This window comes from Marivirga sericea (genome assembly GCF_900177665.1).
Taxonomy (GTDB): Bacteria; Bacteroidota; Bacteroidia; order Cytophagales; family Cyclobacteriaceae; genus Marivirga; species Marivirga sericea.
Window position 1 is genome coordinate 88,655 of sequence record NZ_FXAW01000003.1, and the last position, 115,343, is coordinate 203,997.

At 35.4% G+C, this 115,343-nt stretch carries 112 protein-coding genes and 1 tRNA gene (1 of these 113 cut by a window edge); 45 read left to right on the plus strand and 68 right to left on the minus strand.

Features of this window, described 5'->3' with window-relative positions:
* A partial coding sequence (locus B9Y84_RS20590; RefSeq protein WP_176223749.1) for an N-acetylmuramoyl-L-alanine amidase occupies window positions 1–1,051 on the minus strand: 1,051 nt, incomplete at its 3' end.
* Between the two features lie 250 nt (window positions 1,052–1,301).
* Window positions 1,302–2,585, minus strand: coding sequence for an N-acetylmuramoyl-L-alanine amidase (locus B9Y84_RS08015; RefSeq protein WP_085516574.1), 1,284 nt, complete (start codon window positions 2,583–2,585; stop codon window positions 1,302–1,304).
* 210 nt (window positions 2,586–2,795) lie between these two features.
* On the opposite strand from B9Y84_RS08015, the gene recJ reads away from it, so the two are divergent.
* The 3 genes from recJ to B9Y84_RS08030 all read left to right on the plus strand — a co-directional run bounded on the left by recJ (window position 2,796) and on the right by B9Y84_RS08030 (window position 6,830).
* Window positions 2,796–4,505 carry a single-stranded-DNA-specific exonuclease RecJ gene (recJ, locus tag B9Y84_RS08020; RefSeq protein ID WP_085516575.1) on the plus strand — a complete coding sequence of 570 codons (1,710 nt, stop codon included), beginning with the start codon at window positions 2,796–2,798 and terminating at the stop codon, window positions 4,503–4,505.
* Window positions 4,506–4,571: 66 nt separating this feature from the next.
* Window positions 4,572–5,303: an LPS export ABC transporter ATP-binding protein gene (gene lptB, locus B9Y84_RS08025; protein WP_085516576.1), complete on the plus strand. Its 732-nt coding sequence runs from the start codon at window positions 4,572–4,574 to the stop codon at window positions 5,301–5,303.
* Between the two features lie 36 nt (window positions 5,304–5,339).
* Window positions 5,340–6,830: a GH3 auxin-responsive promoter family protein gene (locus B9Y84_RS08030; protein WP_245830839.1), complete on the plus strand. Its 1,491-nt coding sequence runs from the start codon at window positions 5,340–5,342 to the stop codon at window positions 6,828–6,830.
* Window positions 6,831–6,882: 52 nt separating this feature from the next.
* Here the strand turns inward: B9Y84_RS08030 and B9Y84_RS08035 are convergent, their stop codons facing one another.
* The 5 genes from B9Y84_RS08035 to B9Y84_RS08055 all read right to left on the minus strand — a co-directional run bounded on the left by B9Y84_RS08035 (window position 6,883) and on the right by B9Y84_RS08055 (window position 10,777).
* Window positions 6,883–7,494 (minus strand): porin family protein, encoded by a 612-nt coding sequence (locus tag B9Y84_RS08035; protein WP_085516578.1) that lies wholly within the window; start codon window positions 7,492–7,494, stop codon window positions 6,883–6,885.
* Window positions 7,495–7,684: 190 nt separating this feature from the next.
* Entirely contained in the window at window positions 7,685–8,281 is a 597-nt protein-coding gene (locus B9Y84_RS08040; protein ID WP_085516579.1) for a thioredoxin family protein, read from the minus strand.
* A 7-nt stretch (window positions 8,282–8,288) separates the two neighbouring features.
* Window positions 8,289–8,777 carry a TlpA family protein disulfide reductase gene (locus B9Y84_RS08045; protein WP_085516580.1) on the minus strand — a complete coding sequence of 163 codons (489 nt, stop codon included), beginning with the start codon at window positions 8,775–8,777 and terminating at the stop codon, window positions 8,289–8,291.
* A gap of 132 nt (window positions 8,778–8,909) precedes the next feature.
* On the minus strand, window positions 8,910–10,070 hold the full coding sequence (locus B9Y84_RS08050; protein WP_139827984.1) for a hypothetical protein: 1,161 nt from the start codon (window positions 10,068–10,070) through the stop codon (window positions 8,910–8,912).
* Complete coding sequence (locus B9Y84_RS08055) at window positions 10,067–10,777, minus strand: PorT family protein (RefSeq protein ID WP_139827985.1); 711 nt, start codon at window positions 10,775–10,777, stop codon at window positions 10,067–10,069. The genes B9Y84_RS08050 and B9Y84_RS08055 overlap by 4 nt, the downstream gene beginning before the upstream one ends.
* Window positions 10,778–11,057: 280 nt before the next feature.
* On the opposite strand from B9Y84_RS08055, the gene B9Y84_RS08060 reads away from it, so the two are divergent.
* The gene (locus B9Y84_RS08060) at window positions 11,058–12,089 is read left to right on the plus strand and encodes an RluA family pseudouridine synthase (protein ID WP_085516583.1); all 1,032 of its coding nucleotides are present in this window, start codon (window positions 11,058–11,060) and stop codon (window positions 12,087–12,089) included.
* 39 nt (window positions 12,090–12,128) lie between these two features.
* Entirely contained in the window at window positions 12,129–12,665 is a 537-nt protein-coding gene (locus tag B9Y84_RS08065) for a hypothetical protein (protein ID WP_085516584.1), read from the plus strand.
* On the opposite strand, the gene B9Y84_RS08070 is transcribed toward B9Y84_RS08065, so the two are convergent.
* On the minus strand, window positions 12,660–13,817 hold the full coding sequence (locus B9Y84_RS08070; RefSeq protein ID WP_085516585.1) for a 1-acyl-sn-glycerol-3-phosphate acyltransferase: 1,158 nt from the start codon (window positions 13,815–13,817) through the stop codon (window positions 12,660–12,662). The two genes, B9Y84_RS08065 and B9Y84_RS08070, sit on opposite strands and share 6 nt — an antisense overlap.
* A gap of 179 nt (window positions 13,818–13,996) precedes the next feature.
* Here B9Y84_RS08070 and B9Y84_RS08075 point away from each other — a divergent pair, with 179 nt between their 5' ends.
* From B9Y84_RS08075 to map, 4 genes are all read left to right on the plus strand, one after another.
* Window positions 13,997–14,224, plus strand: a complete 228-nt coding sequence (locus B9Y84_RS08075; protein WP_085516586.1) for a hypothetical protein — start codon at window positions 13,997–13,999, stop codon at window positions 14,222–14,224.
* Window positions 14,225–14,265: 41 nt separating this feature from the next.
* Window positions 14,266–14,568: a hypothetical protein gene (locus tag B9Y84_RS08080; protein ID WP_085516587.1), complete on the plus strand. Its 303-nt coding sequence runs from the start codon at window positions 14,266–14,268 to the stop codon at window positions 14,566–14,568.
* Between the two features lie 100 nt (window positions 14,569–14,668).
* Complete coding sequence (locus tag B9Y84_RS08085) at window positions 14,669–15,070, plus strand: BT0820 family HAD-type phosphatase (protein WP_139827986.1); 402 nt, start codon at window positions 14,669–14,671, stop codon at window positions 15,068–15,070.
* Window positions 15,067–15,858, plus strand: a complete 792-nt coding sequence (map, locus tag B9Y84_RS08090; protein ID WP_085516588.1) for a type I methionyl aminopeptidase — start codon at window positions 15,067–15,069, stop codon at window positions 15,856–15,858. The genes B9Y84_RS08085 and map overlap by 4 nt, the downstream gene beginning before the upstream one ends.
* 95 nt (window positions 15,859–15,953) lie before the next feature.
* Here map and B9Y84_RS08095 read toward each other — a convergent pair whose 3' ends face one another.
* From B9Y84_RS08095 to B9Y84_RS08105, 3 genes are all read right to left on the minus strand, one after another.
* Window positions 15,954–16,349, minus strand: a complete 396-nt coding sequence (locus B9Y84_RS08095) for a VOC family protein (RefSeq protein WP_085516589.1) — start codon at window positions 16,347–16,349, stop codon at window positions 15,954–15,956.
* A gap of 86 nt (window positions 16,350–16,435) precedes the next feature.
* Window positions 16,436–17,488: a lysylphosphatidylglycerol synthase transmembrane domain-containing protein gene (locus tag B9Y84_RS08100; RefSeq protein WP_085516590.1), complete on the minus strand. Its 1,053-nt coding sequence runs from the start codon at window positions 17,486–17,488 to the stop codon at window positions 16,436–16,438.
* Window positions 17,485–18,231 (minus strand): segregation and condensation protein A, encoded by a 747-nt coding sequence (locus B9Y84_RS08105; protein ID WP_085516591.1) that lies wholly within the window; start codon window positions 18,229–18,231, stop codon window positions 17,485–17,487. Before B9Y84_RS08105 ends, B9Y84_RS08100 begins: the two co-directional genes overlap by 4 nt.
* Before the next feature lie 273 nt (window positions 18,232–18,504).
* On the opposite strand from B9Y84_RS08105, the gene dxs reads away from it, so the two are divergent.
* Window positions 18,505–20,430, plus strand: coding sequence for a 1-deoxy-D-xylulose-5-phosphate synthase (dxs, locus tag B9Y84_RS08110; RefSeq protein ID WP_085516592.1), 1,926 nt, complete (start codon window positions 18,505–18,507; stop codon window positions 20,428–20,430).
* Window positions 20,427–21,200, plus strand: a complete 774-nt coding sequence (locus B9Y84_RS08115) for an alpha/beta fold hydrolase (RefSeq protein WP_085516593.1) — start codon at window positions 20,427–20,429, stop codon at window positions 21,198–21,200. The genes dxs and B9Y84_RS08115 overlap by 4 nt, the downstream gene beginning before the upstream one ends.
* 77 nt (window positions 21,201–21,277) lie before the next feature.
* On the opposite strand, the gene galE is transcribed toward B9Y84_RS08115, so the two are convergent.
* The 5 genes from galE to B9Y84_RS08140 form a co-directional block, all read right to left on the minus strand.
* On the minus strand, window positions 21,278–22,300 hold the full coding sequence (gene galE, locus B9Y84_RS08120; protein WP_085516594.1) for a UDP-glucose 4-epimerase GalE: 1,023 nt from the start codon (window positions 22,298–22,300) through the stop codon (window positions 21,278–21,280).
* Window positions 22,300–23,292, minus strand: a complete 993-nt coding sequence (locus B9Y84_RS08125; RefSeq protein WP_085516595.1) for a UDP-glucuronic acid decarboxylase family protein — start codon at window positions 23,290–23,292, stop codon at window positions 22,300–22,302. The genes galE and B9Y84_RS08125 overlap by 1 nt, the downstream gene beginning before the upstream one ends.
* A gap of 2 nt (window positions 23,293–23,294) precedes the next feature.
* Window positions 23,295–24,596, minus strand: coding sequence for a UDP-glucose dehydrogenase family protein (locus B9Y84_RS08130; protein ID WP_085516596.1), 1,302 nt, complete (start codon window positions 24,594–24,596; stop codon window positions 23,295–23,297).
* Between the two features lie 272 nt (window positions 24,597–24,868).
* Window positions 24,869–26,083, minus strand: a complete 1,215-nt coding sequence (locus B9Y84_RS08135) for an outer membrane beta-barrel protein (protein WP_085516597.1) — start codon at window positions 26,081–26,083, stop codon at window positions 24,869–24,871.
* A 75-nt stretch (window positions 26,084–26,158) separates the two neighbouring features.
* Entirely contained in the window at window positions 26,159–28,546 is a 2,388-nt protein-coding gene (locus B9Y84_RS08140; protein ID WP_085516598.1) for a TonB-dependent receptor, read from the minus strand.
* Window positions 28,547–28,640: 94 nt separating this feature from the next.
* Here B9Y84_RS08140 and B9Y84_RS08145 point away from each other — a divergent pair, with 94 nt between their 5' ends.
* Window positions 28,641–29,294, plus strand: a complete 654-nt coding sequence (locus tag B9Y84_RS08145; RefSeq protein WP_085516599.1) for a MarR family winged helix-turn-helix transcriptional regulator — start codon at window positions 28,641–28,643, stop codon at window positions 29,292–29,294.
* 284 nt (window positions 29,295–29,578) lie between these two features.
* Here B9Y84_RS08145 and B9Y84_RS08150 read toward each other — a convergent pair whose 3' ends face one another.
* The 6 genes from B9Y84_RS08150 to B9Y84_RS08175 all read right to left on the minus strand — a co-directional run bounded on the left by B9Y84_RS08150 (window position 29,579) and on the right by B9Y84_RS08175 (window position 35,077).
* Window positions 29,579–30,058: a sterol desaturase family protein gene (locus B9Y84_RS08150; RefSeq protein ID WP_085516600.1), complete on the minus strand. Its 480-nt coding sequence runs from the start codon at window positions 30,056–30,058 to the stop codon at window positions 29,579–29,581.
* Window positions 30,059–30,083: 25 nt separating this feature from the next.
* Window positions 30,084–30,929 (minus strand): 4-hydroxy-3-methylbut-2-enyl diphosphate reductase, encoded by an 846-nt coding sequence (locus B9Y84_RS08155; protein WP_176223750.1) that lies wholly within the window; start codon window positions 30,927–30,929, stop codon window positions 30,084–30,086.
* A 9-nt stretch (window positions 30,930–30,938) separates the two neighbouring features.
* The gene (locus B9Y84_RS08160; RefSeq protein WP_085516601.1) at window positions 30,939–31,781 is read right to left on the minus strand and encodes a phytoene/squalene synthase family protein; all 843 of its coding nucleotides are present in this window, start codon (window positions 31,779–31,781) and stop codon (window positions 30,939–30,941) included.
* Window positions 31,782–31,792: 11 nt separating this feature from the next.
* Window positions 31,793–33,268 (minus strand): phytoene desaturase family protein, encoded by a 1,476-nt coding sequence (locus B9Y84_RS08165; protein WP_085516602.1) that lies wholly within the window; start codon window positions 33,266–33,268, stop codon window positions 31,793–31,795.
* Window positions 33,269–33,280: 12 nt separating this feature from the next.
* Window positions 33,281–33,784 carry an RNA polymerase sigma factor gene (locus B9Y84_RS08170; RefSeq protein ID WP_085516603.1) on the minus strand — a complete coding sequence of 168 codons (504 nt, stop codon included), beginning with the start codon at window positions 33,782–33,784 and terminating at the stop codon, window positions 33,281–33,283.
* A 357-nt stretch (window positions 33,785–34,141) separates the two neighbouring features.
* The gene (locus tag B9Y84_RS08175; RefSeq protein WP_085516604.1) at window positions 34,142–35,077 is read right to left on the minus strand and encodes a MerR family transcriptional regulator; all 936 of its coding nucleotides are present in this window, start codon (window positions 35,075–35,077) and stop codon (window positions 34,142–34,144) included.
* A gap of 170 nt (window positions 35,078–35,247) precedes the next feature.
* Between B9Y84_RS08175 and B9Y84_RS08180 the strand changes: the two genes are divergently transcribed.
* Complete coding sequence (locus tag B9Y84_RS08180) at window positions 35,248–35,550, plus strand: DUF4286 family protein (protein ID WP_085516605.1); 303 nt, start codon at window positions 35,248–35,250, stop codon at window positions 35,548–35,550.
* Between the two features lie 42 nt (window positions 35,551–35,592).
* On the opposite strand, the gene B9Y84_RS08185 is transcribed toward B9Y84_RS08180, so the two are convergent.
* From B9Y84_RS08185 to B9Y84_RS08200, 4 genes are read right to left on the minus strand one after another with little or no spacing between them, the layout of a single operon-like run.
* Window positions 35,593–35,823, minus strand: a complete 231-nt coding sequence (locus tag B9Y84_RS08185; protein ID WP_085516606.1) for a hypothetical protein — start codon at window positions 35,821–35,823, stop codon at window positions 35,593–35,595.
* A 1-nt stretch (window position 35,824) separates the two neighbouring features.
* The gene (gene trxA, locus B9Y84_RS08190) at window positions 35,825–36,124 is read right to left on the minus strand and encodes a thioredoxin (RefSeq protein ID WP_085516607.1); all 300 of its coding nucleotides are present in this window, start codon (window positions 36,122–36,124) and stop codon (window positions 35,825–35,827) included.
* Between the two features lie 2 nt (window positions 36,125–36,126).
* Entirely contained in the window at window positions 36,127–36,327 is a 201-nt protein-coding gene (locus tag B9Y84_RS08195) for a heavy-metal-associated domain-containing protein (RefSeq protein WP_176223751.1), read from the minus strand.
* Between the two features lie 10 nt (window positions 36,328–36,337).
* On the minus strand, window positions 36,338–36,646 hold the full coding sequence (locus B9Y84_RS08200) for a rhodanese-like domain-containing protein (RefSeq protein WP_085516609.1): 309 nt from the start codon (window positions 36,644–36,646) through the stop codon (window positions 36,338–36,340).
* 150 nt (window positions 36,647–36,796) lie between these two features.
* Here B9Y84_RS08200 and B9Y84_RS08205 point away from each other — a divergent pair, with 150 nt between their 5' ends.
* Complete coding sequence (locus tag B9Y84_RS08205; protein ID WP_139827987.1) at window positions 36,797–37,138, plus strand: hypothetical protein; 342 nt, start codon at window positions 36,797–36,799, stop codon at window positions 37,136–37,138.
* 34 nt (window positions 37,139–37,172) lie between these two features.
* On the opposite strand, the gene B9Y84_RS08210 is transcribed toward B9Y84_RS08205, so the two are convergent.
* From B9Y84_RS08210 to B9Y84_RS08225, 4 genes are all read right to left on the minus strand, one after another.
* The gene (locus B9Y84_RS08210; protein ID WP_085516611.1) at window positions 37,173–38,660 is read right to left on the minus strand and encodes a M28 family peptidase; all 1,488 of its coding nucleotides are present in this window, start codon (window positions 38,658–38,660) and stop codon (window positions 37,173–37,175) included.
* A 17-nt stretch (window positions 38,661–38,677) separates the two neighbouring features.
* Window positions 38,678–39,592, minus strand: coding sequence for a bile acid:sodium symporter family protein (locus B9Y84_RS08215; protein WP_245830840.1), 915 nt, complete (start codon window positions 39,590–39,592; stop codon window positions 38,678–38,680).
* A gap of 47 nt (window positions 39,593–39,639) precedes the next feature.
* Window positions 39,640–40,680 carry a quinone-dependent dihydroorotate dehydrogenase gene (locus tag B9Y84_RS08220; RefSeq protein WP_085516612.1) on the minus strand — a complete coding sequence of 347 codons (1,041 nt, stop codon included), beginning with the start codon at window positions 40,678–40,680 and terminating at the stop codon, window positions 39,640–39,642.
* Between the two features lie 231 nt (window positions 40,681–40,911).
* A complete protein-coding gene (locus B9Y84_RS08225; protein WP_139828000.1) occupies window positions 40,912–41,214 on the minus strand; it encodes a DUF3276 family protein in 303 nt (100 codons plus the stop codon).
* A gap of 136 nt (window positions 41,215–41,350) precedes the next feature.
* Here B9Y84_RS08225 and B9Y84_RS08230 point away from each other — a divergent pair, with 136 nt between their 5' ends.
* The 3 genes from B9Y84_RS08230 to B9Y84_RS08240 all read left to right on the plus strand — a co-directional run bounded on the left by B9Y84_RS08230 (window position 41,351) and on the right by B9Y84_RS08240 (window position 43,629).
* Window positions 41,351–42,256 (plus strand): DUF58 domain-containing protein, encoded by a 906-nt coding sequence (locus B9Y84_RS08230; RefSeq protein ID WP_085516613.1) that lies wholly within the window; start codon window positions 41,351–41,353, stop codon window positions 42,254–42,256.
* Window positions 42,257–42,331: 75 nt separating this feature from the next.
* Window positions 42,332–42,919 (plus strand): riboflavin synthase, encoded by a 588-nt coding sequence (locus B9Y84_RS08235; protein WP_085516614.1) that lies wholly within the window; start codon window positions 42,332–42,334, stop codon window positions 42,917–42,919.
* Between the two features lie 11 nt (window positions 42,920–42,930).
* A complete protein-coding gene (locus B9Y84_RS08240; protein WP_085516615.1) occupies window positions 42,931–43,629 on the plus strand; it encodes a LytR/AlgR family response regulator transcription factor in 699 nt (232 codons plus the stop codon).
* Here B9Y84_RS08240 and B9Y84_RS08245 read toward each other — a convergent pair.
* The 5 genes from B9Y84_RS08245 to ribD form a co-directional block, all read right to left on the minus strand.
* Entirely contained in the window at window positions 43,603–44,178 is a 576-nt protein-coding gene (locus B9Y84_RS08245) for a phosphatase PAP2 family protein (RefSeq protein WP_085516616.1), read from the minus strand. The two genes, B9Y84_RS08240 and B9Y84_RS08245, sit on opposite strands and share 27 nt — an antisense overlap.
* 213 nt (window positions 44,179–44,391) lie before the next feature.
* The gene (locus B9Y84_RS08250; protein ID WP_085516617.1) at window positions 44,392–45,276 is read right to left on the minus strand and encodes a carboxylesterase family protein; all 885 of its coding nucleotides are present in this window, start codon (window positions 45,274–45,276) and stop codon (window positions 44,392–44,394) included.
* A gap of 171 nt (window positions 45,277–45,447) precedes the next feature.
* A complete protein-coding gene (gene hemF / locus B9Y84_RS08255; RefSeq protein WP_085516618.1) occupies window positions 45,448–46,371 on the minus strand; it encodes an oxygen-dependent coproporphyrinogen oxidase in 924 nt (307 codons plus the stop codon).
* 10 nt (window positions 46,372–46,381) lie between these two features.
* A complete protein-coding gene (locus B9Y84_RS08260) occupies window positions 46,382–46,864 on the minus strand; it encodes a GAF domain-containing protein (protein WP_085516619.1) in 483 nt (160 codons plus the stop codon).
* Window positions 46,865–46,894: 30 nt separating this feature from the next.
* Entirely contained in the window at window positions 46,895–47,974 is a 1,080-nt protein-coding gene (gene ribD, locus B9Y84_RS08265) for a bifunctional diaminohydroxyphosphoribosylaminopyrimidine deaminase/5-amino-6-(5-phosphoribosylamino)uracil reductase RibD (RefSeq protein ID WP_085516928.1), read from the minus strand.
* Between the two features lie 24 nt (window positions 47,975–47,998).
* Between ribD and prmC the strand changes: the two genes are divergently transcribed.
* Both prmC and B9Y84_RS08275 read left to right on the plus strand, forming a co-directional pair.
* Entirely contained in the window at window positions 47,999–48,844 is an 846-nt protein-coding gene (gene prmC / locus B9Y84_RS08270; RefSeq protein WP_085516620.1) for a peptide chain release factor N(5)-glutamine methyltransferase, read from the plus strand.
* 208 nt (window positions 48,845–49,052) lie between these two features.
* Window positions 49,053–49,805 carry an SDR family NAD(P)-dependent oxidoreductase gene (locus tag B9Y84_RS08275; RefSeq protein WP_085516621.1) on the plus strand — a complete coding sequence of 251 codons (753 nt, stop codon included), beginning with the start codon at window positions 49,053–49,055 and terminating at the stop codon, window positions 49,803–49,805.
* Between the two features lie 74 nt (window positions 49,806–49,879).
* Here the strand turns inward: B9Y84_RS08275 and B9Y84_RS08280 are convergent, their stop codons facing one another.
* The 3 genes from B9Y84_RS08280 to B9Y84_RS08290 form a co-directional block, all read right to left on the minus strand.
* Complete coding sequence (locus B9Y84_RS08280) at window positions 49,880–50,785, minus strand: phytochrome family protein (protein WP_085516622.1); 906 nt, start codon at window positions 50,783–50,785, stop codon at window positions 49,880–49,882.
* A 117-nt stretch (window positions 50,786–50,902) separates the two neighbouring features.
* Complete coding sequence (locus tag B9Y84_RS08285) at window positions 50,903–51,136, minus strand: putative signal transducing protein (RefSeq protein WP_085516623.1); 234 nt, start codon at window positions 51,134–51,136, stop codon at window positions 50,903–50,905.
* Between the two features lie 76 nt (window positions 51,137–51,212).
* Entirely contained in the window at window positions 51,213–52,355 is a 1,143-nt protein-coding gene (locus B9Y84_RS08290) for a DEAD/DEAH box helicase (RefSeq protein ID WP_085516624.1), read from the minus strand.
* 183 nt (window positions 52,356–52,538) lie between these two features.
* On the opposite strand from B9Y84_RS08290, the gene B9Y84_RS08295 reads away from it, so the two are divergent.
* Entirely contained in the window at window positions 52,539–53,852 is a 1,314-nt protein-coding gene (locus B9Y84_RS08295; protein WP_085516625.1) for a DEAD/DEAH box helicase, read from the plus strand.
* Between the two features lie 73 nt (window positions 53,853–53,925).
* Here B9Y84_RS08295 and B9Y84_RS08300 read toward each other — a convergent pair whose 3' ends face one another.
* The 4 genes from B9Y84_RS08300 to B9Y84_RS08315 all read right to left on the minus strand — a co-directional run bounded on the left by B9Y84_RS08300 (window position 53,926) and on the right by B9Y84_RS08315 (window position 57,417).
* A complete protein-coding gene (locus B9Y84_RS08300) occupies window positions 53,926–55,260 on the minus strand; it encodes a M24 family metallopeptidase (protein WP_085516626.1) in 1,335 nt (444 codons plus the stop codon).
* A gap of 79 nt (window positions 55,261–55,339) precedes the next feature.
* Window positions 55,340–56,035 (minus strand): TapB family protein, encoded by a 696-nt coding sequence (locus B9Y84_RS08305; RefSeq protein ID WP_139827988.1) that lies wholly within the window; start codon window positions 56,033–56,035, stop codon window positions 55,340–55,342.
* A gap of 132 nt (window positions 56,036–56,167) precedes the next feature.
* A complete protein-coding gene (locus B9Y84_RS08310; protein ID WP_085516628.1) occupies window positions 56,168–56,605 on the minus strand; it encodes a GNAT family N-acetyltransferase in 438 nt (145 codons plus the stop codon).
* A gap of 89 nt (window positions 56,606–56,694) precedes the next feature.
* Window positions 56,695–57,417, minus strand: a complete 723-nt coding sequence (locus tag B9Y84_RS08315) for a lysophospholipid acyltransferase family protein (RefSeq protein WP_085516629.1) — start codon at window positions 57,415–57,417, stop codon at window positions 56,695–56,697.
* Window positions 57,418–57,553: 136 nt separating this feature from the next.
* Here B9Y84_RS08315 and B9Y84_RS08320 point away from each other — a divergent pair, with 136 nt between their 5' ends.
* Window positions 57,554–58,180: a hypothetical protein gene (locus tag B9Y84_RS08320; protein ID WP_085516630.1), complete on the plus strand. Its 627-nt coding sequence runs from the start codon at window positions 57,554–57,556 to the stop codon at window positions 58,178–58,180.
* An 81-nt stretch (window positions 58,181–58,261) separates the two neighbouring features.
* Here B9Y84_RS08320 and B9Y84_RS08325 read toward each other — a convergent pair whose 3' ends face one another.
* The gene (locus B9Y84_RS08325; RefSeq protein WP_176223752.1) at window positions 58,262–61,060 is read right to left on the minus strand and encodes a CHAT domain-containing protein; all 2,799 of its coding nucleotides are present in this window, start codon (window positions 61,058–61,060) and stop codon (window positions 58,262–58,264) included.
* A gap of 172 nt (window positions 61,061–61,232) precedes the next feature.
* On the opposite strand from B9Y84_RS08325, the gene B9Y84_RS08330 reads away from it, so the two are divergent.
* The 4 genes from B9Y84_RS08330 to xseA all read left to right on the plus strand — a co-directional run bounded on the left by B9Y84_RS08330 (window position 61,233) and on the right by xseA (window position 63,994).
* Entirely contained in the window at window positions 61,233–61,574 is a 342-nt protein-coding gene (locus tag B9Y84_RS08330) for a DUF202 domain-containing protein (protein ID WP_176223753.1), read from the plus strand.
* Between the two features lie 75 nt (window positions 61,575–61,649).
* The gene (locus B9Y84_RS08335; protein ID WP_085516632.1) at window positions 61,650–62,573 is read left to right on the plus strand and encodes a universal stress protein; all 924 of its coding nucleotides are present in this window, start codon (window positions 61,650–61,652) and stop codon (window positions 62,571–62,573) included.
* Window positions 62,574–62,576: 3 nt separating this feature from the next.
* On the plus strand, window positions 62,577–62,753 hold the full coding sequence (locus B9Y84_RS20595; protein WP_176223754.1) for a hypothetical protein: 177 nt from the start codon (window positions 62,577–62,579) through the stop codon (window positions 62,751–62,753).
* Window positions 62,753–63,994 carry an exodeoxyribonuclease VII large subunit gene (xseA, locus tag B9Y84_RS08340; protein WP_085516633.1) on the plus strand — a complete coding sequence of 414 codons (1,242 nt, stop codon included), beginning with the start codon at window positions 62,753–62,755 and terminating at the stop codon, window positions 63,992–63,994. Before B9Y84_RS20595 ends, xseA begins: the two co-directional genes overlap by 1 nt.
* A 53-nt stretch (window positions 63,995–64,047) precedes the next feature.
* Here the strand turns inward: xseA and B9Y84_RS08345 are convergent, their stop codons facing one another.
* Both B9Y84_RS08345 and B9Y84_RS08350 read right to left on the minus strand, forming a co-directional pair.
* Complete coding sequence (locus tag B9Y84_RS08345) at window positions 64,048–64,830, minus strand: TIGR02757 family protein (RefSeq protein WP_085516634.1); 783 nt, start codon at window positions 64,828–64,830, stop codon at window positions 64,048–64,050.
* A 2-nt stretch (window positions 64,831–64,832) separates the two neighbouring features.
* Complete coding sequence (locus B9Y84_RS08350) at window positions 64,833–66,326, minus strand: LysM peptidoglycan-binding domain-containing protein (protein ID WP_085516635.1); 1,494 nt, start codon at window positions 66,324–66,326, stop codon at window positions 64,833–64,835.
* 320 nt (window positions 66,327–66,646) lie between these two features.
* Between B9Y84_RS08350 and B9Y84_RS08355 the strand changes: the two genes are divergently transcribed.
* The 3 genes from B9Y84_RS08355 to B9Y84_RS08365 are packed head-to-tail and all read left to right on the plus strand — an operon-like array spanning window position 66,647 to window position 69,417.
* The gene (locus B9Y84_RS08355; RefSeq protein ID WP_085516636.1) at window positions 66,647–67,993 is read left to right on the plus strand and encodes an NfeD family protein; all 1,347 of its coding nucleotides are present in this window, start codon (window positions 66,647–66,649) and stop codon (window positions 67,991–67,993) included.
* 6 nt (window positions 67,994–67,999) lie between these two features.
* A complete protein-coding gene (gene kdsB, locus B9Y84_RS08360) occupies window positions 68,000–68,740 on the plus strand; it encodes a 3-deoxy-manno-octulosonate cytidylyltransferase (RefSeq protein ID WP_085516637.1) in 741 nt (246 codons plus the stop codon).
* A complete protein-coding gene (locus B9Y84_RS08365; protein WP_085516638.1) occupies window positions 68,737–69,417 on the plus strand; it encodes a nitroreductase family protein in 681 nt (226 codons plus the stop codon). The genes kdsB and B9Y84_RS08365 overlap by 4 nt, the downstream gene beginning before the upstream one ends.
* 5 nt (window positions 69,418–69,422) lie before the next feature.
* Here B9Y84_RS08365 and B9Y84_RS08370 read toward each other — a convergent pair whose 3' ends face one another.
* The 7 genes from B9Y84_RS08370 to B9Y84_RS08400 all read right to left on the minus strand — a co-directional run bounded on the left by B9Y84_RS08370 (window position 69,423) and on the right by B9Y84_RS08400 (window position 74,163).
* Window positions 69,423–69,842, minus strand: a complete 420-nt coding sequence (locus B9Y84_RS08370) for a hypothetical protein (RefSeq protein WP_085516639.1) — start codon at window positions 69,840–69,842, stop codon at window positions 69,423–69,425.
* Between the two features lie 2 nt (window positions 69,843–69,844).
* Entirely contained in the window at window positions 69,845–70,261 is a 417-nt protein-coding gene (locus B9Y84_RS08375) for a hypothetical protein (protein ID WP_139827989.1), read from the minus strand.
* Between the two features lie 18 nt (window positions 70,262–70,279).
* Window positions 70,280–70,876: a bifunctional phosphoribosyl-AMP cyclohydrolase/phosphoribosyl-ATP diphosphatase HisIE gene (gene hisIE, locus B9Y84_RS08380; protein WP_085516641.1), complete on the minus strand. Its 597-nt coding sequence runs from the start codon at window positions 70,874–70,876 to the stop codon at window positions 70,280–70,282.
* A 27-nt stretch (window positions 70,877–70,903) separates the two neighbouring features.
* Window positions 70,904–71,659: an imidazole glycerol phosphate synthase subunit HisF gene (gene hisF, locus B9Y84_RS08385; protein WP_085516642.1), complete on the minus strand. Its 756-nt coding sequence runs from the start codon at window positions 71,657–71,659 to the stop codon at window positions 70,904–70,906.
* 1 nt (window position 71,660) lies between these two features.
* Window positions 71,661–72,377, minus strand: a complete 717-nt coding sequence (gene hisA, locus B9Y84_RS08390) for a 1-(5-phosphoribosyl)-5-[(5-phosphoribosylamino)methylideneamino]imidazole-4-carboxamide isomerase (RefSeq protein ID WP_085516643.1) — start codon at window positions 72,375–72,377, stop codon at window positions 71,661–71,663.
* A gap of 4 nt (window positions 72,378–72,381) precedes the next feature.
* A complete protein-coding gene (gene hisH / locus B9Y84_RS08395) occupies window positions 72,382–72,966 on the minus strand; it encodes an imidazole glycerol phosphate synthase subunit HisH (protein ID WP_085516644.1) in 585 nt (194 codons plus the stop codon).
* A gap of 255 nt (window positions 72,967–73,221) precedes the next feature.
* The gene (locus tag B9Y84_RS08400; protein ID WP_085516645.1) at window positions 73,222–74,163 is read right to left on the minus strand and encodes a hypothetical protein; all 942 of its coding nucleotides are present in this window, start codon (window positions 74,161–74,163) and stop codon (window positions 73,222–73,224) included.
* Window positions 74,164–74,302: 139 nt separating this feature from the next.
* Here B9Y84_RS08400 and B9Y84_RS08405 point away from each other — a divergent pair, with 139 nt between their 5' ends.
* Window positions 74,303–75,190, plus strand: a complete 888-nt coding sequence (locus B9Y84_RS08405) for a Ppx/GppA phosphatase family protein (protein WP_085516646.1) — start codon at window positions 74,303–74,305, stop codon at window positions 75,188–75,190.
* Between the two features lies 1 nt (window position 75,191).
* On the opposite strand, the gene B9Y84_RS08410 is transcribed toward B9Y84_RS08405, so the two are convergent.
* From B9Y84_RS08410 to pdxA, 9 genes are all read right to left on the minus strand, one after another.
* Window positions 75,192–75,680: a Rid family hydrolase gene (locus B9Y84_RS08410; protein WP_245830841.1), complete on the minus strand. Its 489-nt coding sequence runs from the start codon at window positions 75,678–75,680 to the stop codon at window positions 75,192–75,194.
* On the minus strand, window positions 75,667–76,350 hold the full coding sequence (locus B9Y84_RS08415; protein ID WP_085516647.1) for a hypothetical protein: 684 nt from the start codon (window positions 76,348–76,350) through the stop codon (window positions 75,667–75,669). The genes B9Y84_RS08410 and B9Y84_RS08415 overlap by 14 nt, the downstream gene beginning before the upstream one ends.
* A 64-nt stretch (window positions 76,351–76,414) precedes the next feature.
* Window positions 76,415–77,770 carry an acetyl-CoA carboxylase biotin carboxylase subunit gene (accC, locus tag B9Y84_RS08420; protein WP_085516648.1) on the minus strand — a complete coding sequence of 452 codons (1,356 nt, stop codon included), beginning with the start codon at window positions 77,768–77,770 and terminating at the stop codon, window positions 76,415–76,417.
* 47 nt (window positions 77,771–77,817) lie between these two features.
* Window positions 77,818–78,300 (minus strand): acetyl-CoA carboxylase biotin carboxyl carrier protein, encoded by a 483-nt coding sequence (accB, locus tag B9Y84_RS08425; RefSeq protein ID WP_085516649.1) that lies wholly within the window; start codon window positions 78,298–78,300, stop codon window positions 77,818–77,820.
* 40 nt (window positions 78,301–78,340) lie between these two features.
* Window positions 78,341–78,907, minus strand: a complete 567-nt coding sequence (gene efp / locus B9Y84_RS08430; RefSeq protein ID WP_085516650.1) for an elongation factor P — start codon at window positions 78,905–78,907, stop codon at window positions 78,341–78,343.
* A gap of 26 nt (window positions 78,908–78,933) precedes the next feature.
* Entirely contained in the window at window positions 78,934–79,932 is a 999-nt protein-coding gene (locus B9Y84_RS08435) for a beta-ketoacyl-ACP synthase III (protein ID WP_085516651.1), read from the minus strand.
* A 231-nt stretch (window positions 79,933–80,163) separates the two neighbouring features.
* On the minus strand, window positions 80,164–80,355 hold the full coding sequence (rpmF, locus tag B9Y84_RS08440; RefSeq protein ID WP_013455314.1) for a 50S ribosomal protein L32: 192 nt from the start codon (window positions 80,353–80,355) through the stop codon (window positions 80,164–80,166).
* A 13-nt stretch (window positions 80,356–80,368) separates the two neighbouring features.
* The gene (locus B9Y84_RS08445) at window positions 80,369–80,902 is read right to left on the minus strand and encodes a YceD family protein (protein ID WP_085516652.1); all 534 of its coding nucleotides are present in this window, start codon (window positions 80,900–80,902) and stop codon (window positions 80,369–80,371) included.
* A 56-nt stretch (window positions 80,903–80,958) separates the two neighbouring features.
* Window positions 80,959–81,969, minus strand: a complete 1,011-nt coding sequence (gene pdxA, locus B9Y84_RS08450) for a 4-hydroxythreonine-4-phosphate dehydrogenase PdxA (RefSeq protein WP_085516653.1) — start codon at window positions 81,967–81,969, stop codon at window positions 80,959–80,961.
* Between the two features lie 86 nt (window positions 81,970–82,055).
* Between pdxA and rsmA the strand changes: the two genes are divergently transcribed.
* The 6 genes from rsmA to B9Y84_RS08480 all read left to right on the plus strand — a co-directional run bounded on the left by rsmA (window position 82,056) and on the right by B9Y84_RS08480 (window position 87,119).
* Window positions 82,056–82,838: a 16S rRNA (adenine(1518)-N(6)/adenine(1519)-N(6))-dimethyltransferase RsmA gene (gene rsmA / locus B9Y84_RS08455; protein WP_085516654.1), complete on the plus strand. Its 783-nt coding sequence runs from the start codon at window positions 82,056–82,058 to the stop codon at window positions 82,836–82,838.
* Entirely contained in the window at window positions 82,825–84,201 is a 1,377-nt protein-coding gene (mgtE, locus tag B9Y84_RS08460) for a magnesium transporter (protein WP_085516655.1), read from the plus strand. The genes rsmA and mgtE overlap by 14 nt, the downstream gene beginning before the upstream one ends.
* 9 nt (window positions 84,202–84,210) lie before the next feature.
* Window positions 84,211–85,155: an NAD(P)-dependent oxidoreductase gene (locus B9Y84_RS08465; RefSeq protein ID WP_085516656.1), complete on the plus strand. Its 945-nt coding sequence runs from the start codon at window positions 84,211–84,213 to the stop codon at window positions 85,153–85,155.
* 73 nt (window positions 85,156–85,228) lie between these two features.
* Window positions 85,229–86,071 (plus strand): pentapeptide repeat-containing protein, encoded by an 843-nt coding sequence (locus tag B9Y84_RS08470; protein WP_085516657.1) that lies wholly within the window; start codon window positions 85,229–85,231, stop codon window positions 86,069–86,071.
* Window positions 86,072–86,203: 132 nt separating this feature from the next.
* Window positions 86,204–86,677 carry a transcription elongation factor GreA gene (gene greA / locus B9Y84_RS08475; protein WP_085516658.1) on the plus strand — a complete coding sequence of 158 codons (474 nt, stop codon included), beginning with the start codon at window positions 86,204–86,206 and terminating at the stop codon, window positions 86,675–86,677.
* Window positions 86,678–86,723: 46 nt separating this feature from the next.
* Window positions 86,724–87,119: an HIT family protein gene (locus B9Y84_RS08480; protein WP_085516931.1), complete on the plus strand. Its 396-nt coding sequence runs from the start codon at window positions 86,724–86,726 to the stop codon at window positions 87,117–87,119.
* Window positions 87,120–87,130: 11 nt separating this feature from the next.
* Here B9Y84_RS08480 and B9Y84_RS08485 read toward each other — a convergent pair whose 3' ends face one another.
* The 3 genes from B9Y84_RS08485 to clpB form a co-directional block, all read right to left on the minus strand.
* On the minus strand, window positions 87,131–88,162 hold the full coding sequence (locus B9Y84_RS08485; protein ID WP_085516659.1) for a DUF4249 domain-containing protein: 1,032 nt from the start codon (window positions 88,160–88,162) through the stop codon (window positions 87,131–87,133).
* A gap of 1 nt (window position 88,163) precedes the next feature.
* Window positions 88,164–90,521, minus strand: coding sequence for a TonB-dependent receptor (locus tag B9Y84_RS08490; RefSeq protein ID WP_085516660.1), 2,358 nt, complete (start codon window positions 90,519–90,521; stop codon window positions 88,164–88,166).
* A gap of 152 nt (window positions 90,522–90,673) precedes the next feature.
* On the minus strand, window positions 90,674–93,298 hold the full coding sequence (gene clpB, locus B9Y84_RS08495; RefSeq protein WP_085516661.1) for an ATP-dependent chaperone ClpB: 2,625 nt from the start codon (window positions 93,296–93,298) through the stop codon (window positions 90,674–90,676).
* 262 nt (window positions 93,299–93,560) lie between these two features.
* Here clpB and B9Y84_RS08500 point away from each other — a divergent pair, with 262 nt between their 5' ends.
* A complete protein-coding gene (locus B9Y84_RS08500; RefSeq protein ID WP_085516662.1) occupies window positions 93,561–96,338 on the plus strand; it encodes a triple tyrosine motif-containing protein in 2,778 nt (925 codons plus the stop codon).
* Entirely contained in the window at window positions 96,335–96,757 is a 423-nt protein-coding gene (locus B9Y84_RS08505; protein ID WP_085516663.1) for a thioesterase family protein, read from the plus strand. Before B9Y84_RS08500 ends, B9Y84_RS08505 begins: the two co-directional genes overlap by 4 nt.
* 7 nt (window positions 96,758–96,764) lie before the next feature.
* Here B9Y84_RS08505 and B9Y84_RS08510 read toward each other — a convergent pair whose 3' ends face one another.
* On the minus strand, window positions 96,765–101,909 hold the full coding sequence (locus tag B9Y84_RS08510; RefSeq protein ID WP_085516664.1) for a PKD domain-containing protein: 5,145 nt from the start codon (window positions 101,907–101,909) through the stop codon (window positions 96,765–96,767).
* A gap of 254 nt (window positions 101,910–102,163) precedes the next feature.
* Here B9Y84_RS08510 and B9Y84_RS08515 point away from each other — a divergent pair, with 254 nt between their 5' ends.
* The 6 genes from B9Y84_RS08515 (at window position 102,164) to B9Y84_RS08540 (ending at window position 109,830) form a co-directional block, all read left to right on the plus strand.
* Window positions 102,164–103,207 carry a PorP/SprF family type IX secretion system membrane protein gene (locus tag B9Y84_RS08515; protein WP_176223755.1) on the plus strand — a complete coding sequence of 348 codons (1,044 nt, stop codon included), beginning with the start codon at window positions 102,164–102,166 and terminating at the stop codon, window positions 103,205–103,207.
* A gap of 8 nt (window positions 103,208–103,215) precedes the next feature.
* Window positions 103,216–104,460: a M48 family metallopeptidase gene (locus B9Y84_RS08520; RefSeq protein ID WP_085516665.1), complete on the plus strand. Its 1,245-nt coding sequence runs from the start codon at window positions 103,216–103,218 to the stop codon at window positions 104,458–104,460.
* 164 nt (window positions 104,461–104,624) lie between these two features.
* Complete coding sequence (locus tag B9Y84_RS08525; RefSeq protein WP_085516666.1) at window positions 104,625–106,937, plus strand: OmpA family protein; 2,313 nt, start codon at window positions 104,625–104,627, stop codon at window positions 106,935–106,937.
* A gap of 138 nt (window positions 106,938–107,075) precedes the next feature.
* Window positions 107,076–108,665, plus strand: coding sequence for an acyl-CoA carboxylase subunit beta (locus tag B9Y84_RS08530; protein ID WP_085516667.1), 1,590 nt, complete (start codon window positions 107,076–107,078; stop codon window positions 108,663–108,665).
* A 119-nt stretch (window positions 108,666–108,784) separates the two neighbouring features.
* A complete protein-coding gene (locus B9Y84_RS08535; protein WP_085516668.1) occupies window positions 108,785–109,657 on the plus strand; it encodes a sterol desaturase family protein in 873 nt (290 codons plus the stop codon).
* A 99-nt stretch (window positions 109,658–109,756) separates the two neighbouring features.
* Window positions 109,757–109,830: transfer RNA gene (locus B9Y84_RS08540), tRNA-Ile, on the plus strand.
* A gap of 169 nt (window positions 109,831–109,999) precedes the next feature.
* Here B9Y84_RS08540 and B9Y84_RS08545 read toward each other — a convergent pair.
* Together B9Y84_RS08545 and B9Y84_RS08550 are read right to left on the minus strand one after the other, a co-directional pair.
* Window positions 110,000–111,085 carry a DUF4238 domain-containing protein gene (locus B9Y84_RS08545; RefSeq protein WP_176223756.1) on the minus strand — a complete coding sequence of 362 codons (1,086 nt, stop codon included), beginning with the start codon at window positions 111,083–111,085 and terminating at the stop codon, window positions 110,000–110,002.
* Window positions 111,086–111,331: 246 nt separating this feature from the next.
* Entirely contained in the window at window positions 111,332–111,598 is a 267-nt protein-coding gene (locus B9Y84_RS08550; protein WP_085516670.1) for a hypothetical protein, read from the minus strand.
* Between the two features lie 204 nt (window positions 111,599–111,802).
* Between B9Y84_RS08550 and B9Y84_RS08555 the strand changes: the two genes are divergently transcribed.
* Together B9Y84_RS08555 and B9Y84_RS08560 are read left to right on the plus strand one after the other, a co-directional pair.
* The gene (locus B9Y84_RS08555; protein ID WP_085516671.1) at window positions 111,803–112,294 is read left to right on the plus strand and encodes a hypothetical protein; all 492 of its coding nucleotides are present in this window, start codon (window positions 111,803–111,805) and stop codon (window positions 112,292–112,294) included.
* An 872-nt stretch (window positions 112,295–113,166) separates the two neighbouring features.
* Window positions 113,167–113,907 (plus strand): hypothetical protein, encoded by a 741-nt coding sequence (locus B9Y84_RS08560; protein ID WP_085516672.1) that lies wholly within the window; start codon window positions 113,167–113,169, stop codon window positions 113,905–113,907.
* A 415-nt stretch (window positions 113,908–114,322) separates the two neighbouring features.
* On the opposite strand, the gene B9Y84_RS08565 is transcribed toward B9Y84_RS08560, so the two are convergent.
* A protein-coding gene (locus B9Y84_RS08565; RefSeq protein WP_085516673.1) for a helix-turn-helix domain-containing protein crosses the window boundary here: on the minus strand, window positions 114,323–115,343 show its 3' portion. The gene runs 740 nt beyond the window's last position; 1,021 of the gene's 1,761 nt are visible here — the last part of the coding sequence; the start codon falls outside the window, past its right edge — the gene reads right to left on this strand; its stop codon occupies window positions 114,323–114,325.

Here is a 115,343-nt window from a genome sequence, read left to right on the forward strand (position 1 = left end):
CTCCATCTCCCCCATCGTCATCTCCTTCGCCTCCATCATCTTCTCCTCCGTCTCCAACTCCCCCATTGTCATCCCTACAAATTACTAACTGTGAATTTACATTTTCCCGAATCTCTTGCAATTTGAGATAGACATTATCACCAGGGCACAAAGTACTGCAACCATCCCGGTGCCCCGCAATTACTCCAAGTTCTGGGTTTAAAGGATGAAACTTGGATTCAAGAACCGGTAAATCGTCCTTAAAAGCTTTCCAGCTAATTAAAGACTCTAAGCTCTCCAGCAGTTCGGATGTAGGTTCAATAGTTTCATAATTACCCATTAGGCATATGCCCATAGTATTGGAATTAGAACCACAAAAATGAGCTCCCATTACTTGATCTTGCTCTCCACCGGCAGGATCTCTTCCTGCATACACTGTCCCATTGGGGGCGACTAAATAATTATAGCCTATATCCGACCAACCGTTCTCCTGTGTATGGTAAATATAAATATCCCTAACGGCCTGTGTAAAATCTATAGTATTATTAGATCCGGCAGAATGATGCACAATCATGTTTCCAGTATCTGTAAAAATTCTTGTATATGAAGGTTCAGGAAGGCCAACTCTCCATTCCGATTGCTGAACAACGCCACTTAGTTCGCAATCGCTACTTTGATTCATGATAGTTTTCCTGGGTGAAAAGTCGGAATATTCTCCACTTCCGTTTATTAAAACAACATTTAAATCTTGAACTTCCGATGGAATATATAAGTCAATTGATTTTATAGCTTGTTCAAAATGAATTAGACTAGAATGAAAATATCCATCTGCATTATCAGAATGCAAATCGTTGTTGAAATAAATAGTATCTGCACTATTTATAAAACCAATACTACTAAAATCTCTGATTTCCTTTGATTTCAGCGCAATAGCTGTGAATGAAAAATTGCTCTCCTGAATCATTCTTTGATTTGCATCATTATTCAGGGGAAATGAAGTGTGGATATTTCCTTCTTGTGCTTGTAGCTGAATACTAATTATATTAATAAATAGCGTAAATACTTTTCGCATATAAGATAGTTGACTTACGGACAAATATAAATCTCTTAACGGGAAATATATGGAATTGAACATAAAATAAACCGAATAGGCCATCAAAATCCATTCTATGTGTTAATTCTCTATTTGCTTCTACTACCTTTTCATTTTAGTTGGAGAAAAATCAAAATTAAGGAGATTTTGATGATACTAGAAGGAATTTTTATCGTTGAGATACAAGTAGGACTGAGTGGCTTCCTAAATCAAAATTGAAACAACAGCACTATTGAATTACAAACCGTTGAGAACTTTCATCACCATTTCTGAAGCTAGTTTGCAAAAAATAAATACCTGGTTTCAAAGTACTGGGCAGTTTTACTTCTAATTTGTTTTCGGTAAAATAAATGTTTTGCCATTTAATGCGCTTTCCTTCTTGATTAAAAATATAAATAAATCTAAGATCGTCTTTACTACCTTCTGAAATATCCATACTAAAGGAAAAGTCGCTTTTTATAGGGTTAGGGTAAATTTTTTCACTTAGAACCGAATCAATCTCAATCACAACAATTGGCTCCTCTTCATCCTCTCCACTACATTCTTCCAATTGTGCCTCAACGTTTACTCTAATTTGTTGTAGTCTTTTGTAAACATTCTCACCTGGACATAAAGTACTGCACCCCTCTTGATGACCTGCTATTACTCCAAGATTACTATTTAGTGGATGAGCGCTCACATCCAGTGGTGCCAAATCATCTTTAAATGCCTTCCAACTCAACACTTGCTCTAGGCTCTCTAACATTTCTGAGGGAGGTTCAACTGTTTCATAATTACCCATAAGACATATTCCCATCGTGCTGGAATTTGAGCCACAAAAATGTGCCCCTAACACTTTATCCTGATCTCCAGCTGCTGGATCCCTACCCGCATAAATGACCCCATTCGGAGCAACTAAATAGTTGTAACCTATATCTGACCAACCATTCTCTTCAGTGTGAAAAATATAAATACTGCGGACCGCTTGCGTATAGTCAGAAATATTATTCGATCCAGCAGAATGGTGAACAATCATATTTTCAGTAGTCGTAAAACTTCTAGTATAGGAAGGCTCAGGAAGGCCTGCTCGCCATTCTGATTGTTGAATTACCCCGGTTAATTCACAGTCATTGTTTTGTTCTACCTTCCCTTTCTGAAGCGAATAATCGGAATATTGCCCACTTCCATTTATGAGTACCACTTCTAGTTTTTCGTTATCTTTCACACCATATAAATCAACTGATTTTATTGCTTGATCAAAGTGTATTAAGCTGGAATAGAAATATTGATCGCTATTATCAGAATGGAGATCATTATTGAAATAAATAGTATCGGATTCATGAATAAAACCAATTTCACTAAAATCACTGGTCTCCTTTGATTTCAATGCAATAGCTGTAAAGGAAAAATCAACGCTTTGCGTAAACCTCTCATTTGCACCTGAATTTAAGACAAATGAAGCATGAATATTTTCCACTTGGCCATGTAATTGATTACAAAAAATAAAAATAAGTAATGTAAATACTGTTCGCATATGAAATTTTAAACTTGACTATAACTATAACTGTTTTCAACGTTCAAATATTGAATGAGAGTAGAAATATAATGACCTTCTCAACTACTAGCTTAATTCACTTCAATATGAAAGCTAGGTTTATTTGAAACTTCTTATTTATTTCAATTTAACCAAATCATTTCTTTGGAAGACTTCGATTTTCTTAGAAGCCTTTTTTATTTTTGCCACATGCCTACAGAAAAAAAGTGGATTATAGCACCAGAACCTGAAACAACTAAAATTGAAGAATTAAGTCAAGCAATCAATATTAATTCTGTACTGTCCAAAATATTGATTAACAGAGACATCACTTCTTTTTCTGAGGCAAAATCTTATTTCAGACCTTCTATTGAAGACTGTCACGATCCGTTCTTAATGCAAGACATGTCAACAGCAGTGAAGAGACTTACAAAAGCAATTGACAATGAGGAAGCTATTTTGGTTTATGGCGATTATGACGTGGATGGATCGACATCAGTTTCCATGATGTATAGCTTTCTAAAAAACTATACAAAAAATTTACATTACTATATTCCTGATAGATATCTAGAAGGTTATGGGATTTCAAAAAAAGGTATTGATTTTGCTGAAGACAAGAATTGCAGTCTAATTATCTCTTTAGATTGTGGAATCAAAGCTAATGAACAAGTCAAGTATGCAAACTCAAAAAACATTGATTTTATAATCTGTGACCATCACAATCCTGGTCAAAAAATACCTGAGGCAGTTGCTGTTTTAGATCCAAAGCGACAGGACTGCCGATATCCTTTTAAAGAACTCTCAGGATGCGGGGTTGGATTCAAACTAATTCAAGGGTTCTGTATTGAAAGGAAAATTCCTGAGCACCATGCTTTCGAATTATTAGATTTGGTAGCTATAAGTATTGCAGCAGATATTGTAGCTGTCACAGGTGAGAACAGAACGCTGGCATTCTATGGACTAGAAAAAATAAATTTCAACCCAAGACCGGGCATTAAAGCCCTCCTTCAAGCCTCTGGGTTGAAAGAAAAAATTACCATCTCGAATTTAGTCTTTCAGCTTGGCCCTAGAATAAATGCTGCAGGTAGAATAGACCATGCTCACTTAGCTGTAAGATTACTAACTGCCATTCATGAGGACGAAGCTTTAATTATTGCAGATGATGTTTCCAACAAGAATAATTCAAGAAAAGACTTTGATCAAAACATCACAAGCGAAGCACTAAGCATTATTGGAGATGATACAGAACTACTAGCAGCCAGTAGTACCGTACTTTACAATAAAAATTGGCATAAGGGAGTAATAGGAATAGTAGCTTCAAGATGTATTGAGCAGCACTATCGGCCAACTATTATTATGACCGAGTCCAATGGTAAGGCTACTGGTTCAGCTAGATCAGTGGATGGATTTGACCTTTACGGTGCAATTGAGTCATGCAAAGAATATTTAGAGCAATTCGGAGGTCATAAACATGCAGCAGGACTCACGCTACCAATAGAAAATATTCCCGCTTTCTCCGCAGCCTTTGAGCAAGTTGTCAAGAATAGCATAACGGAAGATCAACTTACTGCGAAAGTGCATATTGATAGTTACATTGAAATAGATCAAATTACTGAGAAGTTTTATACTATTTTATCTCAAATGGATCCTTTTGGACCAGGGAATATGCAACCTGTTTTTGCTGCAAAAGATTTGAAAATTCTTGGAGAACCATTAATCCTCAAAGAAAAACATCTAAAACTTACGGTAAAGAACAAAAACGGAAACCAGAAAATTACTGCAATTGGTTTTGGAATGGCAGAATATAAAGCGCTTATTATGAATTCTAATGATTTCGAACTGGCATTTACAATACAAGAAAATCATTTTAACGGTGTGAAATCTTTGCAGCTTTATTTAAAAGATATCCGCATTGAATAATTATTTTCGTTAATTTGCCGTTTAGGTATGTTTGTTGCTTTATAGCATCAGAACAAAAAAATAGAAATGATATTAAAAGCTGAAAATCTTGTAAAGACATATTCCAAAAGGACTGTAGTGGATCATATTTCTGTAAGCGTTGAGCAAGGAGAGATAGTAGGGCTTTTGGGACCAAATGGTGCTGGAAAAACAACCTCCTTTTATATGATAGTCGGCTTAGTAAAGCCAAATTCGGGGGAGATTTACTTAGATGATCAAAATATCACTGAATTGCCCATGTATAAAAGGGCAAAAAAGGGTGTAGGTTATTTGGCACAAGAAGCTTCGGTGTTCAGATCTTTAACGGTAGAAGAAAATTTAATGGCCGTTTTGGAAATGAGGAAAATCAGTAAAGCAGCCAAAAAAGAGAAAATGGAAAGCCTTTTGGACGAATTTAGTCTTAACCATGTGCGCAAAAACAAAGGTATGGTACTTTCAGGAGGAGAAAGAAGAAGAACAGAAATTGCAAGAGCATTGGCCATGGATCCCAGTTTTATTTTACTTGACGAACCTTTTGCCGGTGTTGACCCCATTGCCGTAGAAGAAATTCAGACTATAGTAGGCCGATTAAAAGAAAAAAATATTGGAATTCTGATCACTGATCACAATGTAAATGAAACGCTATCTATTACCGATAGAGCTTATTTAATGTTTGAAGGTAAGTTGCTAAAGGCTGGAACCGCAGAAGATTTAGCAAATGATGAACAAGTTCGTAGAGTATATTTAGGTAAGCACTTCGAATTAAAGAGAAAACTTTAAAATATGGAATTCCTCCACTCAATAATGACATGGGTTATGAAGAAAAGAATTCACGAAGTGGAGCTTTTTATGAAATACCCAAATGAAATGCAAAGTGAGGTACTTCAAAAATTGATCTACCGGGCGAGGAATACCAAATTTGGCAAAGAATATCGGTTTGATGAATTAAAAGACTTCAAGGATTACCAGGAACGAGTACCTTTACACACTTATGAAGAAATATTCCCTTACATAGATCAGCTCCTTAAAGGAGAACAAAATATCCTTTGGCCAACTGAAATCAGATGGTTCTCCAAATCGTCAGGCACAACTAATGACAGAAGTAAATTCATACCCGTTTCTGACGAGGCCTTGGAAGACTGCCACTTCAAAGGCGGAAAAGATTTGTTATCAATCTATCTTAACAATAAGCCTGATTCTCGACTTTTTACGGGAAAGAATTTAAGTATAGGAGGAAGTCAGCAGGTTAATCAATTCGATAATAACTCAAATTCATTTTATGGCGATGTTTCTGCTGTAATCATGAAAAATTTACCCTTTTGGGTTCAAATAATCAGAACACCCAGTCTGGAAATTGCCTTAATGGACGAGTGGGAAGGGAAAATTGAAGCAATGGCTAATGCGACCATGAAAGAAGACGTCACTAGCCTGACTGGCGTACCGACTTGGACAGTGGTTTTATTGCAGCGAATACTCGAACTAAGTGGGAAAGACAACATCTCAGAAGTTTGGCCAAACTTAGAATTGTTTATTCACGGTGCAGTTTCATTTGTTCCTTACCAACCTCTTTTTAGAGATTTGATCAAATCTCCAAAAATGAGCTATTTAGAAACTTATAATGCATCAGAAGGCTTTTTTGGAATTCAAGACAACAGTGACTCTGACGAAATGCTTCTGATGCTTGATTATGGTATTTTTTATGAATTTATTCCCTTAGAAAATGCTGATCAAGATCAGCCGAAAACTATCCGTCTAGCTGACGTTGAACTTCATAAAATTTATGAAATAGTTATAAGTACTAATGCAGGTTTATGGCGATATAGAATTGGTGATACAATTAGGTTTACCTCTTTAAATCCTTACAGAATTAAAATCAGTGGACGTACCAAGCATTTTATCAATGCATTTGGCGAAGAGTTAATGATCGAAAATGCCGAAAAAGCCATTGCTACAGCTTGCAACAAAACGGGGGTAATCATTGATGACTTTACAGCTGCACCTAAATATTTACAACATGGAAAAAGTGGAGCACATGAGTGGGTTATTGAGTTTTCTAAAGAACCTAAGGACCTAGAGGAATTCGCTAAGATTCTTGATGACGAGATACGAAAAATAAATTCAGATTATGATGCTAAACGCTATAAAGACATAGCATTACATGGTCTCGTTATTCATAACGTGCCACAAGGAACTTTCTACGAATGGATGCGAAAACGAGGTAAGCTAGGTGGTCAGAACAAAGTACCTCGATTGTCGAATAACAGAAAATATCTAGATGATTTATTAGAAATGGTAGTAAAAAAATAAAGCACAGCTGTAATTTACAACTGTGCTTTAAATACTAATGAATTTTCTATCTTTAGAAATCAAATCCTACAAAGAATTGCAATACAGAATTCTTTCCGTTATCTAATCCATTTCCATCAGGAGCCACATCCACTAATCCATAGTTATATCTAACCCCTGCTGTACCGCCAGTAAAATCGAAGCCGACTCCTGCAGCAACACCGTAGTCAAACGTATTAAAATTATCTCTGTCATATTCTTCCACACTGTTAATACTGCCATCTCCATCAACATCCTTTACCTTAGCTGAAATTAAAGTGGCAATATAAGGACCACCACTAAAGTATAGGTTTTCGCCAACATGAATATTAGCAAGAACTGGAATTTCTATATAGGACAAATTATATCTATACTTTCCGCTTCCAGTAAAAAAACCACCATCATAATTGATTTGCGATCCTTTTAAACTGTAGTTGATTTCAGGTTGGATACTGACCTGGTCCGAGATTCCTTTGCGGAAATAAACTCCAACAACGAAACCTGGTTTTGTATTTTCATCATTAACTTCATCAACATATAAATTAGATAAATTTAATGATGCTCTTACACCTGTTCGGTCAGATTGAGCTTTGACTAAAAATGAACTCAATATCAAAAATGGTAACACTAAAATTATTTTATTCATCTTATTAAAAAGTTTGGTTATGTCCTTTAATAGCGAATTTGATAATGATTAGTTACAAAAGAATATATTTCTTTACAGTTATCAATGTAATTTTAGCACCCCTCCCAGCTATCAAACCAACTGACTATCAATCAAAAAAAGCCGACCATCAGGTCAGCTTTTGATTAAAATTTAATTAAAAAAATGATTGCTAAGATGCCCATTTGATTGTGCAACCTATTGCTTTGGTTTTCTTTTCTGGCACCTCCTTTTCATTTAGAACCGCATCAACTGCATCTTCTACATACTTCTTATCAGCATTTTCAGCAGACTTAGTGTTGTTGTCAATTGCTCCTATATACTTGACTTTCCTTTCTGCATTCAGAACATAAACATGTGGCGTATTTGTGGCGCCATAAGCCTTAGTGATTTCTTGAGTTTCATCGTATACGAAAGGAAACGGAAATCCCTTTTCTTCAGCCCTTTCAATCATTTTAGCGAAGGAATCCTCTGGAGATTTCACATCGTCATTTGGGTTTATAGCAATAACCGGCACTCCTTTGGCAGCGTATTTCTCATGTAGTGCAATAATTCTATCTTCATAAGCAACAGAATATGGACAAGAATTGCATGTGAAAATAATCATGAACCCCTTAGCATCCTCATAAGAATCCAGTGACACTTTTTCTCCATCAATATTCTTGAGGGAGAAGTCCATAGCTATATCTCCAACCTCATAGCCTCCCTTTTTAAAGCTAAAAGCAAGAATAGCAATTAGCACTAACGACAATCCAATTAACTTTTTCATAGTAGTATTAATTTAGTGTTTGTAAAATTAACTCTTCCAATTCACCTTCATGAAATTCCTTTTCATAAAAATATTTATTTCCATCTTTGATAATTAAGGTAGCAGGTATTGCTCCTGACCATTCTGGAGAGACCTTATCTATCCAAGAATTATAATCGACATCATCTATTAAATACAGTCCATCGGGATTGATCCCCTTTTTTAAAGCAAATTTCTCCGCTTTAGAAGCATTCTCTGAAAAATCAATACTCATATAAATAAAATCTACTTTTGGAAACTTTTCCTCAGCATTCACAAAATAAGGAAGCTCCTTAATACAGGGTTTGCACCATGTGGCCCAAAAGTTGATGACTTTAAGACTTTCTGTATCGGATTCCTGCATGATTCTTTCCAATTCAGGTACTTTAATGATTTTCAATTCACCACCTTGAGCCAAGATTTCAATTGACACAAAGGATGAAACAAATAGGAAAACGGTCAGTATTTTTTTTAACATAGCAACTTTCTAACGGATAATATTCTAAATGGTTGATAGAGAAGACCCTATACAATGAGCCGATTTTATAGTTTTTACCTTTATCAATTTTTGACTTCAATAATTGCAGTCATTGGAGATCTAAATAATGCGTCATAAGAGCATTAAAATTTCATCCTTGGGTATTTTTCTTAGATTAATACGCTCCTTAGATCCGGCTATTGTGATTTTTGATAGCAGAGCTAATCCTTCATCACGTGTAGGAATCATTTTAATGATTTCTAAGGGATCAGTTCCACCTACATATTTAATTGCTAATAATTCTCCTGAAAGACTATCATAAAAACTCAATTTTACTCGACCATCTAAAGTTGAATAAGCATTAATTAAATATTCTGTATTGCTCAAAGAAAAGGAAGCAGATATTGCGTTTTGAATTCGTAATCTATCCTGTATTACTTCTCCACTGAAATTCTGTAAGTCAACCGTGTCATTTAAAACAGGCTGATAATTATTTATGAAGAAAGATTGATTATTTACCACATAATTCGATGCTAAAAAGCCGTTGCCATAAGAATTGAGTGAGTTCATCATATTTTTATTTGAGCCGCTAACCAAACCTGTTTGCATACCTTGGTCATTCGTGTAGGTCAAACTCATACCGTCCTCTTTAAGTGAATTAAAATAAATTGCAGAGCCAGCATTATACGACCCTACGAAAAAATGTGTCTCATTCGAATTTCTAAAATCCTTCAACTTTTGATGAGCATTTGTAATATCATCATACTTTCTTGCCCATTCCATAGCAAAGCCGTCTTGTACTTTACTTAAAACTGTTCCTGTTGTATCATTATAGGTCAAAAGTAAATACGTGCTAGGGTTGAGGTTATTGAAGGCTAAAGGTCTCCTGTAAGCGGTATAGCTTCTCAGTGCCGCAATTGTTTGTTCTAAATCATTTATCTCAAAAAGCGTTGCCGTATAATCAGGTAGACTACTTCCAATGAAATAATAATTATCACCTTGCCTTACTAAATTAGGCACGGCCTTGACAAACTGAGGATCTAATTGTGTACTCCACTGAAAATCACCTCTATTGGTAACTTTCAGAACAAAAATTGTTTCATCGACCAAGGTTGATAGCACCAAAAAACCTCCATCGTCAGTCGCTATAGCATCAAGTGGAGTAAAACTAATCCCTTCAGCAGGACTATCAAATATACTATTAAATTTTTCGGTTGGTCTGAACTCAATAACTTCTTCTCCGCATGAAGACAACATAACTAAGCCCGATATGACGAGGAGAAAATACTTCATATTTCAACAGGCATAAACTCCTTTTTACTTAAATATTTTAATGGGAAGATCACTCCTATTAAAGCTTCAAAAGACTGAAAACTAAAATCATCCATTATATCATAGGCCTCATTTTGTAGATTTTCATTCATGTATCTTGCGTCTTGATTATTTGCATTGTTCAGGCCCTGCCTAAAATTTGCTTCTGCTGTCAAATAAAAAGTCCCAACTCGGAAGCGAGCACCACCCCCTATGAATACCCCGACAGTATTGGGAGCCATTATCGATTTAATATCTTCTTGCTTATTGAATTCTCTACTCTCAATGCCATTTTGAGTGGTGATTTTTGAGTATTCCTTGTCAGCATTCATTAAAATCGAAAAATTAAGGCCGACTTGCGCAAAAGGAATAATTGCAGGAACTGTGGGCTTCTTACTTGATTTATCCCAAAAGCGACTATTCACTTTCCTAAACATAAATCGAAAAAAGACAGGTAAATCGAAATAATTCAAATCATGATTATGAATAAAACGCACACTTCTACTTGAACCAGGTTGCTCTTGTAAGTATCGGAACCTGACTTGATTAACAGATGCATTCACCCCTACTACTATTCTTTGCTCAAATTGATACATAAAAGAAATACCATACAAAACTCCCAAATTCTGAGCTTTTTGATACTCTTTATCATAAACTCTTTGATCATCACTATTGGTAGGTTTGATCACAGAATATCGATTTATAACATTTACTGAGTTGTAATTTGGTCCCGTCCTAAAACCAAAATAAAACTGGGAATTTTTGAATGGATCTTTGTTTAGCTTATCCCAAACTGACTGCGCTTGACAAAATGCCGTTGAAAACACCAGTAATATACTGCAAATATATTTTAACATCATTTAGCTATCATACACTCTAATAAATATCTTACTTTTAAAACTTCCATCAAAATAAATCAAGTGTTCGTTCACACTATCTTTTTACTAACTTTACAACTTGAAAGAAGTTATGCAAGAAGATATATTAAAAAACGAGCACGAAGATGATGGATTGTTTGAACACCATCAAATAAAAGTTGACCCGAAGCAAGAATTACTGAGAATTGACAAATTCTTAATGGATCGACTTCCCAATGTTACGAGAAATAAAGTCCAAAAAGCTATTAAAGATGGATTTGTACAAGTTAATGGGGAAGCTATCAAACCCAATTACAAAATTCACCCTAACGATACTATCCGCATTGCATTACCAGAGCCGCCTAGGGATACAGAAGTAAAACCCGAAAACATCCCGTTGGATATAGTCTACGAAGACTCTCAATTCCTTATTGTTAATAAAGAGGCAGGAATGGTTGTTCATCCCGCCCACCAAAATTGGGAAGGCACTCTTGTAAATGCATTAGCTTATCATTTTCAGCAATTACCTGAAATGGAAGGAAATGAAGGAAGACCAGGTCTTGTGCATCGTATTGATAAAGATACCTCAGGGCTCTTGGTAATAGCTAAAACAGAAAAATCCATGACACATTTAGCTAAACAATTTTTTAATCATAGTATTGAAAGAACATATTATGCCTTAGTTTGGGGCGATGTAGAAGATGATGAAGGTACAATTGATGTGAACTTGGGCCGAAGTTTTAAAGACAGAAGAATTACTGACTCATTTCCAGAAGGAGATTTCGGACGAACTGCAATTACCCATTATAAAGTTTTAGAAAGGTTAAGATATGTTACCCTGATCCAGTGTAATTTAGAAACTGGAAGAACTCATCAGATCCGCGCTCATATGAAGTATATTGGCCATCCACTATTCAATGATGCTACATATGGCGGAGACAGAATTTTAAAAGGAACACAATTCTCTAAATACAAATCCTTTGTGGATAACTGTTTCAAAATAATTCCAAGACAAGCCTTACACGCTAAATCATTGGGTTTTATTCATCCTTCAACAAATCAATCAGTTCATTTCGATTCTGAATTACCTAATGATTTCACAGATGTTTTAGAAAAATGGAGACACTATATCCAATTCCACTAATCTTCCGTACCAAGTAGTACACCAAATTCAAAATACTTTATGAAGATTAATTTTTTAATTTTAGTTGTCGCTTTTTTATTTTTTTGCGGTTGTGATATTCAAGAAAGTATAGACAATTTTACAACTTTCAATATTTCTAATACTGCTGAGTTTACAATTCCTTCATCATCTGGAGTGAATTTACCAATTGATTTAGGGACACCAAATATTAGTACATCCTCACAACAGAGTTTTGAGAACAATAATACCCGGGCTGACTTAGTAGAAGATGTTAATTTAAGTGATTTAACCTTGACGATTACCAGTCCTGATGATCGTACTTTTAGCTTTTTAGAAAGCTTAGAAATCTATATTTCCAACGATAGTGAAGGGTCTACTTTGCTCGCTGAAATAGAGAATGTACCCGATAATATTGGCAGGGAATTAGAACTGGAAACGACTGGTGCTAAATTAGATGATTACATCATAGAAGACCGTTACGATCTTAGATATGAGGTAGTGACTAGAGAATCTATAAATTATGATACCGATATTAGAGCTGACATGGTGTTTGAGGTTAGAGCAAAAGTTTTATAATTCGCTCTCAACCATCCCTTCCACTTTTAGTTTATTCTTAACTGGATTAGCATACATAGCCAATAGGGGATCCTTTAATTCATTAAAATCAGCAGAGAAATTTTCAGCTTGCTTGTGAAGGTAGGCTTCGAATTTCTCTGCTTCTTCTTTAGTATAATGATCTGAAAAGCGTTCTCCATATAACCAATCGTAAGCAATAAAATTATTTGACCACAGCTTATAACTTTTATGAACCCGATCGTCAATTAGATCAGCTAAGGCCTGCATTTGATCATTTTTATTCTTTATTTCACGAATTTCCTGCAATTTTTCATCCACTATCTTTCCTATCGAGATGTGAACTCTTCCCTTTACACCTGTTATACCTGCAATCATACTTTGGAGATCATCTTCAGGTGTTTTATCTATAGGTTTTCCTGCTAATTTTGAAGCTACTTCCCTAGCTTTTAAAACATCACATGGGTCATATTCATAAGAAATAGCCATAGGAGCGATTCTCAATGGAGCGTAATTTTCGTAGAAATCCTTTCCTCCACTTAAACCTATCATTTTCAATAACCCTTGTTGTGTTTGATCATCACCATCTTTGGTTCTACCCTCTCGCTGAGCAATCCATATCGAAGTTTTTGCATCAAGGATTGTATGACGAATGTAGGATGAAAGCGTTTGGGAATAAGAGTACATTTCTCTCGGCGGAATATTTCGATTCACGATGAAGTTCTTATTCAATTTTGCCAAGTCAGTTACCCACTGATTCACCAATAGGTTATTTCCTATGGCTACTTCAGTTGTATCGATTCCCAATTCAAATAATAATACATTCAAAATAGTGGAATCTAGAACTATATCTCTGTGATTGGAAACAAAAAGATAAGATTTATCTTGATTAATTTTATCGAAACCATCATGAGAAATCCCTGCCGAACTGTTATCAAGCACCCTTCTAGCAGTAGGATACATCATCACTTTCTGAAAATCCTTTACGGACCTTACTTCAGTCAAAGCTTCCTTTAACTGTCCCGTTGATTTATCAGGAAAAACTCTTTGAGTAACTTGATCAAAAAATGGATGCTGAATTAAGCGCAGAACAGCTTCATTCACTTCTGAATCATTATAAGGTCTAATCGAATCAAATGCTTCCAAATACTCCATATTTAAAAAATAGAAACACGAAATAAGCGAAATTTATGATAAAAACCGTCAAATCCTGTAAAAATTGCCTGAATTGGCCCAGTACTACGAATCAAAAAAACTTCATAAACTATTAACAAACACTTAATAATAAGTCTGTTATAAATTCCTACATTTGTAAAAAAAGAAAATATTAAGTCATGCTGAAAGCAAGTCCAAATTTCCACAACGGCATCAATTTCATTCAGATCTCCAGCTTGCCGTATGAGCAACAAGAGCTTTTTGGCGGGTGGATTCCACAATCCGCAATGCTCAAATTAGAAATCAACAATATAAGCCTTCCTGATTGTGTAGAATACCAAGACTATGCCTATTGGTTTGATTTTCAATATCAAGATCAAAACTCCCTACTGGAATCAAGCCTTTAAAATTCCAATTGAATTTTTAGCTTTGCAGTAAATACCTGCGCATGGATTACCATAAAGAACTTATTACCGTCTCTCAAAAATTAATTCCTGATTTTGAAATTACTCAGGAGCATTCCCTAAGTAAGAAAAGCTTTATTGACAAGCTTAGTCCTTATATTAATCACTTATTAGATAATGACTTTCAGAAATTGGTGCAGATAATGTACCGTATTGATGTGTCAGAAAAAGAATTTGCCTTAACTTTGCAGCCTGGAACAAAGAAAATTCCTGAGAAGCTTGCGGAAATGGTGTATGATCGACTTTGTTTGAAAGCAAAAATAAGGGCAGAATATAAAGCAAAATAGAAAGTTCTTAACGCTCTTAAACTTAGTTAAAAATAGCAGTATGTCAACGACCCAGCCTAAATTATTACACCAATTGAAAGAGTAGCTAAAATTGTAAAAAATGTTGAAAATTGCAGTTGATTTTGATGGCACAATAGTAGAAGATCGTTATCCAAGTATAGGGAAACCTCATCTATTTGCTTTTGAAACGTTAAAAGCTTTACAGCAACAACAACATCAACTGATTTTATGGACTGTACGTGAAGGAAAGGCATTGCAACATGCGGTGGATTTTTGCAAAAAGAATGGTGTGGAATTCTATGCTGTTAACAAGAATTTTCCGGAAGAAATATTAGAACCTGAGCAAAGTCGAAAACTCAATGTCGATTATTTTATAGATGACCGCAACGTTGGAGGGTTCGTAGGCTGGAGTAAAGTTTGGGAACTATTAGGTAACAATCCAGTTGAATACACACTTCCTAAAAAAAACTTTTGGGAGAAACTTAAAGATTTATTCAGATGATTCATTTGAAAACAAAAGAAGAAATTGAAATAATGCGTAAAAGCGCATTATTAGTATCCAAAACATTGGGACTCATGGCTGAACTCTTAGAGCCAGGCATCTCTACTTTGGAATTAGATAAAAAAGCTGAAGAATTCATTAGAGATCATGGTGGTGTACCTGGCTTCTTAGGTCTTTATGATTTCCCAAATACTCTGTGCATGAGCCCCAACGAACAAGTAGTTCATGGATTTCCAAATAAAGAACCTTTACAAGAAGGAGATATTATATCCATAGACTGCGGTGTAGTTATGAACGGTTTTTATGGTGATCATGCTTACACATTCGCTGTAGGAGAAGTAAAACCAGAGATAGAGAAATTATTGAAAGTTACTAAAGAGTCTTTGTATTTAGGTATAGAGGAATGTAAAGCAGGAAACAGAATTGGTGACATTGGATTTGCTATTCAGCAACATGCGGAGGATCATGGCTATGGCGTAGTGCGAGAGTTAGTTGGGCATGGATTAGGACGAAAAATGCATGAGTCTCCTGAAGTGCCTAATTATGGTAAAAGAGGTAGAGGAGCTAAATTGAAAGAAGGGATGGTATTAGCCATTGAGCCTATGATTAATTTAGGTGGCAGAAGTATCAAGCAACTAGCTGATGGATGGTCAATTGTAACTGCTGATAATAGATATTCCGCACATTTTGAGCATGATGTAGCCATAGTAGATGGTAAACCTGATATATTATCGACATTTGACTACGTGGAAGAAGCCCTGAACAAAAAAGGAGCTCTTGTAGTGTAATTTTAAAAAATGTAGAACTTGGGAAAATTTAAAAGCTGATAAATGTACCGATCTATTCAACTTCTGGTCATTGCACATTCTATTTCAGAGCTAACCTAAGCCTTTTCCCAAAGTCCGCTAGGCACAATTTCTAAAACATGTCCTTCAGGATCTTCAAAATAGGCGGATAATTTACCATTTGGCCATTTATGTTCATAAGTAATGCTTATCCCCATGTCTTCTAATTCACTTTTAGCGGAAAAGTAATTTTCAGCTGGAATCTCAAAGGCAATATGCTGTTTTCCTCTTGCAAAATGTGGCGGAGGAACATCCTGATCTTCACTAAAATCTGGATTAAAGCAAAGCAAGACTGAGCTGCCCGAACGAAAGAAAATTAATTTTTCAGGAGCATGCGTTATGATGGGTAAACCTAGCTTTCCGTGATAAAAATCTTTGGCTTTTTCCAGGTCTTTAATGTAAAGACATGTTTCTTTTATTTGATTGATTTGCATGAAATCAATTTATGAAATTTGAAAGTGATTTGAAAACAGCAGAAAGAGTTTATTTAGCCATTATTGCTAGTTTCAAGATCTTTTTTTTACTTTTTCTTCTTTTTAAAAACCCTTCCTATCCATCTTGGCAATACTAAAGCTCCTAAAAATAAATAAGGATAGTAAGTCATTAATCGCCAAAAGATATTGGTTATAAAAGTTACTGAACCTAAATCTTCTTTAAAGAATTGTGTGAAAATAAATTCAGCTGTCCCACTACTGCCAGGAGTTGGGGAGACCAGCATAGTTATCCAAATCACTACGTGGCGAGCAAAAATCACAATGTGCTCGAAGAAGCTTTGATTTGAAAACGCTTCAATTACACAATTCAACATAGCATAACGAGCAGTCCATATAAAAATCGTGGAAAGGGATATCTTTAACCAATATGTGAAGTCTCTTCCCCTTAACTCTTTTGAAGCCATCATAATTTCAGAGCCTTGTTCGTATGCTCCTTTTCTCCATCTTCTTAAGAATTTAATTGATGTGATTTTTAATAAGATCCATCTGAACCACCGGGGATTAACCAAGACCGCAAATGCCATCACGAAAGTATAAACTGCAATAAGAGAATAACTCACGATAAATAGAGTAGGTAAACTCCTCCCGAGTTGAGTTTCTATCATTGAATTCTGCGGAAAAATGTGACCAGAGGCTATCAAATAGACTATTGGGGCCATCACCACAAAATATAAGTTATCGAAAATGGCCGTAATCATTGTGTAAGCCAATGCTTTCCCCAGTTTCAGCCCTTCTTTCATTAAAATAAAAACCGCAACAGCCGTTCCTCCCACCACGGAAGGAGTCACTGCAGAGGCAAATTCCCACAAAATGATAACGTAAATGCTACTCTTCCAGGTGAGCCTTTTACCCGTGATCATTCTAATACGATAGACATAGCCTACATCACGTGCAAAGAGTACAAAAAAGGCCAAAGCTACAGGGATGATTTCTGCCTCAAAAATGAGAGAGAGATTTTCTACCGTTACAGAATCATCTTGATAAAATAAAAAACCTACAATGGATACGCCTAGCAAAACAGGAATCCAAACCTTATTCGGATTGAGGGTTTTGAAAATTTTCTCCTTCTCTAACTTCATTCAGCAACAGTTTCAATTTTTTCAAGCCAAAAATTATTAAAGCCCTCCCCTACAGTTATGGTAATTAGTGAACTTTGCAACAACTCTAGTATGGCAAGAAAATTAAAAATCACCGCTATCTTTTCGGGTTTCTCGTCAATAAAAGTGGTAAAAGCTAACTTTCCATCTCTTTGTAGCTTAGCGATGATATAGTCTTTTTGGTCCTCGATGGTGTAAGGATATTGAACCACCTTATGAGAAGGTTTGTTTTTTTCAAGTTCATAGCGTGCCATCACATCTCTGTAGACTCTCAGAAGTTTATATAAGTCTACGTTTTGCAGTTCTGCTTCCACATTGATGGTTTCAGAAAGAGATCGCACTTCTTTTTTAACATTGCCTCGCTTTTCTTTTTCCTGCATTTTACCTTCCATATCAGAAAGCTCTTGCAAAACAGATTTATACTTTTTGTACTCTAACAAATGCCTTACTAGTTCTTCTCTTGGGTCGATTTCATTTCCCTCTTCATCCATTTGAGGTCGAGGTAATAGCATCTTAGCTTTGATGCGCATTAGTGTAGAGGCAACCAATATGAACTCACTTGCTACCTCAATGTTCATCTGTTCTAAATGCTTTAGGTAATCTAGAAAGTCATTCGTGATTTTCGAAATTGGAATATCATAAATATCCAGTTCGTCCCTTTCAATGAAGAAAAGAAGTAAATCAAATGGTCCTTCAAAAAGTGGAAGTTTTATTTCAAAACTCAATAGCGATGGTTATTTAAGTGTTCTTCAATTTCAAAGATAATTGAATTTGAAAAGATTGCAGGTGAATAGCAGGATTTTATTGTAAATTTGCATTTATAACTCAAAAAATTCGGTAATTTGTGGATTGATTCAATCTATAACCGATTGATTGATTCTTGAAATACAAAGCAGCGATTAGATTTTACGTGAAATAAAAAGTTTTGTAGCAAAATTTAATCGTACGAAACATTTACATTTAGTATTTGTTTTCAGCATTAAACATATTAAGACATTATGCTAATTCAACCCGGAGAACTTTTATCAAAGATTGATAGCCCTGCTGATCTCAGGAGCCTCGATCAGTCTCAGTTAGTCCAATTAAGCCAAGAGTTAAGACAATTCATCATTGATAATGTATCGATTTATGGTGGTCACTTTGGGGCAAGTTTAGGTGTTGTAGAACTTACAACAGCACTTCACTATGTATTCAATACACCAGAAGATCAAGTTATTTGGGATGTAGGACACCAAGCTTATGGCCATAAAATCTTGACGGGAAGAAAAGAGAGTTTCCATACTAACCGGGTTTATGGTGGAATGTCGGGATTCCCAAAAAGAAAAGAAAGCGAATACGATGCTTTTGGAGTAGGTCATTCCTCAACTTCAATTTCTGCTGCTTTGGGCATGGCTCTAGCGTCTAATTTGAAAGGCGAATTCGAAAAACAACATATAGCAATTATTGGTGATGGTGCAATGACCGGTGGAATGGCCTTCGAAGGTATGAACCATGCGGGAGCTTCCGATGCTAATATGATTATTATTTTGAATGATAACTGCATGTCTATTGACCCAAATGTAGGCGCATTAAAAGAATATTTAACCGATATCACTACATCGCATACTTACAATAGGATGCGGGACGATGTTTGGAAATTATTAGGTAAAGTTAGCGGCTTTGGTAAAAGTGCTCAAGAGGTTGTCGGCAAGTTAGAGAACAGCATAAAATCTTTCTTACTTAAGCAAAGTAACTTATTCGAATCTCTTAATTTGAGATATTTCGGACCAGTAGATGGCCATGACGTAAATCACTTGGTTCATGTATTAAGGGATTTAAAAGATATTCCAGGACCAAAAGTTTTACATTGCGTTACAACTAAAGGTAAAGGATTTGGTCCTGCCGAAAAAGACCAAACTAAATGGCATGCACCAGGTAAATTTGATAAAATAACTGGAGAAATTCAGAAAAAACCTGTTGATAAGCCCTCTGCACCAAAATATCAAGAAGTTTTTGGTCACACTATAGTGGAATTAGCTGAACAGAACGAAAAAATCGTAGGAGTTACTCCTGCCATGCCATCAGGTTCTTCATTAAATATAATGATGAAAGCTATGCCAGACAGAGCTTTTGATGTGGGTATTGCAGAACAACATGCAGTTACTTTTTCAGCTGGATTAGCAACACAAGGATTGATTCCTTTTTGCAATGTATACAGCACTTTTATGCAAAGAGGATATGATCAGGTAATTCATGATGTATGTATCCAAGATTTACCCGTTAATTTCTATCTCGACAGAGCAGGATTTGCAGGTGCTGACGGCCCAACTCATCACGGAAACTATGATATCGCTTATATGCGATGCATTCCTAATATGATAGTCGCTTCTCCAATGAATGAATCAGAATTGAGAAATATGATGTATACCTCTCAATTACCTAGAGAAGGGGCAGCTTTTACCATTCGCTACCCTAGAGGTAAAGGCGTAATGCCTGAGTGGAGAACTCCAATGGAAGCAATAGAAATTGGAACTGGACGACAGGTTAAAGAAGGAAAAGATATAGCACTATTAAGTATTGGACATATTGGCAATTATGCAATGGAAGCTGCTGAAAAATTAGCAGAAGAAGGAGTTGATGCAGCAGTTTTTGATATGCGATTCGTAAAACCATTAGATGAAAAATTGTTACATCAGGTATTTTCCCAATATAAAAAGGTAATAACCATAGAAGATGGTTGTCTTATGGGAGGATTTGGTAGTGCAATTCTTGAATTTATGGCAGAAAATGACTATTCTTCACAAGTGAAACGTTTGGGTATTCCGGATAGAGTTGTAGAACATGGAGAACAACATGAATTGCATGCAGAATGCAACTTCGACCCGGAAGGCATTTTTACCACAGCGCTTCAGATGGTTGAACAATCATTACATGCTAAATTATGACCATTCACTATGAAGTTTCCGGAAAAGGTTATCCGGTAGTTTTTTTACACGGCTATGGGGAAACCCACAAGATATGGGATCACTATCGGGAAAAATTATCCAATAAATATAAGGTAATTACTCCTGACTTACCTGGATTTGGAAAAAGCGATAGCTTACCGTACGAGCATAGTCTCGATATGGTAGCCAACTCTATATACGATTGCCTAAAAAAGTTGAATGTAGCAGAATGCATTATTATGGGGCATTCTTTGGGGGGCTACATAACTCTTGAAATCGCTAAGAGATTTCCCAATATCGTTTCTCACATTGGTTTGATTCACTCCTCAGCACTTGCGGATACAGAAGAGAAAAAAGAAGGTAGAGAAAAATCTATTGAGTTCATTCAAAGACATGGAGTGGAGAAATTCATTGAGAGTTTTGTTCCTATGTTATTTCATGAAAACCATAGGGATAAATTACAAGAAACCATCCAAGCCATTGTGGAAGAAGGAAGTAAAATCCCCGAAAAAACGCTTACTGATTATATGTTAGCAATGCGTGACCGTAGCGATAGTTTGGATTTCATAAAAGAATTTGAAGGCTCCATTTTATACGTATATGGGGAGGAAGATCCTAGCATCCCTGTTGCTCTAAGTAAATCACAAATTAAATTTATGAAACACCCATACCTGAAAAATCTCCCGAAAACTGGGCATATGGGTATGTTTGAAGAAGAAGCGGAAGTATTACAAGCCATATCCAAGTTTATTGAGGTTACTCATAAGTAAACAATAAAATAAACTGCAAACTAGTTTCAACAAGAGTATATGAAGAATAAAAACAGGTAAATAAACCTAGCAATCCTTTATTGCTTTGCCAAAGCTTGTTCCCAATCCCAAGCTGATTTTAGCATTTCATCAATTCCTCTTTTAGTTTTGAAGTTCAACTCTTTTATAGCTTTAGTATTATCAGCATAAACCGCTTCTACATCCCCCGGGCGTCTCGCTACGATTTGGTAAGGAACTTGCTTGCCAGTCGTTTTCTCAAAACTTTTGACCATCTCCAAAACAGAATAACCATTTCCTGAGCCAATGTTAAATACATTAAATGAATTATCGTCTTGTTTAATAGCATATTCCATTGCATTTATATGAGCTTCTGCTACATCAGAAACATGAATGTAATCCCTAACACATGTCCCATCTGCAGTATTCCAATCATCACCAAAGATATTTAACTTAGCTCTTTTACCTGTTGCTGTTTCCGTAATGAAAGGCACCAAATGATGAGGCGGTCCTGACTGAAATTCCCCTAATAGAGCAGACTTATGAGCACCAATTGGATTAAAATACCTTAAAGAAACCACCTTAATAGGATGAGCAACACTCGCATCCTTCAAAATATCTTCGCATACTTTTTTTGTATTACCATATGGAGAAACAGCAGCTTTAATTGGCGCATTCTCACTAACTGGCAATTGATCAGGATTACCGTAAACTGTACAAGATGAAGAGAAAACAATGGGTTTTACATCGAATTCATTCATACACTCCAATAAATTGATAGTGGAAGTAAGGTTATTGAAATAATAGTGTAATGGTTGTTCAACCGATTCACCAACCAACAAAACAGCAGCAAAATGGATCACTCCAACGATTTGATTGTTGTTGCTCCAAAAAACTTCTTGCAATTGCTCCTTATCTCGCATTTCTATTTGCTGAAATTCGGGGCGCTTACCAGTGATTTTCTCTATCCTATCCAAAACGGACACCTCACTGTTAGAAAGATTATCAATAATCAGTGGCTCGTAACCTTGATTCATTAATTCAATAACCGTATGAGAACCAATATATCCTAATCCTCCTGTAACAAGTACTTTCTTTGCCATTACTTTACTATATATTTTTCAAAATCTTTATGTTCTTTTTCGAACAGTTTTTCTTTATCAAGCGATTTGAAGTATTCATAAGTAATCTTCAATCCTTCTTGTCTATCTACCTTTGGTCCCCAACCCAAAATTTCTTTTGCTTTCGTTATATCAGGTTGACGTTTCTTGGGATCGTCTTTTGGTAAATCTTTATAGACGACTTTTTGGGTAGTGCCAGTCAATTTAATGATCTCTTCTGCAAATTCCGAAATAGTGATCTCATCGGGATTTCCAATATTCACTGGGTAAGAATGGTCACTTAGTAGCAAACGGTAAATACCCTCTACTAAATCATCTACATAGCAAAATGATCGGGTTTGTGAACCATCACCAAAAATAGTTAAATCTTCTCCTCTTAAAGCTTGGCCTATAAAGGCAGGCAGAACCCTTCCATCATTTAACCTCATTCTCGGACCATAAGTATTGAATATTCTAACTATTCGTGTTTCTAGTTGATGGTAAGTATGATACGCCATGGTAATCGATTCCATAAAGCGTTTCGCTTCATCATAAACCCCTCTAGGCCCGATTGGGTTTACATTTCCGTAGTAGTCCTCTGTTTGCGGATGCACCAATGGATCTCCATAAACTTCAGAAGTTGAAGCCACCAAAATCCTTGCTTTCTTTTCTTTGGCAAGGCCTAATAGATTATGTGTTCCGTGAGCTCCTACCTTTAAGGTCTGAATAGGAATCTTTAAGTAATCAATCGGGCTGGCAGGAGAAGCAAAATGTAGAATGTATTTTAGCTCTCCTGGTACATGCACATATTTGCTAACATCATGGTGATAGAATTCAAAATTTTCCTTCCCCATCAAATGAGCAATATTATCCATAGAGCCCGTGATTAGATTGTCCATCCCGATTACTTCATAGCCTTCCTTGATGAACCTATCACACAAATGGGATCCCAAAAATCCCGCAGCGCCTGTAATTAAAACTCTATCTTTTGACATCATTATGATCTTCCTATACTAAAATAAGTGAAGCCTAATTCCCTCATCTGTTCAACTTCATACAAATTTCTACCATCTAAAATCAATGTTTCATTCAATTCCTTTTTGATTACATTGAAATCAGGAGTTCTAAATACTGGCCATTCGGTCATAATCATTAAGGCATCTGCCCCTTCCAATGCCTGGTAAGGATTATCTGCATAGGTAATTTTACTACCAAGCTGCCCTTTGACATTCTCCATCGCTTCCGGATCATAAGCTTGTACTTTAGCTCCTGCCTGGATGAGGGCTTCTATATTATACAATGCCGGTGCCTCTCTGATATCGTCTGTATTAGGCTTAAATGCTAATCCCCACATTGCAATGGTCTTTCCTTTTAAATCATTTTTGAAATAGCCATTTAGATTATCCATTAAGCGGGTTTTCTGCGTGGTATTCACATCCATTACCGCATTCAATATTTTAAAATCGTAATTAGCATCTTTAGCTGATTTCGCCAGTGCTTGAACATCTTTTGGAAAACAACTACCCCCATAGCCAATACCTGCAAAAAGAAATCGCTTCCCTATCCGAGTATCGGTTCCAATGCCTTTGCGCACCATGTCTACATTGGCACCTAGTTTTTCGCAAAGATTAGCTATTTCATTCATAAAAGTAATCTTCGTGGCTAAGAAAGAATTGGCTGCATATTTAGTCAATTCCGCAGATTTTTCGTCCATGAAAATGATAGGATTACCTTGACGGACTAAAGGAGCGTAAAGTCTATCCATTATTTTGATTGCCCTTTCCGACTGGGTTCCAATTACCACTCTATCAGGCTTCATAAAATCATCTACGGCTACACCTTCTCTCAAGAACTCAGGATTAGAAACCACATCGAAATCCACTTTGGCATGCTTAGCAATAGCGGCATGCACTTTATCAGCAGTTCCTACTGGAACAGTACTTTTATCTACCACTACAGCGTAATTTTCAAGGATATGCCCTAGATCATCCGCCACTTTCAAAACGTATTGCAAATCAGCAGCACCATCTCCACCAGGAGGTGTAGGTAATGCTAAGAAAATAACTTCCGCATCTTTAATTCCTTCTTTAAGGTTGGTAGTGAAATCTAATCGTTTCTGTTTTATATTTCTCTCAAAAATTACTTCCAGACCCGGTTCATAAATAGTTACTTTACCTGATTGTAATTTCTGGACTTTGGCTTCATCTATGTCAACACAAGTCACGTGATTGCCGGTCTCTGCAAAGCATGTTCCCGTTACTAATCCTACATAACCTGTGCCTACTACTGCTATTTTCATTTAGTGATAGTTTAATTATAAATCTAAATTTAAGTTTACAACAAAACATGTAGTTGTAACCATTAATTTATTCAAAATCAAAATTAAACTATTATTTTTAAGAAATTAAATGTACTTGATAAAATCATACAGTAATGTCAAAATTCGATGATAGAAGAAACTCAAAAGTATATTTTTAGTAAAGATTGATAAATCGGCAGCCTCAAAGACAAAATGATCTTTATCAAAATTCACCAATCTGAGTAAATCAATTTCCAGTGATGCTATAATACTTAACGAAAATTGTATCCAATTACCATTGCATTATTATAATTCATGAATTGCTCATAAACTCTTTGGAACAGTATATCTTGACTATCTCTGCGGTATTCTAAACTGAATTTTTTCCATTTTATTCCAGCTCCATAGCTAAAATTAAATCTTGTTTGAGCAGAATGATCTTGACCAAAGTCCAAATCAACGTATGAGTTTCCGACATGAAAAGTATGCTGTACTTTAAAATTTAAAAAAAGATTTAGATTTTCTTTTAAATACATTTTATACCGTATACCTAAAGGAATATCAATAGAGTAAATTTGATATTCATATTCTCGATCTAGACCCTGATCAACTACTGTTGTAGAAGAGGCTAATTGTTTGTAGGTTGGTTCAAAAATAACTGACCACTTATATTGATTTACCTTCAGAGGTATTTCCACTTCTAATCCTAGGGTATAAGATGTGTTTCTAGGAACTTCTATCTCTTTTGCTGAATTGGGTGAAGCAAAAATATACCTGCTTTTAGCGGTATTAACTCCCGCCTTAAATGAAAAATTGGCAACAGTTTTACCTTCTGGTCTTAATTCTTCATATCTTTTAATTTTTGAACTAGAACATTGATTAATTTGTAAAAAATATGAAATCAAATTATTTTCTGATAATCTCATGTTTTTTACAAAACTATTTAGCTTCTCTGTTTCACAAGTATTGATGCGTAATAGTTGTTTTAAATACTCATTGCTTTTAGCAAATCCATTGCCAGTAACAGCAAATTTCTTGTTAACCAATTGCTTTATTACTCCATTATCTTCAGAATAGAAATAATCTTTATATTCACCTTCTTCTATCATGTACAGCGAAAATTTTGACTCAATCAAAACTTTTAGAATTCGTTGATTTTGATTGAATTCAACCTTTCTTTTTATTGCAATACGTTGCTGATTATTATCGGAAATATCCTCCTGTACAATTCTATTTACAAATTTAATTCTATCTCCAATTTGAATCGATTTAATTTCATCTGCATCTATGCTATAGACAGTTTGATTATCTAATGATTTCACTGTAAAATTATCTGGGGTGGAAGACCATCCAAAGTTCTTCACATAACAAACAATAGTATCAGCGAACTGATCTATGTAAAACCCTTTTTCAAATTCGATTTGAGCATTCGCTTTGCTACAGATCACTAATAGTATTATCGAAACTACGAAGGTGATATTTTTCATTTGGTTGAAAGTTTAATGTTAAAAATTTAAAAATATCAAAACTTTCTGGAAAACCACCTAATCCGTTAATATAAATTAGAAATCAATTACAATACCCAAGTTAGGTAATAAGGAACTATTACTAACATCTGCAATCCTAACCAATTCCCTAGGCTGTTGAATTTCCCCGTCATCATTTCTCCTTAAACCAAAGCTAGGTTCAGAGGGTAAATCCTGAACAAATGCATTTTGAACTTCAAAGAAAATATTGAAGGTCCAGTTGTCAAAATTCCATTTTTTATCGATTCTAATATCTGTTTGATTAAACGGATCAAGTAATAAATCTCCTTGTCGAGAGTAATCTCTCACAATGTTTGGGTATGAATTTAATGTAGCTTCTTGGTCAACTGGCGCAAGTGGAGTTCTTCCTAAATAACGAACCCGAGCACTCAACTCCCAATTATTTCCAAATTTGTAACCTCCCGTGAAAGTCAGTAAATTCCTATTGTCCCAAGTGGACCTTAAATATTCATCTTGATCAAAACCCGTAAATTCACTTCTATACAGAGTGTAGGCTAAAATTGCATAAAAATCTTTTGTGAGCTTTCGTTGGTACAAAAATTCCATACCATATGTTCTTCCTAGTCCTACACTTTCAATATTCTCATTACCTAGCACTGAAAAACCACCCCCCAGATTCGCTAATGATACGCTATCCACAACAGAAACAGGATAGTTATCATATTTCTTGTAAAAACCTTCAATACTGAAACGAGAGGATGGAGTAACTAAATATTCTATACCCGCAACCAAATGGTCGCTTTGGATATACTCAGCTTCCCTATTCGCATAGTTATCATTTTGATCAGTAAAACCTAAAATCGTGTATGGTGGGATTTTAAAATATCTACCTACCGATGCATTTACAGTCCATTTTCGTTTTTTGTCAAAGGTATAGGAGGCTGAAAATCTTGGACTAAAGGTTCTGTAAATTTCATTACCCGTATCTGTAAAAGTATTTCCATCTACTCTGAAACCAGCGGATAAACCTAGTCTGTCATTTACAAAACTTCGTGAAGCTTGTCCATGTAGGCCGTAGCGAGTGAAATTTAGACTATTATCATAACTGAAACCTCTGTTTTGATCTATCAATTCGGAATTATTAGAATATATGGCCTCTTGCACTATAAACCCTGTATTTAAGGTCCAATCCTCCATGAACTTTGTTACATTATATCGGAGCTTTACCTCTTGCTCTTGTGAATTATTGCTGAACACTAAACCTTCCTGATTTACATTATCTTCAAATTGCTCAAATTGATTATTCAAAATATTGGTACTTAACGCTGTTGTCATAAAACCTGAATTATCCTTAAATCTTCGTTTCCAACTTAAGCCGGAAGTTGTACTCCATTGCTGAATCACAGGTATCTGATCCAAAACTGCTTGTTGTTCAGCATCAAAATCATCGGGAGCATTAATTGTCAAATCATCGATAGACCCAACACCTGTAAAAACCAATTCATTATATTCATCGAATTTATGCGTTAGTTTGTATTGATAATCCCAATAATCCGGCAAGAATGGAAGATCTATCGCCTGAAATAACAACTGTAAATAAGACCTTCTAACAGAAGCAATGAAAGAGGTGTTGCTAGCCTCTTCATCTTTCTTTTTGAATAAAGGACCTTCAGTGGTTACGGCCGCTTCACTACTACTTAACCTAAAATTATTTTTAAACTCTCTTCTATTTCCATCTCTTTGATCAAACTGCAGAACACCGGAAAGAACATTATCATATTGACTTCCAAAAGCACTGGATGATAGAGTAACCCCTTCAAAAAAAGATACATTTAATAATCCAACAGGACCACCAGCACTTCCTTGAGTACTAAAGTGATTGATATTAGGAATTTCAATACCATCCAAATAGTAAACATTTTCGTTTGGCGCACCACCTCTAATAATAATATCATTTCTGAAACCACCAACTGAACCACTAACTCCTGGCAAAGATTGGGCTACTTTCGCAATATCATTATTTCCCCCTGGATATGTTGCAATTTCTTCTGGTGATAATTTTTGAATAGAAAGTGGCGTTTCCTCATTTTTCTTAAACGGATTAGCTCTGACTGTCACTCCTTCTAGTTGCTCTACATTTTCTTGTAAATCAAAATTAACATTAGGGATTCCTCCAGAACGTACGGTCACGTTGAATTTTGAAGCTTTTTCATAGCCAACATAAGAAGCCGTTACTGTATAAGATTTTGGCTCGATATTTTTGATTTCGTAAAAACCTTCCACATTTGTAACAGCACCTAATTCAGTACCTTCAATAATTACGGTTGCTCCAATTAGTGGCTCCTCGGTTTTGGCATCCTTAACATATCCTCCGAAACTTGCCTGACCCTGTGCTAAAACTACTTGAGCGTTCACTAATAAAACAACTAGGGTACTCATTAATCCCAAAAAGTAACGTATCATTTTCTATTTTTAAGTTTATGATTTAATATTATTACAAATTCATAACATTTATGTTACAATCTTGTTTTAATATTAGTACAAAAATTTTTAATAAATGTTAGATAAAGGAATTAAGCTGTTGGAACTCTACAGGATATTCATAAAAAAAAACCCAGACGGTGACTTACAAGAGTTTGGAAAAAGTTTATCTAATCAGGAAGAGGGCGGTGAAAAAGAAGATGATTTGTCAGAGATGAGCAAAAAGATGCCATTTCCATTCCCTGCTCAATCTGCAGATGAATATATAGGTTGGGTTTGGGGACGAATGATGAGTTTTACTCAAATTTGGGAGAAGAAAGCTTTTGCTAATCAACCCCTCCACAATTTAACTGAATTTGGCATTGCTTTATTTGTAATGAGCCATGAAGGTTGCAGTAAATCTGAGGTGGCGAATCATTCGCTTCAAGAAAAAACTACCATTTTTGAAACCATCAAAAGACTGGTGAAGAATGGGATTTTAGAAGAAAAGTCAAATGAGAAGGATAAACGAAGTAAAGATTTGAAACTTACTGAGCTGGGTAGAATTGCAAGTTTTAGCGTCATGACGAAAGCCAATGAAGTGAGCCAGCATTTGGTTGGGAATTTGAGCAAAGCCGAAAAGGTTAAGCTTTTTGATTCACTTATTAAACTCGATGGCTATCACATGCATTGCTATGAAAAATACAAAAATGAAGATTGGGAAAAATTAAAGGCTGAGATGCTGGATTGAAAATTCTGGAGTAGCGCCTTTTACGCAAAAAAATCTCGAACACTTACCCACCACTTTAGCTAGGATACTCAGAGAAGCAAAGTTTTTGCCAAGAGAATCTTAATACAAGGAAATCTAGATTACGATTGTATTGTGAAAACGAAATGTAATTTAAGTACCAGTCTGTTTGCAACTCATATCTCAAGTTGGCAATCGCCTTTACGCTGTTATCTCATTAAAAATTCGCAATTTGAAGAATCTTCATTGCAAATGAGGAATATTTTGAATTTTAAGGAAAAAGTATTTTAAGCATTACTTTTCTCTTCTTTAGGCTCGTATTTTTTTGGAGCATAAAGAAAGCCAAAAGCTTCTGCTCCTTCTTTAGAGTGCACTTCATGATGAATATAATGAGCCCTTATCATTCTTTTGAGATAAGAATTTTTAGCTTTAAATTTTATTTTCATTCTTCTATGGACTAGTATATCATGAAACAACACATAGAAGACCCCATAGCAGGCTACGCCTATTCCAACAAACAACAACCACCTTAACTGTGGAAATTCAATACCCGCCATGATTAGGCTAGCTGAAGGAACACTAAAAACCACAGCAAATAAATCATTTCGTTCTAGTGTATGATTATGGACTTTATGATGTGATCTGTGCCAAGTCCACAAAAACCCATGCATAATGTACTTATGAGTAAACCAAGCCACTCCCTCCATGAAGAAGAAAGTTCCTACAACCAAAAAAGCATAAAATAATATGGTCAAAACTTCTGACATGACTGCAAATTAACTAAGATTTGGATTAAAATTTCAATAATTCGTCTCGAACTTGCTCCATTAACCACATAGGGGTTGATGTCGCTCCACAGATTCCAACTGAATCATTTTCCAAAAACCAGCTTTGATCTAATTCTGTGATATTAGAGATGAAATACGTATTTGGATTCTTATCCTTACATACATTGTATAGAACCTTTCCGTTAGATGATTTTGTTCCCGAAACGAAAACAATTTTATCAAATTCTCCGGCAAAGGATCTTAATTCCTTATCTCTATTAGAAACCTGTCGGCATATAGTATCATTTGCATTTACGCTAATACCCGCCTCAGTCAAGATTTCTTTAATTTTATAAAAATTATCTGTGCTTTTAGTAGTTTGACTATATAAAGTCATTTCTCTAGGTAAGCTGTCAATATCTAATTCACTGATATCTTGAAACACTACCGCTTCTTGATTAGTCTGTCCTAATAAGCCTTCCACCTCGGCATGTCCATGCTTTCCGTATATATAGATCTGCTCTTTTTTATCGAAGGAGTTTTTAATCCTATTCTGTAACTTTAGTACAACTGGACAGGATGCATCAACAAGTGTAAGATTATTTTCAATCGCTAATTTGTAAGTTGAAGGGGGTTCTCCATGAGCTCTAATTAAAACTCTTTCATTGGTTAATTCCTTTAAAGCATCTCTATCTATAATTCTCAGGCCCTTAGCTTCTAATCTTTTAACCTCTTCATCGTTATGCACAATGTCCCCCAAGCAATAAAGGTACCCTTGTTCTTCCAGCATATCTTCTGCCATTTCTATGGCATAAACCACTCCAAAACAGAATCCGGAACTATTATCGATCTTAACGTTTAGGTTCATCATGGGTAATTTTTATAGCGTATTAAACTGATGTTTAACATAACTACCTAACAGCAGAAATAGTTTTTTAGAATCAGTCACTCTCACTCTTTCTTCTAAAATCTTATTGGGTGGAAATTTCTTTATCTTATCAAACAACTTCAAGTAATAAGTGTAGGCTAAATAAACTCCCCACCTTGCACCTCTAGGTAAATTAACTATACCCTCATAAGCGTGGTCAAAATCTTTTTGAATATCTTGTTCTATTTTCTCTTTATGTGAGAAAGAAAAGTCGTTAAAATCTACTCCGGGAAAATAAACTCGTCCTCTTTCGTAGTAATCTGATTTTATATCTCGTAAGAAGTTTACTTTTTGAAAGGCTGAACCAAGACTCTTTGCTGCAGGTAGTAATTCTTGATACTCTTGTTCATCTCCTTCGCAAAATATTTTTAAACACATTAAACCTACTACCTCAGCAGACCCATAAATGTATTCTTCATATACACTTTGGGAATAATCAAGATCTTGCAGATCCATTTCCATACTGTGCAAAAATGCCTCAATCAAAGCATGATCTATTTGATACTCATTTACTACCATTTGAAAACAATGCAACACAGGATTTAAACTTATTTCCTGTTCAATAGCTTCATAAGTCTGCTCTTTAAAATCTTGCAAAAGGGAGGCTTTATCTTTCTCATGAAAGGTATCTACAATTTCGTCTGCATAGCGAACAAACCCATAAATAGCATAAATGGGATAATGAAATTTCTTATCGAGACTTTTGATCCCTAAACTGAAAGACGTACTATATCTATTCGTAATCAGCTTACTACATTCAAAAGTAGTTTGGTTAAATAATTCTTTGGCATTCATACGCTAAACTCTTAATTGAAGTCTTTCATCACCTCTTTTCCCACGACCTGACCTGATATTAGCGATGGTGGCACACCAGGACCAGGTACGGTCAACTGTCCTGCATAATAAAAATTTTTCAGGTTCCTATTTTTTAAAGCCGGCTTTAAAATAGCTGTTTGCTTTAAGGTATTCGCTAAACCGTACGCATTTCCTTTAAAAGAGTGATAATCCTTTATGAAATCATTATGCGCATAACTACGCTTATAAGTTACATATTTCTTTATATCTTCTCCTAATATTTTCTCCATTCTATCCATAATAAGGTCATAATATTTTTCCCTTATATCCTCACTATCCTCTAAGCCGGGAGCAACAGGCATTAAAATAAAAATATTCTCTTTTCCTTCTGGAGCCACAGTTTTATCGGTTTTTGATGGAGCGCTTACATAAAACAACGGCTCTTCAGGCCACTTCGGATTTTCGTAAATCTCATGAGCATGAGGACCAAAATCATGATCAAAAAACAAATTATGATGTACTAAACCCTCTATTCGTTTATCAATACCCAAATAAAATATCAACGATGAAGGCGCCATGGTGCGATTTTCCCAATATTTGGCATCATAATTTCTAAACTTTTCAGGAAGAATTGATTGATCGGTGTGTTCGTAATCAGCTGAAGATACTACAACATCTGCATCATATGAAGCATTTTTGGTTATGACCCTTTTAGCAATTTTTCCATCACACTCCACAGATATTACTTCTTGATCGGTTTTAAACTTGACCCCCTTTTCTTCGGCCAACTTTACCATCCCCTCAACAATCTTATGCATACCACCTTTTGGATACCAAGTCCCAAGGCTGATATCCGCATAATTCATCAAGCTATATAGCGCTGGAGTATTTTCAGGAAGCGCGCCCAAAAATAAAATTGGAAATTCCATAAGTCGAATGATTCTTTCATTCTTAAAAAACTTTCTAACGTGGCTGTAGATAGATGAAAAAATATCCATCCTAACCATATCAAAAAGCAACTTAACACTCATAAACTCCGTGAGCGAACGACCTGGTTTGTACACCAAATCATTTATCCCTTTTTCGTATTTATATGCTGCTTGCTTAAGAAACTTGTCTAGTTGTGCACCACTGCCAGGCTCTAATTCTTCCAACATATTTTTAAACTCCTGCATCTTGGCAGGGACTTTCAATATGTCATCTTTACCGAATACCACGTGATAGGAAGGGTCTAATCTTTGAAGATCGTAGTAATCTGATACTTTCTTACCATAGGTTGCGAAATATTTCTCAAACACATCCGGCATCCAATACCAGCTTGGACCCATATCAAAAGTAAAGCCCTCAGCTGTGAACTGACGGGCTCGTCCTCCTAAATCTTTATTTTTTTCTAAGACTGTAACATCACAGCCGCTGTTGGCTAGATAAGTTGCAGTAGATAAACCTGCAAAACCAGAACCAATTACTACTACTTTTTTATTTGCCATTCACTTATAAAATTATGCATATATCTTCAATGCATCCTTTAACTCTTTTCTGGCAATATGGATTCTATTTTTTACAGTTCCTATTGGAATATCTAATTTTTCAGCAATTTCATGATATTTGAAACCTCTATAATGCATCATGAATGGTTCTTTATACACATCGTCTAATTTTGAAATTTGACTTACAATGTCGGCCATAGCGAATGAACCATAAGCAGAATTTTGCGCAATATTTTCAGTTGAATTAATGAAGTGCAAGTTTTCGGTTGTATCAATGAAAGTTTTTCTCCTTACCATTCTTTGATAATTGGTAATAAAAGTATTTTTCATGATAGTAAACAACCATGCCTTTAAGTTGGTACCTTCCGAAAATTTCTCTCGGTTTGAAAATGCCTTCAATACAGTTTCCTGAATTAAATCATTTGCCTGCTCCATGTCCTTCGTCAGCCTTAATGCAAAAGGTTTCATAGATTTTGTCATGTTGTTAATCGCGTAACCAAATTCTAATGCTGTCATGATTGTCAATGTTTAATGTTGTTTAACAAATCTATACTTTAATTAAACAATAACCAAATATTTTGTTTAATTTTTTTATTCTTTCATTAAACATAATAAGTAATCTATAACTGACTACTATAGCAAATATCAATTTAAGTCACAATGAGGCACTTTTTCAATGTACCTACATACAATAATAGCGTCTAAGAAATGTTGAACATTATTAATCTGATGCTTGCAACTTTTAAGTTTTTGTCCACATCAACAATACACAAATAAAATTTAACCCATCAATCATTGAACTAAGAAATGACCAAAAAAAAAGCCATCCGATAACGGATGACTTAATATCTAACTCTTTAAGAGAATTTAATATTACTTATATCTCATATCTTTTTGGCTAACTGGCCTTTTTGGAGACAATTCGATATCTTTTTCATTGATGAAGTCTAGTAGATCCTCCATCTTCATTATGAACTCAACGTTCTTCTTCCTTTTTATATCCTGTCCAATCACTTGGAAACCGCCAACAAATAAAGTTGCGCTACTGAATAAGTCTGCAACTTCATCAATATACTCTTGTACTTCCGATTTTTTTGGGGCAGCTGTACAGATCGTCAATACATAATCAGGCTCATGAATTTCCCTCACTGAATATAAATCTGATTTTGGAAGATTTTGTCCTAAGTAAATAACTTTAAACTTCCTTGCTCTTAACAAAAACGAGGCAAACATTAAAGATAGTTCATGCAATTCACCCTCCGGCAGATACAATAACCACTTTCCTTTAGACTCTCTCTCTGTTACATATTGACCATCAATTGCAACAGTCATCTTCTGACGTATCAAATTAGATATAAAATGCTCTTGAGCAGGCAGTATACTCCCTGTTTGCCATAACATTCCGATTTTAGCTAAAAACGGATAAATAACATTTAACATCGTCCGTTCAAAGCCATACTTAAGAATATTATTGTTTAATATGCTCTCAAACCTATCCTCATCCATATCAATCATACTCAAGGTCAATGAGTTGATTTGATCAGGAAATCTGAGATTAGTTTCTGCTATCTTCAATACCTCTTGGCCCAGCTCCTTCTCACTCATTTTTGCGATTTTAGAGATCTTGTAACCGTTTTCCTTTAAGGTGGAAATATTTAATACCAGTTTTAAATCTTCATCGCTGTAATAACGGATGTTGGTTTCAGTTCTTTTGGGCTCTATAAAATTATATCGTTGCTCCCAAATTCTCAAGGTATGTGCCTTGATCCCTGATAGGTGTTCTAAATCTTTAATTGAATAACTACTCACTTTGCTTCTCTCCTTTCTACTTACCGGTTTAAATTAATAAATTAAAGTTGAATCTTATTGCACTAAATCTTTTAAGGGTTGATAAGTGAAAAAATAACCACGAGACATTAAAAATGTTTTAAATAAAGAAAACATTGTGCCAAATTTGTAAAAAAAAATCGAAAAACGCCATGATTATTTATAATGTTACTGTGAATGTTGAAAAAGAAGTGGAAGAAATCTGGGTAAACTGGATGAAAGAGATCCATATTCCTGACATTTTAGCAACTGGTTTGTTTCACGAGCATAAGATGCTACGTCTATTAAATGAAACGGAAGGAGAAGGAGAAACTTATGCCGTGCAATATTTTACGGATGAACTGGACAAGCTAGAAAAATATATGAGCGAGGAGGCTCCAAGATTACGGGATGAGCACAATAAAAAATTTCAAGATAAGTGTGTTTCTTTCAGGACTTTCTTGGAAACCGTTTGAAGTAAAAAAGCAAATGCTCAATCAATTGAGCATTTGCTTTTTTTATGTGTTTTGCTTTTTCAAAGACTTCACTAACATCTCTATAAGACGATACACTAAAAACACCCATGGAGCGCCATGCATCAATAAATCAAAGTAATCAGCAGCTTGCATACCTTCTCCCCCACCCATTATCCAACGTATTTTACCGAAAAAATGAGGCTCGGGAAAAAATGGGGCAAGTCCTAAAGTAAGTACTGCTATAATTGGAAGGATTAATCTATTGGTTTTCATGTTACTTGCTCAACTGATTAATGTGGGACATAATTGTGTTAGGATCTACTACTCCTGCTTGTCTCCATTTAATTTCACCTTTTTGAAATAAAATTAATGTTGGTATGCTTTGCACACGGTATTTTGAAGATGCTGCTTGGTTCTTATCAACATCCACTTTAATCACTCTTACTTTGCCTTTCATTTTTTCCGCCACTTCTTCCAAATAGGGTGCCATCATCTTACAAGGCCCACACCAGTCGGCATAGAAATCAACCAAAACAGGTGTTTCACTTTTAATTAAATCTCCAAAACTTGCCATTATTATGATTTTACGGGGTAACCCAAGTTACCCAATTTCTCTTTTACTTCAGCTAATGAAGTTTTGCCATCACTATCAAGCTCAAGCTTTCCCGTTGATATATCAATATCTCTCACTTCTACGCCTTCAAGATCAGCCAATCCATTTTTAATAGCATCAACACAACCTCCGCATTTTACATTCTTCACTTCCAATATTTCCATTTTGCGCATCTTATTTTTTGTACTGATTCCAAGCTTGAATTCCGCCATCTAAATTGTACAACTTATCGAATCCGTTGCTTGCCATAAAACCACAAGCTGTACTACTTCTGTTACCACTTCTGCAATACACTAAATAAGTTTTATCTTTATCTAGCGCTTTGATATCTTCAGCAAAAGTTGGCCCCATAATATTGATCACTTTAGCACCTTCAATAAATCCCTCGACTTCTTCTTCAGGAGAACGCACATCGATTATTTCAGTATTTGCCTCTTTTGAAAGCTTATCAAACTCCTCTGCTGTTATGTTTTTATGATTCATATTGTTCTATTATAAATTAACCTTTAGATTTTTACAAAGATACGGTTTTTAGCAAAGCTTTGTTTGTAACAGGAGTTACAATTATCTCGATCAGTAGCAATCTTCCAACCTATTCATTTGTTTTAGAGTCTTTCACAAAAGAATAATGCCATGAAAATTAAACTTTTAGCTGTTTTTCTTTGCTTATGCTTTATAAGCTGTAAAAAAGATATGGAAAGCGATTTGGAAGCAGAAGTCATAAAAGTCAATCTTGACGGCACCGAGTTATACACCTACAGTTTTGGTGACTCTTTCCCGGTAGAAGGTGGTTGGGAAATTAAAAAACAAGCAGAAAACTATCTGATCAGTGAAATGAACTGGACTGAATATCAATATCAGGCTAAAGAAGGTTTCAAAGGCATAGAAACTGTGGAGATCGTATTATCTAGTAGTATAGGTGACAATAATTTCATAGATCAGAAAAAGTGGATTTTTGAAATTAGAGTGAAATAGGCTCCCAAAAGAGAATTTCAAGAGCCTACTTTACTTATTTGTCGGAATAAAGTGACTCCCCCGCCTCGTAATATTTATCGCCTTCCGTCCAGAAAGGCGTTTCGTCATCGTTGGCAATTAAGCGAGCAGACAGTACAAAAGCTCTAAAGAATTGTTCCATATAATCGTAATCAATGCTTTCAGGATTGTCAGCTTGTTGATGATAATACTTTCCGATTTCAGCATCGAAGGCAGTGAACCCCAAACTGAAAGTTGGCGCTGGAATACCCTTCTTAGCAAAATTGACATTATCACTTCGATCAAATAATCCTTGCTCGCCAGCAGGATCATCAATTGCCTTTAGACCAAATTCCTTAGATGCTTCTTTGATATGTTTTCCTGCAGTTGTTCTTTCTAACCCAATGATTGTTGTTAAACTAGTGTCGTTATAGCCGCCATTATCGCTATTAAAACAATAAACCATTTGATCTAATGGAAGCAATGGATTTTCCACATAGTAAGAACTTCCTAGTAAGCCTTTTTCTTCAGCAGTAAACAATATAAATAGTGCAGAGCGTTTAGTCGGATTTTTAGCAATACTCTCTGCAGCGCTCATCACTGTAACGACACCCACTGCATTATCACGCGCACCATTATAGATCGAGTCTCCTTCTGCATTTGGCTTTCCTATTCCTAAGTGATCGTAGTGTGCCGAGTAAATAATAAATTCATCCTTCAGCTCAGGATCTGTTCCTTCTACCATACCAACAACATTTTTAGAGGGCATTGGTAATTGCATAGCTTGCCCGATTGTAACTGCTAATCCAGGCTGTCTTTTTGTATTAATTTTATCTAACCATTGCTTTTGATCATCCTTCACCCAAAGTTTAAAAAAAACACTTTGCTTATCTTCAGAAGCGAAACCTATAGAGGACCCTCTTCCCATAAAACTCTTAAAGGTCTTCCAATTATCAGGATTTTCAGTATGTAATTCAATTATCCCTATTGCTCCCGCCTCCTTTGCTAAGCTTGATTTTTTACCACTGGCTTGGTATATAAATCTATAATCTTGATTATCTTTTTGTCCCGCTATGACTACTGCAATTTTTCCCTCAATATTCTTTTTATTGAAATCTTCTTCCGATCCATAATTAAGGAAAATATAATCGGATTCTAAATCAACACCTGAGCCCTCCACTCTCAATAGGTTCTCAGCCTTCACTACATCTTCGCCAATTTTAAGTGCATAAGCGTTTGGCGCAACATTTTTGACCAAGGGTACTTCTTGAAAATATCCCTCAGTGGCTCCCTCAACTGGTGCTACCCCATAGCGTTGAAAAGTAGTAGAAATATATTTGGCGGCCACATCAATTCCAGGAGTACCTGTCTCCCTTCCTGCTAATTCATCCGAAGCCAAGAAATAAATATGACCTTTTATTGTATTTTTTTTGATCGTATATTTTACTAATTCAGCTTCATCCTGTGCTACAGTCCAAAGTGATGTCAGCATTAAAGCTGCAATAATCCATAATTTTTTAGTCATAATTTGATAATTTTATTTTACGATAAAGATAGTTCTTTTAAAGCCTCATTCGAATTTTGTTTTTTGGAAACCAAAATAACTACAGCAGCGGTCACAAACATCAATAAACTGTAAATTGCTGCAGGTACTGCCATCTGTGTATTATTTAAGATTGCGGGACTTAGTGCTAATGCAATAGCTAATGTACCATTTTGGATACCAGTTTCTATTGCAATTGAGCTTCTTTGCCTCTTATTCAAACCAAATAGCTTACCTAAAGTAAAGCCCAGCAATAAGGCAGACAAATTTAAGATAATTGCCGCCACTCCTGCTTGCTCGAAATAAGGAATAATATTTTCTCTTTCTTTTAAAATTGCGGCTGATAAGATCAAGACAAAAAAGACCGTAGAGATAATATTCATAGCTTTCTCAGATCTCAAGGCAAAATTTGGACGTTTTCTTTTGATGATCATTCCAATTACCACTGGAAAAATAGTCACTAAAAATATTTGAATGAAGGTCTTGAAAAACGGAAGTGTAATCGCCTTTTCTCCCGTCATATAATACGCTAGAGCTATATTAAGCAAAATGGGAATAGTGAAATTAGTAATAATGCTGCTAATAGCTGTTAAACTTATAGAGAGCGCTAAATCAGCCTTTGCCAAATGAGAAATCAAATTAGAAGTTGCCCCTCCTGGACACAGTGCAATTAAAATCAAACCAACTGCTAATTCCGGAATGGTGAAAAACAAAGATGCAAGCCCAAAGCCTATCAAAGGCAAAAGGATAAGCTGGCTAACCAATCCGATAATAGCCGCTTTAGGGTAGACTGCGACCTTTTTGAAATCACTGACCGTTAGGGTCATCCCCATCCCTAACATAATAATACCCAGAGCTAAAGGGAGAAATATGGCTGTTACAACACTTTGTTCCATGTCTGAAGTTTTTAACATGTAAAATGCTGAATTTATTTCTAATGTGCAATTAGCAATTGCTAATTTTAAGCATTGTGCTTTTTCAGGATTGTATTATTGATATTTCTTATTAATGCTGGACCTTCATAAATAAACCCCGTATACAGCTGTACTAGACTTGCTCCAGCTTCCAATTTTTCAAGAGCATCTTTTGCTGTCATTATACCGCCAACTCCAATGATAGGAAAAGCTTTGTTTGATTTCTTGCTTAAGTACCGGATTACGTCCGTTGCTCTTTTATTTAAAGGCATTCCACTCAATCCACCATTTCCTATTTCATCCACTACCGCTTTAGAAGTTTTCAAACCATCGCGACTTATGGTGGTATTGGTAGCAATTACACCATCTATCTTCGTTTCATGGACAATTTGAATAATATCATCTAGTTGGTCATTTGATAAATCAGGAGCTATTTTCAGTAGAATAGGTTTTACCTTTGTTTGCTCTTCATTGAGTTTCATTAAATGGTTTAGCAATTGCATCAAGGGTTCCTTTTCCTGCAATTCGCGTAAACCAGGGGTATTTGGGGAGCTCACGTTTACTACAAAATAATCAACATAGGGATAGAGTTTTTGAAAACACTTTTCATAATCGTTAAATGCTTCTTCATTGGGTGTAACTTTATTTTTTCCGATATTACCCCCAATAATGATTTTACTTTTTCTCGATCGTAATCTTTTGATAGCTTCATCAATACCTTGGTTATTGAATCCCATTCTATTGATGATTCCGGTATCATCTTGCAATCGAAATAATCTAGGTTGAGGGTTTCCAAGCTGGGCTTTGGGTGTAATAGTTCCAATTTCTATAAAGCCAAAACCTAACGAAGCCAACTCATCAATTAGCTTTGCATCTTTATCGAAGCCTGCAGCTAAACCTACTGGATTAGGGAATTTCAAACCGAACAATTCTCTCTCAAGCTTTGGAGACTTTACTTGAAATAAACTTCGATTAATGGCTTTAACACCTGGAATATTAAAGATAAATCTTGTGAGTGAAAAGGTAAAATGATGCGCTCTTTCAGCAGATAACTGAAATAATAATGGTCTGATGACGGATTTGTACATTAATTCAGATTTCAGAAATTAAAAATCGTTTATTAGATTTCAAATTTCCGATATAGAATTAATATATCCTCGCAATTGACAAAAAATAAATAGTTTTTTAAAAAGATATGATAAAGCTTCTAAAAAGAGAAGCTTTATCGCATTGCATTTTTTTCTTATTTACTTAAAAATGCTTTAATAGTATCAATAACCAATAAAATGCGGTAAATAAGTAGTTACTCACAAATGATTTTAATCCCAACTCATTTCATCATCTTCATCTCTATCGAATTGAGTGAAGTCAAATTCTGGCATTAAATCTGTTTTGATGTGATCAACACTTTCATTCAAAGCACTCACAAATTTATTAAAATCTTCTTTGTACAAGAATATTTTATGCTTTTCAAAAGTAAATCCATCATCCTTGGGCTTTCTTTTGCTTTCAGTGATAGTTAAATAATAATCGTTAGCTTTCGTTGTTCTTACATCAAAAAAATAAGTTCGTTTTCCTGCTCTTACTCTCTTTGAAAATAATTCTTCCTGTTCTCTTTCCATAAACTCTTTCACTACTTCTTCTAAATGTTGTCTTTTTATTATTTGGCTTAAATATAGTATAAACCCTAACACTTTTGCAAATTGACCTTATTAAATTGCCAAAACATAACATTAAATAAAATAGTATATAATATTTATGGACATATCATTAGAAAACCTTCCTGAAATTCCTTCATTAGACTTATTAGCCAAGCAACTAGTAGAAGGATTTATTACTGGTATGCATAAATCTCCTTTTCATGGTTTCTCAGTCGAATTTGCCGAGCATCGTTTATATAATAGCGGTGAAAGCACTCGTCATATCGACTGGAAAGTTTATGCTAAAACAGATAGACTATACACCAAGAGATATGATGAGGAAACCAATTTAAGAGCTTACATTTTGTTAGATAATAGTTCTTCTATGTATTATCCTTCTCAAAACAATGGAAAAATCAGATTTAGTGTATTAGCCGCTTCTACTTTAGCGTATTTGTTACAAAGACAAAGAGATGCTGTTGGATTGATCTCCTTTTCCGATCAAATTGATGTTTTTACAGAGGCAAAATCAACTAGAGCACACCTCCAAAATATTTTTGTTCATTTACAAAAAATCTTAAAACAAAACCAACAACAAAAAAGCACTGAACTAAGCAGAAGCTTGCATATTGTAGCTGAAAAAATCCATAAGCGTTCTTTGGTCATTATATTCAGTGATTTAATGACCAGACCAGAGCAATTGGAAGAGTTTTTTAAAGCCATTCAACACATAAAGCACCGTAAGCATGAAGTGCTTTTTTTTCAAGTGAATGAACCTTTGACGGAGCTTGACTTTGAGCTTGAAGACAGGCCTTATCTAATTGAGGATTTGGAAAGTGGACAAAAAATGAAATTAAATCCTTCCCAAATTAAAGAAACATACCATAAGAAGGTTGACGATTATTATAAACAGATAGCTCTAAAATGTCATCAATACAAAGTGGATCTAACTAAAATTAATATCAATGATAATATTCAGAAAGTACTTGCTGAATTCTTGATTAAAAGAAATAAAATGAATTAATTATTTTAAACCTTATTTAAACCATTTAAAATTAAAGCTGTTCTTCAAACCACTTACATTTACTAATATTACATTATGTTTACAGGAATTATAGAATCATTAGGAGGTATCAAATCGATAGAAAAAGAAGGTAGCAATCGAAAAATCACGATCGAAAGCAATATTTCTCATGAATTGAAAATAGATCAAAGTATTTCTCATAATGGCGTTTGCCTTACAGTAACAGAATTGCTCCCAAATGCCCATACTGTTGTTGCAGTAAATGAAACTTTACAAAAATCAGCCATAGGCAGTTTACAAGAAGGTGACCCTGTTAACCTGGAAAGGTGCATGATTATGAATGGACGATTGGACGGTCATATTGTGCAAGGGCATGTAGATGAAACAGGTAAATGTCTTGACATAAAAGATGAAGGAGGAAGCTGGATTTTTACTTTTTCTTATAACAGCTCTACTAATGTCTTGGTTGAGAAAGGTTCTATTTGCATTAATGGTGTCAGCCTCACTTGCTTTGATGTATCAGATGAAAAATTTAGCGTGGCTATAATTCCTTATACTTTCGATCACACAAACTTCAAAAAAATGAAAAAAAACGATGAAGTGAACTTAGAATTCGATATAATTGGGAAATATGTACACAAACTAATAAATAAAACTAACTAACCAACTACACTATGGCTTCAGAATTGAATTGCATGATAGTGGATGACGATCCAATTTTCAGACAATATATTTCTAAACAAATCAAGGAAACTAATGGGCTCAAGTTAGTTACAGAGGCAGAAAGTGCTGCCAACGCACTTGATTTATTAGAGGAACATGAGGTTGATATTATCTTCTTGGATGTGCAAATGCCCGAAATGACAGGTATTGAGTTGACACAACGTTTAAATAATGGATATGAAGTGATTTTAGTGACAGCTAATGATAGCTATGCTGTTGACGCTTTTGAACAAAAAGTTACTGATTATTTAGTTAAACCCTTTGAATACGAAAGGTTTGCTCAAGCCATCACAAAGGCTCAAAAAAATATAGAGGCTTTTCGCAAAAAGAAGAACATCATTGAACATATTTTTATTAAAAGTGATGGTAAAATTGTTCATTTGAGACTCCAAGACATACTCTTTGTAGAAGCTTTAGCGGACTATGTTGTAATCAATACCGAAGCAAAAAAGTACATAGTACATCACACCATGAAAGGAGTGGAGAAAAAACTCCCTGTTCATCGCTTCGTACGAGTGCATCGATCTTTCATTGTAAATATTGAAAAGATAGATTATATAGAAGATTTAACAGTCCACATTAAAGTTAAATCTATTCCTATTGGCGCCTCTTACAAAGAAACGCTATACAATACTATGAATTTTCTCTAAGTGATTAGGGAAAATTCTTTTGTATAAGTGGTAGGTAATTATAGCAGCTAGTAATCCTAAAATTGCTCCCATTATGATATCTCCAGGATAATGAACACCTACATATATCCTAGAATAAGAGACTAACATGGCCCAGACTATCATACATCGGGCATAAAAATTTCTGTAGATAAAAAACAAGAAAAAAGCTAAGGCAAAAGTATTGGAGGCATGACTGGAAGCGAAACCATATTGTCCTCCACAGTGCTTTACTAAATGCACCATATCCTGAATGGCTGGTTCGTGGCATGGCCGAAATCTTTCAAAAAAAGGCTTGAAAAAACCTGATGCAGCTTGATCAGCTAAAGTAATTAATAAGGTAAAAGCGAGAATCATTGACCAGCTTTGCCACTTTAACTTCCTGATGACTAAAAACAAAATTACTGCATATAAGGGAATCCAGATATTCCTACCGGTTATCGCTAACATAATCGGGTCCAACCAATCGCTATGGAGGCCATTAAGCCATAAGAAGAATTGTTGATCTAGTTCTATTAAGGACTGAAGCATGAAGCAAAACTACTAATAAATCCGTATTCTAGAAAGCAATTATTGAAGGCTAAACTGATATAATTTCAAATATTTAGTGAATTATATCGATCACATTTACAATCAATCACTAGAAGACTAGAAATAATAAAAATCCAAACAATTGACTCCTGCTCCTGGCAAAAGTAAGTTATAATAATAGTGTACAACTCCCTTTATTGCGGAATGAACTGCTTAATCTTCTCTTTCAAATTGAAACATCCAATCATATAAGCTCATATCGAAGGGAGAATAATCTGGATCAGCTGAGCCCATTCCGTCACCGCTATACGTTCTTGTCCAAACGTTATGGCCTGCATCTTCAAAAATAGTTATCTTCGCTGCATGGGTCGGTGATGGATTTTGCTCATTATATTTCTCCACAAAATTTTTGGATGTCTTCATGTTAGTAGCATCATTCTCGCCCACAAAAACCCAAACAGGAGTATTTTGCGCCTTTTCAAAACCTCTCCCAGCTCCATAGGCTGCTACTGGAGCTGCAGCGGCTAAATAACTAACAGAATCAGGCACATTAGTGATGTAATCATAAACACCATTTCCACCGTGACTCATACCTGTTAAATAAATTCTTTTCTCGTTTATTTTGTAGTTATCGATCAAGTATTCAATAAAACCCTTAAGATTATTTTCATCACCAGCCCCCCAATTATTTGCGTTACCCGTACTTCCATGGTATTGAGGTGAAACAACAATCATCGGATGTTCAGTAATCCACAATTGATTTTCTATCATTTTCGGAGGCCCATTTTTCAGAACTCTATCTAATACTTCAGGATTAGAGGATCCATCTCCTCTTTCAGATTTCCCATGAAGGAATATCATTATCGGATAGTTAGCATTAGCATCTTCATACCCTCCTGGCAAATAGATATAATAGCCATAAGCAGCCGCTGTGGAACCTAATACTTCTGCAATATGGTCTCCACCAGTGTCTTCTGGCAAACTAGCTAAATCATTACTTGATCCATCGGAGGACGGACCTTCTTCTTTACAGCTTCCAACTAAGAACACAAAGGATATAATAAGGAATACACTACTTAATTTTTGAAAAACACTCATAACAAGCTTGTTTTATATTTAAAACGTTAAGCAAAATAGCAATAAATCAATAGATATTTTAATTAAAGGTAGAGAATTCTTTTAAATGATATGAATAAATAGTAGAATTCCTATCAATTTTCTTTGCTAACGCTATGAAGATCAGTAAGCACTGCTTATTAATTAATCTTTTCATCTTGATTTTAGAGACAGCCAATCTACCTCTTTCTTTAATAAAGCCACAGTTTCCTTTTCAAAATCCTTTTCTGCCTGATAATCATAGGCCCAATTGGCTTGGGGTGGCATGCTCATTAATATAGATTCGGTTCTGCCATTAGTTTGTAATCCAAACTTCGTTCCTCTATCCCAGACCAAATTAAACTCCACATACCGTCCTCTTCTTAGATACTGCCACTTTTTATGTTGTTCGGAAAAGCTTTTGTCTCTATTGATTTCCATCAAATGGCTGTAAACAGGGGCAAAAAGATTACCCACATCCTTTACGAAAGAAAATATCTCTTCTTTAGTATGCTGGTCATCATCTGAAAGACGATCGAAGAATATCCCTCCTACCCCACGGGTTTCATTTCTATGGGGTAAATAAAAATAATCATCTGCCCATTTTTTAAATTTGGGGTAATATTCGATATCGTGACTGTCGCAAACATTTTTAATCTGTTGATGAAAATATTGCGCTTGTTCTTTATCAACTATATGTGGTGTCAGATCTATTCCTCCACCGAACCAATAAGTGCCATTACTTAATTCAAAATAGCGAACATTCATGTGGATAATGGGTACTATCGGGCTGGATGGGTGCATCACAATGGAAACTCCTGTGGCAAAAAAATTCAGGTCGTCTGAGCGAGTGTTATCAATTTCCAGCGTTTTTAATAAGCCATCAGGAGCAGGCCCTTCAACAGCTGAAAAGTTTACACCTGCTTTTTCCAAAACAATTCCATTTTGCAACAAACGGGATTTCCCTCCTCCGCCTTTAGCGTGTCTCCATTCGTCAATTTCAAATTTACCTTTTCCGTCAGTTGCCGAAATTTGATCGCAAATATCAGCTTGCAATTCCTGAAAAAAATGTCCTATGGATGCTTTATCAGTATTCATTACTAAACGTTTATAAAAATTCAGAAACTGTTTTCATTAGATCTTCTAAATACTTCTGGTCTATTTCATCAAAAGTATTAAGTTCATCGCTGTCTATATCCAAAACCATGGCCACTTCGTTGTTTTTAAATCCCGGCACTACGATTTCTGATTTAGAGGCTGAACTACAAGCAATATGCCCTGGGAAAGCCTCAACATCTGGCACAATAATAGTCTTACCCTCAGCCCAAACGGAACCACAAACACCTTTACCTTTTTGGATACGAGTACAGGCAATTGGCCCTTGAAATGGTCCCAAAACCAATTCTCCATTCTTTGCGATATAGAAACCAATCCAGAAATAGCCAAATGCTTCTTTGAGTGCAGCGGTGATGTTAGATAAATTAGCTACTACATCTTCTTCTCCGTGCACCAAAGCCTTAATTTGTGGGAGCAATGCTTTGTATTTCTCTTCTTTAGTTGCGTTTACATCAATTAATAATGATTCTGACATATTTTTTAGATTAAATACTGGATTAAAAAATTATTGAGCAATATTATGAAAGACAGATAAAACATCCGTTTGTTCTTTATCTTGAATTTTTTCTTGGGAAACGAGTCTATGATTTTTTAGTTGAGGGGACTGAATTCCTTTCTGAAAATTAACTGGAGCTTTAAAAATTCGAGCTTCATCCCAGAGTCCTGCATCAATGAAAGATTGTATAGTCCGAGCTCCTCCTTCCACTAGTATGGATTGAATTTTTTGTCCATAAAGTTGATCAATCATCTCATTTAAGAAATTCTTTTGACTTAGCTCAACTGATTCAACTTCCTTAAAATGATTTTTTTCAGCTCTAGTATGGAAAAGAATAGTCTTTTGCTTTCCGTCAAACATTTTATGCTTTTCGCTTAAAATCAACTGATGATCAATCAGCAAACGAACAGGGCTTTTCCCATACCAATCGCGAGCGTTCAATTGAGGATCATCATATTTTGCAGTATTTTTCCCCACTAAAATAGCATCTAGCTCTGTCCGCCACTTGTGTACCATTTGCCTAGATAGCGGATTACTGATCCATTTAGAATCAAAATTCTCTCTGGCCACAAACCCATCAGCCGTTTCCGCCCACTTTAAAACTATAAAAGGTCGCTTTTTCTGTATGAAAGTAAAGAATGCTTGATTTATTTCCAGGCAGTCTTGCTCCAAAACACCTTTTTTGACTTCAATTCCTGCTTTTTCTAGGATATGAATTCCTTTCCCCGCTACCAGGGGATTAGGATCTACAGCACCAATCACAACCTTCTTTAGCTGCTTTTCCACCAATAACTCAGCACAAGGAGGCGTTCTACCATAATGAGCGCAAGGTTCTAAGGTGACATATGCAGTTGCGGACTTCAATAATTCTTGATTCTTAATAGAACGAATTGCTAAAACCTCAGCATGTGGTTCGCCAGCTTTTTGATGCCAGCCCTCTCCGATTATTTCACCATCCAAAACAATGACACAACCCACCATAGGATTAGGGCTAGTAGTTGCTTTGCCATAACTCGCCAATTGAAGCGCCCGTTGCATGAATTGATCATCTTGTTTGCTCATCATGAGCAAAACTAAATAAAAATTCATGAACTTTGAGGAAAGCATTTTAAAATGAACAGTAAACATTTATTTGAAAACATAAAAATCACAATAGGCCAATTTGAAGAAGAAGCCGAGGCAGAAGCAATTGCTTTTTTAATAGTAGAAGACCTATTTCAAATCTCAAGAATGGACGTGCTTGTGGAAAAGGAATTGGAAGTAAGTGGTCAAACGCAGGAGTATTTGAATTCTATTCTTGACCAACTCAAGAACGGAAAGCCAATTCAGCATATTTTAGGAAAGGTTGAATTTTATGGAAGGCAGTTTTTAGTAAATCCTAATGTTTTGATTCCCAGAAGAGAAACAGAGGAGTTGGTACATTTAATTTTGGAAAACAATCCTGATTTGAGTGAGGAATTAATTATTGATATAGGCACGGGTAGCGGCATTATTCCCATCACAATTGCAAAAGAAAGAAAACATTGTGAAGTATATGGAGTGGATATTAGCTCTGCAGCTTTAGCCACCGCGAAGAGAAATGCAATGCTTAATCATGCCAATGTTAATTTTATACAGCTAGACATTTTAGAGGAGACCTTGGAATTGCCTAAAGCAAATATTTGGGTTAGCAATCCTCCTTATGTAATGGAGAAAGAAAAAGCTGAAATGAAGGCAAAAGTTTTTGAGCATGAGCCCTCGTCTGCACTATTTGTTCCTGATCATAATGCATTGGTATTTTACGAAAGGATCGCTCAATTAGCATTTGAAAATTTGCTAGAAGATGGCGAACTGTATTTCGAAATCAATGAGCAGTTCGGAAAAGAGATTAAATTCTTAATGGAAGAAAAAGGGTTTAGAGATGTAGAAATCAAAAAAGATATGCAAGGAAAAGAACGCTTTCTCTTAGGAAAAAGGTAGAAATTGCTGAACCTTATAAGAAATGGCAAACTTCTAATGCTGTTCAATTTTACCGTTTCTGCAAAATATTAACTCGATAACCTTCATATTTCACAACCATTATTTTTCAACTATGGTCAGTCTTATTATATTCAAATTCTCAATTAACAATTCTTTCTTCGTCCTTCCATGAATTCCATGAGAGAATAGGATAAAAAATTAGAAAACTATGAAAAGAACTGCATTTATAACAGGCGCCACATCAGGTATAGGTCGAGCTACTGCTCACCTATTAGGAAAAAACGGTTTTAGAATAATTGCTACTGGCAGGAGGCAAGAAAGATTAGAAGAACTAAAATCCGAACTAGAAAAATATACAGATATTCATACGCTTAATTTTGACGTTCGCGATCAAAAAGCAGTTTTAAGTGCAATCGATAGCCTGTCAGAGGACTGGTCAAAGATTGATCTTCTGATAAATAATGCAGGAAATGCACACGGATTATCTTCAATCGAAAATGGTAGCATGGAGGATTGGGAAGCAATGATTGACATTAACGTAAAAGGTTTGCTTTATGTATCGCAGCCTATAATTAATAAAATGATTGCAAGTAAGGCAGGACACATTATCAATATAGGTTCCGTAGCAGGGAAAGAAGCGTATCCTAATGGAAACGTTTACTGTGCTTCAAAACATGCTGTAGATGCGTTGAATAGCTCCATGCGAATGGATTTAAACAAACATGGTATCAAGGTTTCTCAAGTAGCTCCAGGTTTGGTGGAAACAGAATTTTCTCTCGTTCGATTTAAAGGAGATGAAGATCGTTCCAAAACAGTATATGAAGGATTTGACGCTCTCAAAGCAGAAGATATAGCAGATCTGATTTTATTTATGGCTACCCGGCCTGCTCATGTGAATTTAGCTGATGTATTAATTTTCCCAACTGCTCAGGCCTCGTCTACAATAGTCAACAAGGGATAAGCTAGATTTTTGGAGATATTGAGAGATCCTACTACCAATAATCAAAATTTCCATACTCACGGGAATTAAATCTGTTATTGCAAATTGAGATTATCTCTTTGAGCAATGATCTCATTAATCTTATTTTTCAGATCTTCTTTTTGATCGGGACTAAGAATACTCCCATCAGATAATTGCGCACTCATTAGTCTTATTATTTCATCCAATTCTTCACATGAATTGAATAATTTATCCATTAATTCCTCAGTTTTAGGATCTGTGGTTTCCATTCTTATCAAATCAGTTAAGCCTAAAACTCTGGCTAAAGGAGCACGCAGCAAATGAGAGTTAATAAATGCATATTCTGTCAACTGAAAATTTCTTTCTTCTAACTCTTCTGTTCTGTTTTTAACCATTAAATCGAGACCGTCATTTAGCGAGCTGAGTTCTTCATTTGCATGGTTTAGCTCTTCTACAGCATTGCTTAATGCACTTGTACGTTCCCGAACGATTTCTTCCAAATTAGTTGAATATTCGCTAAGTTTTCTGCTGTAGTTAAACTGAACAAGAAATAGAGTGACTACTAACAGAGATGTAATAAATTCGAAATACAGAGATTGACTTAATTCCCTATAAAAAGGAATAAAATTTGTATCATTCAATCCTAGTAACTGGTTAGTCACTATAAATATAGGAATTAGAAACAAAGCATAATAAATAGTAATTCCCAATGCGCATAACAATATACTTTTGATTAATTGTCCTGAATTTTTCCTTAAAATCACATGATAATAAATACCAAAAAAAGCCAATCCTCCAGCGTGCATTAAAATAGTAGAATAAATAGAACCTTGCTCTGGGGTAGTTAAAGCAGAGATCACTACAGTTACAATCAGATAAAAAGGATTAACAATGTAAAATACACTAATCAGCAAGGGGATTTCATTTAAACTACTAATAGCGGCAGTGAAACCTGGAATATTAAATTTCACTAAGCTCATTAATGTAGATAAAAGCCCAAATATCACACTAACTAGTAGGTCCCTAAAATGCTGATTATTTAAAACATCTCTATTCAATCATCTTATATTAAAGGTTAAGCTTTTTAAGCTGAAACATCACTCATCTTGATTTAGATCTTGAATTACTGAAGTCGCCTTTTCAAAATTCTCTGCTTTCACATACAAATCTACTGAATTTGGAGACGCCCCAAATCCGGCCATCACACCCGAACGAAATTCATTTTTCACTAGAGATGGGATTCCTATTTTAGCCAATTCAGTTCTCATCATTTCAATAGTAATTTCAGTGTCGCTATAAACCCTGACCATGTCGTTTTGGTTATTTTTCATAATATTAAAGATAGGGAAATTATAGAATATATAATTAATTCCAAAAACAACTAGGTATTCGGTATCTGATCAAACATCAGAAACCATGTAAATTAACGTCTGATATAACTTCTAAATCCACATCCAATCCCACTTTCTTTTGAATTACTTTAAAATGATGTTCTTCATTTGCAGAAATCAATGAGATCGCTTCACCGGCATGCTCTGCTCTCCCGGTTCTACCTACTCTATGGACAAAGTCTTTAGGTGATCGAGGTAATTCATAATTAATTACAAAAGGTAAATACTCAATATCTATACCTCTCGACAGTAAATCCGTGGTCACCAGTACTTTAATTTTCCCTTCTTTAAAGTCTCTTAGGGATTCATTCCGGGCATGCTGACTTTTTTTACTGTGAACCGCTAGTGCATCTACTCCATTCTTTCGAAGTTTATCTGCGACTTTATCTGCAGTTGCAATAGAAGAAGTAAATACCATCACTTGTTTTAAGTCTCTCGATTTTATAAGATATCTAAGAAATGGTCCTTTTTGACCTTCCTCCACTGCATAGGCCGATTGTTTAATTAGTTCTACTTTTTCCTCATGCTGCTCTAATTCAATGATAGCTGGATTATTCAGATAAAGTTTTTTTAATTTTTGAACGTCTGGACTTAAAGTAGCTGAGAATAATAGTTTCTGCGCTGCAGAAGGAATAAGTTTCAATATATCATCTAAGTCCTTTTTAAAATCAATATTCAACAATTTATCAGCTTCATCAATTACCAAAAGCCTTAAATCACTTAATTTTAAAGAATTTACCTTTATCAAATCTAGGAGTCGTCCAGGTGTAGCAATGACTATTTTCACCGTAGTCATCGCCTGCATTTGCGGGTTTTTCGATGTCCCGCCAAATACTGCAACCGTTTTACTATGATTTCTATTAATATCTACAAAAAGCTTAATGACTTCCAGCACTTGTTGTGCTAATTCTCGAGTTGGTACCATGACCAAAACCTGTGGAGAACGATTTCGCCCTTCTGGGAAAAAATTTAGTTTAGTTAAAATGGGTAAAACGTAGGCTAAAGTTTTTCCAGAGCCCGTCTGAGCAATCCCTAAAACATCCTTCCCTTCCAGTGCAGGCGGTATAACGGCTTGCTGAATGGGGAACGGCCTTTTAATATTCTGTTTTGTTAAAGTATTGGAAAGTGCAATAGGCAAATTAAATGATGCAAAAGACATAGAAGGGTGTGCTATAAAATGAAATACAAAGTTATTCAATTTTCATCATGATTCCCTTTTACGTTGAGATTTAATCCTGCTTTGACGAGTTCATAATAAATAGCAAATCTGTCAGGATTTGGCGAAATTCCTAATATGCTATTGGAGGATCAATTTCAAACTTAATTTCCTTAACTTTGCATTATGGTTCAAAAAGTCAAATCTCAGGCCGAAATGTTGGCAAAATTAGGCGTTAAGGGATTAAATCCTATGCAAAAAGAGGCCTTGCAAGTACTGAAAACTTCAGAAGACACTATCCTTCTCTCTCCTACTGGGAGTGGCAAAACATTGGCTTTTCTACTGCCCATCATTGAATCATTAGACCCCGAATGCAAAGAAATTCAAGTTTTAATAATCGTCCCCTCTCGTGAATTAGCACTACAAATAGAGCAAGTAGTTAGAGAATTGGGCAGTGGATATAAAGCGAATGCCATTTATGGAGGAAGAGCTGGAGCCAAGGATAAAGTCGATTTACAGCACCCCCCTGCCATCTTAATCGGGACTCCTGGTAGAATTGCTGATCATATCAGTAGAGAAAGTTTTGCTGTCAAAAGTATACAAACTTTAGTGCTAGATGAATTTGATAAATCTCTAGAAATAGGCTTTGAAGGGGAAATGAAAGCTATCATTTGGGAGCTTCCTCAGCTGAGAAAAAAGATTTTGACCTCCGCCACTGAACCTAAAAAAATACCCGAATTTTTAGGATTGCGTGATCCTTTTTATCTTAATTATTTAAATGAAAAAATTAATAAATTATCAGTCAAAATTATTAAATCCCCTGATAAAGACAAGCTTGAAACTTTGGGGCAATTAGTCCAGAAATTAGTTGGCCAACCAGGCATCGTCTTTTGCAATTTTAAAGACAGCATTGAAAGGGTCAGCGAACATTTAAGTAGTCTAAATATTCCGCACGGCTGTTTCTATGGTGGTTTAGAGCAAAAAGACCGGGAAAGGGCTTTAATCAAGTTCAGAAATGGCAGCTATCACCTACTACTAGCCACCGATTTAGCTGCCAGAGGTCTTGATATCCCTGAAATCAAATTTATTGTCCATTATCATTTACCCATTAAAGAAGAAGAATTCACTCACAGAAATGGAAGGACTGCCCGAATGCATCAATCTGGGGTTGCTTATGTTTTGGAAGGGGCTGAAGAACGGCTGCCTAATTTTATTAGTGAAGACTATACTTCTTTGCAGGAAATTGGTGACACAAAGACTAATAAAATTGATTTTCAAACGCTCTTTATTTCAGGAGGAAGAAAAGATAAAATTTCCAAAGGTGATATTGCTGGTTTGTTTATGAAGGAAGGGAAACTGCAAAAAGAGGATATAGGAGTCATCGAATTAAAATTGGACTGTGCTTTTGTCGCTGTGAATACAGAAAAAGCTAAAAATCTAGTGAAATCTTTAGATAACAGTCGATTGAAGAAAAAAAAGGTAAGGATTAGGGTAGTTTAGGAACGCTAAGACTTTATTATAGAAAACTAAAAAGCTCAAGCCAGATGCTTGAGCCAAGACTTGATAATAGATTTTACCTCGGAATTGCATAAATCTCTTCCTGCCTTCCGTCAATATAATAGATTTCTTCACCATCGAAAAATGCTTCTTCTTCCAGCATAATACGGATTTCCTTATTCCATTCTTGGATAAATACGGCTGCGTTTAGCTCAATGGAATAAGCTGTATTGGGATATAATGGATAATCTCCGCTTCCTGGCACACCACCTTGTGAATCCCACATTCCAATAGTCGGACCAGCGGCATGACCGTGATAGCCAATAGGGTGAGTGTATATAGTAGGTTTTAAACCTCCTGCCTTGGCTTCTTCTAAGGCTGATAGCAACATCTCATTTCCAGTTCTACCTGTTTTGAATTGATCAGTCAAATGATCTTGCACTTTTTTACCCTCTTCAAAGGCTTTCACTAAATATGTTGGGATTCTATTTTCACCTGGTTTTAAAACATAGGCGTGCTGCTGTGTGTCCGTATTTAATCTTAAATAGGTAATTCCAAAATCAACATGCAATAAATCTCCAGGCTGAATAATTTGCTGATCAGGCCTTTTACTGAAACTTCTCAAATGATCAAAATTTTCAGGATCTCCTCTTTGCACATCTACTGTAGGATGAAACCATGTTTTCAATCCTAGCTTATTGATTTCCTGTCGATACCACCAAACTAAATCATCCGTAGTGCTCACTCCTGGTGTTATCGCTTCCAAGGAAAACCCTTTGGCAATTATATCATGGGCAATGCTACACAACTGCTCATAAATCACTTTTTCTCGTTCCGTCCGAGTTTCCAACCAGCCTACTGCTAATTTCTCAGCGGAAACGACTTTTTTCTGTTGTGCTGTTGGCAATGCAGCCATCAGTAAATCAAATTCCGATTTAACCAAGCCATCGGCATGTGAAAAATCATTGGACATATTCACCGCTATTTTCTTAGGATTTTTTTCTTGAATTATTTCAGCCAATCTTTTCCATTGGTCAGCTTGAGTCTCAGGAGACCAGGCTCGTTTAAAAATTTCACCTACATCATATCTGGCCACTGCCTGCGCTTGCAATTCGGCTCCCTTCTCAGCTTGATATATGACAAGCATAGTTGTTCTTCGCGCTGCCATCCAAGTAGACGGTAGCATCGTCTTAATCACAGGGTCTTCATTATATTCGCTGGAGATAATAAGCCACATATCGATTCCAGTTCGCTCCATTATTGTTGGCAGTACAGTTTCAAAGCGTTCTTTCAAGATTTGGTCTTCTAACTCCGCCTGATCTTGCAAACTGAGGATTTCAGGATATTGTGCTCGAAGGGAAAAACTGCTAAAAAGTACTACGAGTACTACATAAATATATTTGATTCTCATTTTGTGTTTAACTTAAATAATGATAAAAACAATTCAATTACAGACATTAGGTGCCGTCACCTCAGTGGCATTGCTACAATCACCAATTAATCTCTGTTAGTACTGTGTAGCTATTCAAATCACCTTTCTTATCATATTGCTCACTCCTCACCACACCAACGTTCTTTGCTACCCATTCTATATTCTTAGACTCACGAGTAGTGACCATAGCGTCAAATTTTATAATTGAATTAATCTTATAGGCTTCGTATGAACCTGCAGGCACTTCAATACTTTCCTTTGCCATTACTTTCCTATCTTGAATTTTCACTGACATATTCATTTTCATAGGACCACTAATAGTAATATCAATACCTCCATCCTGCAAATACTCTCCTACCACCAAGTTTTCAGGGATGGTCACTGCATCAAATTCCACCTGCATATCCATTTCCTTAAAACTTTCCATAGTTTCTTCAGGTATGTATTTACTCATATCTAATTCGACAATCCCATCTTTACAAACAAACTCTACTTCTTTCTCCATAACAACTTTATCCTTTTTGTCATAAGAAATAAGCATAACGCTAGCGATCAGCTTATCAGCATCCTCAGTGAGGGAGGTCACCTCGTAACTTTGCTTGCCTTGATATTTATCTTTGGCATTGTAATTAGCAGAAGTCCATTTCCTGCCTTCTTTTAGAAGAAAATAGGGATTACAATCTGATTGAGATATTGACTTAAAAGGCATGAAAATAACTAAGAATACTGCAAAGGCTTTATATATAATTTTCATTATTGAGTGGTTAAGTTTGATAGCAAATTACAATTTTATCTTGATAGTGGCAACGCTAATAAAAATACTGGAAAGCACGGCCATTAAATTTTGGGCAAAGGAAAATTGAAATACTACTTGATTTCCCTGTATTCACTTCAATTTCTTCACCATCTTTTGATGAAGAATTCCAGTTTTATGAGAAGGATATTTATCCCCTACTACCTCAAAATGCATTTTTTCATAGAAAGATATTGCCGTTTCTCTTGCATTTAACTCAATTGTTTCCAATTCGGTCGCTCTACATTTTTCTAACAATTGAGTTAAAATACTCATACCTATTCCCAACTTTTGATATTTTGCTAGGACAGCCATTTGAGAAATAATACCCGTAGAGTTTTCTATATTTAATCTACCAGTACCAAGAACAATACCTTTTTCTCCAATGCATACTAGGTGATACCCATCCTCTTCAAAATTGTCATTTATCAATTTCTCAGCATCATTCATACCCTGAAAAAAACAAGCTATTCGGATTTTCTTCGCCTTAGCATAGAATTCATGCTTTGTATCAATATATTGAAATTTCAACAGCAAATACTTTCTCTTTTCTTCCGCTGGGTTTTATAATTTTAAAATCACGCACTTTCAAATAAATCTGCAGCTCCTTCTATACCCCCTCACTTCAACAACTCTTCTTTCATTTTCCTCATCACTTCTTCCTTTAACTCTGGTAGATTTTTCTGGGTCAAGCCTTGCGTTGAAATAGCAGGCAGAATTTGAACATGTACCTTTCCTGGCTTCATTAGAAAGCTACTTGGCTTCATTAATTCTGCTGCATCCTTTATAACGACCGGTAAAATCCTTGCTTGTGCATCGATAGCAATTCGAAAGGCTCCATCATAAAATCGCTGCAAGGGCTGGTCAGTTCGGTTCATGGTCCCTTCAGGAAAAACCAATATAGAAGATTCACTGTTTAAAACCTCATTCAAACGATCTTTACTTTTTTGTCTACTTTCAGGATTAGACCTGTCAACGACTTCAGTTATCATCTTAATTAAAAAACCGAATATGGGAATTTTAGTAAGTTCCTTTTTAGCTAATGCTTTAAAAGGAGCATCAATAGCTTGGGCAATAGCGGGGGTATCTAAAAAGGAAGTGTGGTTGGAAATCACTACATAGTTTTCTCTTTTATTAAAGTTCTCTGTCCCTTTTATTTTGTAGATGATACGGTTAAAAGTACTAAAAAGTAATGACCATAATCGGATCGCTTTAAAGCTCAAATGGATCCCTTTTTTATGGATCATGGGTGGAATTAAAAACACAGGAAAAAGTATAATCATGAAAACATGAAAAACTAGCAGTGCCCAAATGGTATAGATGAATTGAAAAAATTTCAGCATCGAATGAATAAATTCTAAAATATGAATACAAAGATGTCAAAAATAATAGAATCAAGCCTTTTTTAATAAAATTTAAGCTGAAGCTTTCTACGGAAAAGTAATATTTCTACTTTAGTTATTAAACTTATACCTAAAAATGAAACGGACTTACCTATTAGTATTACTAGCAGCCACAACATTAAATCAGGTTGTTTCTCAAAGTAAAAGTAAAGAAGAAATCTTAACTGAATGGGATGAGTATTACACCTCAGAAAAGAAGGAAATATTACCAGACGGCTTGAATTTTCAACCTTATCTATATAAAGGTACCAATCTAGATCGTAAACCAGTGCAAAATTTCGGAGAATATCCTCAAAAAATATTGTTTTATTGGTCAGCAGACTGCCGATATTGCAAGAAAGAACTTGACGATTTAGAAAGAATTATTTCCGAGCAACCCTATTTAAAGGATTCCATCTTGGTAATTATGAGAGTGGACAAACAAAATAGAGAATGGAGTCTTCAAAACAAGAATGATTATTATATCCTTTCCCGGAATAAGAAAGATTTTATGCGCTTGCCTGTCCCACTTTTATTCTTATCTGAAAAGATTCTCAAAGAGTCCAAATTAATGGGAGCTCCTCACACTCTATTCTTAAATAGTCATCAAGAGGTTGAAGCTATTAAATCGGGTTATATGGTTGATAGTAGAAAGTCCGAAATGGAAGAAGCGAATTACGAATTCTTAAAATGGAAAATTAATCAGCATCTAAATCCAGAATAGATTCAAGTCAATTTGACAATTACAGTGATTTTTGGAGATAGGCCCTTTTTTAGATTATAGCTCTTAAAAGTCCCGTGAGAACTATCTACTAAACATAATAAATGCTCCCCAATAGTAAGGATGCTGATATTCCTTTAACATTGCTAATTGTGCTGAGCGAAAAGCATCTGGAATGGCTTTTCCTTTTACATTCTCTCTGTAAAATCCTGACATGAGTTTTTGAGTTGCTGTATCGTCAACTTTCCATAAACTCATTACCAGAGATTCGGCTCCTGCTACAATAAATGCTCTTTGCAAACCGTAAACACCCTCTCCTGCTTTTACATCTCCTTTTCCAGTCTCGCAAGCAGAAAGCACCACCATTTCGGTATTATTTAAGTTTAGATTAATAGCTTCATAAGCTGAGAAAAAACCATTATCACTCTGATTAAACGATTGTGAGCTTCCCGAGGCTTGATCTGCTCCTGCACCCGTCAACAATAAGCCAGAGCGCAATAATGGGTTTTGTCTGATATACTGTAACTGCACACCAAACAAATTATCATTTGCCTGTTTATCTTCTAAAAAATAACCGTGGCTTGCCAAATGCAAATACTTTGGTGATTTTACTTGCTTTAAATTGGATTCAGTGGCATCATTATTCAAATACTTTTGCATTTTCATACTAGGTGAAAGATATTCAGAAATACTTTCAATTTCCTTTTGTGTCCCAGGTAATTGCGCTATGCTTTTGCTATTAAAATTTGGATCACCCATTAAAAAGGCTGTCTGGTTGCCAGATGGCTGAGCTGTTTTCTTGAATAATATATCATTAGGATGACCAATGTAGCGAATGTCATGATTTTCAATTAAGTATTTTCCATTCGGCTGTTGCATGGTATTCATATTTACCTGATTATAAATCCCGTCCGGAGAAATATAAATTCGACTAGCTCCAAGCACTTTATTTTCTAATTTCTTCCAAAACTGTGCATAAGAATATTCATCCTTCATTTTCTGATTAATGACATTGTTGTAGTAGGCATAATACCTGTTCTCCAGTAAATCGCCATCTTTGTTTATGACAATTTCGGGCTTTCCTACACCTTTTTTTAAAATCACATAAGCATAGGCATTTTTGGTAGTTAACTGTTTATTAAAAATTGGATATTGTACGATTTCCACCATCACTTCTCCATTCTTCAATTCTTTAAGGATAGTCTCATAGTCCGTATTTTTATCTTCATATGCACTTGAAAATGCCTCTGATCTAACTGATAACTCTTTTTCAGTTTGATTGGTAGCACTTTCTAAGGAATCAACGTTCAGCGATTGCTCATTAATCTCTTCATCACTTAAAGCATAGGCGTTCGCTAATTGTTGCTTTTGATCTAACCACCGCTCATATAAGGCGGTTAACTCCTCATCATTCTGACTAAATATGGTATTTCTTAAGGCAGTGGAGGCACTTAAAAGAATACCTTTAGTTGAAAGTCTATACCGCATAAAATCATCCAATAATTGCGGATATTCTTTGTAATTCTCTAAAGCAAAATTGTAAAATCGAAAAAATCTTGGTTTGAGTTGTTCCCAGTATTTGGTTTTCTCAGCTTCACTAAGTGCAGGAAAATAATCCTTAATGAACTCCTGACTAGTTTTCATCACTTTAGTAAAATAACTTGCTGCTGATTCCATCTGACCATTCGACCAAAACCACAAAGCCAGGTCCTCTTGACTTTTCACCACCTTTGGATGCGTCTTGGATAATTTTCTTTCGCGAGTGTAAAGTGCCGATTGTAATAGAGGCTCTGCTTTCTCATTTTGTCCCAAAAATCTGTAGAGATTTCCTAAATCAGATTGAGTACCAGCTGTAGTTAAATGCTCTTCCCCGAATTCTTCCTTATATATTTCTAAAGACAACAATAAAGCTTCTTTTGCTTTATCGTATTCTCCCTTTTCCGCATATAAGGCTGCAATATTGGACTTCATATGAGCATAATCTGGATCATTTTTAGCATTGAGCTTCATTCTACTCTCCTGCAAATCGAGTACATTTTGAAATAACATTTCTGCCCTTTCCAAATTACCATTCTCTTGTTCCAGAATAGCTTTATTGGTCAAAAACTGGAGATATGTACTATTTTTCTCAGTCAAACTCTCTTTGGCTATTTCTGTACAGTCATCCATCAAGCCCAAGGCTTTATCTGCCCTACCCATATATTGATTCAGAATAGCTTCATTATTCAGGTAAATAGCATAGGGGAGCATTTCATTATCTTTTTCAGCACTAAGTTTTTCCTCCAACTGCATAATGATTCGCTCTGCCTCGATAAAATTCCCCAAATTAATCTGAAGCACAGCGAAATTATTCAGCTCAGCTAAATAGCCAATGCTCTCTTTTCCTTGAAGCTTTTCCCAGCCATCTAAAGCTTTTTCTGTATATTCACCAGCTTTGCTATACCGACCCATATCACTATAAAGGAGCCCCAGCAGCCCCAGCGTTTTATAATAATTTGGTTCATTGCGAGCTGACAGTTGTTCATATTTCAGTTTAGCCAATTTCAAATTAGTTTCCGCCATAAATTGATTCCTCATCTTATAATTCAAACGACCGAAATCATAGATATCTCTAGCGGACTCTAATTCTGTCTGCGGTTCACCGTCACTTAAAAGGAAATCGGCTGTCTTAATTAAGCCTTCTCCTTTTTGCTGGTTTTCAAATGACTCTGTCTTATCTAAAAATGCAATTGCATAATTAAATGAAAGGGTATCATAACTGTCGCGTTTCTCCTCAGTTTTTTCCTTTAGCTTATCCTTTACTAACTTTTCCGCCTTATTTTTCAGCATATTCCCTACTCCAAACTGTGCAATAGAATTATGCGTAAGAAAAAAGAATGACAAAAATAAAATTGTTTTAAAAACTACATTTAAGAAAAAAGACATGGCCGTGAATTTGTTTTGTTTTTAGTAATACTATTAAAAATGAACATTTTTCATAAAAATAAGTAAAATAATAAGTGATATATCCATAACATAAGTCAAGAAATTTAATTTCAGAACAATTTTTTAAGCTATGAAAAAACTAAAGATCCCGAAGATAGTACCCGACTACAAAAACAGGGAAAAGATTATCTTAAGAGACTTTTTAGCATTGGAAAGAACCACTTTAGCAAATGAACGTACTTTATTTGCCTATATCAGGACGAGTCTCTATTTAATCTTGGGTGGAATAGGATTTATTCAATTGGAAAGTTTTGAGTCTATTCAGTGGTTAGGATACCTTTCGTTTGGCCTCAGTTTTCTGATGATTATTTATGGATTAGTCCGATATTTCAAACTTAAAAGAAAACTTCAAAAACTCTACGATGAAGATGCTATTCACCGTTTTGAAGAAGAAGAGAATATCGATGATTAATGATTTTTATTGCATTTTTAATTAGTTTGGAGATTACTGTTTGTACCTTTGTAACCGAATTCAGATTTAAGCTTTATGTATCCAATCAAAAAAGTAATTATAGGATTAGATTTAAGTGATTTAGACAAAACCATGGTGGAGTTTGCAGACTTTTTGTCAAAAGCATCAGCCGTGGAAGATGTCTATTTTGTCAATGTTATTAAAAACCTCTATGTGCCTAAAGATGTACTGAAGGAATTTCCTGACATGGTGGAAAATGCTATTAATGAAAGAAAGAGTGAAATGGAAAAAAAGTTTAATCAATTCACTTCTGGCGAGCATAAAGGAAAGTTTCACTTTGAAGTTCTGACAGGAAAAATTGCCGACAGTATTTTAAAGTTCACTAAAGAGAAGGATATAGATTTAATAGTATTAGGTAGAAGGGAAAAAGCCAATGAAAGTGGTGCACTCTCTCAAAGATTAGCAAGAAGAGCTGCTTGCAGTCTTTTGATTATTCCGGAAGGTACAACTCCAAAAATGGATAAAATATTGGTGCCAAGTGATTTTTCAGAGCATTCTAAATTGGCATTGGAAGAAGCGATCAATATTGCCCAGCTTAATGAAAATTCTACTGAAATTACGGTTCAGAATGTATTTACTGTACCCACTGGCTATCATTACACAGGCAAGACTTTCGAGGAATTCACAGAGGTTATGAAGAAGAATGCGGTGAAGAACTATAAGAAATTCATCAGTAAAATTGACACAAAAGATATTAAGTTAAAGGCAGTTTATTCGCAAGATACCAACGAAGATGTAACCACTGACATGCTTGATAAAGCCCATGAGATTAAAGCAAACGCCATCATTGTGGGGGCAAAAGGGCGCACCGCTACCACTGCCTTCTTCTTAGGAAGCATTGCTGAAAGATTAATTCAATTAGATAGTGACATTCCGTTAATGATTGTGAGGCCAAAAGGAAAAAATGCTGGCTTTTTAGAGTTTTTGAAGGAATTATAGCCGATGCGTAAAACCGTTGAAAAATTTTATGGATGGCTTTTTGCCGATAAAGATAGTGATGAGGAAGTTCCTTATGCCAATAAGCGTTTTATGTTCTGGTTTTCTATTATCAGTTTTGCTGTAGTACTATTTTTCATCATAAAAGATGTCGTTAAAAATATTCAAAACGTGCAACCCTAATGCAGCACATTTCACTTACAGATCTCAATTTATTAATCAAAGACACACTCAATACCCAATTGGAACCTTCCTATTGGGTGGTTGCTGAAATTGGGGAATTAAGAGAAGCTAGAAATGGTCATTGCTATTTGGAATTTGTTGAGAAAGATGAGGAAAGCAATCAGTTACTATCAAAAAGTAGGGCTACAATTTGGTCATACAGCTACAGAAGCATCAGCGCTTGGTTTCAATCAGTAACAGGGGAAAACCTAAAAGCAGGAATGACGGTTTTGGCCAACGTTCAAATACAATTTCATGAGGTTTATGGTCTAAGCCTGAATGTAAAAGATATTGATCCTAATTTCACTTTAGGGGAAAGAGCGAGAAAAAAGCAAGAAATTATAGCTCAGCTAAAGGAAGATGGTGTTTTTGAGATGAATAAAAGTCATCCTCTGCCTCTAGTCCCACAAAATATTGCCATCATTAGTGCTGAATCAGCCGCGGGCTACGGTGACTTTATGAATCAAATTTTAGATAATGAATATCGTTATAAACTGAACAGTAAGCTTTTTGTCGCTACGATGCAAGGAGAGAAAGCTGCAGCAACTATCATTGAAGCTTTACATCAAATCCACCGGCAAGTGGAAAATTTTGATGCAGTAGTTTTGATTCGAGGTGGTGGCGCTCAAGTAGATTTAGACTGTTTTGATAATTATGAATTAGCTGCTCATATTGCTCAATTTCCAGTTCCTATTTTTACAGGCATTGGTCATGAGCGAGACGAAACTATTTGTGATTTAGTGGCACATACCAAATTAAAAACACCAACGGCCGTAGCAGAATTCCTAATAAGGGGTATTCGGATTTATGAGGAAAAAATAAACCTAGCAACTCAAAATATTCTTTCCTACCTCAACCAAAAAATAGAAAGAGAGCAACACAGGATAAATGACCTTAAGCACTCTATGCGATATGCTTTAAAAAAGCATATTAATAAAGCAGAAAATCAGTTAGATCGCTATCAACAAAAGATGCAGTATGGAATTCGTACTAGCTTTCAAAATACTCACCAAAAGTTAGAGATTTACGAAAAGACCTTGGATTTAATAAACCCTAAGAATGTCTTCAAGAAAGGCTATTCTTACACCAGCTTGAATGGCAAAAGTGTAGAAGGACAAAAACTAAACAGAGGAGATGAAATAAAAACTATCACTGCGAGAAAAGAGATTATAAGTAAGGTTGAATCTACCACCAAAAAATAATAATAGATTCTGTGGATACAGCAGTAAAGAGCTTAAAAATTCGTAGAATTCAATTATCTTCCATAGCCTTCCATTATGCCCAGTCCAAACAGGGCAAAATCATATTTCACAGGATCCTTTGGGTCCATTTTCCTTAAGCCTTGAGTCAATTCTTCTGCTGTTTGCCAATCCGTTTGTTTTCTTTGGATTAATCCTAGTACTCGAGCCACTCTATCTACATGTAAATCGCACGGACAAATTAAATCAGCAGATTTTATTTGATTCCAAATACCAAAATCCACACCTCTATCATCTTTTCTTACCATCCACCGTAAAAACATGTTAATTCTTTTGCAAGCGGACTTTCTTTCAGGTGTAGCAATATGCTTGCGAGTTCTTGGAGGCGCTAACTCTGAGTTAAAAAAGTAATGGTGAAAAGCTATTAAACTTTCCTTCATAAATCCATTATCTATTGATTTACCTAAAAGAAAGGCTTCTTCTAAGCTATCATGCTTTTGGTAGAACTCTTTAAAGAAATGAATAAAATAAAGAGTGTCTATATCATTGAAAGTCCTATGTTTAAAATGCATCAAATCATTTAAATCATTTTCGGAATGATTTAAAATAAACTCATGAGGGCTATTCCCCATCATTATCATAAGTTCTTTACATTTATTGATAATGGTTTTTCGCTGGCCCCAAGCTAAAACTGCTGCAAAGAACCCGGAAATCTCAATATCTTGCTTTTTGGTGAATAGATGAGGAATACTCACAGGATCATTAGGGATGAAGTCAGACTGATTATATAAATCATACTTTTCATCTAGCAAGCACTTTACTTCCTCAAAACGCTTCATTATTAATCCTTCAAAGGAAGGTAACTAATTTCAACTGGGAATTTATAATCCACTCCACCCAACTTTTCGAAGGCCTTTTTTGAAATTCTTATGATTACCTTTTTGTCCACTCCTGTATTTGGAAGCTTACCTAAAACACGTACAAATACTATTTGATCATTCAAGTCATTCCTTACTTGCATGATGGTACCAATTTTAGCAGTTCTATGCAAGGCTAGATATTTTTCTGTGCCTTCTGATCCTTCTATTACTTCTGCAACACCATTTTCCTTGATCTTATCTATCTTAGGCATATCATCCTCTTCAACTGTAAAATAGGCTTTAGTATCTTGCTTTTGAGGATTTTCTGTAAGCTTAGAAGCTGGCCTTTCAAAGGTAGCATCTTCAACTTTATCTTCTTCAATTTCGACATCTGCCATGAGAGCATCTGGATTCTGTACATATAACTTTTGGCCTAAACTTAATTGATAACTATCCAAACTATTCCATTTTCTTAGATCCTCAACTTCAACCTTATATCTCTCTGATAAGCTGTACAAAGTTTCCCCAGATTCCACTGTGTGTATCCTTGATCCATCAACTTCATCAGCCATTTTTTCCTTTTTTGAATTTATATCAGCTGATTTTTCTTCTTCTATTTCAGGCGCAACAATTTTAACAACCTCTCCACCAACAAAAGGATCACTGAACTTATTCCATTCCTTTAGTTTTGACTCTTTCAAACCGTACATATTCGCTATTTTCTGATAAGTTTCACCTTTTTTAGCATTATGAAAGGTCTGCACGCTTGGAGCTTGATATTGAGCCTTTGGCTTTTCCTCTTTCTTTTTCTTAGTGGTTTCTGCTTTTACTATCAATTTCTGTCCAACTGCAATATTGTTGTCTTTCAAGTTATTTAACTCAATTATTTTACTTTGCGTAACTCCGTATTGCTTGGAAATACTATAAATAGTTTCTCCCATGTCTACAGTATGCACAATTTCTTTCTTATTATCGGTTTTTTCCGCAGGATCTTTTTCTTTTTTCATGGCGATTGATTCACCTGATCGGCTCACCCAGAGTTTTTGACCAATATCTAAATTAGTCGATTGAAGATCATTCCAATTCATGATTTCATCTTGAGTAATATCATATTGTTTTGATATAGAGTAGATAGTTTCTCCTGCCTCTACTGTATGCTGCTTCCCTTTGGCTGAAGGAGTTGAAACCTCTGACATTGTATATTCTTCTTTTTTATAGGGAATGAGGAGCTCGCGTCCAATTTGATCAATTTTATACCCATCTTTCTCCTGTGGGTTCACTTCTTGGATTTCTGACACAGAAACATGATAGCGCTTACCTAAAGAATAGAGAGTTTCTTTAGGCTCAAGTTTATGAATAATATATTTTACCCCATCTATGACTTTTACACCAACAGAATCAACAACTGTAGCATTTGCATTGATTGACGCAGTAATTATGATAAATAAACTGATAAATAAAATTCTGATTTTCATGCTTCTTAAGGTATCCGATTGCAGTACAAAAATGGTTATTATGTAATGATAAGTAAAATAAAACAGAGTTTTAATTATCAAATCAATAAAGAAAACGTGTAATTAATTTACGGATTATAAATTAAGGTGTTTAAAAAACTTATCTCTGAGTATTCTTTAGGAAATTACACTTTCATGCGGCACATAAAAGTTAGTTAAGGTGATAGGGTTTTGTACTAAATCAAAAATGAAAAATATCTTTCTAGAAAATCTTAAAATGTCGTAGTATATTATTGTTGCTTAAATAGTAATCTCTTAAATTGAATGCATAATTTCTATACATGAAAAAAACCATCTTCATTTTACTGTTTCTAGGAATATTTAAAATTCCGCTTTTTGCTGATTCAACAGATGCAAAGCAAGAAGTCTTCATCATGGAGATCAAGGATCAAATCGATGCTAGGACCAAGAGATATGTTGATTTAGCTCTTCAAGAAGCAAAAGATCGGAATTCCAGTCATATCTTAATTGAAATGAATACTTATGGTGGTGCACTTTATGATGCGGACGAAATTCGTTCTGCTATCTTAAATTTAGACGTCCCTGTTTATGTTTTTATAGATAATAATGCAGCTTCAGCAGGTGCCCTGATTTCGATTGCTTGCGATAGCATTTTCATGGCTCCAGGAGGTAGCATTGGAGCAGCAACTGTAGTAAATCAAACTGGCGAAGCAGCTCCTGACAAGTATCAATCCTATATGCGATCAATTATGCGATCTACTGCTGAAGCTTCAGGTAGAGACCCTAGAATTGCTGAGGCTATGGTAGATGAAAAAATTGAAATAGAAGGAATCTCTGAAGCAGGAGAGGTCATTACATTTTCAACATCTGAAGCCATAAAACACGGGTTTTGCGAGGGAGAAGTAAATACTACCAATGAATTACTCACTCGTCTAAATTTAGATATTAATAAAGCATATCGCTATGAAGTCAGTAATACTGAAGCCATAATCTCTTTTTTCATCAATCCATTCATCAGCGGCATTTTAATTCTAATAATAATTGGAGGGATCTATTTTGAATTGCAAACTCCAGGTGTTGGCTTCCCTATTATGGCTTCTATCATTGCCTTGGTTCTTTATTTAGTGCCCTATTATCTAAATGGATTAGCGGAAAATTGGGAAATTTTGGCATTTATAATTGGCTTAATATTAATTGCTATCGAAGTTTTTATTATACCCGGATTCGGGATTTTTGGTATTCTAGGATTGATCCTCTCCTTAGGTTCATTGGTTTTTATGATGTTGAATAACGAAGTATTCGATTTCGAATTTGTACCGAGCGAAAATATTACTAGAGCATTACTCACTACCTTAACCGGGTTGTTCGGAAGTATAATCCTGATGTTTTTTGGTGGAGTCCGATTAACAAATAGTGATTTTTTCAAAAGAGTAGCTCTGCAAGGAGTTCAAGCAAGTACAGAAGGTTATTCGTCAAGATTCATTAAAGCGGGTTTAGCTGGAAAAACAGGCACTGTATTTTCGGTTTTGAGACCAAGCGGAAAAGTAGAAATCGAAGGAGAGTTGTATGATGCAAATACACGAGGAGAATATTTAGACCAAGGAGAAAAAATAGTGGTAGTTGACGAAAGTGGAACAAGTTTAAAGGTAAAAAAAGCTGATAACTAATAAAATATGGACATAATAGGAATTATCCCAGCGCGATATGCCTCAACCAGATTCCCGGGAAAACCTTTAGTGGATATAGCTGGGAAAACTATGATACAAAGGGTAGTTGAGCAATGTAAAAAAAGTAGCGCACTGAAAAAGGTGATAGTAGCCACTGATGATGACCGTATATTTGATCATGTCAAAGGATTGGGTCATGAAGTTTATATGACCAGCTCTGAACATAAAAACGGTACTGAAAGATGTCATGAAGCTTTAAAATTAGACGGAGGCAACTACGACTTTGTTATTAATATTCAAGGTGATGAACCCTTTATTGATCCAGAGCAAATTGCACTACTATCAAGCGTTCTCAATCGAAAGACAGAAATTGCTACCTTAATTAAAAACATTGATGATTTGGAGGATTTACAAAATCCTAATGTTATTAAAGCACTTAAAGCCGATAGTGGGTTAGCTCTGTATTTCTCTCGTTCTCCCATTCCTCACATGCGTAATATTCCTACAGAAGATTGGATGAAAAGCCATCAACATTATAAACATATTGGGATTTATGCTTATCGTGTTGACATTTTGGCGAAATTGGTTACGCTATCTCCTACACCGTTGGAACTAGCTGAGTCGTTGGAACAACTACGCTGGATCGAAAATGGTTATAGAATCAGAACAGCTATTACCCCTATTGAAACAATAGGAATTGACGCCCCTGATGATCTGGAAAAGGCTTTGAAAGAAATGCAACTATGAAAGAGAAGTTAATTAATGGGCACTCACACATTCAATTAAAATTTGATCATGCTGATATTGAAACGCTTCTAGTTAGAAGTGAAGATTTCTACTTATCCATGAATAAAAGGAGGTCTGTTCGCGAATTTTCAGATCATAACATCCCTCAAGAGGTAATCGAAAATATTGTCAAAACTGCCTCAACAGCTCCATCTGGAGCTCATAAGCAACCTTGGACATTTTGTATTATTTCCAATCCTGATCTAAAAAAGAAAATCAGAGAAGCCGCTGAAAAAGAAGAATATGAAAGCTATCAAAACCGCATGAGTGATCAGTGGTTAAAAGATCTAGAACCTATTGGGACAGATTGGGAAAAACCATTTCTGGAAACTGTCCCTTATATTATAGTGGTCTTTAAAAAGATTTATGATGAAGAGGAAGGTCAAAAAAAGACAAATTATTATGTAAACGAGTCTGTGGGAATTGCTTGTGGATTCTTGATTTCTGCAATACATCAAGCCGGGCTAGCAACTTTGACTCATACGCCTAGCCCCATGAATTTTTTATCTGAAATTTTGGGAAGGCCAAAAAATGAACGGCCGTACTTACTACTACCTATAGGTTATCCAGCTGAAGAAACATACGTTCCAAATATAAAAAGAAAAGACTTAAATGAGATAAGCAAGTTTTACAAGTAATAGGACTAAATCGTTATTTTTTGTTCTCCCTCTACGAGTATAATATGGCAACAGTCTTTACCAATGACCATTTTATGCTCTACTATTTTCGAGCCATTCTTAATTCCAATAAAAGTCACTACTTTACCCTCAAAATCTACACTATCCATTTCTCCATCGGTGGCAACAGGATAATTCCCCTCCTCTAATTGGGTTAGTTCTTCATCAATTGTGACATTAAAATCACTGAATTCTGTGTAATAGCTATCTAATTGAACTGGACTACCAGATTGGTCGACAATTTGTAATTTCAAGACTCGAAATTCCATAGTGCAGATTACATCTGGTGGGCATGGGTTCTCTTTGGAGTCCACGGAAGTAGAATTTTGGTCTTGACAAGTAGCTGCCAATGAAAAAAAGCAGAATATTAAAAATAGATTTTTCATACCTAATCAATTAAAATTTTATCGGCTCCTTCTAACAACTGTACATGGCAACAATCATGTCCGATCACCATTTGATGCTCTACTACGTTTTTACCATTTATTTCCCCAACGAAAATAAAAACCGTTCCTTCACTTTCTAATTCTGGTATCTCACTATCTGTAATTACTGGGTATATCCCTCTGCCTTCTTGAGGATCATTTAATTGAAATTCATATTTTTGCCTAGAGTCTAGGAAAGTATAAAAATCATCTAAAACCACAGGGTTTCCGTCCATATCCTTAATCTCTAGAGTGACTGACTTAAATTCTTCTGTGCATATTTTTGATTCAAAATCACAGTCATCCGAATTTTCATCTTCACACGCCAGCATGGAAACTGAAAATAGAACAATAAAAAAATATAGATAGCTAGATTTCATACTACTACTTTTAATTAACTAACGATGCCTTCCTTCCAATATTCTTACTACATCTTGTAACTTATAACCTTTGGCTTGCAATAGTATTAAGTAGTGAAATAACAAATCAGCGGATTCATTTAAAAACAATTCCTCATTATCATCTTTCGCTTCAATAACTACCTCGACAGCTTCCTCTCCTACCTTTTGAGCAATTTTATTAATGCCTTTATCAAAAAGACTTTTCACATATGACTTTTCACTATCGCCATTCTTACGTCCTTCAATTACTGTTTCCAGTTCACTAATGAAACCGATGCTTTCATTTTTCTCATCCCAGCAGGTATCGGCACCAGTATGGCAAGTTGGCCCATCTGGATTAACTTTAATTAAGAAAGTATCTTGATCACAATCCAAAGAAATATCCACTAAATAGAGATAATTAGAAGAGGACTCTCCTTTGGTCCAAAGTCGCTGCTTGGATCTACTATAAAAAGTAACTTTTCCTGAAGACTTAGTTTTTTCCAAAGCCTCTTCATTCATATAGCCCAACATAAGGACTTTTCCTGTTACCGCATCTTGAATGACAGCCGGAAGCAAACCATTCTGACCTTTTGAAAAATCGGGTTTTTGCATAATTCAACTATTATTAAAATCTACTACTTAGATTCTAGTAGGGATATTTTTATTCTTTAAAAATGCTTTCAATTCTGGAATTCCTATTTCTTTAAAATGAAAAATACTGGCAGCCAAAGCAGCATCAGACTTTCCATTTGTAAAGGTATCATAAAAATGTTGCATATTCCCTGCACCACCAGAAGCAATGACAGGTACATTCACTAGAGATGAGATTTTAGCTAGTAATTCATCAGAAAATCCAGATTTAGTACCATCATGGTCCATAGATGTCAATAAAATCTCACCTGCTCCTAGTTCAACTGCTTCTTGAATCCAATTCTCAGTTTCAAGCATAGTAGGCTTTGAACCTCCATGTGTATGAACAATATTTTTATCCTCAATTCTTCTGGAATCAACGGCTACTACTATACACTGAGAGCCAAATTCATCTGCCATATCTTTGATGATTTGTGGGTTTCGAACTGCAGCCGAATTGACAGAAACTTTGTCAGCCCCAGCAGCCAAAAGCACAGAAACATCCTCAACAGTACTAATTCCACCTCCCACTGTAAAGGGAATATTAATAGCCTCTGCAACTTTCTCTACGAGTTCTACTAAGGTCTTTCGCTTTTCGTTAGTGGCTGTTATATCTAAAAAAACCAACTCATCTGCTCCTTCCCTAGCATAAATTTTTGCCAACTCAACAGGGTCACCAGCATCTCTCAATTCTAAAAAATTGATACCTTTTACGGTTCGACCATTTTTTATATCTAAGCACGGAATTATTCTTTTCGTCAGCATATTATTGAAACTGCTTTAAATCTGATAGGTTTATTCTTTTCTCGTAAATGGCTTTTCCAACAATAGCTCCGTATACATCCATTTTGTCTAAAATATGTAAATCTTCTACACTGCTTACTCCCCCGCTGGCTATTAATTTAACATCAGGAAATCTCTCTAAGATATCCTGATATAAGGTATTGGAAGTACCTTGTAATGCACCATCTTTTGAAACATCAGTGCAAATAACATATTTCAGTCCCTTTGCTAAATAATGCTCCAAAAAATCAAAAATATGTTTCTCAGAACTCTCTTGCCATCCGTGAATGGCGATATGATGCCCTTTCACATCTGCCCCTAAAATAATCTTCTCACCGCCAAATTCTTCAATCCATTCAGTAAACAGCGCTTCGTTTTTAATTGCAATGCTGCCTCCTGTTATTTGGTTTGCTCCGGCATCAAATACATCATTTAAGTCTTTAGTGCTTTGAACACCACCCCCAAAATCAATGGTTAAATTGGTATTTTTAGCAATTGTTTTTAGGACATCCAAATTCACAACCTGCTTTGCTTTTGCACCGTCTAAATCAACCAAATGCAGTCTTTGGATACCTGCTGCTTCAAATTCTTTAGCAACTTCCAAAGGGTTTTTATTGTACTCTGTTTTCTGACTGTAGTCACCCTTAGTGAGGCGAACACATTTCCCATCAATTATATCAATGGCTGGTATAATATGCATAATCTTATAATTCGAATAAAAAATTTCTGAAAAATTGCTCTCCTGCTTCCGCACTTTTCTCTGGATGAGGCTGAATGGCATAGAAGTTATCTTTTTGAAGAACATTGCTAAAAGGCAACATATAGTCTGTTTGGGAAATGGTTTGCTCGCACAATTCTGCGTAATAAGAATGTACAAAATAAAAATACGCCGGTGACTTAATGCCTTTAAAAACTATATGATCTGATAAGGTTCCAATATTCCATCCCATATGTGGTACTTTCAAATCATTTGGAAACTTCTTCACTTTAGCATCAAAAATTCCCAAACATTCTGTATCACCTTCCTCCGAATGACTGCACAAGAGTTGTAAACCCAAGCAAATGCCTAAAAAAGGTTTTTCTATTGATTGAATCACCTTATCAAGCCCTCTTTCCTTTAGATATTTCATGGCAGATTTTGCTTCTCCTTGCCCAGGAAAAATGACTTTATCTGCTGATAATATTTCTTCGGGATTATCTGTTAGAGTTCCCTCGATCCCTAATCGCTTTAATGCCAGCATAACAGACTTAATATTTCCAGCATTATATTTTATAACTACTACTTTCATTCCTGATTCAAGATATTATCTAAAAGTCGCAAGTTAATAATACTATTATTAATCTAGGGTCATATTATGATGAAGCTGTCAATTAATTTGTGGTGGGAATTAAAATTATTATAAATGAAGTCGAAGGGAGTTTTTGCACTGAAGCAGATACGATCGTTTCAGAAATAGACAACTTATCAATTACGGCAAGTTTAAGATCTGAAAAATAAGGAAATAGCATTTAAACGAGGACTTTAGAATTGATTCCTCATTAATTTACCTTCTTCTATTACCAAAATTGAATAACCCTCCTCTACCTCTTTGAGGTCTAATATTGTATCTTTTCCCGCCTATACCAAAGACTTTGTTTAAGAATTCTCCTTGAATATAAAATTCAGCTTTTACATTCACTATAAAATAATGGTCATTATTATCAGGGTTTCCTCTAATCTCACCCCTACCAGTCGGGTCGGACAAAGCTGCTGCGGTTATATCTTTATCAACATTTAAATCAAATAAATCATCATCAGGATATCCTCTTCCACTAACGTCATCTAAGTAATCAGAAAAGGTTATTCTATTACTTACTTGTGCTGTAACATCAATAAATTCTGTGACTTTCACTCTTACGCCTACACCAACTGGTATCACAAAAGCAAACCGACCATAAGAATTAGGCCTTTCAGTTTGATATTGCCGTAAAGATACCATTTCTCCACCACGTGGCACGGCCATAATCGTATCGCCTGCTTGATTTCTAAGAAATTCTGGAACCTCAGCACGTGGATCATAAAACAGTACTCCAACACCTGCGACTACATACGGATTAAACATCTTTCGTTGAGTGAACCTCATAGCAGTTGGAAATAGGGATACTGAACCTGTTGCACTTAGCTCTAAATTATTAGATACAAATGACAAACCTCTAGATCTCGTGTTTAACTCGGGGTCAATATCTTGATCATCACCTGACAACTGAAATGCCATCAAATTCACTCCCGCTTGTATCCGGTCGGTAAATCTGTATTGCAAGCCCCCAACAATATTTAATTTAGTATCGAAATATGAACCTGGATTGGTTAAATCACCAAGGCTTCTTGCGTAGCCAAGCCCTCCTGTTGCCATCCAACGCCTGTTAATTCTATTGGAATAGAAGCTTTGGGCAAAAAGCTCTGCGCCACAAAAAAATAAGATCGATATGAGTAGGACTTTTTTCATAAAATTTTACCAATAACAAATATAATTATTTTTTCAGGAAATCTAATAGAAGCTGGAAAATATCCTTCGTAGCAAAAAAACTAAACGATTTCGTCTCCCATTATGGGTACAAATTAAGCTATTTTTTGTTTTTTTGAATATGTTAAAACTAGCAGCAATTGATATTGGTTCCAATGCAATCCGAATTCAATTAACAAGAGTCACCCTATACCAAGGAAATACCACATTCAAGAGGTTAGAGTATGTTCGTTTTCCGCTAAGGTTGGGCCATGATGTATTTACAACAGGAAAAATAAGTGGACAGTCTCAAACCAAATTCCTCAAATTGATGCATGCTTTTAAAATTCTTATTGATTTATACGAAGTCGATGACTATATGGGTTGTGCTACATCCGCTATGAGGGAAGCAGAAAATGGGCGACCGTTAATAGACCAAGTTAAAGCAGAGTTGGATTTAGAAATAAAAATTATAGATGGAGACAAGGAAGCCTTCATGATTAATAAAGCCATATTTCCCTACATGGATGAAAAAGCTTATTTGCATATTGATGTGGGAGGTGGAAGCACTGAATTCAATTTCTATCAAAATAATGAAAAACTACTTTCCAAATCATTCCAAATTGGTTCCGTAAGACATTTAGAAACAGATAGCAGCCATCATATGTGGAGTGAAATGAAAAACTGGATTGAGCAAAAAGTATTAAAAAAATCAGTAAAAATCCATGCTATTGGTACTGGTGGAAACATCAATAAGGTACAGGATCTAGCCAAAAAGAAGCCAGGAAAGCCCATCAGCTTAAAGAAAGTAATAGAAACACAAGCTTATATTAAGAGCTTTGATATGGAAGAAAGAATCAACAAGCTCCAGCTGAATCCTGACAGAGCGGATGTCATTATTCCTGCATTAGACATTTATATCAATGCCATGAGATGGTCCAAATCAGCTAGCATCATTGTTCCTGACACTGGTTTAAAAGACGGAATAATGCAAGTTCTCTATGAACGAAATAAAGAAAAATTCCAATAACCTATTTTGCGGCAACAGCTTCTACTTCCACAAGTAATTCTGGGCGTGCTAGTTTATAGACACCGATGGTTGATCGAGCTACTTTATTTGGATTTTCATCATTATTGAAATATTCTCCATATGCCTTGAACCAAGCATCCCAGTCAATTTCACCTGTTTCGTTTGGTGCCAAATACACTCTAAGAAAGAATACATCATTCATGCTGTAACCTTCAGCTTCTATCGTTTCCTTTATTTTTTGTAGGGCTCCAATACTTTGTTCATAGGTATTCCCATACTTAGACATATCACCGGCTGAAGCATTTGCATTTAACACCTCACTTACTAAGCCTGAGGTATAGAAAAGATCTTTTCCTTCGGGCACGTAAACGCCTTTCAAAATACTGGATTCAGGCCGATCAATTCTTCGAATTGCTTCTTTAGCCTTCTCATTAGTGCAAGAAAAAGCCACAATAGCTATCAAGATAAAAACAATACTATTTTTCATCATCAGAATTTTTAAAGGTGAAACGTTTTAGGATTGATAATTGAAGAATAAATAAATTATCGTTGTTTTCCGGATTTCCGAATATAGAAATGTTATCTAAATAATCCGTTTGAGGATTTAAAAATCCAGTTCTCAAATGAGCACCAAAATCATTTGGTAAGAAATAATATGCATTCAAGGTGGTAGGTAATAAGACCGCGAAATTTGAATAATCTTCTCCTTGGGATCTGCTATCTAATCGATCAGCTAGGTTTTGACTATCCTTGTCGTAAACTGCAAATCGCATAAATCCAAAACCTTGAGACAAATAGAGAGAGTAGTTTGATTTTTTAAGAATATGGAAACTAGGTTCGACATGCAGTGACTGATAATTAGTTCTGGCATAATCATTAATTTGAAACTCACTTTGATCAAAAAACCGTACGTTTCTATTTTCTGATTGAACTTCACCTGCACTAAACCAAAACCCAACATTTAGCCAGCGATTGGGGGTAAATTGCATGTATGCGGACAATTGAACTCCTGCTTTTTTATAGGAGGGTTCTAAATCTGTTTTTGCAATACTAGTTCCAAAACTTAAACCTGCAAACTTAGTGAAAGTAGTATCTTGGGCTGAAACAGAAAAAGCAAGCAGGAAACTTACTAGAGTTATTATTCCAACTTGCTTTTTCATATGAATATATTTAGCTTAAAATTTCCTTCCTGAGTGTACAGGAAATTCATAAATCAAACTTAATCTACTTAACACTTTTCAATTTAGTAAAATCATAATCATCCAAAAACTTAGTTGTAAAATTACCGGATTTGAAAATCTCATTATCCATCATTTCTATATGAAAAGGAATAGTAGTCTTCACTCCTTCAATTACAAATTCTTCCAATGCTCGTTTCATTCTGACCATCACTTCTTCCCTAGATTGACCTGAAACAATAAGCTTAGCAATCATAGAATCATAAAATGGAGGAATAGTATAACCAGCATAAACATGACTGTCAACTCTTACACCGTGACCACCTGGCAAGTGCAAATTAGTGATTTTTCCAGGGCTTGGTCTAAAATTATTTGCAGGATCTTCCGCATTGATTCTACATTCCATAGCGTAAAGGTGAGGAAAATAATTCTCACCAGAAATGGTAATTCCAGCGGCTACTTTGATTTGCTCTTTTATTAAATCAAAATCCGTAACCTCTTCAGTGATCGGATGCTCCACCTGAATACGCGTATTCATTTCCATGAAATAGAAATTATTATGCTTATCCAATAAGAACTCTATGGTTCCAGCGCCTTCATAGCCTACTGCTTCAGCACCTGCGATTGCAGCTTTTCCCATCGCATCACGCAATTCGTCCGTCATCACAGGGCATGGAGTTTCTTCAATAAGCTTTTGGTGTCTTCTTTGTATGGAACAGTCTCTTTCTGACAAGTGACAAGCTTTACCATTCTTATCTCCGACTACCTGAATTTCAACGTGACGAGGCTCTTCAACAAATTTCTCTAAATAAAGTCCGTCATTGCTAAAAGAAGCGCCTGCTTCCTGACGAGCATCATCCCAAGCTTTTTTGAAGCCAGATTCTTCTTTCACAATACGCATTCCCTTGCCACCACCACCAGCAGTAGCCTTCAAAATAACAGGATAGCCCATATCTTTGGCAATTTTCATCCCTTCCTCAATGGATTCTAGAATACCTTCAGATCCAGGAATAGTAGGAACTCCTGCCGCTTTCATGGTAGCTTTTGCTGTAGCTTTATCACCCATTTTACTGATCATTTCAGGATCAGCTCCGATGAATTTTATTCCATACTCACCACAAATCTTGGAAAATTCTGCATTTTCGGATAAAAACCCGTAGCCAGGATGAATTGCATCCGCATTGGTGATTTCTGCGGCCGAAATTATATTTGGAATATTTAAATAAGAATCTTTACTAGCTGCAGGCCCGATACAAACTGCTTCATCTGCAAAACGAACATGCAAACTATCTTTGTCAGCAGTAGAATAAACCGCTACTGTACTGATTCCCATTTCTTTGCAAGTTCTAATAATTCGCAAAGCTATTTCACCTCTATTGGCAATTAATATCTTTTTAAACACGATTTCTTTCTTTTAATGAAACATTAAGAATAACTCTGATCAATTTATCAAGAGGGATCCACTAAAAATAACGGTTGGTCGTATTCAACAGGTGTTGCATTATCTACCAAAATCTTTACTATTTTACCGGAAATGTCTGATTCAATCTCATTGAATAATTTCATTGCTTCCACAATACAAACTGTATCTCCCGCTTTTACTGAATCCCCAACATTTACAAAAGCAGGGTTGTCAGGATTTGGCGTCCTATAGAATGTTCCGATCATCGGTGATTTGATGGCAACGTATTTATCATCATCAGAAGCTGCTGGCTTCTCACCTCCTCCTGAACTTGCAGCAGGAGTTTCTGCTGGAGCAGCTGATGGAGCAGGAGCAGCTACTGGCTGCGGAGCTGGAGCTGCCGCTTGAACAACTTTTGCTTCAGTGTTCTTTTTAACTTTAATTTTGAATTCTTCAGTTTCTATATTTACTTCATCCAATCCGGATTTAGAAATAAAATCAATTAGGTCTTGAATCTCTTTCGCTTTCATAGCAGTTGGTTTAGTTAAAAGTCAATTTTTTATTAATAATTTATTTCTTTACCCTTTCAGCGTATGAACGGGTTCTGGTATCTACTTTAATAAGTTCATCTTGATCAATAAATAAAGGTACTTTTATTTCAGCACCTGTCTCTACTGTAGCCGGCTTAGTCGCGTTTGTTGCCGTATCACCTTTAATACCTGGTTCAGTATAGGTCACTTGCATCACTACAAATGGCGGTAATTCACAACTTAAAGGCTTTTCTGTTTCAGCATGAATCAGGATATCTACCTCTTGTCCTTCTTTGTATAAATCTGCATTATCAATCACTTCTTCAGGGATCGAAATCTGTTCAAAGTTTTCGGCATCCATAAAGTGCATTCCAATATCGTCTTTATATAGAAATTGATGTGCTCTTCTTTCTATTCTCGCAGTGGTTACTTTATGACCAGAGCTGAAAGTATTATCTAGTACTTTACCTGTTGTAAGACTTTTTAATTTTGTTCTTACAAAAGCAGGGCCTTTGCCAGGCTTAACGTGCTGGAACTCTACGATTGTGAATAAATCATTATTATATTCAATGCAAAGACCATTTTTAAAATCGGAAGTATCTGCCATTCTTAGTATGCTTAAATGTAAAAAAACTATTTAGAATCGTAAGCCCATTTTATATAAACGGAACCCCAAGTAAATCCACCACCAAAAGCTGCTAATATAATATTATCACCCTTCTTCATTTGTTTTTCATACTCCCACAAACATAAAGGGATAGTTCCACTGGTGGTATTGCCAAACTTATGAATATTCAGCATCACCTTATCGGAGCTAACTCCCATTCGATTAGCCGTTGCGTCAATAATTCTTTTATTAGCTTGATGTGGTACTAACCAAGCAACATCTTCAGAAGTCAAATTATTTTTAGCCATAATATCTGCAGCCACCTCTGCCATGTTCGTAACGGCAAATTTAAAAACTTGGCTACCTTCTTGATAAACGTAATGCTCTTTCGCGATTAAAGTCTCAGGAGTTGCCGGCTTTCTGCTACCACCTGCTTTCATATGCAAAAACTGCTCACCAGATCCGTCAGTATGTAAAATTGAATCCTTTATTCCATATCCTTCACTATCTGGCTCTAGCAAAACTGCACCTCCACCGTCACCAAAAATGATGCATGTTTGGCGGTCTTCATAATCAATTATGGAAGACATTTTATCTGCCCCTACAACGATCACTTTTTTGTACTTACCCGTTTCAATAAATTGGGATGCTGTGGCTAATGCGAAAATAAAACCCGAGCATGCAGCTTGTATATCGTAACTAAATGCATTTACTGCACCTACATTGTTACTGATAACATTTGCCGTTGCTGGGAACAGCATATCAGGAGTGGTTGTTGCACAAATCAAAAGATCTATATCTTCTGCTTTGTTACTTGTTTTCTCAAGCAACCCTTTAACGGCTTGAGTGCCAATTACAGAAGTTCCTTGATTCTCACCTTTAAGAATTCTTCTTTCTTTTATTCCGGTCCGAGAGGTAATCCATTCGTCATTAGTATCTACTAGGGATTCCAACTCTTTGTTGGTTAGCACATAATCAGGCACCCACCCTTGAACTCCGGTAATAGCTGCAGTTATTTTAGTCATCTTTTGATTGTAGTTTCTTTGGCTATTCAATTGCTAATATATGTAATATTGATTTGATGCCCGACAAAATCTTAAGAAATGAATTGGTCAACAATTGATCAACAATAATCATTTTTAGAATAATTAAATTTAAACATGATAGAATGCCAAAAATAAAAAATTCTAAAAAACAATAGCCAATAAAAAAAGCTTTGCTTGACAGCAAAGCTTTAAAATTCTAACTTAATTAAATTAAGCCAATACTTCTTTTTCCATCACTACATTTCCTTTGTAGTAAAGTTTACCTTCATGCCAGAAAGCTCTATGTGGCAAATGCGCCTCGCCTGTAGTAGGACAAATCGCCAATAATTTTGCCGTTCCTTTTTTGTGAGTCCTTCTTTTATCTCTTCTAGTTCTGGATATTTTTCTCTTAGGATGCGCCATTTTATTCTAATTTTTAATTCTTATTTCCTTTTTTCAAATTTTTTAATGCTGCCCATCGTGGGTCTATATTTTCCTCTTTTTCAATCTCCTCTTCAGCATCATCTATATAAACATACTCATTATGCTCTTCATCTTCCTCTATTTCATCAGGGTGCAATCTTTTTAAAGGTATTTGCAAAGCGATAGTTTCGTAAATGAAATGCCCAACATTAATCACTTGCGTGTTTTTTGTAATGACCATCACATCTTCCTCCAACTCTAGTTCTTCTTCCCCATATTTATAAAGCAACTTTTTGCTAATATCTATCGGGTATTGAAAAGGTTCCAGACTTCTATCGCTAATTAAATCAACGAAGCCAGAGAAATCCAAATCTAACTCCATCAGACTTTCTCTTTTGTCTAACAGAAGCTTTATTTTAACATCCCCACTTTCAACCAAAGCCCCTTCAAATTCACCGAAAAAAGCTGAATCTACCGAATATTCGTATTCATGTTGCTTGTTTCCAAGCTTATAAACCTGAATGTCAAATTCCTTCAACTTTTCCATCCCATCTGAATTAAGAGCGCAAAGATAAAAATATTATTTGATATTACTAAACTGCTTTAGGAATATTCTTTTCGATTCTTGATGATATCAAGTGCTAAGAACAAGGCTTGTCGCATAGAAGTTTCATCTGCAATTCCTTTTCCAGCCAAATCATAAGCCGTTCCATGATCAGGAGAAGTTCTAACAAAAGGTAATCCAGCGGTAAAATTAACGCCGTTTGAAAAAGCTAATGTTTTAAAGGGTATTAGGCCTTGATCATGGTACATCGCCAAAACAGCATCAAAATTCTTATATTGTTGATTTCCAAAAAAACCATCTGCCGGAAAAGGACCAAATACTAATTTCCCTTTTTCCTTTCTTTTTTCAATTAAAGGTTTAATTATCTCTTCCTCCTCATGCCCAATTACACCGCCATCACCTGCATGTGGATTTAAGCCTAAAACAGCAATTCGTGGCTTCTTGATACCAAAATCCATTTTCAGGGATTTTTCCAAAACATCTAACTTACTATCTATTTTATCAGCCGTCACTTTCTCGCTCACCTCGTGGATAGGAATATGACCTGTCACTACGCCCACTCGCAAGTCGCCATCTACCAATAACATGAGACTATCTTTTACTCCAGCTGCTTGCGCAAGGTATTCTGTGTGGCCAGCAAATTTGAAATCTTCAGACTGTATATTATGTTTATTTATAGGAGCAGTAACTATGGCATCTACATTCCCCTCTATAGCATCCTCCACTGCTTTTTTAATGCTAATAAAAGCATATTTTCCTGCTTCTTCGGAAGATTGACCCATGGTGATATTGACCGTTTCTTCCCACAAATTCAAGACATTGAGTTTTTTATCGCTCAACTCTTCCAATTTTTTCAATTGGAAATAATTAAAATCACGGATATTTAATGCTTTTCTATAATAAGAAAGTATTTTACCGGAACCATAAACCACAGGGGTCATCAATTTTATAATTCTTGGATCCTCCAAAGCTTTAATAATAACTTCTGGGGAAATACTGTTCACATCTCCGATGGTAATGGCAATAGTAGGTTTATTGATTTCTTCCATATCTTAAATAAGCGCTTGAAGTCGAATTCTAAAATAATTATGATTAAATTCTGTGCAATTTAGTTTTTTTTTATCTGCTTTGAAAAATGAACGGAGTTCGAGCAAAAAAACATCTAGGTCAACATTTTTTAAAAGACCAAAATATAGCGCTTAAAATAGTTGAAAGCCTCAGCGGACACAATAACTATAAGCACCTTTTAGAAATCGGTCCTGGCACAGGTGTGCTTAGCAATTTTTTGATCGAAAAAGCACAGTACGAGTTAATTTTTATGGATGTTGACCAAGAATCTATTGATTATCTTCAACATCAGTATCCAGCATTAAAAAATAAAATTATAAAAGAAGATTTTCTCAGAATTGATTTAGGTCGCTATTATCAAGAACCTTTCGGTATTATTGGAAATTTTCCATACAATATTTCTTCGCAGATATTTTTCAAGGTCTTAGAATACAGGAATCAAATTCCAGAAGTTGTAGGAATGATTCAAAAAGAAGTAGCCGAACGTATTGCCTCCAAGGAAGGCAATAAAAATTATGGGATTTTAAGCGTATTGCTGCAAGCTTTTTATGATGTAGAGTATCTTTTTTCAGTTCCGCCCAATGTATTTAACCCTCCTCCAAAGGTAACATCTGCTGTATTAAGGCTTAAAAGAAACAAAACTCAAACTTTAGACTGTGATGAGAAGTTGTTTTTCAGGGTAGTAAAACAAGGCTTTAATAACAGGAGAAAAACTTTAAGAAATGCTTTAAAGAGTTTTGATCTATCGGCTGAAATAAAGTCGTTAGTTTTGTTAGATAAACGAGCTGAGCAACTTACCGTTAATGATTTTGTAGAATTGACAAACCATATTGCCAATGGAGAATCTTGAGGAAAAGGAACATATTGACCAATTTGAACTGTCTAAAGAGTATTTAGAGAAATTACAGACTGCTATAACTGAGCAGGATGACCAGTTTATTAAAAATACACTAGACGACACTAATCCAGCAGATATTTCAACCATTTTATTGGAATTTGAAACTGAAGAATCAAGATATGTATTGGATGTCTTAGAAAACGAGGTCAGTGCTGAGGTAATAAACGATTTAGATGAAGATGTCCGTTCCAAATATTTAAAGGAATTTAATACAACCGAAATCGCAGCCATGCTGAATGAGTTAGATTCAGATGATGCTGTGGATATTATTAACGAGTTACCTCTAAAAGACAGAGAAGAGGTAATAGCTTCTCTGGAAAATAAGGAGAAAGCAAAGAACATCTTAGACCTTTTACGCTATGAAGAAGATGTAGCGGGCGGTTTGATGGCTAAAGAGCTCATCAAAGCTAATGTTAATTGGTCTATTAATCAGTGTATAGAGGAAATTAGAAGGCAAGCTGAAAATGTAGAGAAAATCTATTCTGTTTATGTAGTCGATAATCAAAATGTACTATTGGGGAGAGTTTCTTTAAAGAAAATCATTTTGGCTGATGATCATTTAAAGGTTAAAGACCTGTACGATGATGATGTCATATCCGTAGAAACCTACATGGATGAAGTAGATGTTGCAGAAGTGATGAGGAAATATGATTTAGATGCTGTTCCTGTCGTAAATGTACAGGGGAAGTTGATGGGACGAATTACAATCGATGATATTGTGGATGTGATTACCGAATTAGCAGAAGAGGAAAGACAGATGATGGCCGGTATTTCTGAAGATGTTGAAGAGGATGATAGCGTATGGATGCTAACTCGTGCTCGACTGCCTTGGCTGATCATCGGGATGTTCGGTGGGCTCCTGGGAGCTCAATTCATAGGCGTTTTTGAAGAAGATATTCTGTTGGTGCCTGCTATGGCTTTTTTCATCCCCTTAATTACAGCAACAGGCGGAAATGTGGGTATACAATCCTCTTCCATAGTTTTGCAAAGTCTGGCTAGCAAATCAGTTTTCGATGATTCCTTTCTAAAAAGAATACTTAAAGTCCTTGCAGTGGCGATTTTAAATGGAATTGTAATTGCTGGAATTGTGATGGGGATGAATCTAATCTTAGGGCAAGACATAAGATTGGCAATTGTTGTATCTATCGCTTTATTTAATGTAGTTTTATTAGCTTCCTTTATGGGAACTGTAACACCGCTAGTTCTGGACAAATTAGGTATAAATCCAGCCTTAGCCGCCGGCCCATTTATTACGACTGCTAATGATCTGTTAGGTTTACTTGTCTATTTTTCAGTAGCTCACTTTCTTATCTGACTAAAAAAAATGAAAGTACTTATTATTGATGAAATGCACGAAAGTATCATTCCTTTGTTGGAGGAAATCAACTTAGAGGTGGACTATAGGCCTTCAATTCAACGATCTGAAATCATTTCAATAGTAGAGCATTATAATGGGCTAATTGTTAGGAGTAAAACATTGATTGATTCTGAATTACTTCGATATGCAAACAATTTAAAATTTGTTGCTCGAGCTGGGGCAGGTGTTGACAATGTGGAAGTTAATGAGCTTAGAAAAAGAAATATACAGCTCATTAATGCGCCTGAAGGCAATAGAGATGCCTTAGCTGAACATGCAATGGGCATGCTACTTTCCCTTCTTAATCGAATTAATATTGCAGATCAAGAAGTTAGAAGAGGTACGTGGGACAGGGAAGGTAATAGAGGAGTTGAATTGATGGGAAAAACAGTGGGTTTATTGGGCTTTGGGAACATGGGAGAAGCATTTGCGAAAAGGCTAAGTAGTTTTAGCTGCAAAGTTTTAGCTTACGATGCTGAAAAAACCAACTTTTCTAATGAGTTTATAGAAGAAGTTAGTATAGCAGAATTAAAGAAAAGGTCTCAAATCCTAAGTCTGCATATTCCGATGAATGAAGAAAACAAAGGTATAATTAATGAGGAATTTCTTTCTGGGTTTAAAAAATTAGATTACATCGTCAACACTTCAAGAGGAGAAGTATTAATCTTGAAAGATCTGTTAAAATTACTTCAACAGAAAAAAATGAAAGGGGCTGCTTTGGACGTTTTGGAAAATGAAAAAATAAACTCTTACACAGAAGATGAACTATTTGTTTTTCAAGAACTTACAAACCTAAAACAAGTACTTTTCACTCCTCATATCGCTGGTTGGTCTTTTGAATCATATGAGAAAATAAATATAGTATTGAGCAAAAAGATCAAATTATTAGTCGAAAAAATAGATTATTTATAGTTTTGGCGATTAAAAAACCACAAAATAACTATAAATTAGTAGATATAAATCTATTGAAAAATAGTACAAGCATATGAATAAAGGTGAATTTAAACTTAGTGTAGAAGAAAAAATCAAAAGCATAACCAAGAAACCAATTCTTACTTCTGTTATCGTTCTTGTTTTTCTAACTATGTTAGTTTTAGGCTTAAGTTTACCCTACTATTTAGATAACTTCCGAGACTTTTTCAAAGAAGTTTTGGCGGAAGCACACGGTATGCTTTTCGATATAGCAATCATAGGTATTTTGATATACTGGCTTCGAGAAAACGGAGAGAAACAGCTTCGCATCAAAATGTATAAAGATGAGATCGATGACTTCCGGCAGTGGGAATCAGAGGAAGCTGCCTTCAGAACTGTGGGTAATATCAAAAGACTCAATAGACATAAAATTACGGAAATCAATTTGGTGAACTGCCATATGACCAAGACCAACATGAGTCATGTCGACTTAACTGGCTCAAATCTGAACTCCTCAAATTTTAGTCATGCCAATGCCATAGAATGTAATTTTTCTGGCACAAGAGCGAATCAGACTAATTTTGAAAATGCAAAAATGAATCAAGCAAATTTTGAAGGTGCTTTTGCCAGTGGAGCAAATTTTAAAGATACTTTCTTAATTAAGGCTAATTTCAAGAATGCATTTTTAATAAAATCTGATTTTACTAACGCTTATTTAATGGAAGCGGATTTAAGCAATTGTCACCTAACAGGAGCATCATTTGATGAGGCAAGTCTTTATAAAGCTAATTTAAGTGGTGCGGAAGGTATCACAGCTGATCAATTAAAATCAGTAAAAACGCTTTACTTAGCCATCCTAGATGATGACATCAAAAGCGAGATTCAAGAGAAATATCCAGAACTTTTAGGTAAATAGAACGTTAGGCTTTTCATCTTGTTTTCGATGCTAAATTCTTATATCTTTGCATAAATATTTAGAAAGAAAATAGACGGCTCATGCAAAACTGTGCCGTTTTTTATTTTATAGAAATCACAATTTTTAATAACGATGAGTAAAGTATCATACTACACAGAAGAGGGTTTAAGAAAAATGAAGGAAGAGCTCCATCATTTAAAAACCGTGGAAAGACCGAAAGCCTCAGCTGATATCGCTGAAGCAAGAGATAAAGGAGATTTGAGCGAGAATGCAGAATATGATGCTGCTAAAGAAGCTCAAGGCTTGCTTGAAATGAAAATAAATAAATTGGAAACTGTAGTAGCAAATGCCAGAGTCATCAAAGAATCTGATGTGGATACTTCTAAGGTAGGTCTGCTCACAAAAGCAAAGATCAAAAATAAGAAGAACGGCATGGAAGTTACCTATACAATGGTTTCTGAAGAAGAAGCTAATCTGAAGGAAGGGAAAATTTCTATAAAATCTCCAATCGGAAAAGGAATAATGGGTAAAAAAGTTGGTGATATCGCTGAAGTTGATGCCCCTGCTGGTAAGATGGAATTTGAAATTTTAGATATTAGTTTATAAATTGAAGAGGCCGAATTACCAATTCGGCCTCTTAACTAATACAATTATGGCAAGTATCTTCACTAAAATTATTAATAGAGAAATCCCAGGGCACATTGTTGCAGAAGATGACAATTATATAGCTTTTTTAGACATCAATCCCCTAGTGGAAGGACACGTTTTAGTAGTGCCAAAAGAAGAAACAGACTATATCTTTAATTTAGATGATAAGGTATTTTCAGGACTACATCTTTTCTCTAAAAAAGTAGCTAAGGCCATAGAAAAATCAGTTGATTGCATTCGAATTGGGGTAGCAGTCATTGGGTTAGAAGTACCTCACGTTCATATTCATTTGGTGCCCTTAAATTCAATGAACGATATTAATTTCAGTAAAGGAAAGCTTAATCCCTCGAAGGAAGAATTAGAAGAAGTGGCTGCAGCCATTAAGAAAAATTTTAATTAAACACTGTTTTTTTACCAAAAGGTAGGTTCTTCCCCTTCACTATTCTCATATTTAGTGCAGTTAAAACAATATTCTGGTAAGGGGTCTGTTGGACTAAATTGTTTACAAGCAAGAGCCGCCTCATTAACTCCTGACAAAGCTGTAGACGGTATTCTTATACGTTTGGTATCCACACTAGAAACAACAAAGTAGCCTAAGACCTTTTCCTCTGCATTAGTTAAGGAATTTATATTACTTTCAATTTGAGCAGGAAGAGCACTAAAAATAGACCCATCATTTTCAAACTGATCTTTTATTAGAGTCCAAAATTTAAATGCTCCTTTACTTAAAGATTTTAACCTAACTTGAAAACTATAATCTTCTGAAAATCTTAATCCATCGGAGAGGTAAGTAATTTCAAAGTCTTTCAACAAACTATTATTTGAAAACTGATCATTGTATAAGTTTATATCAAATTTGGCAAATTCCGTATTCCAACAATACCTATTATTATTATCCATAGGAGCAGATTGAAATTTATATGTTCCTTGCCAATCTAATTTAAAGTAATCTTCAGTTTCAGTGTCTTTGAAATCACAAAATACTTTAATTCCTTCTTCAAGATACGTATAATCATTTACTTCTACTTGTCGTTGGCTTTTGCGGTAATAAACCTTATCAATTTCTCCGGTGGATAATAGAGTCTCAACCTCTGATTCATAAATAATATCATTCGAAGTCTCAATTCTTAACTTATAACTTTGTCCTATTTTACCCACAAATTCAGTCGGGCATGATCTGTATATACCAGGTTTACTTTCCTTAAAAAAATACTCAAGTCCATTTTCATCAGTTACACTAACGGTAGCATTTTCTTCCATTGGATTAACTAAAGTTTCATAGTCAGAAGTTCGTTGCAAAACCACTTGATATGCTTCTGGAAGATTTGTGATTTCTCCCATCACGACAAGGCGGGAGTTTCTATCATTAACTTCAATGTCGAGAGGATCGATACACCCATAAAATAAAAAAATTGGAACGATATATAATAGGTTGACTCTCATTTTAAAAACTAAAATTATAAGTTAAGGAAGGAAATGGAATCCCTAATATAGCCAGCTGATATCCTTGAGGGGGCGCTCCGTTTTGATCACGAAAGAATACTGAAAATGGATTCTTTCTGCCATAGACATTGTAGAGACCTATTGTCCAGCTACTATTGACCTTTTTTGACTTCTTTACAGGATCAAAATTTAATGATAAATCTAATCTATGGTAATCTGGTATTCTGTATTGGTTTCTTTCAGAAAACTCAGCCACTGCAATAGATCCGATATCATATTTACTAATGGGAATACTAACAGGTCTTCCTGTACTGTAAGTAAAATTAGCACTTAAACTCCAATCACCTGATAGTTTATAAGTTAGTATTGTTGTGAAATCATGAGGTTTATCAAAATATGCAGGATATGGATTACCATTATTAATGATTTCTTCCTCATACTCACCTTCTCCTTGAAAGAACGATCTGGAATAAGTGTAACTTACTCTACCACTTAGATCTCCTGCTGTTTTATTAATTGAAATTTCACTGCCATATGAGTAACCCAATCCACTTACCAGTTCTGTCTCCAAAAACTCATTTAAGAGTAAATTAGCACCTTCTTTGAAATCAATAGAATTCTGAATAGTTTTATAATAAACTTCGGTCGATGTTTCAAACAACCCATTCCTAAAATTTCTAAAATAACCTACCGAAAATTGATCTCCTACTTGAGGCTTAATATGTTGATTACTTAATTTATAAATATCAGTTGGAACTACTGCTGCATTATTTGCAATCAAATGCATGTATTGCCTTGTCCTTTGATAGCCTAATTTGATTGATTGATTATCATTAATCTGATAATTCATGGACACCCGAGGCTCAAATCCTCCATATGAGATAATATTCTCGCCAGCCTCATAAACCCTAGTTTCTTCAATACTCTGCACTGATTTTGTTTTATCATCCTCATAAGAATACATAGTGTAAGGACCAATTTTATTAAAAAGACTGTATCGCACTCCTAAAATAAATTTAAACTTCTGTACCTCAAAATTATCTTCTGCAAAAAAGCCCCATTCTCTTCCCTTATCATATTCTAGTTCTTTCTGGTTAATAATTGACTGACTCCCAGCTGGCTGTAGCTGCCCTGGATTTAAGTTATACTGATTTACTTCTGCACCCCACTCTATATAATGAGGAGACAAATCCACTCCAAAAAATACTTTTGCTGCATGATTTTCGCTTCCAATTCCGAGGTCAAATTGTTGATTACTAAATCTTCCTTCAACATTAGAAAAATTATCTGAGTAAGAAATTAAACTCGAAACATTAAAAATGTCATTCAGCTCATATTGATACCTAAGTGTTCCCGAAATATTTCCATAACGGTAAGTTGTGTCGGGCGTAAAAGAAAATTGATCAGCACCATGATAAGCTGAAAAACTTAATTTCCCTTTCTCTCCTGTGCTCAAGCTCACTCTTGTATTCAAATCATAAAAAGAAGCACTACTGTTTTCTATCTTAGGATTACTAACGGCTTTCAATAACCAGTCAGAGTAAGTACTACGAGCAGAAATCATTACTCCTAACTTATCCTTTACAATCGGAGTTTGCAGTGTAAGCCTGCTTGAAATCAGCCCAATCCCACCATTTACTGTCAAAGAATCCTTAATTGGATTCTGAGTTGAAACTGATAAGACTGAAGAAATTCTCCCTCCATAACGTGCAGGAATACTCCCTTTATATAAGACCACATCCTCTACGATATCTTGATTAAAGACAGAAAAGAAACCAAATAAATGCGAGGTAAAGAAAATTGGAGCTCCATCTAGTAAAACTAAATTCTGGCCTACCGATCCACCCCTTACGTTTATTCCTCCTGATCCTTCTCCAATGGAACTGATGCCTGGTAATGTGATAATACTTTTGATAACATCTACCTCACCCATCATCGGTGGTATTTGCTTGATGGATTTTATTGATAGCCGTTCTATGCCCATCGAAGCAGATTTCAAAGAAGATACATCTCCTCGAGACTTTACTGTAACTTCTGACAGTTGCTGTACATCGTCCGACATTTGAAAATTTAAATTTACACTCCGATCAAATTTGAATTTCTTTTGAATGGTTTTTTTTCCAACTGCTGAAATTGTGAGGACGTGGGAGCCTTTCTCTATACTAAAAGCAAAATTCCCTTCTACATCAGCAACTACTCCATCACGCCCATTATTCCATGAAATAGAAGCTCCCACAATTGGCTCTTGGGTTCCTTTTTCCACAATACTCCCGAAAACTCTGAAATGGTTAGTTTTCTGAGCTATTGAAAAAGTAGAGATTAAAAAAAGAATACTAATTAGTAATAAAAATCTACTCATGTTGATATTTTCACAAAACAAGCGATAGCTTTTTAATATTACTAATCCATTATAATTATTTTGATAGTCGGTATTTATTTCCTTTAGGCTAAAAGGGATATAATATGAAAACCGCAACTATTATGATAGCTGCGGTTTTAAGTCTTAATCAACTACTCTATTTCTACATCCTCCACATTTCTAAAAACGATTTCCTCATTTTCCATTTCAATTAGCACTGTACTGTCATTACTGATTTCACCACTAAGGATTTGTTTGGATAGCTCATTCAAAATAGTTCTTTGCATGACCCTTTTTAGTGGTCTGGCTCCGAACTGAGGATCGTAACCAATTCTTCCTAAATAGTCCAAAACGTCTTGAGTTGCATCAATCTGAATTCCATTTTCTCTCAATCTTAATTGAACCTCTTTCCACTGAATATTAACAATTTGCCTTAAAATCTGCTCGTTCAATGGCTCAAACATGATGGTCTCATCTATCCTGTTCAAAAATTCAGGTTTAACAGATCTTTTCAGTAATTCAAATACTTCGTTTTTTGTTTCAGCTAGAATCTGATCTTTCTTCCATTCATCACCACTATAGTTTTCAGGACTCAGTCTTTCTTGAATTAAATCTGACCCAATATTTGTGGTCATAATAATTATGGTGTTTTTGAAATTTGCCAAACGTCCTTTATTATCAGTTAAACGACCATCATCTAATACTTGCAATAAAATATTGAAAGTGTCCGGGTGGGCCTTTTCAATCTCATCCAGTAAAATAACAGAGTATGGCTTTCTTCGGACTGCTTCCGTAAGCTGCCCACCTTCGTCATAACCAACATATCCAGGAGGCGCTCCTACGAGCCTGCTGACAGCGTGCCTCTCTTGATACTCTGACATGTCTATTCTCACCATTGCATTGTCATCATTGAATAGATATTCTGCGAGTGCCTTTGCTAATTCCGTTTTACCCACACCTGTGGTTCCCATAAAAATAAATGAACCAATGGGTTTATTAGGATCTTGCAAACCTGCTCTGCTCCTTCGAACTGCATCTGATAAAGCACCAATAGCTTCTCTCTGCCCTGCTACTCTTTTACCCAATTCTTCTTCAAGGTGCAACAATTTCTCCCTATGACTTTGAAGCATTTTTGTAACCGGGATTCCGGTCCACCGTGCTACGATCTCAGCAATCTCCTCAGAACCCACTTCCTCTTTTAAAAGCGTATGACTAGAGGCTTGCATTTCTTTCATTTTCGATTGAAACTCATTTAATTTTGATTCCGCCTCTGTTAATTTTCCATATCTGATTTCGGCAACTTTTCCAAAATCCCCTGACCGCTCTGCTTGTTCTGCTTCCAATTTCAGTTTATCAATATGTTCCTTCTGTTTTTGAATTCCCTGAATCACTTCCTTTTCACCTTCCCACTTAGCTCGCAAATCTTTACGTCTTTCTTCAAGATCAGCCAATTCTCTATTTACCATGGCTTCCTTATCTTTATTCTTCTCTCTCCGCATCGCTTCTCTTTCAATCTCCAGCTGCATGATTTTACGATTGAATTCATCTAATTCCTCAGGTAAAGAATCAATTTCAATTCTCATTTTTGAAGCAGCCTCATCCATTAAATCTATGGCCTTATCTGGTAAAAAACGATCGGAAATATACCTACTTGAAAGCTCGACAGCGGCTATTACAGCATCGTCTTTGATTCGCACACCGTGATGCACTTCATACTTATCCTTAATACCACGCAAAATCGAAATGGCATCTTCTTGAGAAGGTTCATCAACATTTACAGCCTGAAATCTTCTTTCTAAGGCTTTATCCTTTTCCACATACTTTTGATATTCCTTTAAGGTCGTGGCCCCAATTGCATGCAACTCTCCCCTAGCTAATGCAGGTTTCAGTAAATTAGCTGCATCCATTGCACCTTCGCCTCCACCAGCTCCAATCAAAGTATGGATTTCATCAATAAATAAGATAATTTGCCCCTCTGAGTCTGTTACCTCTTTAATTACAGACTTCAATCGCTCTTCGAATTCTCCTTTATACTTAGCTCCTGCTACCAAAAGTCCCATATCTAAAGAAATCAATATTTTTTCTTTAAGATTTTCAGGTACATCTCCATCCACAATTCTCTGTGCCATCCCTTCTACAATAGCCGTTTTACCAACTCCCGGTTCACCTAGCAAAATAGGATTGTTTTTGGTTCTACGCGAAAGAATCTGTAAAACCCTACGTATCTCTTCGTCCCTTCCGATAACGGGATCAATTTTTCCAGCCTTTGCTTGCTCATTCAGATTGATCGAATAGCGCTCTAACGCACGATATTTCGATTCAGCATTTTGATCTTTGACAGGATCACCACCTCTGAGTTCCTTTATAGCCTTTATCAAATCCTTTTCCGCAAATCCTGCATCTCTTAAGAGATTGGCTGTTCTATCTCCCGCCTTCAATATTCCTAAAAGTAAATGTTCTATGGCAACATAGTCATCCTTAAATTCTTTTAGAAATTTCTTGGCTTCCGTCATTGCCTTATGAGCATCATTTGAAAGGTAGGGCTGTGCTCCACTTACCTTGGGGTAACTGGCAACTAATTCCTCCAATTTCGTATCGAGAAATGCTCTATTAATATTTAATTTCTTGTTTAGGAATGTAAGTACATTCTCATCAGTTTGCTGAATTGCTTTAAGCAAATGTCCTGTTTCAATGGCTTGCTGTTCATTTCCAAGGGCAATTTCAGCCGCTTTTTGAATAGCTTCCTGCGATTTTATGGTATATTCGTTTAAGTTCATTTTTGTAAGATTTGATTTTAAGATGCATACAACAATTCTTTTACCATTAGAATAAATCTGCCTTTATGACTTATTTCAAGTTATAATTTAATCTTTTCAAGACTTTTTGGCACCATTTATATCCGCTAAAATAAATTATATGTCAAAAATTGCATTTACAAAAGGCTATAAGTTCTCAATAGGTATGATATCCTAGAAAAAGCGAAGGTGCAATAGAATTATTTCAATATCTTTACACTTAAACCCCAAATATCCTTACCAAATGAGGTACCTACATCTTCTGATTTTTTTATTGATCGCCAGCCATGCAATTTTAGCTCAAAATGGTGATGTGCCATTAACTCATTACAAAATTCCAATTTCACCACAGGATTATAGCTTTAATGATCTAAGAATTGATAAACAAGGCAGATTACTAGTAGCTTATAAAAAAGGAATACTACAGTTTGATGGTGATTCTTGGTTAAAAATTGATATCTCTAGCAGTCCCATTAAATTCCTAGATATCGGAAATAGAACATTTCTTTTAGCTAAAGGTGGTATCTATGAAATGAAAGAAGACATGTTTCATCAAAACAAGTTAGAACTTCTCCTTCAGATTCCAATAATATCCCCTGTCTCCGATCTAATCTACTTTAATGAAAAGTATTATTTACTTACAAATGAACAGATTTATATATTTGACGAAGAATTTAATAGATTAAATGTATATGAATCTCAGCTGGGATATAAAGATGTTTTTGTATTTGAAAATAAACTTTATGCATTTGAAGATAATTATCTCCTTGAAAATATTGACGGCACGTGGGTAGATTTAAATCTATTCGCTCCTCAAGACACAGATTTTTTATTTTCCATCAAAGGCAAGAATAATTTATATTTCGCTTATGACAATGGAAGCTTTTATTCTTTTGACGGAAAGGATTTTGATCCTTACTCTTCAGAATTAAATGAATATCTAAATCAGAATTATCCCCTCTCGGGAAAATTTCTAAATGATAAACTAATCATTTCTACTTTAAGCGGGGGAGTAGTAATAGTTGAAGAAACTTCAGGAAACATTAATTCCACTATTCAAAAATACAATGGCTTATCAACAAATGAAGTTACTGCCTTGACAATGGATAATCAGAATGGTTTATGGTTGGCTCATCCATATGGACTATCTAGAGCTTCCCTCAATATACCACTCTCTGATTTTCAATTTTATCCTGGATTGAATGGCTTACCGGAAGCTACCATTATGAGAAATGATACCTTTTGGGTGAGCTCCACTGAAGGCCTATTTTATTTAAAAGAGGTCAAAGATTATGAAACACTTCAAAAAAAGCTCGTCCAAAAAATAAAGGTATCATCACCCAAAAAATCTACCGCTGAGAAAGATGATGATCCAAATAATTTTTTAGAGAATATATTCAGCTTCGGAGAAAATAGTGCTCAAGAACAATATATCAGCGAGAAACTAGATAATTATAGGGAAAAGTATCGTAACGAAGGTATTCGGTTTAGAGCCTTAAGAAAAAAGCTTGACGAAAAAGAGCAGCAACTGAGAGATTCCATTAGGAATAGGAACTCCAAAAATACGAAATCAGGTTCAAGCCCAACATATCGGTCTATTACCAAAACTATTGATATTAGTAGACTAAAATCAATAGATTTCGAATATCAAAAAGTAAATGAAATTAAAGATCATATAGAATCCCTAGTAGATACAAAATTTGGATTAGTAGCAAAAAGTAATACTGGCATTTTCTTAGTAAATACGGAAAAAGTTAGAAAAATCTCAAATCTGAAAATGATTAAAAGGCTTCATTTTCAATCTGAATTGGGAATTCTATGGATCACCAGCGAACAAGGATTATTTAGCATAAATTTACAGGATTCTGATAATTCGCTAATAAAACATTCAGAAAATATCTTTAATGATTTACTGATCAACAATAACAATCTAATTGCTGTAGGAAACAATATACTGGAGATTTTCGATATCCAAAATAAAAAACTTACAACTGTTAAAAAACTTAACATTTCTAATAACTTCTCTGAAGAATTAGCTCTTTTTACAGAAGGTGAAAAGGTCAAACTGTTACGTTCAGACGCTATCTTAGAACTTGAGCCAAGCTCATTAGATTTAAAAATTGATTCCCTCTTTGCCGATCCTCTAAAATACTTCTTAAAAGATCAAGAAGATAATATTTGGCTCTTATCAGCACAAGATGAATGGAGTACTATCAATAAGAAATTGTCTTTTCAAGTCATCAAATGGCTCCACACCGTAAGCGCCATAAAAAATATTAATATGGTCAACGACTCTATTATATTTTTTACAACTGACGACCGAATAATTAGGTGGAAATCGGACTCTAATTCAAACTATCCTTTACCAAAAACATTTATTAATAGCGTGATGGTGGAAAACCAATGGGTGGAAAATGATAAATTTGTTGAACTACAATATGGACAGAATGATTTAAAAGTAATCTTGAGCACCCCTGAATATCTATTCAAAGAAGAAGTAGAGTATCAGTATTTTGTAAAAGGCTTAATGGATAATTGGTCTTCATGGTCAAAAAATCGAGAAATAGATTTTCCATATATACCCTCAGGTGATTATACATTACAAATCAAAGCTAAAACGATTCTCAATAATGAAGTGAATGATTTCCAACTTAAATTTGAAGTACTTCCTCCTTATTGGCAAACCTGGTGGTTTTATGCTTTAGAAATTGTGTTCTTCAGTGTACTAATTTTAGTATCAATTCGATTGAATACTACAAATCAAAGCTCTTATCTTACTAAGACTTTTACCTTTCTTACTTTGATATTATTTCTGGAATTATTAGCTACTATTCTTGAAAATAACTTAGAAGGCTATGTAGATGAATCTCCGGTCTATACGTTTATTATCAACGTAATATTAGCTTTATCCATCACACCCATAGAAAGAGGAATTTCGAAGTTATTAGTTATTTTGAATTCTGCCAGAAGTAAAAAACTAATTTCAGAGATGAGGAATGAACAAAAAAAACAAGAAAAATGAGTAGAGTAAAGATAGAGGAGCCTCAAAATTATTTATTTGAAGCCAAAATAACCACTAGAATTACTGATCTAAACTATGGTGGACATGTGGGAAATGATCGAATTTTTGCATTCATGCATGATGCTAGAGTTCAGTTTCTAAAATCTTTAGGCTACAAAAGTGAAATGGATTTTGATGGATTGGGTAATATTCAAACTGATGCAGCGATAAGCTATAAATCAGAAGTATTTGCTCATGAAGAGTTAATTGTTGAGGTTGGAATAAAGGATATCAATAAATACGGATGTGATTTTGTTTACCGCTTCAAAAAATCAGATGGTAAGGTAGCAGCAATCGGAAAAACCGGAATTGTTTTCTTCGACTATGAAAAACGAAAAATAGCCGGTATTCCTGTATCCTTTAAAAAGAAAATAGAGTAGTCAGGTTTTACCTGACTACATTTACTCCACCCCTTTGTTCATAAGTTCTACCATCTTCTTCTGTACTTTTGAAGTTGATAATATATGCGTATAAGCCTTGAGGAACTTCAACTCCATTTAAATCAGTTGCATCCCACTCAAAGTCTTTATCATTAGATTGATATACAATAGTACCCCATCTATTGAAGATAATAATCTGAAATTCACCAACATACTCATTTGCAAAAACTCTGAAAAATCTATTTTGTGCAATTGAACTTGCTGGCCTGACTGCATTTGGTGCAAATACCTTAGGTTGACAATCTTCCAATACGGTAGTGGAAACATTATACTCACACCCAGCTGCCGTTAAAACAACCCTATATTCTCCTGGCTCATTTGCAATTACTGTTCTATTGGTAGTAGTGCTGCCGTTTGGTAAGGTCCATGTATAACTACCAAAAGAGCCTGGATCCAAGGTTACTGTTCTTTCTGCTTCGAGTCCTGTAGGACAAATAAAGTAAGTACTTTGAATCTCCGGTTCAAAAATTTCCTGTACCGTTAAATCTCTGGTAATAACTACAGGATCGCAGCCTCCAGGTCCATTATCTGTTGCAGTAAATGTATAAGTTCCTGACTCAACAATACTCCATTCAAGAGCCGCTTGGGAATTATCTACTGTAGGAATATTAACTCCGGCTGCATTAGTTAAATTAACATTATATTCTCCACTTGCACCACTCACAATTCCTCTCAAAAGAATAGTACCGTCATCACAATTCACTTCTGATTCTAAACTGGCATCTAGCGGCTCATAGCCTTCCTCCACATTTACTGACAACTCTTGGGCACAAGAAATATTTCCATTTGGACTCACAGTAGCAGTATAAGTACCTACTTGATTTACAGTAATACTTTGCCCTTGAGCTCCATTATTCCAATTAAAGGTGAAATCCGCAGGGTTTTGACCGTCCAAAATTACCGTCAGAATTCTACCACCATCGCAATTTATCGTATTTTCAATATCTAAAATATTAGCTTGTGGGCTTAATGCAACATTTATTGTAGCAGTAGAAGCACATAGCGCGCCCTGTGCTGCAGTAACTTCATAAGCCCCAGCTGCAACATTTGATGAATCCGCTGGATTTGGTGAAATACTATACGTTGCATTGGCATTTAAGCTCTCTAGATATCCATACAAATCATAACCAGTTCCACAACCAAATACATTATCATCTGGATTAAAGCTTACTGAATCTGGCAACTGAAGGGAGAAAGAAGCTGCTCCTAAACATCCCGTACCATCTTGATCGAATACTTCAATACTAAAAGTACCTTCACTCAAACCATTAATTGTAAAGACTGAATCAGGAGAAGTACCATTCTGTTCTACATTTCCTTCTTGGTCAACTATTTCCCAGACAAAATCTGGCTTCAGGGTATCAGCATTTTGCGTAAGTGTAACTTCTATAGACTGATTTGTAGGTTCACAATTTGCAGTTGGATTAACACTAACATTAAATTCTGAGTTTGATAAAGCCACTGTTTCTGTAGTGCTACAGCCCGTCAGGTTATCTGTGGCAGTAATGTTATAAGTTCCCGCTGCTAAACTACTGCCAACAGTTTCACCATCTGCTACAGCTGTTGGTCCAGACCAAGAAATCCTTAAATCGTTTGAACCTCCATTTACGCTTAGCTGAATTTCACCATCACTATTCCCACATGTAGGATTAGTAGTACCGTTCACTGTGATAATTGGATTTTCATTTATAATGACTTCGATTTCATCTTCAGCAAAACAATTTGGATCTAATGGATCAGGAATCTCCACTCTTACTATGAAAGTACCCGTAGCATTTGTATTTACATTGAAATTTTGTCCTGTTGAAGATTGCTGAACATCATCAACAAACCAACGATAAGAATTGGCATTACCTCCAGCACTTAATCTTAAAGTTTCTTCTTCGCATAATGTTCTATCACCACCTAAATCAACTTCATACGGAGGACCAGCAAATATCTCTGCTGTTGATATACAACCATTTTCACTGGTTACTGTGACCGTATAATTACCTGTTTCTGTGACTTCAATTACTTGCGTTGTATCTCCAGTACTCCATAAATATGTATGTCCTGGCTCATCAACTATATCTTCTCCCAATGTCAGGGTGCTTCCACAAAAAGTTCTAGGCGTTAATACATTACTCACATCCGGACTGGCAAATAATTCGAAATTTTCTACCAAAAGCTCATCATAGCCGCATTCATTCGTTATTCTTAAGGATGCTTCGTAAGCCCCAGGGTCCAAATCAATATCTAGGGTATCGTTTTGGTTATTAGATGTATAAACACTGCTGCTGCTTCCTGCTGGAGTAATAGTCCAACTAAATTGGTCAAAACTAGTCTTTCCAACGCCTTGTAAAATAATAGGGTCTGCTGTACAGCCAGCAATAACATTAATAGAAGGCTCTTGATTGGGCGTAGATAAATTTTGTACGAAGTTTGGAAGTCCTAATCTGCTGCTTCTACCTGCCAAGTTAAAAGGCTGCAAGCTTGACGCCAAATTACCCCCATTTTCAGGTAGAAATCTTGTATCAGGAGATCCAATTGTATATACATCCGGACTATTATTTGCGGCAATATAAATTTGACCATTAGGTCCTGTTTGCAAAGCTCCTGCTTCAAAACTAAGGTCTGCTACAGTGACACTATCAGGATTTTCGATTTCTTCAATAGTATAGTCATCATTTACAGGAATCTGTAGGAGTAAAGAATTTTGACCATTATTGATTGTTGCATAAAGCAAATTACTACTTGGAGAAAATTCTATTCCATAAACTATACCTCCAAAATTTACATTTATAAGAGCCTCTTCCCAATTTTCAACGCTATCTCTTCGTAGAAAATCTATAAAAGCACCTCCTGAATTATAAGCTTGTGCCACTTTATCTCCACCCGCAGCGTATTTCAGATAACCGTTTGCTGAGGAATTTGAAAAATAATCACTCCCCTGTGAAATATACTCTGCAGCATTAATACCTTGGTCATTGACCGGGTACAGCCTATAACTATTACTACCTAGCTCGTGGGTTAAAACGTTAGTATTTTGAACACCTTGAGCAGCAACTTTCTCAGTGCTCCTACTATAAATTTTTCTCCCTTTCAAAACCACATCACCCAAGCCATTGTTCAGCTTCATATCCACTAGGGCGTATGAAAATACATTGGTCCCTGTACTTGCGTCTTCATTCAAAAATAAATAGTAAAGGGAAGGATCTGATCCATGCGCAACAGCAATAACGCCTTGAGATGCAGCCGGATCTCCCCCTAAGTCCGTTCCGTTAGCCATTTCAATATGCTCGGAGTCCCAGATAACATCACCATTAGTGTAGAATAACAACTCTCCATTGTCATCGGAAACGGTAGTACACCCCTGTTCTGCAACGATTGCGCCATCAGTAACTGCTACCGGCCCTGCATCTCCATTAAAATCTATACCGGCCCCATCACCGAAATACCAGAAATTAGCTAATTGCTTTTGCTCTTCAAATAAAGTCAGTTCAAAACTAGCGGTAACCGTACAGTTGCCTACCGTAACTGCAGCCGTATACACTCCGGACTGGAGAAAAGTAGCTGTTCCATCTCCATTATCCGTAAATTTTTCAGGATCGGGATTGATCCAGACTACCTGATCAGGATCAGAACCATCGGCAAGGGTAGGTCCATAATTTTCCAAAGGTAATTCGCAAACAGTCGAATCCTGTAATTGCACTTCAGAGTCGAACTGATTGACAGTCACTGCTGCAGAATCAATAATAAAGTTCCCTCCTGCGTTAATTGTCAATACAACATCGTACTGACCGGCCTCCTCATAGATCACATTAGGACTGATCGCATTTGAAGTTTGTCCATTTCCAAAATCCCATGAAAGCGAAGTTATATCATCCAGATCACTGTAATCAGCAAAGAAAGAAACAGGGTTATTCTGACAAAGTGAAGCATTGAGTGACGATGTGTACCAATCGAAACGCACGTTACCATCTATTAAGGCTGGAGGTGCAATGTTTGGTAAGTTTTTAGCCTGCGAGAATGAATTATTATCGAACAAATTCCATTCAATAGTTAAAGAATCAGGAATAGAATCGGCATTCAGAATTCTACTTAAAAATTCCTGAGCACCATTATTGTATAAAAAGTATAAATTCCCATCAGGACCATTTTTAAGAGCATCTACATTGGAAACCGTCCTGTTCAATATATTTTCAGAACTAGCACTATCTAAATTTAACTGAATCAATCGTCCTTCACCTGTGCTAAGATTATTTTTGCTGTAATAGAGGTTTCGGCCACCAATTGACCACTCCAAATCTGTTATAATCTGATTTACGGCTCCTGTATTCGAAAGGATTTCTTCATTTTGAAACACTGGATTACCAATATCTGATAAATCTAATGCTAATAAAATAAGATTTTTAGGATTACCATTTACATTAGCTGATGAGAGTGCGAGTTGTAAAGTATCGCTATCGTGAGCTCTAAAAGAAACGTTGTTCAACTGGAAGTCAACAGAAAAGTTGTGATCAGCTACGCTTAAGAGACTGCCATCGTCTTGAATTTGCACCATTTCTAATCTATTATCTGATTGAAAAAGCAGGAAGTAATTCTCTCCTACCTTATAGGAATTAACAAATTCACTCAAATTAGAAAAGCCTGTACCTTGTGCTGATGTCGTCACTTCTCCAAATTCTCCGAGAGACATATCAACACTTAATTGCTGAAGTTCTCCTGCTGCATTTATAATATATACATAAAAAATATTATCACTGGTGTTATTAGAAGGTGCTATTGCAACCGGATGCCTTAAAGAGTTATCTCCTCCTATAGCATTTCCTCCTGGAAGCATAGCATGATTTTTCCCATAAATCAAACTACCATCTGTATAAAAAAGAAGTTGGCCATCTACTGCATTAGCGGCAACGGCTGATCCTTGATTACCAAAAGGGATAGCCTGATTTTCAATCAGTAAAGATTGTCTTGTATCATTCCGATCAAATTGTATTGCATCACTGTTATTTCCGAAATACCAAAATGATTCAGAAAAATCCTGCGCTACTAGAATTCGAGCTGATAACAACAAGACAACAAACAAAAACTTCAAAATTTTATTATTCATACAATAGGTAGTTGTCAACTTTAAACTGATTAACGTAAAATGATCCAAATAAATTTTCTTTTGCAAGAAAATATGATTTACAGGAAATGAACGTTTATGCTATTAAATCGAAATTTAAAAAGAAATAGGTAAACAAGGGAACAATTTACTGTTTTTCACTTTTTTAACAGAATTTTATAAAATTTTTATTTTGATTATCTCACTTTATTACTTATTTCCTATCTTTCGATAAATTTTGAAATTAAATTTGTGTTGTGCTGTATAATTTAAAAAGAAGAAATTTACTTATTTTATTGCTCTTTGTAGCATTCTCTATCTCCTCCTTTGAAGTTAAGGCTCAGGATCCGCAATTCTCGCAATTTTATGCGGCACCTCTATATTTAAATCCTGCTTTTGCCGGAAATACGCAGATGAGCCGTGCTGGAATCAACTACAGAAATCAATGGCCGAGCATTAATGCAAACTTTGTTACTTATTCTGCTTATTTCGACCACTACTTCGACAGACTCCGTAGTGGCGTTGGCTTAATAATTTCTAGAGATGAAGAAGGTATTGCAGGTTTAAGATCTACATCAGTAGGTGCTCAATATGCCTATCAATTAAGATTAACGGATCAACTTACTTTCAGACCAGGTGTTCAAGTGGGGGTCTACAATCGTAATCTCAATTTTGGTAGATTGACTTTTGGAGATCAATGGGACCCTGAAACACAGACCTTTCAAAATCCAACAGGCGAAAGTGCAGGTGGACCAAGTAAAACCTTTTTAGACCTGTCATTTGGAGGGGTTCTGTATTCAGAAAATTTCTGGTTTGGCTATTCTGTATTCCACCTAAATGAACCTAATCAATCAATTCTAGGCGAAGAAAGTAGGTTACCTATGAAACATTCCTTTCATGCCGGCTACAAAATTCCGTTGAACACCGGATACAGAAAAGGTTACACTAAAAGTGGAGACGAGCGCAGCCTAACCCCTACTGCTCAATATAAAATGCAAGGCGGTTTTCAGCAATTAGATTTAGGGCTTTATAGTACTTTAGAACCTATGGTGGTTGGCCTCTGGTATAGAGGAATCCCTTTTGCTACACCTAATGGGTTTTCAGCTTCTGAATCTCTAGTACTTTTGGTTGGATATTCTTACGAAAAACTAGCCGTTGGATATAGTTTTGATTATACCTTATCTGATTTAGGTATTAGAAGTGGTGGCGCCCATGAAATATCTATCACTTATGTTCTCTCGCTGACCGATCCAAGAAGACCACCTGCTGATAAATTAGTAATCCCTTGTCCAAAATTTTAATTTAGTTTATGATTTTTAGTTCCGATCAACTTTTTACGATCATTATTTTGGTTGTGGTAATAGACTATGCCTTAAATACTGTAATTGATATACTAAATTATAAAAAAGCTAACTCAAAACTACCCGCTGATTTAAAAGACATTTTTGATGAAGAAAGGTATCGCATGGCGGTTCAATATCAGCGAGTAAATACTAAATTTGGTTTATGGAGCGGCTTGACTAGTATCGTGATAATCCTTTTGGTCCTGATTTTTGGAATATTGGGTGACTTGGATAGTTTTACGAGGCTCCATTTCGATTCTGTCATTACCCGAACTCTAGCCTTCTTTGGTATCATTTACATCCTGAATGATATATGGAACATCCCATGGCAGTGGTATTCTACCTTTAAAATTGAAGATAGATTTGGCTTTAATAAGATGACTCCTTCACTCTTCTGGAAAGATAAATTGAAAAGCTACTTGCTAACCGCGATTGTGGGTGGAATTCTCCTAAGTGTGCTTGTTTTCCTTATCACTTGGATAGGACAATCTTTTTGGTTGATTTTTTGGATCGTGATTACCATGTTTATGATTGCAGCAAATTTCTTCTATACCAGTTGGATTTTACCGTTATTCAATAAACTAGCTCCATTAGAGGAAGGATCTCTTAGAGACAAAATAATGGCCTATGGGAAATCCGTTAACTTTCCAATAGAAAATATTTATATAATGGACGGCTCCAAAAGATCATCCAAAGCGAACGCCTTTTTCTCCGGATTTGGTAAAAGAAAAAAAATAGTGCTTTTCGATACCCTTATGGAAAAGCATACGGAAGAAGAATTAGTCGCTATATTAGCACATGAAGTAGGGCATAATAAAAAGAAGCATACTGTTTCCGGTATGATAAGTGCAATTTTACAATCCGGAGCGATGCTTTTTATAATGTCATTTATGATTTTCAATCCGACATTGAGCCAAGCTTTAGATGCTGAGCAACTAAGTTTTCCTGTCAATTTCATAGCATTTGGCATCATTTATACCCCCATCAGTCTAGTTTTATCAATGTTCACAAACTTTATTAGTCGAAAACATGAATTTCAAGCAGATGAATTTGCCGCTATTACTTACAATGGCGAAGCCTTACAGAATGCCCTAAAAAAGCTTTCAGTAGATAGTTTAAGCAATTTAAAACCTCATAAATGGTATGTATTCTTCCATTACTCACATCCTCCTTTGCTACAAAGACTGAAAGCAATCGATAAGCACAATTGAAGATAGTATTATTTTTAAAGAAAAAATTTATCTTTATGGCACAATAGTACTAATACCACTATAAATGATTATATTTCTTCTTATAAACATGTGAAATATTAATCCGTTGGAGAAGTATTATTCGAGCTAAATATAAGCTGACAATAATTTAAAAGCATATTATTATGAAAAAATCACTTATACTGTTATTCTGCCTGAGCATCTCTACTTTGATTTTTGCCCAACAGAATAAAGTAGATGACTTAATCTACAGAGGTGAAAATCTATTTAAAATTCAAAACTACGAAGGTGCTGTAAAATCCTTAGCCGAAGCTGTTGAGCTGGGTGCAAATGAGCCTTATGTAAACTACATGTTGGGTGTATCTTATTTAAAGCTGCCAAACGTTACAGATCAATTAAAAGCCACGACTATCTTTGGAAAGTTAGAGCAGCAGGGAAATTTCTCCGATTTACCTAAAGATGCTTACTTTTACATGGCTCAAGCATTTCATAAGAACTTAATGCTTGAAAAAGCTAGTAAATATTATAATCAGTATTTAAATAGCTTAGGATCCAATGATAGAGCCATACGATCAGAAGTTGAGCTAGAGATTGCTAAAGTAGAAAATGCCAAACGCCTCTTAGGACAGAAGAAAGATATCAATATCCAACGGATGGCACCTCCTATCAATTCTGAATTTACAGAATACAACCCTGTGGTTTCTGCTGATCAGTCAGTAATGGCTTTCACTTCATTAAGACCTAATTCAAGAACGGGAAGAGCTGCAGAGGAAGTTTATATCACCTATAAAGAATCAGGCGATTGGGGCGAACCAAGCAAAATCGAAATAAGAACAGACGAAAATGTTGGAACTGCCGGTATCTCTGCTGACGGTCAGCAAATGTTAGTTTTCATTGGATCTGGCAATAAAGGAAATCTCTACATTATGAGAAAAGAAGCCGCAGGTTGGAGTCAACCTTCTGCTATAGAAGGCTTGAATTCTCGTGATCTAGAAAGTACTGGATCTATCACTCCTGATGGGAAAAAAATCTTCTTTGCAAGTAACCGTCCAGGAGGATTTGGCGGTATGGATATCTATGTTGCAGAAAAAATTAGTGAAGGGAAATGGGGCAATATCAAAAACCTTGGAGCTGAAGTCAATACAAAATACGATGAAGATGCTCCTTTTATTCACCCAGATATGAAAACTTTATATTTCACCTCCAATGGAACAAATTCTATGGGTGGAAGAGATATTTTTAAAACTAATTTAGTCGGTGGAGAATGGATTAACCCTACAAATATGGGTTACCCGATCAATACACCACTAAATGACAATTACTTTACTTTATCCGCAGATGGTAGCAAGGGATATTTTTCATCGGACAGACAAGGAGGATACGGTGGCCAAGATATTTACATATTCGATATGCCAGAGAAGTATGCTAATATTCCGCTTACTATGCTCAAAGGGAAAATTACAGCAGGAGAAGATGAGCGGCCAGTTCCTACCAAAATCAAATTAGTGGATAATGAAAATAACACTAAGGTAGATTATGTTTACGATCCAGATCCTACTACTGGTAATTATTTAATTATTTTGCCTCCAGGTAAGAATTATGATTTGATCATAGAATCAGAAGGATATTTACCTTATACACTTAACATCAACGTACCTAATCAGACTTATTTTTACGAACTCTATCAAAAAATTAATTTAAAATTGATAAAGCAGTTTGATGTGGTAGTAGGACAAGAGGTTTCCGTTAACAATGCTTTTTATGATACTAAGCAAGAAGGATCGTATTCACCAAGACAAGCTAACGAAGCTATGTTAGTACAAAGCGATAGCCTGGATGTCTATGATATGATGGACGCCATTATCGCAGCTGAAGATACAGCTGCTTTCAATTATATGATGGACTTAATGTACTCGGTTAACCCTGTTGAAAATGTGGACTTTGATGCTAATGACGATGAAATGGAAATCGCAAGCAGAACATATTATTATGATGAAAGTGATACGACCACATTACAAAGTAGAGTTGTCGAAGGGGAAACGATATATTCATTGCCTACTATGTTCGTGACAGAAGAAGCAGAGAAGCAAAAAAAGGAGAAAGCTCAAAAACGAGAAGCAACATATGATAAATCTCTTCTAGAACCTGTTTATAAAATTTATTTTGATGTTGGTGCAGCAAGCTTTGACGATAAGTATAAAGTTCAATTGCAGGAAATATATAAGTATCTTCAAGAAAATGAGGGCCTTGGTATCCAGATTTCAGGATACGCTTCTGCTGAAGGTGATCCAGAATTTAATAGAAAATTATCGAATAAAAGAGCAATTGAAGTGGTAAACTTCTTTAACTACAAAGGAGTCGTTAGAAGAAGAATTATTGCAAAAGGGTATGGATCAACTAAAGCAAATACCAAAGATGCTGCGGAAAACAGAAGAGTGGAAGTTCAAATAGTAGATCTTAATGAAGTAGATAGATAATTAAAATTTAATTCCACTAAAAAAGGCTGTCTTTTTCAAGGCGGCCTTTTTTATGCGTAAAAAGGATAGTTTGACCTCAAAAAATTCGTTTTTCACCTTCCCTCTCCTATCTTTGAAAGATTATAATCTTATGTTACTATGGGAAAAAACGATATGGAAAAACCTGTTTATACAAAACCAACCAATAAAGAGAAAAACGAACTGCTAGCAGAAAAGAATGCTGCCGCTCTAAAAGGTGGAGGAGAAGCAAGAATTGAAGCGCAACATGAGAAAGGAAAACTTACTGCTAGGGAAAGGATTGATTTATTAATGGACGAAGGTTCATTTGAAGAGATCGGTAAGTTTGTGATGCACAGATGTAAAGATTTCGGCCTTGACAAGCAGCATTATCCTGGTGATGGAGTAGTGACAGGCTACGGTACTATTTCAGGTAGGTTAACCTATGTTTTCAGCCAAGATTTCACCGTTTTTGGAGGATCCCTTTCTGAAACACACGCAGAAAAAATTGTTAAAATAATGGATATGGCGATGAAAAATGGGGCCCCTGTTATAGGCCTTAATGATTCAGGCGGTGCCAGAATTCAAGAAGGTGTAGTTTCACTAGGTGGCTATGCTGATATATTTTACAGAAATGTTAGAGCTTCAGGAGTTGTGCCACAAATTTCAGCCATAATGGGACCTTGTGCTGGTGGTGCAGTTTATTCTCCTGCGATGACTGACTTCATTATGATGGTAGAAAATACCAGTTATATGTTCGTAACTGGACCAAACGTTGTAAAAACAGTAACACAAGAAAATGTAACTTCCGAAGAGTTAGGAGGAGCTAGCACTCACAGCACTAAAAGTGGTGTCACTCATTTCTCATGCGCTAATGAACTAGAGTGTATCAATAATATAAAGAGGTTATTGAGTTATGTCCCACAAAACTGCGAAGATCCTGTTCCATCCGTCCCTTATGAATTAAAAGAAGATGAAAGCAGAAGCGTCTTAAATGACATAATTCCTGACAATCCCAACCAGCCTTATGACATGCGTGAGGTAATAGAAGGGACTGTGGATAATGACAGCTTTTTTGAAGTTCATAAAAATTATGCAGAAAATATAGTAGTTGGCTTTGCCCATCTAGCAGGTAGAAGTATTGGAATTGTTGGGAACCAGCCTTCTTCATTAGCAGGGGTATTAGATAACGATGCCAGTAAAAAAGCAGCTCGTTTCGTACGTTTCTGTGATAGTTTCAATATCCCTTTACTTGTATTTGAGGATGTACCGGGCTTCCTTCCCGGAACTGATCAAGAATGGAATGGTATTATTTCCAATGGAGCTAAGCTACTATATGCTTTTAGTGAAGCAACCGTACCAAGAGTCACGGTGATTACAAGGAAAGCTTATGGCGGGGCTTACGATGTAATGAATTCAAAACATATCGGTGCAGACATGAATTACGCTTGGCCAACTGCAGAAATTGCTGTGATGGGAGCTAAAGGAGCTTCAGAAATTATTTTCCGTAAAGAAATAGCAGCAGCAGATGATAGAGAAGCAAAATTAGCGGAAAAGGTGGAAGAATATACTGAGAAGTTCGCTAATCCATACAGAGCAGCACATAGAGGGTACATAGATGAAGTGATTCTACCATCAGACAGCCGATCAAAATTGATTAAAGCTTTTTCAATGTTAGAAAACAAGGTAGATAAGCTACCCAAGAAAAAACACGGGAATATTCCATTATAATGACCATAGCCTCCTTTTCGGAGGCTTTTTTCTTAGATAAAATTTCATGAATGTAACATTGGTTACAATATCCTGAACAGCTTTTGCTCTATATTCGTTATAGATTTCAAATAAGAAGAATGGAATATATTGATATTTTTATTAGCTCATTTAAAGACTATGCTCGCTATGTAGGCAATGAAGTTTTTAATCTGCATTGGGGTAATTACTTATACTGGTTAATTGCTATATCGCTATTCTTTTACGCGCTAGAATTAATCATGCCATGGAGAAAAGACCAGCCTAAAATCAGAAAAGATTTTTGGCTAGATGGATTCTACATGTTCTTCAATTTCTTCCTATTTTCATTAGTAGGCTTCTATGCTATTTCTAATGTTTTTGTACATATTTTCAATGATTTTTTAGCAGTATTTGGGATTGAAAATTTAGTGGCAATTGAGATTGGCACCTGGCCTGTTTGGGCTCAGTTATTAACGCTGTTTATATTACGAGACTTTATTCATTGGAACGTACATAGATTATTGCATAGGGTTCCTGCTTTATGGGAATTTCATAAGGTACACCATTCAGTAGAACAAATGGGTTTTGCCGCGCATTTACGCTTTCATTGGATGGAAACCATAGTTTATAGAACCATTGAATATATTCCATTAGCCATGATAGGTTTCGGAATCCAAGAGTTCTTGTTAGTTCATTTGTTTGCCTTGGCCATAGGTCATTTCAATCATTCTAACATCAGAGTACCTTTAGGCCCTTTCAAATATATTTTTAATAACCCTCAAATGCATATTTGGCATCATGCAAAGCACATTCCATCGAAAACAGGAGTCAACTTCGGGATTTCTTTAAGTATTTGGGATTATATTTTTCGAACAAATTATATTCCTAATGATGGTAAAGATGAGAAATTAGGTTTTGACGATATGGATAAATTCCCATCAGAACTGAAAGATCAATTGCTGTATGGCTTTAAAAATAGGAAGATAAAGTAAAAATAATTTAGTAATTCCTGCATTTTCTATTGCGCAAGTACGGACATTTCCGTAACATTGCAATCCGAAAAACAATAGCCAGTCGGTTGTTTATTTTCAGGGCCTATAGCTCAGCTGGTTAGAGCACTTGACTCATAATCAAGTGGTCCCTGGTTCGAGTCCAGGTGGGCCCACTTAATTACCTGATTATCAGTGATTTAACTATAATGTTGGGTAGTAGTATTGAAAATTACTAATGACTATTAGTAATTTACTGAGAAATAAGAAGAGCTGCGGATTAATTTCTGTAGCTCTTTTTTTTAACTGTCATGCTTACTTCTAATCGCCCTGCGTATTGTAAAGTTATAGGTTGAGCACTTCTTTTAGCATTTGATCTTTATTTTTATTTAAAAATTCCGGCCAGGCTCTATACTGAGCTAACGAGGTTGATAACACCTTTTTTTTACCTTGAGCATGAACCTTGATAGCTTTGGTATTTAATTTGATTTGATTATCAGTTATGGTGGACAAAATTATAATCTTTTCTTTCGCAACATCTCCATTTACAAAAGCGCGTTTTGTAGTCGAGTTAACAATATTTGCTTTCTGATAAGGTACACTCCTTCTTTTTAAATATTGAATATAGTCTTCAGTTACTTTATCAGAAAAAAATACAGTCTGGAAGCAATTTGTAAACTGTAACATATTTAATTGATCTATATCATTTACGTCATCAATGACTATTCTTTCCTCTTTTCTATTTCCCACCTTATAGATCGCTGAGTCATAAAGAATAAGACATAATTCGTGACTTAACGGAATAAATATTTGAAGTCCTATTTTGCCAAATCCTGATTTTCCGTGAGGCCATTTTCGCTCTTCTAAAAATTGATTATACCTAACAACCGGAAGGTCTGAGGTGATAAATCCCTTTTTTGTTTTATTTATAAGTATTTTACACTCAAGATCTAATAAATTTCTGACCAAGTAGGACACAGATAACAGTGAGGCAGAGATTGCCTCTATATTAGTGATTTCTGGTATGAGTTGCTTTGTTTCATGGTATGGGTAAAGTTCTGCTACTTTTTCTCTTTTTTGTTTATTGGCGTCAAGTTCTTGTTGCATTGCAACTGGATTTCTCAGATGAGTTAAGGCAATAAAATGGAGTAGTGTCACATAATCTTTTGAATTCTTCTTCGGTAATAGATGATTATCTCTGATTCTTTTAATTACTAAAGCTAATTTTGATTCTAACTTCCCTAAATGTTCTTCAATAACTCCGTCATTTCCGTAAAAAAAATTCTTGGACCCTTGTTTTTTTAGCTTAGCAGTACTGAAAGTATATCCACTCTGTGTATTATGTATTCCGATTTGCTCTCTCCCTTTATATGCAAAGTACCGTAAATAGAACTTTGGTATGTAGTGCTGATTTTTCTTTTCTGTTGTCATTTTCAGTGATTTATTTTTCATAGACCATATCCATACTTATTTAAAATTTCCCTGAATACATTCTCCTTATCATTAAATCTAGCATTTCCACAATACATTCTTGATAAATTGCTTATATTATGACATCATTTTAGCACCAAAGGCTTTCAATTCTTGGATCAGCTCTTCTACTTCTAGTTTCTTCTTCTCATTAGTATGGCTTGGTAATTTAGCAGTTGTTAACCTTAATATTTTTAAATCATCTGTTTAGACATTAAACCAAATGGCACGGTGTCTGCCCTCATTCCCTCTTGTCCACCAGGAGTTTTTATCCTCATACAGTCGAAACTGCATTGCCTCTAATGCTTTGATAATTTCTTCAGTATGATATTTTGCATCAGCTTCAAAATATTTTATACATACCCTATTTATTGTTTCCGTGATATAACTAATATGGGAGTAATTATTTTTGTTTAGACGTTTGGCTGGCGTTATAAACTCATTTACAAATTCCTGCAGCATTTGTTTTTCCATTCTTTTTTTTTTAAAGCTTAGCTCGTAGGCTTCTGTTAATTGCTCCCTACAAGTTCTATTTCATCAATTGTGAAGTTACTTTTTTTTTAAAAATATTTCTTGTTTTCAAATGAGGAAATTGACGCCCAAGTTTCCTAACACATCTGTTCATCCGAACAGTAAAGACACTGTTTTGTGACTCATATTAATTTAAATGGAAATATTATGACACAGACAGATTATTTCAAAGATTGTAATTCCCTAGATGAAGCTAGGAAAACTTATTACCGATTAGCAATGAATTTCCATCCTGACAAGGGAGGAGACGAAGAGCTGTTAAAGGAGCTCGCTAATCAATTCCATTCTTTTAGACCTAAAGAGTTCAAGTATGAGAATGAAATCAATGACTGGAGCTCTCAGACCTATTCAGGAATCATCATTGCTTTGATGGAGATTCCAGATATTACTATTGAGATTTGTGGTTCTTGGATATGGATTTCAGGTGATACTCTCAATCGAAAAGAGCAAATTAAACCAATTCAGCCTGACGATTTCTACAAGCGAGGATTCTCAGCACAGAAGAAGATGTGGTATTTCTCTCCTAGAGGCTATAAGAAGCGTTCTGCTGATGATTTTGACATAGAGTCCATTAGGAACATTTATGGCTCTGAGGCTATCCGTAGCCCGTCTCATAAGAAAATTAAGGAAGGGGTTTAATCCCTTTCCTTTTTTCTAAAAATTCAAGCGTCTGTGGCACATATCCTTACCAACTAAATAGAAGCAACCCCCTTATGATTAAATTAAAAAAACTCCTCGGGTAAATTATTTATGTCACTTAAACAGAGCCCCACTCATAAAAGGTATGTTTTTAGCGTTTTAGCCAGTTACTTTTAATTAACGGATCTAGTTTTTCGGTTAAATCTAGTAGCAGCATTTGTGTTGCAGAACATAGGACTGAAGTAGCTCTTTTAGCAGGCTCAACACTTACTTTACCATTGTCTTGCCATTTATGCAAATAACTATACCTACTATCAGCCAAAGAAGCAGATTCTGTTCTAGCTTGATTATACTGCCGGAAATAATCAGAACCAGCATAACTATTATTTCGAGCTTCAGCAGAAATTAACTCATAATAATCTCACTCTGCATGCTCTTGAGCTTCCGATTAACTAAAACTATAATGCGCATTATTCACCACCTGGCCACCAGCAGAAGTAGGAATATACTCCTGCGCATGGAGCATCGAAAAACTAATTATAGAGAAGAAAGTATAAAACTATTTTTACATGTATAGTCTTAATATGGTTTAAAAGTAAATTCATAATAATCAAACTCACTTTATTTTACAATTGCCAACTTACAAAATAAAAGTAATCGTTAAATACTTGTAAATATATAACGGTATCACTATATTGTTATCATCTTATACAAGTCAATGACTTTGTAAGGTTTTGGTTGAAATATAAGCGCTGGGTGGGGATCCAGCGCTTTTTTTATTTTAACCCTTTCTAATTTTCAAATTCATATATTCAGTATTTGATTTATACTAAAAAAAATATAGTTACAGTTTTAACTAAACCTCTAGAGTGATGAAAAAACTACTATTTTTAATTTTAATCTTAAATTTTGAATCTGCTCTTTCTCAAGAAAACGTTATCGAATCCTTCTCAAACTTAGAGGAACTAAAAATTCGTGCTAATCAAGGAGGCCTTGAAAAATATATTAAATTCGATAAGGCCAATTCAAAGGTTATTAATGAAAGACTTAATCTTGATTATAAATATTTAGAACAAGGCAATAATGCAGTGTATCCAGCCAGTACAAAGCTTATTGTAACCAAACTAAATAAGAATTCCAGTAAAAAATACTTTATCACCTGGGGCGCAATAAATGGCCCTTCAAGAGGTTTTGCAATATTTGAAGCAAAAGAACCCTATAAAATACTTGGTGTAATTTATAGTAGTAAAATCATAGTTCCTGGTAACGGTTTCATATATTCAATTGAACGTGAAGACCATAACTTCTATGTCAAAAAGAAGTACGTAACAGATAACGATTCTATATCTGAAGTCAAGCAGCCTTATTATGGAGTTAATATTGATTCTTACGCTTTGGAGGCTATTACAATATATGAAGATGAAAGCTTAACCAAATCAATTGCAGTAATTCCGAAACAAGGAGCAATAAAAGTACTTGTTGCAAAAGAATCAAATGAATATGAGTCCAAATATTTGGTGCAATCCAGTTTTGGCCTAGTTGGATGGACAAAAATAAAAGCTGCTCAGTATAGATCTATGTCCGTTGAAGGTATTTATTATTATGGTGATTAATTTTTATTAACTACTAATCCTGGAATTCCTTCTGTCCTCACTAAAAAGTATTAGGCATAGCTGAATATTACGAGTTTCTAGAAGAATTATGTGATTTAAAAATTTAATCGATTTTCACCCGAAAATATATCCCCTAAACAATTTGAAAAATCGAAGGGCAAAGAGTATTTAGGTATATGTTAAAATTAGATACTTTAATCCACAGAATTTTGCTTTAAGTCTTACCGGTATCTTGAATACTTATTTTATAAATACTCAGATGGGCTTTTACCCGTATAGCTATTAAAAATCAGTGTAAAGTAAGAGGCATTTATATAACCTATTGATTCTTCCATAGCGTCAATTATACTGTTCTTCAAAATTGCTATTTTATCTAGGCTTTTGACCAATATACTGATTCTTAATGCAATTAAATCTACTTCACTAAGTTTTGCTTTTCAAGCTTCTTTATAAAATACGAGGGGTACAGTTGTGTTACTTTGAAGAACGATTTGGAAAAAGCTTCTGCCGTATTAAACCCAATTTCATTTCCTATGGCTTTGATGGTATAATTTCGGAGTTTTGAGTTTACTTTCAACTCCTCTATCACATATTGGATTCGTAATTCATTGATATAATTTGTAAAATTTTTACTTTTATGGGTATTAATAATTCTTGAAAAATATTTCGAATTGGTTCCAAATTGCACTGAGAGATTATTTACTGATATATCCTTTTGAAGAAAATCTAGGTTTTTTTCAAAATCTTCAAGTTTATGAAGTACATCATTAATAATATCTTCGGATATTCCTAAGTCTGATTTGGCTTCTATACTATATGTATGAGAATCTTTAACTTTCTTTAATTCAGAATTTTGAAGCAGTTCTTGAAACCGTTTTTTATATTGCTTTTGCCTATTATAATTCCAAAGTAATACAACAATTAAACTACTCAATAATATAGATAGGGCACTAAGTACAATTTTTTTGTCTCTATTCTTTTTTTCAAGCAAATCAATAATTTTTTGTTTTGCTAAAATGAGATTGGGTCTATTATATGCATCATTTAGTTGCTTTGATAAGTAGCTAGCATCTTGATCCAACACCTTATCGAAAGCTAAGAGTTTGTCTATATACTCTAATTGCTTTTTAATCTCATTTTTTGATTGGTAATATTCAATAAGTATTTCATAATTTTCCTTTAAAGTTGAAGGAAAGAAATTATTAGCATGTGCAATTGAATCTACCTTAGATAAATACTTTATCGCTAAATCTTTTTTCCCTTGTTTGTAATAAATGAGTCCGTAAAAATTTTCAATTCTAAGGATATCCGCAAAGCTTAAATCCTTTTTTTCACGCAGTGTCCTATAGGTTTCAACATTATCTAGTGCAGACTGGTATTCCTTTTTTTGGTAAAAAGAGCCAGCTGCAGATATAATTAAACGATCGTAGAATAAA

Bases quoted from the DNA above. Each gene is read 5' to 3' on its own strand.
- B9Y84_RS08015 (WP_085516574.1), bottom strand. From the start codon at position 2,585: ATGCGAACAGTATTTACATTACTTATTTTTATTTTTTGTAATCAATTA.
- recJ (WP_085516575.1), top strand. From the start codon at position 2,796: ATGCCTACAGAAAAAAAGTGGATTATAGCACCAGAACCTGAAACAACT.
- lptB (WP_085516576.1), top strand. From the start codon at position 4,572: ATGATATTAAAAGCTGAAAATCTTGTAAAGACATATTCCAAAAGGACT.
- B9Y84_RS08030 (WP_245830839.1), top strand. From the start codon at position 5,340: ATGAAGAAAAGAATTCACGAAGTGGAGCTTTTTATGAAATACCCAAAT.
- B9Y84_RS08035 (WP_085516578.1), bottom strand. From the start codon at position 7,494: ATGAATAAAATAATTTTAGTGTTACCATTTTTGATATTGAGTTCATTT.
- B9Y84_RS08040 (WP_085516579.1), bottom strand. From the start codon at position 8,281: ATGAAAAAGTTAATTGGATTGTCGTTAGTGCTAATTGCTATTCTTGCT.
- B9Y84_RS08045 (WP_085516580.1), bottom strand. From the start codon at position 8,777: ATGTTAAAAAAAATACTGACCGTTTTCCTATTTGTTTCATCCTTTGTG.
- B9Y84_RS08050 (WP_139827984.1), bottom strand. From the start codon at position 10,070: ATGAAGTATTTTCTCCTCGTCATATCGGGCTTAGTTATGTTGTCTTCA.
- B9Y84_RS08060 (WP_085516583.1), top strand. From the start codon at position 11,058: ATGCAAGAAGATATATTAAAAAACGAGCACGAAGATGATGGATTGTTT.
- B9Y84_RS08065 (WP_085516584.1), top strand. From the start codon at position 12,129: ATGAAGATTAATTTTTTAATTTTAGTTGTCGCTTTTTTATTTTTTTGC.
- B9Y84_RS08070 (WP_085516585.1), bottom strand. From the start codon at position 13,817: ATGGAGTATTTGGAAGCATTTGATTCGATTAGACCTTATAATGATTCA.
- B9Y84_RS08075 (WP_085516586.1), top strand. From the start codon at position 13,997: ATGCTGAAAGCAAGTCCAAATTTCCACAACGGCATCAATTTCATTCAG.
- B9Y84_RS08080 (WP_085516587.1), top strand. From the start codon at position 14,266: ATGGATTACCATAAAGAACTTATTACCGTCTCTCAAAAATTAATTCCT.
- B9Y84_RS08085 (WP_139827986.1), top strand. From the start codon at position 14,669: ATGTTGAAAATTGCAGTTGATTTTGATGGCACAATAGTAGAAGATCGT.
- map (WP_085516588.1), top strand. From the start codon at position 15,067: ATGATTCATTTGAAAACAAAAGAAGAAATTGAAATAATGCGTAAAAGC.
- B9Y84_RS08095 (WP_085516589.1), bottom strand. From the start codon at position 16,349: ATGCAAATCAATCAAATAAAAGAAACATGTCTTTACATTAAAGACCTG.
- B9Y84_RS08100 (WP_085516590.1), bottom strand. From the start codon at position 17,488: ATGAAGTTAGAGAAGGAGAAAATTTTCAAAACCCTCAATCCGAATAAG.
- dxs (WP_085516592.1), top strand. From the start codon at position 18,505: ATGCTAATTCAACCCGGAGAACTTTTATCAAAGATTGATAGCCCTGCT.
- B9Y84_RS08115 (WP_085516593.1), top strand. From the start codon at position 20,427: ATGACCATTCACTATGAAGTTTCCGGAAAAGGTTATCCGGTAGTTTTT.
- galE (WP_085516594.1), bottom strand. From the start codon at position 22,300: ATGGCAAAGAAAGTACTTGTTACAGGAGGATTAGGATATATTGGTTCT.
- B9Y84_RS08125 (WP_085516595.1), bottom strand. From the start codon at position 23,292: ATGTCAAAAGATAGAGTTTTAATTACAGGCGCTGCGGGATTTTTGGGA.
- B9Y84_RS08130 (WP_085516596.1), bottom strand. From the start codon at position 24,596: ATGAAAATAGCAGTAGTAGGCACAGGTTATGTAGGATTAGTAACGGGA.
- B9Y84_RS08135 (WP_085516597.1), bottom strand. From the start codon at position 26,083: ATGAAAAATATCACCTTCGTAGTTTCGATAATACTATTAGTGATCTGT.
- B9Y84_RS08140 (WP_085516598.1), bottom strand. From the start codon at position 28,546: ATGATACGTTACTTTTTGGGATTAATGAGTACCCTAGTTGTTTTATTA.
- B9Y84_RS08145 (WP_085516599.1), top strand. From the start codon at position 28,641: ATGTTAGATAAAGGAATTAAGCTGTTGGAACTCTACAGGATATTCATA.
- B9Y84_RS08150 (WP_085516600.1), bottom strand. From the start codon at position 30,058: ATGTCAGAAGTTTTGACCATATTATTTTATGCTTTTTTGGTTGTAGGA.
- B9Y84_RS08155 (WP_176223750.1), bottom strand. From the start codon at position 30,929: ATGATGAACCTAAACGTTAAGATCGATAATAGTTCCGGATTCTGTTTT.
- B9Y84_RS08160 (WP_085516601.1), bottom strand. From the start codon at position 31,781: ATGAATGCCAAAGAATTATTTAACCAAACTACTTTTGAATGTAGTAAG.
- B9Y84_RS08165 (WP_085516602.1), bottom strand. From the start codon at position 33,268: ATGGCAAATAAAAAAGTAGTAGTAATTGGTTCTGGTTTTGCAGGTTTA.
- B9Y84_RS08170 (WP_085516603.1), bottom strand. From the start codon at position 33,784: ATGACAGCATTAGAATTTGGTTACGCGATTAACAACATGACAAAATCT.
- B9Y84_RS08180 (WP_085516605.1), top strand. From the start codon at position 35,248: ATGATTATTTATAATGTTACTGTGAATGTTGAAAAAGAAGTGGAAGAA.
- B9Y84_RS08185 (WP_085516606.1), bottom strand. From the start codon at position 35,823: ATGAAAACCAATAGATTAATCCTTCCAATTATAGCAGTACTTACTTTA.
- trxA (WP_085516607.1), bottom strand. From the start codon at position 36,124: ATGGCAAGTTTTGGAGATTTAATTAAAAGTGAAACACCTGTTTTGGTT.
- B9Y84_RS08195 (WP_176223751.1), bottom strand. From the start codon at position 36,327: ATGGAAATATTGGAAGTGAAGAATGTAAAATGCGGAGGTTGTGTTGAT.
- B9Y84_RS08200 (WP_085516609.1), bottom strand. From the start codon at position 36,646: ATGAATCATAAAAACATAACAGCAGAGGAGTTTGATAAGCTTTCAAAA.
- B9Y84_RS08205 (WP_139827987.1), top strand. From the start codon at position 36,797: ATGAAAATTAAACTTTTAGCTGTTTTTCTTTGCTTATGCTTTATAAGC.
- B9Y84_RS08210 (WP_085516611.1), bottom strand. From the start codon at position 38,660: ATGACTAAAAAATTATGGATTATTGCAGCTTTAATGCTGACATCACTT.
- B9Y84_RS08215 (WP_245830840.1), bottom strand. From the start codon at position 39,592: ATGTTAAAAACTTCAGACATGGAACAAAGTGTTGTAACAGCCATATTT.
- B9Y84_RS08220 (WP_085516612.1), bottom strand. From the start codon at position 40,680: ATGTACAAATCCGTCATCAGACCATTATTATTTCAGTTATCTGCTGAA.
- B9Y84_RS08225 (WP_139828000.1), bottom strand. From the start codon at position 41,214: ATGGAAAGAGAACAGGAAGAATTATTTTCAAAGAGAGTAAGAGCAGGA.
- B9Y84_RS08230 (WP_085516613.1), top strand. From the start codon at position 41,351: ATGGACATATCATTAGAAAACCTTCCTGAAATTCCTTCATTAGACTTA.
- B9Y84_RS08235 (WP_085516614.1), top strand. From the start codon at position 42,332: ATGTTTACAGGAATTATAGAATCATTAGGAGGTATCAAATCGATAGAA.
- B9Y84_RS08240 (WP_085516615.1), top strand. From the start codon at position 42,931: ATGGCTTCAGAATTGAATTGCATGATAGTGGATGACGATCCAATTTTC.
- B9Y84_RS08245 (WP_085516616.1), bottom strand. From the start codon at position 44,178: ATGCTTCAGTCCTTAATAGAACTAGATCAACAATTCTTCTTATGGCTT.
- B9Y84_RS08250 (WP_085516617.1), bottom strand. From the start codon at position 45,276: ATGAGTGTTTTTCAAAAATTAAGTAGTGTATTCCTTATTATATCCTTT.
- hemF (WP_085516618.1), bottom strand. From the start codon at position 46,371: ATGAATACTGATAAAGCATCCATAGGACATTTTTTTCAGGAATTGCAA.
- B9Y84_RS08260 (WP_085516619.1), bottom strand. From the start codon at position 46,864: ATGTCAGAATCATTATTAATTGATGTAAACGCAACTAAAGAAGAGAAA.
- ribD (WP_085516928.1), bottom strand. From the start codon at position 47,974: ATGAATTTTTATTTAGTTTTGCTCATGATGAGCAAACAAGATGATCAA.
- prmC (WP_085516620.1), top strand. From the start codon at position 47,999: ATGAACAGTAAACATTTATTTGAAAACATAAAAATCACAATAGGCCAA.
- B9Y84_RS08275 (WP_085516621.1), top strand. From the start codon at position 49,053: ATGAAAAGAACTGCATTTATAACAGGCGCCACATCAGGTATAGGTCGA.
- B9Y84_RS08280 (WP_085516622.1), bottom strand. From the start codon at position 50,785: ATGAGCTTAGTGAAATTTAATATTCCAGGTTTCACTGCCGCTATTAGT.
- B9Y84_RS08285 (WP_085516623.1), bottom strand. From the start codon at position 51,136: ATGAAAAATAACCAAAACGACATGGTCAGGGTTTATAGCGACACTGAA.
- B9Y84_RS08290 (WP_085516624.1), bottom strand. From the start codon at position 52,355: ATGTCTTTTGCATCATTTAATTTGCCTATTGCACTTTCCAATACTTTA.
- B9Y84_RS08295 (WP_085516625.1), top strand. From the start codon at position 52,539: ATGGTTCAAAAAGTCAAATCTCAGGCCGAAATGTTGGCAAAATTAGGC.
- B9Y84_RS08300 (WP_085516626.1), bottom strand. From the start codon at position 55,260: ATGAGAATCAAATATATTTATGTAGTACTCGTAGTACTTTTTAGCAGT.
- B9Y84_RS08305 (WP_139827988.1), bottom strand. From the start codon at position 56,035: ATGAAAATTATATATAAAGCCTTTGCAGTATTCTTAGTTATTTTCATG.
- B9Y84_RS08315 (WP_085516629.1), bottom strand. From the start codon at position 57,417: ATGCTGAAATTTTTTCAATTCATCTATACCATTTGGGCACTGCTAGTT.
- B9Y84_RS08320 (WP_085516630.1), top strand. From the start codon at position 57,554: ATGAAACGGACTTACCTATTAGTATTACTAGCAGCCACAACATTAAAT.
- B9Y84_RS08330 (WP_176223753.1), top strand. From the start codon at position 61,233: ATGAAAAAACTAAAGATCCCGAAGATAGTACCCGACTACAAAAACAGG.
- B9Y84_RS08335 (WP_085516632.1), top strand. From the start codon at position 61,650: ATGTATCCAATCAAAAAAGTAATTATAGGATTAGATTTAAGTGATTTA.
- B9Y84_RS20595 (WP_176223754.1), top strand. From the start codon at position 62,577: ATGCGTAAAACCGTTGAAAAATTTTATGGATGGCTTTTTGCCGATAAA.
- xseA (WP_085516633.1), top strand. From the start codon at position 62,753: ATGCAGCACATTTCACTTACAGATCTCAATTTATTAATCAAAGACACA.
- B9Y84_RS08345 (WP_085516634.1), bottom strand. From the start codon at position 64,830: ATGAAGCGTTTTGAGGAAGTAAAGTGCTTGCTAGATGAAAAGTATGAT.
- B9Y84_RS08350 (WP_085516635.1), bottom strand. From the start codon at position 66,326: ATGAAAATCAGAATTTTATTTATCAGTTTATTTATCATAATTACTGCG.
- B9Y84_RS08355 (WP_085516636.1), top strand. From the start codon at position 66,647: ATGAAAAAAACCATCTTCATTTTACTGTTTCTAGGAATATTTAAAATT.
- kdsB (WP_085516637.1), top strand. From the start codon at position 68,000: ATGGACATAATAGGAATTATCCCAGCGCGATATGCCTCAACCAGATTC.
- B9Y84_RS08365 (WP_085516638.1), top strand. From the start codon at position 68,737: ATGAAAGAGAAGTTAATTAATGGGCACTCACACATTCAATTAAAATTT.
- B9Y84_RS08370 (WP_085516639.1), bottom strand. From the start codon at position 69,842: ATGAAAAATCTATTTTTAATATTCTGCTTTTTTTCATTGGCAGCTACT.
- B9Y84_RS08375 (WP_139827989.1), bottom strand. From the start codon at position 70,261: ATGAAATCTAGCTATCTATATTTTTTTATTGTTCTATTTTCAGTTTCC.
- hisIE (WP_085516641.1), bottom strand. From the start codon at position 70,876: ATGCAAAAACCCGATTTTTCAAAAGGTCAGAATGGTTTGCTTCCGGCT.
- hisF (WP_085516642.1), bottom strand. From the start codon at position 71,659: ATGCTGACGAAAAGAATAATTCCGTGCTTAGATATAAAAAATGGTCGA.
- hisA (WP_085516643.1), bottom strand. From the start codon at position 72,377: ATGCATATTATACCAGCCATTGATATAATTGATGGGAAATGTGTTCGC.
- hisH (WP_085516644.1), bottom strand. From the start codon at position 72,966: ATGAAAGTAGTAGTTATAAAATATAATGCTGGAAATATTAAGTCTGTT.
- B9Y84_RS08400 (WP_085516645.1), bottom strand. From the start codon at position 74,163: ATGAAAAAAGTCCTACTCATATCGATCTTATTTTTTTGTGGCGCAGAG.
- B9Y84_RS08405 (WP_085516646.1), top strand. From the start codon at position 74,303: ATGTTAAAACTAGCAGCAATTGATATTGGTTCCAATGCAATCCGAATT.
- B9Y84_RS08410 (WP_245830841.1), bottom strand. From the start codon at position 75,680: ATGATGAAAAATAGTATTGTTTTTATCTTGATAGCTATTGTGGCTTTT.
- B9Y84_RS08415 (WP_085516647.1), bottom strand. From the start codon at position 76,350: ATGAAAAAGCAAGTTGGAATAATAACTCTAGTAAGTTTCCTGCTTGCT.
- accB (WP_085516649.1), bottom strand. From the start codon at position 78,300: ATGAAAGCGAAAGAGATTCAAGACCTAATTGATTTTATTTCTAAATCC.
- efp (WP_085516650.1), bottom strand. From the start codon at position 78,907: ATGGCAGATACTTCCGATTTTAAAAATGGTCTTTGCATTGAATATAAT.
- B9Y84_RS08435 (WP_085516651.1), bottom strand. From the start codon at position 79,932: ATGACTAAAATAACTGCAGCTATTACCGGAGTTCAAGGGTGGGTGCCT.
- rpmF (WP_013455314.1), bottom strand. From the start codon at position 80,355: ATGGCGCATCCTAAGAGAAAAATATCCAGAACTAGAAGAGATAAAAGA.
- B9Y84_RS08445 (WP_085516652.1), bottom strand. From the start codon at position 80,902: ATGGAAAAGTTGAAGGAATTTGACATTCAGGTTTATAAGCTTGGAAAC.
- pdxA (WP_085516653.1), bottom strand. From the start codon at position 81,969: ATGGAAGAAATCAATAAACCTACTATTGCCATTACCATCGGAGATGTG.
- rsmA (WP_085516654.1), top strand. From the start codon at position 82,056: ATGAACGGAGTTCGAGCAAAAAAACATCTAGGTCAACATTTTTTAAAA.
- mgtE (WP_085516655.1), top strand. From the start codon at position 82,825: ATGGAGAATCTTGAGGAAAAGGAACATATTGACCAATTTGAACTGTCT.
- B9Y84_RS08465 (WP_085516656.1), top strand. From the start codon at position 84,211: ATGAAAGTACTTATTATTGATGAAATGCACGAAAGTATCATTCCTTTG.
- B9Y84_RS08470 (WP_085516657.1), top strand. From the start codon at position 85,229: ATGAATAAAGGTGAATTTAAACTTAGTGTAGAAGAAAAAATCAAAAGC.
- greA (WP_085516658.1), top strand. From the start codon at position 86,204: ATGAGTAAAGTATCATACTACACAGAAGAGGGTTTAAGAAAAATGAAG.
- B9Y84_RS08480 (WP_085516931.1), top strand. From the start codon at position 86,724: ATGGCAAGTATCTTCACTAAAATTATTAATAGAGAAATCCCAGGGCAC.
- B9Y84_RS08485 (WP_085516659.1), bottom strand. From the start codon at position 88,162: ATGAGAGTCAACCTATTATATATCGTTCCAATTTTTTTATTTTATGGG.
- B9Y84_RS08490 (WP_085516660.1), bottom strand. From the start codon at position 90,521: ATGAGTAGATTTTTATTACTAATTAGTATTCTTTTTTTAATCTCTACT.
- clpB (WP_085516661.1), bottom strand. From the start codon at position 93,298: ATGAACTTAAACGAATATACCATAAAATCGCAGGAAGCTATTCAAAAA.
- B9Y84_RS08500 (WP_085516662.1), top strand. From the start codon at position 93,561: ATGAGGTACCTACATCTTCTGATTTTTTTATTGATCGCCAGCCATGCA.
- B9Y84_RS08505 (WP_085516663.1), top strand. From the start codon at position 96,335: ATGAGTAGAGTAAAGATAGAGGAGCCTCAAAATTATTTATTTGAAGCC.
- B9Y84_RS08510 (WP_085516664.1), bottom strand. From the start codon at position 101,909: ATGAATAATAAAATTTTGAAGTTTTTGTTTGTTGTCTTGTTGTTATCA.
- B9Y84_RS08520 (WP_085516665.1), top strand. From the start codon at position 103,216: ATGATTTTTAGTTCCGATCAACTTTTTACGATCATTATTTTGGTTGTG.
- B9Y84_RS08525 (WP_085516666.1), top strand. From the start codon at position 104,625: ATGAAAAAATCACTTATACTGTTATTCTGCCTGAGCATCTCTACTTTG.
- B9Y84_RS08530 (WP_085516667.1), top strand. From the start codon at position 107,076: ATGGGAAAAAACGATATGGAAAAACCTGTTTATACAAAACCAACCAAT.
- B9Y84_RS08535 (WP_085516668.1), top strand. From the start codon at position 108,785: ATGGAATATATTGATATTTTTATTAGCTCATTTAAAGACTATGCTCGC.
- B9Y84_RS08545 (WP_176223756.1), bottom strand. From the start codon at position 111,085: ATGACAACAGAAAAGAAAAATCAGCACTACATACCAAAGTTCTATTTA.
- B9Y84_RS08550 (WP_085516670.1), bottom strand. From the start codon at position 111,598: ATGGAAAAACAAATGCTGCAGGAATTTGTAAATGAGTTTATAACGCCA.
- B9Y84_RS08555 (WP_085516671.1), top strand. From the start codon at position 111,803: ATGACACAGACAGATTATTTCAAAGATTGTAATTCCCTAGATGAAGCT.
- B9Y84_RS08560 (WP_085516672.1), top strand. From the start codon at position 113,167: ATGAAAAAACTACTATTTTTAATTTTAATCTTAAATTTTGAATCTGCT.